This window comes from Consotaella aegiceratis (assembly GCF_036541425.1).
Lineage (GTDB): Bacteria > Pseudomonadota > Alphaproteobacteria > Rhizobiales > Rhizobiaceae > Consotaella > Consotaella aegiceratis.
Genome location: NZ_JAZHFT010000006.1, coordinates 56,294 through 151,134 on the forward strand (window position 1 = coordinate 56,294; position 94,841 = coordinate 151,134).

At 65.3% G+C, this 94,841-nt stretch carries 89 protein-coding genes (1 of these 89 cut by a window edge); 52 read left to right on the plus strand and 37 right to left on the minus strand.

Annotated elements, in window-relative coordinates:
* Positions 1–811: the 3' portion of a P1 family peptidase gene (locus tag SMD10_RS06335; protein WP_331684820.1), read on the plus strand. 263 nt of this gene lie to the left of the window's left edge; 811 of the gene's 1,074 nt are visible here — the last part of the coding sequence; the start codon falls outside the window, past its left edge; its stop codon occupies positions 809–811.
* On the opposite strand, the gene SMD10_RS06340 is transcribed toward SMD10_RS06335, so the two are convergent.
* A complete protein-coding gene (locus SMD10_RS06340; RefSeq protein ID WP_331684821.1) occupies positions 768–1,748 on the minus strand; it encodes a LysR substrate-binding domain-containing protein in 981 nt (326 codons plus the stop codon). The genes SMD10_RS06335 and SMD10_RS06340 overlap by 44 nt on opposite strands.
* Positions 1,749–1,889: 141 nt before the next feature.
* On the minus strand, positions 1,890–2,819 hold the full coding sequence (locus SMD10_RS06345; RefSeq protein WP_331684822.1) for an isoaspartyl peptidase/L-asparaginase family protein: 930 nt from the start codon (positions 2,817–2,819) through the stop codon (positions 1,890–1,892).
* A gap of 185 nt (positions 2,820–3,004) precedes the next feature.
* Between SMD10_RS06345 and SMD10_RS06350 the strand changes: the two genes are divergently transcribed.
* From SMD10_RS06350 to SMD10_RS06365, 4 genes are all read left to right on the plus strand, one after another.
* Positions 3,005–4,876, plus strand: coding sequence for an ABC transporter ATP-binding protein (locus SMD10_RS06350; RefSeq protein WP_331684823.1), 1,872 nt, complete (start codon positions 3,005–3,007; stop codon positions 4,874–4,876).
* Positions 4,877–4,938: 62 nt separating this feature from the next.
* Positions 4,939–6,495 (plus strand): glutathione ABC transporter substrate-binding protein, encoded by a 1,557-nt coding sequence (locus SMD10_RS06355; protein WP_331684824.1) that lies wholly within the window; start codon positions 4,939–4,941, stop codon positions 6,493–6,495.
* Between the two features lie 60 nt (positions 6,496–6,555).
* A complete protein-coding gene (locus SMD10_RS06360; protein WP_331684825.1) occupies positions 6,556–7,476 on the plus strand; it encodes an ABC transporter permease subunit in 921 nt (306 codons plus the stop codon).
* Between the two features lie 4 nt (positions 7,477–7,480).
* Positions 7,481–8,389 (plus strand): ABC transporter permease subunit, encoded by a 909-nt coding sequence (locus SMD10_RS06365; protein WP_331684826.1) that lies wholly within the window; start codon positions 7,481–7,483, stop codon positions 8,387–8,389.
* A 37-nt stretch (positions 8,390–8,426) separates the two neighbouring features.
* Here the strand turns inward: SMD10_RS06365 and SMD10_RS06370 are convergent, their stop codons facing one another.
* Positions 8,427–9,335 carry an AraC family transcriptional regulator gene (locus SMD10_RS06370; protein ID WP_331684827.1) on the minus strand — a complete coding sequence of 303 codons (909 nt, stop codon included), beginning with the start codon at positions 9,333–9,335 and terminating at the stop codon, positions 8,427–8,429.
* Between the two features lie 130 nt (positions 9,336–9,465).
* On the opposite strand from SMD10_RS06370, the gene SMD10_RS06375 reads away from it, so the two are divergent.
* From SMD10_RS06375 to SMD10_RS06400, 6 genes are all read left to right on the plus strand, one after another.
* Positions 9,466–10,962: an alpha-glucosidase/alpha-galactosidase gene (locus tag SMD10_RS06375; protein ID WP_331684828.1), complete on the plus strand. Its 1,497-nt coding sequence runs from the start codon at positions 9,466–9,468 to the stop codon at positions 10,960–10,962.
* Between the two features lie 92 nt (positions 10,963–11,054).
* A complete protein-coding gene (locus SMD10_RS06380; RefSeq protein WP_331684829.1) occupies positions 11,055–13,106 on the plus strand; it encodes an ABC transporter substrate-binding protein in 2,052 nt (683 codons plus the stop codon).
* Positions 13,107–13,231: 125 nt separating this feature from the next.
* Positions 13,232–14,236 (plus strand): ABC transporter permease, encoded by a 1,005-nt coding sequence (locus SMD10_RS06385; RefSeq protein WP_331684830.1) that lies wholly within the window; start codon positions 13,232–13,234, stop codon positions 14,234–14,236.
* Complete coding sequence (locus SMD10_RS06390; RefSeq protein WP_331684831.1) at positions 14,236–15,396, plus strand: ABC transporter permease; 1,161 nt, start codon at positions 14,236–14,238, stop codon at positions 15,394–15,396. Before SMD10_RS06385 ends, SMD10_RS06390 begins: the two co-directional genes overlap by 1 nt.
* Before the next feature lie 8 nt (positions 15,397–15,404).
* On the plus strand, positions 15,405–17,027 hold the full coding sequence (locus tag SMD10_RS06395; protein ID WP_331684832.1) for an ABC transporter ATP-binding protein: 1,623 nt from the start codon (positions 15,405–15,407) through the stop codon (positions 17,025–17,027).
* A gap of 57 nt (positions 17,028–17,084) precedes the next feature.
* Positions 17,085–18,398, plus strand: coding sequence for an alpha-glucosidase/alpha-galactosidase (locus tag SMD10_RS06400; RefSeq protein ID WP_331684833.1), 1,314 nt, complete (start codon positions 17,085–17,087; stop codon positions 18,396–18,398).
* 180 nt (positions 18,399–18,578) lie between these two features.
* On the opposite strand, the gene SMD10_RS06405 is transcribed toward SMD10_RS06400, so the two are convergent.
* Positions 18,579–19,250: a YggS family pyridoxal phosphate-dependent enzyme gene (locus tag SMD10_RS06405; RefSeq protein WP_331684834.1), complete on the minus strand. Its 672-nt coding sequence runs from the start codon at positions 19,248–19,250 to the stop codon at positions 18,579–18,581.
* A gap of 133 nt (positions 19,251–19,383) precedes the next feature.
* Here SMD10_RS06405 and leuS point away from each other — a divergent pair, with 133 nt between their 5' ends.
* The 3 genes from leuS (at position 19,384) to holA (ending at position 23,743) form a co-directional block, all read left to right on the plus strand.
* The gene (leuS, locus tag SMD10_RS06410) at positions 19,384–21,999 is read left to right on the plus strand and encodes a leucine--tRNA ligase (RefSeq protein WP_331684835.1); all 2,616 of its coding nucleotides are present in this window, start codon (positions 19,384–19,386) and stop codon (positions 21,997–21,999) included.
* Positions 21,986–22,543 carry a hypothetical protein gene (locus tag SMD10_RS06415; RefSeq protein WP_331684836.1) on the plus strand — a complete coding sequence of 186 codons (558 nt, stop codon included), beginning with the start codon at positions 21,986–21,988 and terminating at the stop codon, positions 22,541–22,543. Before leuS ends, SMD10_RS06415 begins: the two co-directional genes overlap by 14 nt.
* A gap of 153 nt (positions 22,544–22,696) precedes the next feature.
* Positions 22,697–23,743 carry a DNA polymerase III subunit delta gene (holA, locus tag SMD10_RS06420; protein WP_331684837.1) on the plus strand — a complete coding sequence of 349 codons (1,047 nt, stop codon included), beginning with the start codon at positions 22,697–22,699 and terminating at the stop codon, positions 23,741–23,743.
* A gap of 52 nt (positions 23,744–23,795) precedes the next feature.
* Here holA and SMD10_RS06425 read toward each other — a convergent pair whose 3' ends face one another.
* From SMD10_RS06425 to mnmE, 6 genes are all read right to left on the minus strand, one after another.
* Positions 23,796–24,734 carry a ParB/RepB/Spo0J family partition protein gene (locus SMD10_RS06425; protein WP_331684838.1) on the minus strand — a complete coding sequence of 313 codons (939 nt, stop codon included), beginning with the start codon at positions 24,732–24,734 and terminating at the stop codon, positions 23,796–23,798.
* Between the two features lie 88 nt (positions 24,735–24,822).
* Complete coding sequence (locus tag SMD10_RS06430) at positions 24,823–25,605, minus strand: ParA family protein (RefSeq protein WP_331684839.1); 783 nt, start codon at positions 25,603–25,605, stop codon at positions 24,823–24,825.
* 87 nt (positions 25,606–25,692) lie between these two features.
* Positions 25,693–26,373 carry a 16S rRNA (guanine(527)-N(7))-methyltransferase RsmG gene (rsmG, locus tag SMD10_RS06435; protein ID WP_331684840.1) on the minus strand — a complete coding sequence of 227 codons (681 nt, stop codon included), beginning with the start codon at positions 26,371–26,373 and terminating at the stop codon, positions 25,693–25,695.
* Positions 26,363–28,243: a tRNA uridine-5-carboxymethylaminomethyl(34) synthesis enzyme MnmG gene (gene mnmG, locus SMD10_RS06440; RefSeq protein ID WP_331684841.1), complete on the minus strand. Its 1,881-nt coding sequence runs from the start codon at positions 28,241–28,243 to the stop codon at positions 26,363–26,365. The genes rsmG and mnmG overlap by 11 nt, the downstream gene beginning before the upstream one ends.
* A gap of 77 nt (positions 28,244–28,320) precedes the next feature.
* A complete protein-coding gene (locus tag SMD10_RS06445) occupies positions 28,321–28,662 on the minus strand; it encodes a DUF3140 domain-containing protein (protein ID WP_331684842.1) in 342 nt (113 codons plus the stop codon).
* Between the two features lie 80 nt (positions 28,663–28,742).
* On the minus strand, positions 28,743–30,092 hold the full coding sequence (mnmE, locus tag SMD10_RS06450) for a tRNA uridine-5-carboxymethylaminomethyl(34) synthesis GTPase MnmE (RefSeq protein WP_331684843.1): 1,350 nt from the start codon (positions 30,090–30,092) through the stop codon (positions 28,743–28,745).
* An 86-nt stretch (positions 30,093–30,178) separates the two neighbouring features.
* Between mnmE and SMD10_RS06455 the strand changes: the two genes are divergently transcribed.
* Positions 30,179–32,239, plus strand: a complete 2,061-nt coding sequence (locus SMD10_RS06455; protein WP_331684844.1) for a thioredoxin domain-containing protein — start codon at positions 30,179–30,181, stop codon at positions 32,237–32,239.
* Here SMD10_RS06455 and SMD10_RS06460 read toward each other — a convergent pair.
* The 4 genes from SMD10_RS06460 to hemE form a co-directional block, all read right to left on the minus strand.
* Positions 32,232–32,711, minus strand: a complete 480-nt coding sequence (locus SMD10_RS06460; RefSeq protein WP_331684845.1) for a YbaK/EbsC family protein — start codon at positions 32,709–32,711, stop codon at positions 32,232–32,234. The two genes, SMD10_RS06455 and SMD10_RS06460, sit on opposite strands and share 8 nt — an antisense overlap.
* A 181-nt stretch (positions 32,712–32,892) precedes the next feature.
* Positions 32,893–34,158, minus strand: coding sequence for a transcription termination factor Rho (rho, locus tag SMD10_RS06465; protein ID WP_331684846.1), 1,266 nt, complete (start codon positions 34,156–34,158; stop codon positions 32,893–32,895).
* 249 nt (positions 34,159–34,407) lie between these two features.
* Positions 34,408–34,911, minus strand: coding sequence for a protoporphyrinogen oxidase HemJ (gene hemJ / locus SMD10_RS06470; protein WP_331684847.1), 504 nt, complete (start codon positions 34,909–34,911; stop codon positions 34,408–34,410).
* A 148-nt stretch (positions 34,912–35,059) separates the two neighbouring features.
* The gene (gene hemE, locus SMD10_RS06475) at positions 35,060–36,079 is read right to left on the minus strand and encodes a uroporphyrinogen decarboxylase (RefSeq protein WP_331684848.1); all 1,020 of its coding nucleotides are present in this window, start codon (positions 36,077–36,079) and stop codon (positions 35,060–35,062) included.
* A gap of 531 nt (positions 36,080–36,610) precedes the next feature.
* On the opposite strand from hemE, the gene SMD10_RS06480 reads away from it, so the two are divergent.
* Genes SMD10_RS06480 through coaE form a run of 3 tightly spaced genes read left to right on the plus strand, consistent with a single transcriptional unit; the run spans position 36,611 to position 38,701 of the window.
* Positions 36,611–37,210 (plus strand): Maf-like protein, encoded by a 600-nt coding sequence (locus SMD10_RS06480; RefSeq protein ID WP_331684849.1) that lies wholly within the window; start codon positions 36,611–36,613, stop codon positions 37,208–37,210.
* A 22-nt stretch (positions 37,211–37,232) separates the two neighbouring features.
* Entirely contained in the window at positions 37,233–38,054 is an 822-nt protein-coding gene (locus SMD10_RS06485) for a shikimate dehydrogenase (protein ID WP_432757196.1), read from the plus strand.
* A gap of 23 nt (positions 38,055–38,077) precedes the next feature.
* Positions 38,078–38,701, plus strand: a complete 624-nt coding sequence (gene coaE / locus SMD10_RS06490) for a dephospho-CoA kinase (RefSeq protein ID WP_331684851.1) — start codon at positions 38,078–38,080, stop codon at positions 38,699–38,701.
* Positions 38,702–38,742: 41 nt separating this feature from the next.
* Here coaE and SMD10_RS06495 read toward each other — a convergent pair whose 3' ends face one another.
* On the minus strand, positions 38,743–40,134 hold the full coding sequence (locus SMD10_RS06495; protein WP_331684852.1) for an MFS transporter: 1,392 nt from the start codon (positions 40,132–40,134) through the stop codon (positions 38,743–38,745).
* A 217-nt stretch (positions 40,135–40,351) separates the two neighbouring features.
* Between SMD10_RS06495 and dnaQ the strand changes: the two genes are divergently transcribed.
* A complete protein-coding gene (gene dnaQ / locus SMD10_RS06500; protein WP_331684853.1) occupies positions 40,352–41,074 on the plus strand; it encodes a DNA polymerase III subunit epsilon in 723 nt (240 codons plus the stop codon).
* Between the two features lie 109 nt (positions 41,075–41,183).
* Positions 41,184–41,354, plus strand: a complete 171-nt coding sequence (locus SMD10_RS06505; protein WP_331684854.1) for a DUF1328 domain-containing protein — start codon at positions 41,184–41,186, stop codon at positions 41,352–41,354.
* Between the two features lie 127 nt (positions 41,355–41,481).
* Here the strand turns inward: SMD10_RS06505 and secB are convergent, their stop codons facing one another.
* Positions 41,482–41,982, minus strand: a complete 501-nt coding sequence (gene secB / locus SMD10_RS06510) for a protein-export chaperone SecB (protein ID WP_331684855.1) — start codon at positions 41,980–41,982, stop codon at positions 41,482–41,484.
* 219 nt (positions 41,983–42,201) lie between these two features.
* Positions 42,202–42,729 carry an FxsA family protein gene (locus SMD10_RS06515; protein ID WP_331684856.1) on the minus strand — a complete coding sequence of 176 codons (528 nt, stop codon included), beginning with the start codon at positions 42,727–42,729 and terminating at the stop codon, positions 42,202–42,204.
* A 152-nt stretch (positions 42,730–42,881) separates the two neighbouring features.
* On the opposite strand from SMD10_RS06515, the gene SMD10_RS06520 reads away from it, so the two are divergent.
* From SMD10_RS06520 to SMD10_RS06535, 4 genes are read left to right on the plus strand one after another with little or no spacing between them, the layout of a single operon-like run.
* Positions 42,882–43,574: a Tim44/TimA family putative adaptor protein gene (locus SMD10_RS06520; protein ID WP_331684857.1), complete on the plus strand. Its 693-nt coding sequence runs from the start codon at positions 42,882–42,884 to the stop codon at positions 43,572–43,574.
* A 15-nt stretch (positions 43,575–43,589) separates the two neighbouring features.
* The gene (mltA, locus tag SMD10_RS06525; protein ID WP_331684858.1) at positions 43,590–44,705 is read left to right on the plus strand and encodes a murein transglycosylase A; all 1,116 of its coding nucleotides are present in this window, start codon (positions 43,590–43,592) and stop codon (positions 44,703–44,705) included.
* Positions 44,702–45,250 carry a Smr/MutS family protein gene (locus SMD10_RS06530; RefSeq protein WP_331684859.1) on the plus strand — a complete coding sequence of 183 codons (549 nt, stop codon included), beginning with the start codon at positions 44,702–44,704 and terminating at the stop codon, positions 45,248–45,250. Before mltA ends, SMD10_RS06530 begins: the two co-directional genes overlap by 4 nt.
* On the plus strand, positions 45,247–45,642 hold the full coding sequence (locus SMD10_RS06535; protein ID WP_331684860.1) for a helix-turn-helix domain-containing protein: 396 nt from the start codon (positions 45,247–45,249) through the stop codon (positions 45,640–45,642). The genes SMD10_RS06530 and SMD10_RS06535 overlap by 4 nt, the downstream gene beginning before the upstream one ends.
* A 20-nt stretch (positions 45,643–45,662) precedes the next feature.
* On the opposite strand, the gene SMD10_RS06540 is transcribed toward SMD10_RS06535, so the two are convergent.
* The gene (locus SMD10_RS06540) at positions 45,663–46,124 is read right to left on the minus strand and encodes a hypothetical protein (RefSeq protein WP_331684861.1); all 462 of its coding nucleotides are present in this window, start codon (positions 46,122–46,124) and stop codon (positions 45,663–45,665) included.
* A 94-nt stretch (positions 46,125–46,218) separates the two neighbouring features.
* On the opposite strand from SMD10_RS06540, the gene SMD10_RS06545 reads away from it, so the two are divergent.
* Complete coding sequence (locus SMD10_RS06545) at positions 46,219–46,656, plus strand: MarR family winged helix-turn-helix transcriptional regulator (RefSeq protein ID WP_331684862.1); 438 nt, start codon at positions 46,219–46,221, stop codon at positions 46,654–46,656.
* Here SMD10_RS06545 and SMD10_RS06550 read toward each other — a convergent pair.
* The 5 genes from SMD10_RS06550 to hslU form a co-directional block, all read right to left on the minus strand.
* Positions 46,625–47,002 (minus strand): transporter substrate-binding domain-containing protein, encoded by a 378-nt coding sequence (locus SMD10_RS06550; RefSeq protein WP_432757194.1) that lies wholly within the window; start codon positions 47,000–47,002, stop codon positions 46,625–46,627. The genes SMD10_RS06545 and SMD10_RS06550 overlap by 32 nt on opposite strands.
* 75 nt (positions 47,003–47,077) lie before the next feature.
* Positions 47,078–48,514 (minus strand): cardiolipin synthase, encoded by a 1,437-nt coding sequence (gene cls / locus SMD10_RS06555; RefSeq protein WP_331684863.1) that lies wholly within the window; start codon positions 48,512–48,514, stop codon positions 47,078–47,080.
* A 229-nt stretch (positions 48,515–48,743) separates the two neighbouring features.
* The gene (locus tag SMD10_RS06560) at positions 48,744–49,724 is read right to left on the minus strand and encodes a DUF1402 family protein (RefSeq protein WP_331684864.1); all 981 of its coding nucleotides are present in this window, start codon (positions 49,722–49,724) and stop codon (positions 48,744–48,746) included.
* A gap of 276 nt (positions 49,725–50,000) precedes the next feature.
* Positions 50,001–51,206, minus strand: a complete 1,206-nt coding sequence (locus SMD10_RS06565) for a PQQ-dependent sugar dehydrogenase (protein WP_331684865.1) — start codon at positions 51,204–51,206, stop codon at positions 50,001–50,003.
* A 239-nt stretch (positions 51,207–51,445) separates the two neighbouring features.
* Positions 51,446–52,750 (minus strand): ATP-dependent protease ATPase subunit HslU, encoded by a 1,305-nt coding sequence (gene hslU / locus SMD10_RS06570; RefSeq protein WP_331684866.1) that lies wholly within the window; start codon positions 52,748–52,750, stop codon positions 51,446–51,448.
* Between the two features lie 48 nt (positions 52,751–52,798).
* Here hslU and SMD10_RS06575 point away from each other — a divergent pair, with 48 nt between their 5' ends.
* The 3 genes from SMD10_RS06575 to SMD10_RS06585 all read left to right on the plus strand — a co-directional run bounded on the left by SMD10_RS06575 (position 52,799) and on the right by SMD10_RS06585 (position 56,549).
* Positions 52,799–53,011, plus strand: coding sequence for a hypothetical protein (locus SMD10_RS06575; RefSeq protein WP_331684867.1), 213 nt, complete (start codon positions 52,799–52,801; stop codon positions 53,009–53,011).
* 266 nt (positions 53,012–53,277) lie between these two features.
* On the plus strand, positions 53,278–53,988 hold the full coding sequence (locus SMD10_RS06580; RefSeq protein ID WP_331684868.1) for a helix-turn-helix transcriptional regulator: 711 nt from the start codon (positions 53,278–53,280) through the stop codon (positions 53,986–53,988).
* Between the two features lie 230 nt (positions 53,989–54,218).
* Positions 54,219–56,549 carry a methyl-accepting chemotaxis protein gene (locus tag SMD10_RS06585; protein WP_331684869.1) on the plus strand — a complete coding sequence of 777 codons (2,331 nt, stop codon included), beginning with the start codon at positions 54,219–54,221 and terminating at the stop codon, positions 56,547–56,549.
* 140 nt (positions 56,550–56,689) lie between these two features.
* On the opposite strand, the gene coaA is transcribed toward SMD10_RS06585, so the two are convergent.
* The 6 genes from coaA to hisA all read right to left on the minus strand — a co-directional run bounded on the left by coaA (position 56,690) and on the right by hisA (position 60,670).
* Positions 56,690–57,646 (minus strand): type I pantothenate kinase, encoded by a 957-nt coding sequence (coaA, locus tag SMD10_RS06590; RefSeq protein WP_331684870.1) that lies wholly within the window; start codon positions 57,644–57,646, stop codon positions 56,690–56,692.
* Between the two features lie 96 nt (positions 57,647–57,742).
* Positions 57,743–58,060, minus strand: a complete 318-nt coding sequence (locus SMD10_RS06595; RefSeq protein ID WP_331684871.1) for a phosphoribosyl-ATP diphosphatase — start codon at positions 58,058–58,060, stop codon at positions 57,743–57,745.
* Positions 58,061–58,100: 40 nt separating this feature from the next.
* Positions 58,101–58,880, minus strand: coding sequence for an imidazole glycerol phosphate synthase subunit HisF (hisF, locus tag SMD10_RS06600; protein WP_331684872.1), 780 nt, complete (start codon positions 58,878–58,880; stop codon positions 58,101–58,103).
* The gene (locus SMD10_RS06605) at positions 58,877–59,077 is read right to left on the minus strand and encodes a hypothetical protein (RefSeq protein WP_331684873.1); all 201 of its coding nucleotides are present in this window, start codon (positions 59,075–59,077) and stop codon (positions 58,877–58,879) included. The genes hisF and SMD10_RS06605 overlap by 4 nt, the downstream gene beginning before the upstream one ends.
* Positions 59,078–59,110: 33 nt before the next feature.
* Positions 59,111–59,695 (minus strand): AAA family ATPase, encoded by a 585-nt coding sequence (locus SMD10_RS06610; protein ID WP_331684874.1) that lies wholly within the window; start codon positions 59,693–59,695, stop codon positions 59,111–59,113.
* 225 nt (positions 59,696–59,920) lie between these two features.
* Positions 59,921–60,670, minus strand: coding sequence for a 1-(5-phosphoribosyl)-5-[(5-phosphoribosylamino)methylideneamino]imidazole-4-carboxamide isomerase (gene hisA, locus SMD10_RS06615; protein ID WP_331684875.1), 750 nt, complete (start codon positions 60,668–60,670; stop codon positions 59,921–59,923).
* 249 nt (positions 60,671–60,919) lie between these two features.
* Here hisA and SMD10_RS06620 point away from each other — a divergent pair, with 249 nt between their 5' ends.
* A complete protein-coding gene (locus tag SMD10_RS06620; RefSeq protein ID WP_331684876.1) occupies positions 60,920–61,198 on the plus strand; it encodes a hypothetical protein in 279 nt (92 codons plus the stop codon).
* Here the strand turns inward: SMD10_RS06620 and hisH are convergent.
* The 4 genes from hisH to SMD10_RS06640 all read right to left on the minus strand — a co-directional run bounded on the left by hisH (position 61,195) and on the right by SMD10_RS06640 (position 63,460).
* Entirely contained in the window at positions 61,195–61,848 is a 654-nt protein-coding gene (hisH, locus tag SMD10_RS06625) for an imidazole glycerol phosphate synthase subunit HisH (protein ID WP_331684877.1), read from the minus strand. The genes SMD10_RS06620 and hisH overlap by 4 nt on opposite strands.
* Positions 61,848–62,318 carry a DUF2628 domain-containing protein gene (locus tag SMD10_RS06630; protein WP_331684878.1) on the minus strand — a complete coding sequence of 157 codons (471 nt, stop codon included), beginning with the start codon at positions 62,316–62,318 and terminating at the stop codon, positions 61,848–61,850. Before SMD10_RS06630 ends, hisH begins: the two co-directional genes overlap by 1 nt.
* A 28-nt stretch (positions 62,319–62,346) precedes the next feature.
* On the minus strand, positions 62,347–62,955 hold the full coding sequence (hisB, locus tag SMD10_RS06635; RefSeq protein ID WP_331684879.1) for an imidazoleglycerol-phosphate dehydratase HisB: 609 nt from the start codon (positions 62,953–62,955) through the stop codon (positions 62,347–62,349).
* Positions 62,956–63,082: 127 nt separating this feature from the next.
* A complete protein-coding gene (locus tag SMD10_RS06640) occupies positions 63,083–63,460 on the minus strand; it encodes a hypothetical protein (RefSeq protein ID WP_331684880.1) in 378 nt (125 codons plus the stop codon).
* Positions 63,461–63,686: 226 nt separating this feature from the next.
* On the opposite strand from SMD10_RS06640, the gene hslV reads away from it, so the two are divergent.
* On the plus strand, positions 63,687–64,253 hold the full coding sequence (gene hslV / locus SMD10_RS06645; protein WP_331684881.1) for an ATP-dependent protease subunit HslV: 567 nt from the start codon (positions 63,687–63,689) through the stop codon (positions 64,251–64,253).
* Here the strand turns inward: hslV and SMD10_RS06650 are convergent.
* The gene (locus SMD10_RS06650) at positions 64,244–65,080 is read right to left on the minus strand and encodes a DUF72 domain-containing protein (RefSeq protein ID WP_331684882.1); all 837 of its coding nucleotides are present in this window, start codon (positions 65,078–65,080) and stop codon (positions 64,244–64,246) included. The genes hslV and SMD10_RS06650 overlap by 10 nt on opposite strands.
* 165 nt (positions 65,081–65,245) lie before the next feature.
* Between SMD10_RS06650 and SMD10_RS06655 the strand changes: the two genes are divergently transcribed.
* The 13 genes from SMD10_RS06655 to SMD10_RS06715 all read left to right on the plus strand — a co-directional run bounded on the left by SMD10_RS06655 (position 65,246) and on the right by SMD10_RS06715 (position 79,717).
* Positions 65,246–66,226: a TAXI family TRAP transporter solute-binding subunit gene (locus SMD10_RS06655; protein ID WP_331684883.1), complete on the plus strand. Its 981-nt coding sequence runs from the start codon at positions 65,246–65,248 to the stop codon at positions 66,224–66,226.
* Positions 66,227–66,229: 3 nt separating this feature from the next.
* On the plus strand, positions 66,230–66,748 hold the full coding sequence (locus SMD10_RS06660) for a DUF1850 domain-containing protein (protein ID WP_331684884.1): 519 nt from the start codon (positions 66,230–66,232) through the stop codon (positions 66,746–66,748).
* Between the two features lie 24 nt (positions 66,749–66,772).
* A complete protein-coding gene (locus SMD10_RS06665) occupies positions 66,773–68,947 on the plus strand; it encodes a TRAP transporter permease (RefSeq protein WP_331684885.1) in 2,175 nt (724 codons plus the stop codon).
* A 20-nt stretch (positions 68,948–68,967) separates the two neighbouring features.
* The gene (locus SMD10_RS06670; protein WP_331684886.1) at positions 68,968–69,255 is read left to right on the plus strand and encodes an excalibur calcium-binding domain-containing protein; all 288 of its coding nucleotides are present in this window, start codon (positions 68,968–68,970) and stop codon (positions 69,253–69,255) included.
* Between the two features lie 123 nt (positions 69,256–69,378).
* Positions 69,379–70,644: a flavodoxin-dependent (E)-4-hydroxy-3-methylbut-2-enyl-diphosphate synthase gene (gene ispG, locus SMD10_RS06675; protein WP_331684887.1), complete on the plus strand. Its 1,266-nt coding sequence runs from the start codon at positions 69,379–69,381 to the stop codon at positions 70,642–70,644.
* Between the two features lie 4 nt (positions 70,645–70,648).
* Positions 70,649–71,659, plus strand: a complete 1,011-nt coding sequence (locus SMD10_RS06680) for a lytic transglycosylase domain-containing protein (protein ID WP_331684888.1) — start codon at positions 70,649–70,651, stop codon at positions 71,657–71,659.
* A gap of 92 nt (positions 71,660–71,751) precedes the next feature.
* Positions 71,752–72,339 (plus strand): DUF1349 domain-containing protein, encoded by a 588-nt coding sequence (locus SMD10_RS06685; RefSeq protein WP_331684889.1) that lies wholly within the window; start codon positions 71,752–71,754, stop codon positions 72,337–72,339.
* Positions 72,340–72,430: 91 nt separating this feature from the next.
* Positions 72,431–73,477, plus strand: a complete 1,047-nt coding sequence (locus SMD10_RS06690; protein ID WP_331684890.1) for an AI-2E family transporter — start codon at positions 72,431–72,433, stop codon at positions 73,475–73,477.
* A 238-nt stretch (positions 73,478–73,715) separates the two neighbouring features.
* Positions 73,716–74,633 carry an alpha/beta hydrolase gene (locus tag SMD10_RS06695; protein ID WP_331684891.1) on the plus strand — a complete coding sequence of 306 codons (918 nt, stop codon included), beginning with the start codon at positions 73,716–73,718 and terminating at the stop codon, positions 74,631–74,633.
* 247 nt (positions 74,634–74,880) lie between these two features.
* Complete coding sequence (locus tag SMD10_RS06700) at positions 74,881–75,276, plus strand: DUF1761 domain-containing protein (RefSeq protein WP_331684892.1); 396 nt, start codon at positions 74,881–74,883, stop codon at positions 75,274–75,276.
* 131 nt (positions 75,277–75,407) lie between these two features.
* The gene (acs, locus tag SMD10_RS06705) at positions 75,408–77,357 is read left to right on the plus strand and encodes an acetate--CoA ligase (RefSeq protein ID WP_331684893.1); all 1,950 of its coding nucleotides are present in this window, start codon (positions 75,408–75,410) and stop codon (positions 77,355–77,357) included.
* A 271-nt stretch (positions 77,358–77,628) separates the two neighbouring features.
* The gene (locus tag SMD10_RS06710; RefSeq protein WP_331684894.1) at positions 77,629–77,940 is read left to right on the plus strand and encodes a DUF4212 domain-containing protein; all 312 of its coding nucleotides are present in this window, start codon (positions 77,629–77,631) and stop codon (positions 77,938–77,940) included.
* A 10-nt stretch (positions 77,941–77,950) separates the two neighbouring features.
* Positions 77,951–79,717 (plus strand): sodium:solute symporter family protein, encoded by a 1,767-nt coding sequence (locus tag SMD10_RS06715; protein ID WP_331684895.1) that lies wholly within the window; start codon positions 77,951–77,953, stop codon positions 79,715–79,717.
* Between the two features lie 439 nt (positions 79,718–80,156).
* On the opposite strand, the gene SMD10_RS06720 is transcribed toward SMD10_RS06715, so the two are convergent.
* The 3 genes from SMD10_RS06720 to SMD10_RS06730 form a co-directional block, all read right to left on the minus strand.
* The gene (locus tag SMD10_RS06720) at positions 80,157–81,515 is read right to left on the minus strand and encodes a cyclopropane-fatty-acyl-phospholipid synthase family protein (RefSeq protein WP_331684896.1); all 1,359 of its coding nucleotides are present in this window, start codon (positions 81,513–81,515) and stop codon (positions 80,157–80,159) included.
* A 158-nt stretch (positions 81,516–81,673) separates the two neighbouring features.
* Positions 81,674–82,192 carry a thermonuclease family protein gene (locus SMD10_RS06725; protein ID WP_331684897.1) on the minus strand — a complete coding sequence of 173 codons (519 nt, stop codon included), beginning with the start codon at positions 82,190–82,192 and terminating at the stop codon, positions 81,674–81,676.
* A gap of 332 nt (positions 82,193–82,524) precedes the next feature.
* Positions 82,525–82,743: a DUF1674 domain-containing protein gene (locus SMD10_RS06730; RefSeq protein ID WP_331684898.1), complete on the minus strand. Its 219-nt coding sequence runs from the start codon at positions 82,741–82,743 to the stop codon at positions 82,525–82,527.
* Between the two features lie 159 nt (positions 82,744–82,902).
* Here SMD10_RS06730 and htpX point away from each other — a divergent pair, with 159 nt between their 5' ends.
* The 9 genes from htpX to SMD10_RS06775 all read left to right on the plus strand — a co-directional run bounded on the left by htpX (position 82,903) and on the right by SMD10_RS06775 (position 94,711).
* On the plus strand, positions 82,903–83,874 hold the full coding sequence (gene htpX / locus SMD10_RS06735; RefSeq protein ID WP_331684899.1) for a zinc metalloprotease HtpX: 972 nt from the start codon (positions 82,903–82,905) through the stop codon (positions 83,872–83,874).
* Positions 83,871–85,253: an RsmB/NOP family class I SAM-dependent RNA methyltransferase gene (locus tag SMD10_RS06740; RefSeq protein ID WP_432757195.1), complete on the plus strand. Its 1,383-nt coding sequence runs from the start codon at positions 83,871–83,873 to the stop codon at positions 85,251–85,253. Before htpX ends, SMD10_RS06740 begins: the two co-directional genes overlap by 4 nt.
* Before the next feature lie 153 nt (positions 85,254–85,406).
* The gene (locus tag SMD10_RS06745) at positions 85,407–87,086 is read left to right on the plus strand and encodes a heparinase II/III family protein (RefSeq protein ID WP_331684900.1); all 1,680 of its coding nucleotides are present in this window, start codon (positions 85,407–85,409) and stop codon (positions 87,084–87,086) included.
* A gap of 107 nt (positions 87,087–87,193) precedes the next feature.
* Complete coding sequence (gene purH / locus SMD10_RS06750; protein ID WP_331684901.1) at positions 87,194–88,810, plus strand: bifunctional phosphoribosylaminoimidazolecarboxamide formyltransferase/IMP cyclohydrolase; 1,617 nt, start codon at positions 87,194–87,196, stop codon at positions 88,808–88,810.
* Positions 88,811–89,071: 261 nt separating this feature from the next.
* A complete protein-coding gene (locus tag SMD10_RS06755) occupies positions 89,072–90,535 on the plus strand; it encodes an ATPase domain-containing protein (protein ID WP_331684902.1) in 1,464 nt (487 codons plus the stop codon).
* A 145-nt stretch (positions 90,536–90,680) separates the two neighbouring features.
* Positions 90,681–91,706, plus strand: a complete 1,026-nt coding sequence (locus tag SMD10_RS06760) for a sensor histidine kinase (RefSeq protein WP_331684903.1) — start codon at positions 90,681–90,683, stop codon at positions 91,704–91,706.
* A 294-nt stretch (positions 91,707–92,000) separates the two neighbouring features.
* Complete coding sequence (gene bglB / locus SMD10_RS06765) at positions 92,001–93,128, plus strand: beta-galactosidase BglB (RefSeq protein WP_331684904.1); 1,128 nt, start codon at positions 92,001–92,003, stop codon at positions 93,126–93,128.
* A 74-nt stretch (positions 93,129–93,202) separates the two neighbouring features.
* Positions 93,203–94,186 (plus strand): TRAP transporter substrate-binding protein, encoded by a 984-nt coding sequence (locus SMD10_RS06770; RefSeq protein ID WP_331684905.1) that lies wholly within the window; start codon positions 93,203–93,205, stop codon positions 94,184–94,186.
* Between the two features lie 12 nt (positions 94,187–94,198).
* Positions 94,199–94,711 carry a TRAP transporter small permease gene (locus SMD10_RS06775; protein WP_331684906.1) on the plus strand — a complete coding sequence of 171 codons (513 nt, stop codon included), beginning with the start codon at positions 94,199–94,201 and terminating at the stop codon, positions 94,709–94,711.
* The last annotated feature ends 130 nt before the right edge of the window (positions 94,712–94,841 follow it).

Consider the following 94,841-nt stretch of genomic DNA (forward strand, 5'->3'; position numbering starts at 1 on the left):
GATCGAGACGCCCATTGTGCTGACCAACACGCTGGCCGTTGGTCGCGCCGTCGAGGCCGTCAATCGCTGGACCCTGGCGCAGCCGGGCAACGAGGGCGTCGTGTCGATCAACGCCGCGGTGGGAGAGACCAACGACGCCCGCCTGAACGATATTCGCGCCGGCCGGCCGACGATCGAGGAGATCGAGGCGGCGATCGCCGCTGCGGCGCCGGGACCGGTCGCCGAGGGCGCGGTCGGGGCCGGCACCGGCACCGTGGCGTTCGGCCACAAGGGCGGGATCGGCAGCAGTTCGCGCCTGGTACCTGCAGCCGGCCACCGTTACCGGCTGGGCGTCCTGGTGCAGTCGAACTACGGCGGCCGGCTGCGGATCGACGGGTTGCCCTACGAGGCGCTCGCCGAGCACGATCGCGACGGATCGATCGTCATGGTGATCGCCACCGACGCGCCGCTCGACGCGAGCGGCCTGCGCCGGCTGGCCCGCCGCGCCGTCGGCGGTCTGTCGCGCACCGGCGCCGCCCTCAGCAACGGCTCCGGCGACTACGCGCTGGCCTTTTCCACCGCCGAAGGCCTGCGCCGCACGCCCGAGCGGCGGCGCGCGGTGACCGACTGTCCGACCCTGCCCAACGATCTGATGTCGCCGCTTTTCGAGGCGGCCATCGAGGCGGTGGAGGAGGCGATCCTCAATTCGCTTTGCATGGCCGAGACCGTCCACGGCTTCAACGCGGCCTCCGGCAAGGCGAACACCGTCCGCGCCTTGGATCTCGACGTTATCCGTCGCGGGCTCGACCGCTTCCGGTCTTCGCCGTCCTAGGCGCGTCGGCTCGCCGTACGGCCGTACCGGGTTCGGTGGCCGGTATCGCCGCCCAGAACCGCTCCATCGTCGGCGAACTCGCGCCGACCCGGCGATAGACAAGAACCTCCAGTTCGACGCGCTCGACGCCCGCCTCCAGCGCGATCAGCCGGCCGTCGGCCAGTTCGCGCCGCGTCGCGCTCAGCGGCAGCCAGCCGACACCCTTGCCGGTTTCCACCATCCGCTTGACCGCTTCCGACATGGAGTTCTCGAACACGGTGCGCACGTTGATGCCCCGCTGGCGCAACTGAAGCACGAGTTCGGCCTGGATCTTGCCGAGGAAACAGTCCGACGAATACGACACCAGCGGCAGCGGTTCGCTGCCGGCGTCCGAAGCCGGTTCGAAGATCGGCTGTCCACCCGTCTGCGTGCCGCTGACCAGCACGAAGGGATCGATCGCGATCTTTTTGAACAGGAAGCGCCCCGTCTGCAGGACCGGCGGACCGAGAGGATGTGCATAGCACAGCGCCATCTCGCACCGTCCGAGCGACAGCGCCTCCAGGCTGTCGTAGAAATCGGTGGCGTTCATCCGCGTGACGAACGGACCGGCCTTCTCTTCGATCCGGCGCAGAAGATCGGGAAAAATGCTGAGCGCGATCGTATGCAGCGCGCTGAAGGTCAGCGCCTCGCCGTCCGACGCCACCTGCTGGCGGCAATCGTCGCGCAGCCGGTAGATCTCGCGCATCAGCTCCCGCCCGGATTCGAGAAAAGTCTCGCCGGCCGTGGTCAGCGAAACCGGAAAGCTGCTGCGGTCGATCAGCTCGGCGCCGACCCAATTCTCCAACGCTCGAATGCGCCGGCTGAACGCCGGCTGACTGACATGCCGGGCGGCGGCGGCCACCGAGAAATTGCGCACCGCCGCCAATTCGACGAAGTCTTCCAGCCAACTGAGTTCCAACCCGCGCCCCTCGCATGTCTCTGCATAGGGTATGCGTATCTTGCATCATGCTCAATGGCGGCCGCCGTCGGCGAGGCGAAATTGTCGTTCCGTTCAAGGCGCTAGCGACGATGATCGGCGAAACTGAGGCCCGGCCGGCCCTCAATCGGCGTAGAAGCCGATCAGCGCCTCGCCGCCTTCGACCTGCGCCGCGCGATACATGCCGGGCGTGTTGAAGCAGAGCACCGGCGCGCCGGTCCGACCGACGGCGATGACGCCGCCGCGGCCGTCGATGGCCGGCAGCTCTTCCAGAACTTTTCGGGCGACCGCCTGATCCAGGCTGAGCCCGCCATATTCCACCAGCGCCGATATGTCGCGGCCCACCGAAAGCCGGATGAACATCTCGCCGTGGCCGGTCGCGGAGACGGCCGCGCCGCGGTCGTTCGCATAGGTGCCGGCGCCGATCACCGGGCTGTCGCCAATGCGGCCGGGATGCTTGTTGGTCATGCCGCCGGTCGAGGTTGCGGCGGCGAGATTGCCGTGGATGTCGCGCGCGACCGCACCGACCGTGCCGTATTTGTGGTCGTTGTGGTCGAGGCTGATCTCTTGTTTGGCCTGCGCCTCGGCGAGTTGGCTGCGGCGCAGTTCGATCTCGAAATAGGCCGGCTCCACCATGACGGCGCCGGCCTCTCGGGCGAAGCGCTCGGCTCCGGCGCCAGCCAGCATCACGTGATCGGAACCGTCCATCACCAGCCGGGCCAGACGCACCGGATTGCGTACGTGCAGCAGGCCGGTGACCGATCCGGCCGCGAGATCGCGCCCCCGCATGATCGCAGCGTCCATTTCCACGGTTCCATCCCGGGTGAGGACGCTGCCCTTGCCGGCGTTGAACAGGGGATTGTCCTCCAGCGCCACGACCGTGGCCTCCACCGCGGCTTCGCACGCACCGCCCGCCTCGAGCACGGCGCGGCCCTGGGCCAGCGCATGGTCCAGGCCCGCACGATAGGCCGCTTCCTTGTCCGGCGTCATCCGTTCCTTGAGGATCGTTCCGGCGCCGCCATGCAGTGCCAAGGCCCAGTTCGTCTTGTCCATTCGGCTTCGCCTTTCTCGAGGGAGCGAAAGCTCTAGCGCCAAGAGCCCGAGAGCGGCAATCGCGACACTATGCAAAGTTAGCATGGGGCATACCGATTCCGCCTTGGACAACAGCGCGATCCGTCCCTTTCAATGCTGCCTCAATATTGGCAGTGGCGCTTTTTTTGTCAGGAGTACCGCCCCGCATGTCAGGCAACGTGTCGCCGTCGAACGCCCATGAGACCGCCTTGCTCGACGTCGCCGGTCTGACGGTCGCGTTCGGCGAGGGCGACAAGGCCTTTCGGGCGGTCAAGGGGCTCGATCTGCACATCGACCGCGGCGAGACGGTGGCCGTGGTCGGCGAATCGGGGTCGGGCAAGTCGGTCAGCGCGCTCTCGATCATGCGCCTGGTGGAATTCGGCGGCGGGCATATCGTCGACGGCGCCATTCGCCTTCGCCGCCGCGACGGCACGACGATGGCGATCGAGAGCCTCGACGAGGAAGCTTCCCGGCGTCTGCGCGGCAACGACATCGCCATGATCTTCCAGGAGCCTATGACCTCGCTCAACCCGGTTCTGCGGATCGGCGAGCAGATCATCGAGGCGATCGTCACCCACCAGAACAAGACGCGCCGGGAGGCGGCCGCGCTGGCTGCAGAGATGCTCGAGACCGTTCGCATCCCCAATCCCCGCGCCGCCCTGAAGAACTATCCGCATCAGCTGTCCGGCGGCATGCGCCAGCGCGTGATGATCGCCCTGGCGCTGTCGTGCAATCCGCAACTGCTGATCGCCGACGAGCCGACCACGGCGCTCGACGTCACCATCCAGGCGCAGATCCTGCGGCTGATCCGCGACATCCAGAAGAGCCGCGACATGGCGGTGCTCTTCATCACCCACGACATGGGCGTGGTCGCCGAGGTCGCCGACCGCGTCGTGGTGATGTACCGGGGCGAAAGGGTGGAGGAGGGCGACGTCCAGACCATCTTCAAGGCGCCCAAACATCCCTACACCCGCGCACTTCTCGACGCCGTGCCGCATTTGAACGCGATGACCGGCACCACCGAGCCGGCGCCGTTCGAACGGCTGGCGGTCGGCGGGGCGACGGCGCCGGCCGAAGCCGCGCCGGCCAGGCCGATCGACTATTCCACGCCGCCGCTTCTGTCGGTGCGCGGCCTGACCACCCGCTTCGACGTTCCGAGCGGCCTGCTCGGAAGGGTCAAGCATCGCGTCCACGCGGTCGAACAGATCGACCTCGACATCTGGCCAGGCGAAACGCTCGGGCTGGTCGGCGAATCGGGCTGTGGCAAGTCGACGACCGGACGCTCGCTGCTGCGCCTCGTCGACTCGAGCTTCGATTCCCTCTTCTTCGACGGCCGCGACCTGTCGCTGATCACGCCGCAGGCTCTGCGCCGCCTGCGCCGGCAGATCCAGTTCATCTTCCAGGATCCCTATGCGTCGCTCAATCCGCGGCTGACGGTGGGATTTTCGATCTGCGAGCCGATGCTCATCCACGGCATCGAAACCAAGGCCGCCGCCTTCGATCGCGCCGTCTGGCTGCTCGAGCAGGTGGGCCTGGAGGCCGACCATGCCCGTCGCTATCCGCACACCTTCTCCGGCGGCCAGCGCCAGCGCATCGCCATCGCCCGGGCGTTGTCGACCAATCCCAAGCTGATCATCGCCGACGAGGCGGTTTCCGCGCTCGACGTGTCGATCCAGGCCCAGGTCGTCAATCTGTTGATCGACCTTCAGCGCCGCTTCGGGGTCTCCTACCTGTTCATCTCGCACGACATGGCCGTGGTCGAGCGCGTCAGCCACCGGGTCGCGGTGATGTATCTGGGCCAGGTCGTGGAACACGGCCGCCGCCACCGCGTGTTCGAGGACCCGCGCCACAGTTACACCCGCCGGCTGATGGCGTCCGCGCCGGTGCCCGATCCCGACCTGCGCAACCGCGACCGGCCGTTGATCACGGGCGAGATCCCCAGCCCGTTGCGGAGCCTGTCCGATCCGCCGGCGCTGTCGCGATTCGTTGCCGTCGGCAGCGATCACTTCGTGGCTCAGGAGGGTGGACGGCCGGATTGACGACCGCCCTTGCCGTAGACGATGCGACCAAGACAAAACGTGCCCCCGACAAGGAGAGTGGAATGAAGTTTCTGAACAGTTTGACGAGATGGGCCGCCGCCGCGGGCTTGGCCCTGGGGCTGGCGACAGCGGTCGCGCCGCCAACGGCGGCCTATGCCCAGACGAGCGTCAAGATCGCCATGGATTCGACCCTCGACACGCTGGATCCGCACGACAGCACGGCGAACGCCGTGGCCTCGGCGTCCAGCGGCATGATGGAGCGCCTGATCGGCTTCGACAAGGACATGAAGCTGGTACCGATGCTGGCCGAGAGCTGGGAAGCCAACGACGACGCCACCGAGTTCACCTTCCATCTGCGTCACGGCGTGGTCTTCCACGACGAGACGCCGTTCAACGCCGAGGCGGTGAAGGTCAATATCGACCGTTTGGCCGACCAGTCCAACAATCTCAAGCGCAACTCGATGATGAGCATCGTCAAGTCGACCGACGTCATCGACGAATACACCGTGAAGATCACCCTCAGCGAGCCGTTCGGCGCGATGCTGGCGACCCTGGCTCACCCCTCGATCGTCATGCACAGCCCGAAGTCGCTGGAGGAATACGGCAAAGATGTCGGCAAGCACCCGGTCGGCACCGGCCCCTTCAAGTTCAAGAAGTGGGTTCCGGGCGAGTATCTGACGGTGGAGAAGTTCGACCACTATTGGAAGCCGGACTATCCGAAGGTCGACGAGGTCACATTCTACACCGTCAAGGAAGCCGCGACATCCTTGTCGATGCTGCTCTCCGACGAGGTGCAGTTCATCTATAACCTGTCCGGCGAGCTCGTTCAGACCATCGAGAACACCGACGGCTACGAGGTGCAGGAGGTTCCCGGCATCACCGTCTGGACGGCTTCGATGAACCTGCTGCACAAGGAATTCCAGGATCCGCGCGTGCGCGAAGCCTTCAATCTGGCGATCGACAAGGATGCTTTCGTGCAGGTCGTTTATTCCGGCCACGCCCAGGTGCCGGATTCGCCCCTCGCCTCCAAGACCGCGTTCTATTCGGCCCAGACGCCCTATCCCACCGACCTGGAGAAGGCGCGCGAGCTGATGAAGGAAGCCGGCTACGAGGATGGTTTCGAGATCGAGGCCTGGGCCCGCAACACCTCGACCGAAACCCGCATGCTGCAGTTCCTGCAGCAGCAGCTGTCTCAGATCAACGTGAAGGTGAAGATCTTTCCGCTCGAGGCCGCGACGCGCACCGAGAAGGTGTTCGGCAACATCGCGCCCGAGGACCAGGAATTCGGCATCCTGATCGGCGGCTGGTCGCCGTCCACCGGCGACGCCGACTGGCATCTGCGCCCGGTCTACAGCACCGAAGGCTGGATCCCGAAGATCTACAACATGTCGTTCTATTCCAACGAAAAGGTCGACGCCGACATCGCCAAGGGCCTGAGCTCGGCCGATGACGAGGTGCGCGGCGAGGCCTATGCCGACGCCCAGAAGCAGATCTGGGCCGACATGCCCGTCGTCTGGCTCGCCGTCGACAACAAGATGGCGGGGCAGCGCTCCGACCTCACCGGCATCTATCCGATGCCCGATGGGACCATGGCCTATGCCGAGGCCGCCTATCAGTAGGGACATGGCCCTGGCTCCGACCGGCGTTCCGGTCGGGGCCTCGGTCCGGGAGTGGACGCCATGACACGCTATGTCCTGCGGCGGTTGCTGGCGCTGGTGCCGGTGCTCTTTCTAATTTCGATCTTCGTCTTCCTGTTCGTCCATGCCTTGCCGGGCGATCCGGCGCGGTTGCTGGCGGGCGAGCAGGCGACGCTGCAGGACGTCGAGGCGGTGCGGCGCGCCCTCAATCTCGACCAACCCCTGTTCGTCCAATATGTGACCTTCCTGAAAAACCTCGTCACCTTTCAGCTCGGCCATTCGCTGCGCACCGACGAGCCGGTCTACGACATGTTGGCGCGGGCCTTCATGCCGACCTTCTGGCTGTCGATCTGCGCGCTGGCCTGGTCGCTGGCGTTCGGGCTGCTGGTCGGCGTGGTGTCGGCGGTGCGCAGCGGCAGCGCGGCCGATCGCGTCGGCATGCTGGCGGCCGTGTCCGGCATCTCGATGCCGAACTTCTGGCTCGGCATCCTGTTGATGCAGGTGTTCTCGGTCAAGCTGCGGTGGCTGGGCACCAGCGGCTTCGACAGTCCGGCCGACCTGATCCTGCCGTCGCTGACCCTGGGAGCCGCGGTGGCGGCCGTCATGGCGCGCTTCACCCGCTCGGCCGTCATCGAGGTGATCCGCGAGGATTACATCCGCACCGCGCGCGCCAAGGGCCTGCGCAATCGTCTGGTGATCTGGAAGCATGCGGTGCGCAATGCGCTGATTCCGGTGGTGACGATGACCGGGCTGCAATTCGGCTTCCTGCTCGGGGGGTCCATCGTGGTGGAACAGGTCTTCCGCTGGCCGGGCCTCGGTTCGGTCCTGGTGGAAGCGATCGCCTATCGCGACTATGCCGTCGTGCAGGCGGAGATCATGCTGTTCTCCCTGCAATTCCTGCTGATCAACCTGCTGGTCGATGTGCTTTACGGCTTCATCAATCCGGCAATTCGCTACAAGTAGCGCGATGACCGAAGTGATCTCTTCCCCCGTTGCACCGGCCGCGCTGCCGCCCAAGGCGGCGATGCGCTCGCCCTTCGGCGAGTTCTGGCGGCGGATGCGCAACGAGCGGCTGGCGCTCGTCGCCGCCGGCTTTCTCATCCTCATGCTCGCCGTGGCGCTCGTCGGGCCGTTCGTCCTGCCCTATACGCCGGACCAGTTCGACTATTCCAACACGCTCAGCGGCCCCAGTCTGCAGCATTGGGCGGGCACCGACGAATTCGGCCGGGACATCTTCGCCCGGCTGCTCTTCGGGGCCAAGCTGTCGCTCTATATCGGTTTCGTCTCGGTATCGCTGGGCGCCGTCTTCGGCATCGTCTTCGGGCTCATCGCCGGCTATTACGGCGGTTGGCTCGATTCCCTCATCATGCGCATTTCCGACGTGCTGTTCGCGTTTCCGGGCATCCTGCTGGCGATCGGCATCATCGCGCTTCTCGGTCCCGGCATCGAGAACGTCATCCTGGCGGTGGCGATCTTCGGCGTGCCGGCCTTCGCCCGCATCGTGCGGGCCGGCACCCTGGCGCTGAAGGAGACGACCTATGTGGAGGCGGCGCGTGCCGCCGGCGCGTCGGATGCCATCATCATGTTCCGCCATATCCTGCCGGGTGTCATGGGCAGCGTCATCGTCTACCTGACGATGCGCATCGGCACCTCCATCCTGACGGCCGCCAGCCTGAGCTTTATCGGTCTGGGCGTCGAGCCGTCGGTGCCGGAGTGGGGCGCGATGCTGGCCATGGGCCGCCAATACCTGATGGCCGGGCAATGGCATCTGACGTTCTTCCCCGGCTTCGCCATCTTCCTCACGGTGCTGTCCTTCAACGTGCTGGGCGACGGCCTGCGCGACGCGCTGGATCCCAAGCTCGGCAACGAAGCCTGACGGGGCAGCGCAAGTCCGGCATCGTCGCCGGCTCTCGCTACCCCCTGGCCGCCGGCCGATGCCGCGTCGTGGCGTACATGCCGGTGGTGCGGAAATCGGTCGGGCTGATGCCGAAGGTGCGCCGGAACGCCTTGGCGAAATAGTTCGGATCGACGAAGCCACACGCCGCTGCGATCGCCTTGACCGGCATGGTCGAAACCTCCAGCAGCCGGGCCGCGCGCCGCATGCGCTGGGTGAGCACGTATTCGGCCGGCGAGACGCCCTCCGCCGCGGTGAACAGGCGGGTGAAATGCGCGCGGCTGAAGCCGGCGAGGCTGGCCAGGCGACCGACATCCAGGTCGGTATCCAGATGGGCCCGGATATAGGCCGTCACGGCGGCGATCGCGCCGCCTTGCGTGGCGTCGACCGCATCGGCGTGCGGACCGATCACGTCGTCATAGAGCGCCATGACCACCTCGTAGGCGATGGCCGACGCCCGCCCGGGCGCCATCTGCGCGGTGGCGACGAGATCGCGGCAGCGCCGCGCGAGATGCTCCACGGTCTCGGGCGCGAGCTGCAGGACCGGCCCCCTCAGCGCCGTCACCGTTCGGATGATGCGCAGCGCCTCCTGGCCATGCATCGCGATCCAGAAAAACTCCCAGCGTTTTCCTTCGGCCAGCCAATAGCGGTGGTCATGCGGGATCGTGACGAGCATGGTCTGGCCCGTGCTCACCCGGTGGTGTCGGCGATCGAAGTCGAGCCTGCCCTGACCGCTCAGCGTATGCTGCAGCACCGAAAACGGGGTCTCGCCCCGCTGGCGGCCGTCCCAGGAATAGCTGGGATCGCTGACGTGATCGTAGCCCGCATTGGTCGGCATGGCGTGCAGGCTGTGGCGCCCCCGCGGCAGCGACAGGGTGCGCATGACCGGACCGTTGGCGGTCAAATCCGAGAGCACAGAATTACCCATATCAGCACAATATCTCTCTAGGCAGTCCGCCTGATCAAGCCATACTATCGCTCAACCTGCTGCCATACGCCAAGAAAACGACAAAGAGGCGGGGCGGCAACGGGCGGCATCCAGAGGAGGAGTGACGGCTGTGTCGAAGCTCAAAATTGCCATCATTGGCGCGGGCAGCGTCGGGTTCACGAAAAAGCTCGTCACCGACATCCTCTGCGTCCCTGAACTCCAAGATGTCGAATTCGCGCTGACCGACATCAATCCCAACAATCTTGACATGGTCTGTCAGATCGTCGAGCGGATCATCGCGACCAATCACCTGCCGACGAAGGTGACCGCCGATACCGACCGCCGCCGCGCGCTGGACGGCGCCCGCTACGTCATCAACTGCACGCGGATCGGCGGTCTCGAGGCCTACCGCCAGGACATCGAGATCCCGCTGAAATACGGCGTCGACCAATGCGTCGGCGACACGATCTGCGCCGGCGGCATTCTCTACGGCCAGCGCAACATCCCGGTGCTGCTCGACTTCTGCAAGGACATTCGCGACGTCGCCGAGCCCGGGGCCCTTCTTCTGAACTATGCCAACCCCATGGCGATGAACACCTGGGCGGCCATCGACCATGGCGGGGTCGACACGGTCGGCCTGTGCCACGGGGTCCAGAACACCTGGCGGCAGATCGCGTACGCGCTGGGGGCGAGCCGCAAGGAGGAGGTCGACGTCGTCTGTTCCGGCATCAACCACCAGACCTGGTATCTCGACATCCGCTATCAGGGCCGGCGCATCGGGCGCGACGAGCTGGTCGCGGCGCTGGAGCGCCATCCCGTCTACAGCCAGCAGGAAAAGGTCCGCATCGATGTCCTGAAGCGCTTCGGCTTTTATTCGACCGAGTCGAACGGCCACCTGTCGGAATACCTGCCCTGGTACCGCAAGCGGCCCGACGAGATCACCCGGTGGATCGACCTGTCGGACTGGATCCATGGCGAAACCGGCGGCTATCTGCGCCACACGACCGAGAGCCGCAACTGGTTCGAGACCGACTTTCCGCAGTTCCTGGAAGAAGCCGGTCGGCCGATCGACCCGGCCAAGCGCAGCGACGAGCATGCCAGCTGGATTCTCGAGGCGCGCGAGACCAACCGCATCTATCGCGGCCATTTCAACGTCAAGAACGACGGCGTCATCACCAACCTGCCCGCCGACTGCATCATCGAATCGCCCGGCTTCGTGGACCGCTTCGGCATCAACATGGCCGCCGGCATCACGCTGCCGGACGCCTGCGCGGCCGTCTGCCTGGCCTCGATCAACATCCAGCGTCTGTCGGTCCGGGCCGCGTTGACGGGCGACGTCGACCTGCTCAAGCAGGCGGTGCTTCTGGACCCGCTGGTCAGCGCTGTCTGCTCGCCGGAGGAGGTCTGGCAGATGGTCGACGAGATGCTGGTCGCCGAGGCCGAATGGCTGCCGCAATACGCCGATGCCATTCCGGCGGCACGCGAGCGACTGGCCAAGGGCACGGTGAAGACGCGCGACTGGGCCGGCGCGGCGCGCCAGCCGGTCCGTTCGGTCGAGGAGATCCGCCGGGCCACCGCCGCCAAGGCGGACAAGGAGGTCATGCTCGGCATGCGCTCCGGCATGTGACGATCTCGCGAGCGAGTGAGGGACGCCGCATCGCCGCAGCGTCAGCCCATCTCCGGCGGGGGAGGACCCGCCGCACGTCAAGGGAGGAAGGAATGAAGCTTTGGACCACCGTGGCCCTGGCTCTGGCGGCCGGCTGGATGATTCAGCCGGGCATCGCCCAGGAGCTCAAGGGGCCGGAACCGATCCCCACCGGCAAGCCGCTGCAGAAGGGTGAGCGCGTCCAGATCGACTACGACGCGCTGATCCAGGTCAAGGCGCTGGATCAGTATCATGAACCCGAATGGGTGACGAAGTTCGTCGACGAGGGCAAGCTGCCCCCCGTCGAGGAGCGCCTGCCGAAGACGCCGCTGGTGGTCGACACCGATTCCGTCGACGGCATCGGCACCTATGGCGGCGTACTGCGCCACGTCTCGGGCGCCCGGCCGCAGGGCTGGAACTGGATGGCCGGCAATATCCTGGCCTGGGGCGGCGTCGAGGAGATCATCGACCCGTGCCTGGTCAGCGTCGGTCCGATCTGGATGCTGACCTCGGAAAAGTCCGAGCCGCTGCCGCAGCTCGCCACCTCCTGGGAGTGGTCGGACGACGGCAAAGCCATGACCATGCATCTCCTGGAAGGCGCCAAATGGTCGGACGGCGAGCCGTTCGGCGCCGACGACGTGATGTTCCTTTGGGACGACAACATGTCGGACCCGAACGTTCCGGCCTGGGGCCGGCCGGCCGCCTTCGGCGAGGGCACGACGCTCGAAAAGGTCGACGACACCACGATCCGCTGGCACTTCGAGACGCCGTTCCCGGTCTCGAACCTCTACCAGATGGGCTATCAGAAGATGTGCCCCGGCCCCTCGCACATCCTGAAGCCCTTGCATCCGAAGTACAACAAGGACGCGACCTACCAGTCCTACATCAATGCGCTGCGGCCCGATCACACGCCCTGGGTGACCATGGGTCCGTGGACCGTGACAGAGTACAAGCCCGATCAGATCATGATCATGCGGCGCAACCCGTACTTCTTCGAGGTCGACAAGGAGGGCAACCAGCTGCCCTATCTGGACGAGGTCCAGTACAAGCTGTCGACCTGGGAGGATCGCACCATCCAGACCGTTTCCGGGTCGGCCGACTATGCCAACATGGAAGATCCGTCGATCTATCTGGAGTCGCTGCGCCAAGCGCAATCGCCCGATTTCGCCAACAACATCATCTGGGGCGCCCGGGCGCTCGACTGGGCCGTCCAGATGAACATGTCGGAGGTCTGCGGCGCCGACGATCCGCGTGACAAGGCGATCCGCGAGCTCAACCGCGATCTCGACTTTCGCCGCGCCATGACCCAGGCGGTGGACCGCGAGGCGCTCGGCCAAAGCCTGGTGCGCGGGCCGTTCATCCTGCCCCACGCCGGCGGCCTGCACATCGAGACCGACTTCGGCGATCCCTCCATGGTGGTCTATTATCCCTACGACCCGGAGGGCGTGAAGGCCAAGCTCGAGGCGATGGGCTTCACCGACACCGACGGCAACGGCTACGTCAACTGGCCGGAGGGCGGGCCGCTGGCCGGACAGGACCTGACCATCAACCTGCTCTACACCACGCTCTACACCACCGACACCAACATCGCGCAGTCTCTGGTGACGATGTATCGCGACGTCGGCGTGCGGCTGGTTCTGCAGCCCAACAACACCGAGCTGAACAACGTCCTCGATACGTGCCAGTGGGATTGGACGGTGCGCCGCAGCGACCGCGTCAACCACGCTCCGATCCTGCGCGTCGAAGAGCTGGCGCCGCTGGCCTGGAACAATCCGAAGTGGCACCTGGGCACGGCGCAGGAGCCGCAGCACCTGATGGACTTCGAGAAGGAGCTGGTCGGCATTCTGGAAAAGATCCGCACCGAGCCCGATTCGGCCAAGCGCAACCAACTGTTCCGCGACTTCGCCAAGGTCTCGACCGAGAACGTCTACCAGGTCGGCCTGATCTCGGTGCCCGGCGCCATCATCATCAACAAGCGCTTCAAGAACTTCCCGGCCGGCACGCCCATCGTCGCCTATGGCTGGGGCGAGGAAGGCTCGATGCGCGAGCGCCTGTGGGTGCCCAAGGACGAGCAGGGCAAGGTGCCCGAACTGGCCCCGGAAACGCTCCCTGGCATCGAAGACTAGGAGTTCCTCCCGAGAAGCGGGGTGGGCTCCGGCCCGCTTCGCACACGCCAGGAGAGTGATTGCGACCTCGATCGGTCGCCCGGCCGTCCCCAGTCCCATCATCCTCGTGAACGCAGGACAGACCGATGATCGTCTATCTGATCCGCCGGCTGGTTTCGGCGATCGCCCTGATCTTCGTGGTGAGCATGGTGTCCTTCGTGCTCATCCAGGCACCGCCGGGCGACTATGCCTCGACGCTGAAGGCGACCGCCATCAGCCGTGGCGGCATGAGCGAGACGGACGCCGAAAAGATGGCCCAGCAGGCGCGGGTCCGGCTCGGCCTCGATCAGCCCCTGCCGATCCAGTACGCGCGCTGGATCAAGGGCATCGTGACGCACGGCGATTTCGGCCCGTCCTTCATCCACAACCGGCCGGCCGCGGACGTGATCGGCGAACGGCTCTGGTGGACGCTCGGCATCGCCATCGCCTGCCATCTGCTGGCCACCGTCATCGGCGTTTCGCTGGGCATCTTCGCCGCAGTCAACCAGCACCGCCTGGGCGATACGGCCGCGACGGTCTTCGCCTTTCTGGGGATGACCATCCCGCGCTTCTTCATGGCCCTCGTCGTACTCTATTTCCTCGCCTTCGTGGTGCGCTCGCCCCATATCGGCTCGCTGTTTTCCGCCAACTACGTGTTCGCGCCCTGGTCCTTCGCCCGATTCTGGGATCTGGTGCTCCACATCTGGCCGATCGTGGTGATCGCCGCGCTCGGCGGGCTCGCCTACAATCTGCGCGTCATGCGCTCCAACCTCCTCGACGTGCTGCGCCAACCCTTCATCGAGGCGGCGCGCGCCAAGGGACTGCCCGAGCGCAAGGTGATCCTGAAGCACGCCGTGCCCAACGCCCTGCACCCGCTCGTCATGTATCAGGGGGTAATCATGCCCTACATGGTGTCGGGCGAGCTCGAGACCGCCATCATTCTGTCGATCCCGACGATCGGCCCGCTGATGTACCAGTCGCTGATCCAGCAGGACATCTACGTCACCGCCAGCATCTTCATGCTGCTCGCCGTCATCCTGGTCGTCGGCAATTTCCTGGCCGACGTGCTGTTGGCGCTGATCGATCCTCGTATCCGGCAGGGAGCCAGCTGATGTCGCTTGCCCCCCAGACCGAACCGACGCCGGAAACGGAGGATTTCCACGACGCCGACGGCCTGCTCGTCGATCTCGCGCCCGACGTCCGTTCGCTCAGCTTCAGCGGCCTGGTCTGGCGCCGCTTCCGGCGCAACAAGGTGGGCATGACCGGCGCCGCCCTGGTGTTCCTGCTGCTCTTCACCGCGATCTTCGCCGATTTCCTGTCGCCCTACGATCCGAGCGCCCGCAATCGCGACGCCATCTACCAGCCGCCGCAGGCACCCCATTTCTTCTCCGACGACGGGTTTCAGTTGGTCCCCTATACCCATCCGGTGTCGATCGAGCTCGATCCCGAGACCTTTCTCTTGGTGCCGACCGTCGACACCGGGACACGCTGCACCCCCGAGTTCCTCGGCCACGGCTGGCGCTACGAGTTTCTGGGGCTGACCATGGATCGGCATCTGTTGACCGCCTCGCCCTCCTGTCCATGGTTCCTGCTCGGCACCGACCGCGACGGTCGCGACATGCTGTCCCGCCTCGTCGTCGGCAGCCAACTGACGCTGACGATGGCGGCGATCGTCGTCACCATCGCGGTGCTGATCGGCACGACGATCGGCATCATCTCTGGCTATTTCGGCGGCCAGGTCGATCATTGGCTGCAGCGCGTCGTGGAATTCATCCTCGCCCTGCCGGAGCTGCCGCTTTACTTCGCGCTGGTGGTGGTGATCCCTCGCCAGGCCGATCCGATCGCCGTGTTCTTCGCGCTCGCCGGCATTCTGTCCGTCATCAAATGGGCGCAGCTCGCCCGCGAGGTGCGCGGCAAGACGATGTCGGTGGTTCGCCTGGACTACATCACCGCCGCCGAGGCGCTGGGCGTGCGCACCCCACGGCTGATCCGCCGGCATATCCTGCCCAACGTGCTCAGCCACGTCATCGTCGCCACCACGCTGATGATCCCGACCGTGATCCTGCTCGAGAGCTTCCTGTCGTTTCTCGGCATCGGCGTGCGCGCTCCGCTGGTCTCCTGGGGTCTGCTCCTCAACGCCGCACAGGATCTCCAGAACCTCGGTTCTTATCCATGGGTGCTGAGCCCGGTCGGCACGATCCTGGTGGCGGTGCTCGGCTTCAACATGCTGGGTGACGCGCTGCGCGATGCCATAGATCCGTACAATTCGTGAGGACGACGATGAGCCAATCGGCCGACCAGCCTCTTCTGTCCGTCCAGGACCTGTCGGTGACGTTCAAGCTGCAGGACCAGACCGTGCGCGCCGTCGACGGCGTATCGTTCCACGTGAAACAGGGCGAGACGCTGGCGATCGTCGGCGAGTCGGGTTCCGGCAAGTCGGTCAGCGCCCGCGCCATCATGAAGCTTCTGCCCCGCACCGCCGAGATCGGCCGGGACAGCCGCATCCTGTTTGCCGGCACACGCATCGACACGCACCGCGACAAGCAGATGCTGGCTATCCGCGGCAACCGCATCGCGATGATCTTCCAAGAGCCGATGTCGTCGCTGAACCCGATCTACAGGATCGGCAGCCAGCTTGCCGAAACGATCATGCTGCACCAGCGGCTGACCAAGAAGCAGGCCCTGGCGCGCGCCCTCGACCTGTTGAAGCAGGTGCGCATTCCCGAGCCGGAGGCCCGGCTGGAGCAATATCCGCATCAGCTGTCGGGAGGGCAGCGCCAGCGCGTGATGATCGCCATGGCGATCGCCAACGAGCAGGAACTGCTCATCGCCGACGAGCCGACCACGGCCCTCGACGTCACGGTCCAGGCCGAGATCCTGAAGCTCATCCGCCAGCTTCAGGACGACTACCGCATGGGTGTCATCCTGATCACCCACGACCTCACCATCGTCGAAAAGGTCACCGACCGCGTCGCCGTCATGCGGCTCGGCAAGATCGTCGAGACCAACACGACGCCGGCTCTCTTCAAAGCGCCGCGGCACGGCTACACCCGCAAGCTGATCGCCTCGGAACCGCACGGTATGCCCGACCCCATTCAGCCGGACGCACCCATCCTCCTGAAGACCGACAAGCTGCGCGTCGTCTACAATCTGTCCTGGGGCGGCTTCTTCAAGCGCCAGACCAGCGAACTGACCGCCGTCAACGACATCGATGTTCACGTGCGGCGCGGTGAGACGCTGGGCATCGTCGGCGAGTCGGGCTCCGGCAAGTCGACGCTGGGCAAGGCGATCCTGCGGCTCGTCCACAATGACGGCGGAACGATCGCCTTCGAAGACGACCGGCTGGAGAAAAAGACCAAGGCGGAGATGCGGCCCTACCGCTCGCATCTGCAGATCGTTTTCCAGGACCCGTTCTCCTCGCTCAATCCACGCCTGTCGGTGCGCGACACGATCGAGGAGGGGCTGATCGTCAACGGTATCGGCGAGGGAGCGAAGGACCGGCTGGCGCGGGTGCGCCAGGCGCTGTCCGACGTCGGGCTCGATCCCAATGTGCTCAACCGCTATCCGCACGAGTTCTCCGGCGGGCAGCGGCAGAGGATCGCCATTGCTCGCGCGGTCGCGCTGCAGCCGGAGTTCATCCTGCTCGACGAACCGACGTCGGCGCTCGATCTGTCCGTCCAGGCCCAGATCATCGAGCTCCTGCGCGGCCTGCAGAGCCGCTACGGCCTGACCTATCTCTTCATCAGCCACGACCTGAAGGTAGTTCGCGCGCTCTGCCATCGCATCGTCGTCATGTCCCAAGGCCAAGTCGTCGAAGCCGGCGACACGGCGGACGTGATGGACCATCCTCAACAGGACTACACACGGCGGCTCATCCGTGCGGCGATCGAGGTTCAGGCCTGAGACCCGCCACAATGACGCCCGCCGCCTCCCAAGCTCTTCTCAATAAGGCATAGGCCCATGACCAAGATTGCCATGATCGGCGCCGGCTCCACGGTATTCATGAAGAACCTCCTCGGCGACATGCTGCAGGAGCCGCTGCTGGCGAACACCACGGTGGCGCTCATGGACATCGACGAGCATCGTCTGGAGACCTCCAAGCTCGTCGCCCAGAAGGTGGCCGAAGCGGTCGGTGCGCGGCCGATAATCGAGGCGACGACCGACCGTCGCCAGGCGCTTGACGGCGCCGACTACGTCGTCCTGATGATCCAGGTGGCCGGCTACAAGCCCGGCACCGTCACCGATTTCGAGATTCCGAAGAAATACGGCTTGCGCCAGACCATCGCCGACACGCTCGGCATCGGCGGCATCATGCGCGGCCTGCGCACCGCCCCGGTGCTGATCGAGATCGCCAAGGAGATGCGAGAGCTCTGCCCCAACGCGCTGATGCTGCAATACGTCAACCCGATGGCGATGAACTGCTGGGCGCTGTCGCGGTTCGTACCCGAAGTACGCACCGTCGGCCTTTGCCATTCGGTGCAGGGCACCGCCGAGCAGCTCGCCACGGATATCGGCGTGCCGATCGAGGAGATCCGCTATTTCTGCGCCGGCATCAATCACATGGCGTTTTATCTGAAGTTCGAGCGTCAACGCGCCGACGGGACGACGGAAGACCTCTATCCGAAGATCCGCCAGGTCTACGACGACGGCCGCGTGCCCGATTGGAACCGCGTGCGCTACGAGGTTCTGCGCCACTTCAATTATTTCGTCACCGAATCGTCCGAGCATTTCTCGGAATATGTGCCCTGGTTCATCAAACGGACGAAGCCCGAGCTGATCGATCGCTTCAACATCCCGCTCGACGAATACATCCGCCGCTGCGAGGAGCAGATCGCCAAGTGGAACAGCCAGGAACAGGCGCTGCTCTCGGGCGGCGCGCTCGAGATCAAGCGCACCCACGAATATGCCGCGCGCATCGTCGTGGCCGAGCTCACCGGCAAGCCGACGGTGATCAACGGCAACGTCGCCAATGACGGATTGATCGAGAACCTGCCGTACGGCGCCTGCGTCGAGGTCCCCTGCCTCATCGACCACAATGGCATTCAGCCGATCCGCGTCGGCAAGCTGCCGGTTGAACTCGCCGCGCTGATGCAGACCAACGTCAACGTCCAGGCGCTCGTCGTGGAAGCCTTGGAAAGCGGGCGGCGCGATCACGTCAAGCAAGCGGCCATGCTCGATCCGCACACGGCGGCGGAGCTGTCGATGGAGGAAATCGCCAACCTGGTCGACGATCTCATCGCCGCTCACAAGGGCTGGCTGCCGATGCTGAAGTAGACGGGACCGTCAAAGCCCAGGCATGGCTCCTCGCGCTCCGCGCGAGGATGACGATCTCCATACAGGGGCGCGCGCGAACGGATTTTCGCGGCGGCCAGCATCAGAGTCGGGAGAGACCCGGCCTCCGGAAAGGGCCGGCTTCTTCCTTTCGGCACCGAATCAAAAGGCGCTTAGTCCAATTCACCCGTAGTCGCGCACGCCAAAAATCGCCGAGCCGACCCGCACGCTGGTGGCCCCGAAGGCGATCGCCGTTTCGAAGTCGCCCGACATGCCCATCGACAGCTTCTCGACGCCCGCCTCCTCGGCGAGCTTGGCGAGAAGCGCGAAATGGGGTCCCGGGGCCTGATCGAAGGGCGGAATGCACATCAACCCTTCGATGGCGAGACCATGCTCGGTACGGCATCGCTCGACGAAGGCGACCGCATCGCCCGGCATGATGCCCGCCTTCTGCGGCTCCTCGCCGATGTTCACCTGGACATAGAGCCTGGGACGCCGCCCCTGCTTGGCCATCTCGGCGGCGATCGTCCCGGCGATCTTGTCGCGGTCGATCGATTCGATGACGTCGAACAGCGCCACGGCATCGGCGCTCTTGTTCGACTGCAGCGGCCCGATAAGACGCAACTCGACGTCGTCAAAGCGCTCCTTCAGCGCCGGCCACTTGCCCTTGGCCTCCTGCACCTTGTTCTCGCCGAAGACACGCTGGCCGGCCTCGAGCACCGGCAGGATCGCCTCCGCATCGAAGGTCTTGGAGACCGCCACCAACTGAACGGAGCCGGCCGTCCGCTTGGCTGCCTCGACGGCCTCGTCGATCCGCGCCTTGACGTCGGCCAGACCCTGGACGGCAGTTTCCATCTTGTTTCTCCTGCGACGCCGCGCTCATGAGACGCGATCCCATGTTGACGCTTCGCCTTAAGCCGTGTTGAACACGGAGCCACGATGATGCGGCGCATCGGACTGCGCCGGCTATGTGAAAGACCCGCCAAACATGGCTAGCGAACGTTACAACCCGAAAGCAAGCGAGCCGCGCTGGCAGGCAGCCTGGAACGAGGCCAGGCTGTTTGAGACCGACACCGAAGCGCCCGGCCAGAAGTACTACGTCCTGGAGATGTTTCCATACCCCTCCGGACGCATTCACATGGGTCACGTGCGCAACTACACGATGGGCGACGTGGTCGCGCGCTATCGCCGCGCCAGGGGCTACAACGTGCTCCATCCGATGGGTTGGGACGCTTTCGGCATGCCGGCCGAGAATGCGGCCATGCAGAACAAGGTCCATCCTCGCGCGTGGACCTACGACAACATCGACACCATGCGCCGACAGCTGAAGTCGATGGGTCTGTCGCTCGACTGGAGCAAGGAATTCGCCACCTGCGACGTGGACTACTACCACTGCCAGCAGATGCTGTTCCTGGATTTCCTGGACAAAGGCCTGGCCTATCGTAAGAAGTCCAAGGTCAACTGGGACCCGGTCGACCAGACCGTGCTCGCCAACGAACAGGTGATCGATGGTCGCGGCTGGCGCTCGGGCGCGCTGGTGGAAAGCCGCGAGCTGACCCAGTGGTTCTTCAAGATCACCGACTATGCCGAGGACCTGCTTCAAGCGCTGGACGAGCTCGACCAGTGGCCGGACAAGGTCCGCCTGATGCAGAAGAACTGGATCGGCAAGTCGGAGGGCCTGTCGCTGCGCTGGCCGCTGGCCTCCGGTACGGCACCGGCCGGCTTCGACGAGCTGACCGTGTTCACGACGCGGCCGGACACGCTGTTCGGCGCCTCGTTCCTGGCGGTCGCCGCCGACCATCCGTTGGCCCAGGCCGCCGCCGAAGGAAATCCGGATCTTGCCGCCTTCATCGAGGAATGCCGCCATACCGGCACTTCGGCCGAGGCCATCGAAAAGGCCGAGAAGAAAGGCTTCGACACCGGCATAAAGGCGGTTCATCCCTTCGACCCGGACTGGACGCTTCCGGTCTACGTCGCCAATTTCGTGCTGATGGAATACGGCACTGGCGCCATCTTCGGCTGCCCGGCGCACGATCAGCGCGACCTCGACTTCGCGCGCGCCCACGGCCTGCCGGTGACGCCGGTCGTCCTGCCGCCCGACGCCGAAGCGGCTAGCTTCACCATCGGAACCGAAGCCTATGTCGGCGACGGCACGATCATCAATTCGCGCTTCCTGGACGGCCTGTCGCCGGCCCAGGGCTTCGAGACCGTGGCCGACCAACTGACGGCGACCGAACTCGGCGGCAAGCCGCAGGCCGAGCGGCAGGTGAACTATCGCCTGCGTGACTGGGGCATCTCGCGCCAGCGCTATTGGGGCTGCCCGATCCCGGTTCTGCATTGCGAAAGCTGCGGCGTCGTGCCGGAGGCACGCGCGAACCTGCCGGTCAAGCTGCCAGACGACATCGACTTCGAGAAGCCGGGCAACCCGCTCGACCGCCATCCGACCTGGCGCAACGCCACCTGCCCGAAGTGCGGCGGGCCGGCCTTGCGCGAAACCGACACGATGGACACCTTCGTCGATTCCTCCTGGTATCCGAACCGCTTCACGGCGCCTCATGCGCCGACGCCGACGGTGCCGGCGATCGCCGACGCCTGGATGCCGGTCGACCTCTATATCGGCGGCATCGAGCACGCGATCCTGCATCTGCTCTATTCGCGCTTCTTCACGCGCGCCATGAAGGCGACCGGACATACCGAGCGCCGGGAACCGTTCACGGGACTGTTCACCCAGGGCATGGTGGTCCACGAGACCTATCGCGACGGCCGCGAATGGGTGCCGCCGATCGACGTCTCGATCGAGGACATGGACGGCGTTCGCCGTGCCAAGCGCCTGTCGACCGGCGCCCTCATCGAGATCGGCGCCATCGAGAAGATGTCGAAGTCGAAGAAGAACGTGGTCGACCCCGACGACATCATCGCGTCCTACGGCGCCGATACGGCGCGCTTTTTCATGCTGTCCGATTCGCCGCCGGATCGCGACGTGATCTGGACCGAGGCCGGCGTCGAGGGTGCCCACCGCTTCGTGCAGCGGCTGTGGCGCCTGGTCGCCGACACCGCGCCGAAGCTCAAGGCCGATGCGGGCGACGGTGTAGACGATGCCGTGGCTACGGATATCCGTAAGGCTTCACACCGTGCTGTCGCAGGGGTTGGCGACGATATCGAGCGGCTAGCCTTCAACAAGGCGGTGGCTCGCCTGTACGAATTGGTCAATACGCTGGCCGGTCCTCTGGCGGCTCTCGATGCCGACAGCCCATCCGGTCGCCATGCCGCGGCGCGTGAGGCCGTGTCGATGCTGGTGCGTCTGGTGGCGCCGATGATGCCGCATCTCGCCGAAGAGTGCTGGCGCGCGTCGGGCGAGGACGGCCTGGTTGCCGCCGCGCCGTGGCCCGAGGCCGATCCGGCGCTTCTGAGGGACGACGCGATCACCTTGCCCGTCCAGATCAACGGCAAGAAGCGCGGCGATCTCACCGTGGCAGCGGATGCGGAAAAGTCGGCTGTGGAGAATTCGGCGTTGGCTCTCGACTTCGTACGGGAAGCGCTGGCCGGGCGCACGCCGAAACGGGTGGTGGTCGTGCCGGGAAGGATCGTCAATGTCGTCGTTTGAGTTCATGAGTCGGCGAGCCGTTCTCGCCGCCGGCTTCGCTGCTCTCGTGGGGCTGGCCGGCTGTACCAGCGGCCCTCTCTATGGCACCTCGGATAATGGCGTCATGGCGCCCGGCATGGCGGTGCCCTTGCGTGGCCGCATTGCCGTGGCGCCGGTCGATACCCGCACCTCACAGATCGTCCGCAATCGGCTCATTTTTCTGCTGAACGGCGGGCAGGCGGTCGTCGATCCGCTGTACGAGGCGCGTCTCTCCGTGAAAGGTGCCGAAAGCGGCGTTTCCATCGAGGGCGGATCGGGGGTTCCCACCGCTAAGATCTACAATATGACGGCAACCTATCGTCTGATCCGACTTTCCGACGGCAAGCAGGTCGCTCGTGGCATCCAAAGCGTCATGATCCCTTATGACTTGCCCAAATCGGGCGGGCGGTCGCAGCGCTTTGCCGCGGAACGGGCCGCCATCGACGCACGCCAACAGGCCGGCGAAGAGGCGGCCGCCAAGGTCGAGCTGGCGCTTATGGCCGCCATTCGGCGCGAGCAAGGCTGACCGGAGCCTCATCCCTGAAACCGAGACTCCTGTCCGGGATCGCGGGCATGCGGGATCTCGCAGTATGGAGCGGCGAGGCGTCCGACAGGACTTACGCACGGTGGGTATGCTGTGGGGGCTCCGTTTCCGCGGCGATTTCAATGAGGGCGACCCATGGCACAAAAACGGGCTGGTGACGTCGATGCCTTCATCGCCAAGCCCGATTTCAGCACGCCGATCATCCTGATCTACGGCCCCGATGCCGGGCTCGTTTCCGAACGAGCGGAGCGTCTGGCGGCCGCCTCGGGCGCTGATTTGAACGATCCTTTCGCAACGGTCGTGTTGGCGGCGGACGATCTCGAAAAGGATGTCGGCCGGCTCTACGACGAGGCGCGAACGGTGCCGATGTTCGGGGGCCGGCGTCTAATCCGGGTGCGCGGCGGAAGTTCGGGCAAGGCTCTGGCGGAGGCCGTCGGCGAACTGGCCGCCGGGCCATCGGCAGATGCCGTCGTGATCATCGAGGCCGGCGATCTGCGCAAGAACGCGCCGCTCCGCATGGCTGCCGAACGTGCCGGAGGAGCGATGGCGCTGCCGTGCTATCAGGACGAGGCGCGCTCGCTCGAACGGATGATCGACGAAGAGCTGCGCGCCAACGGCCTGACCATCGAAAAGCCCGCGCGCGATCTGCTGCGGTCGCGTCTCGGCGCCGACCGGATGGCGTCGCGTGGCGAGATCGTCAAGCTGTGTCTCTATGCTTACGGCAAGGAGACCATCGACGAGGCGGATGTGGACGTGGTCGTCGGCGACGTGTCGTCGGAAACCGTGGACGAGATCGTCGATGCGGCCGCCGGGGGCGAAGTCCGCAAGTTGCCGCATCTCATGAACCGCTTGGTGGCGTCGGGCACGCCGCCCTTTCTCCTCCTGCAGGCGTTGATGCGCCATTTTCAGGCGCTGCAGCTGTCGCGCCAGGCGATCGAGCGCGCCGGCGAGCCGATCGGTCGCGTCGTTGACCGCCGCCGGCCGCATTTTCGGCGGCGCGCGGCCCTGGAGACAGCGCTCGGGCTTTGGACGCTCGATACCCTTGGCGAGGCCCTGGTGGCGATCGAAAAGGCGATCCTGCAAAGCCGGACAGCCGCAGCGCTCGGCGACGTCGTGATCCGGCAGACCGTCCTGGATCTCGCCGTGAAGGCCGCCCGCCTCCGACTACGCGGACGCCGCTGAGCGACCCATTGGAATCTGATGCCTTTGCCGGCCGGGGTGGCGGCCAGCCGATCTACTGGCGCCGCCTTGCCGTTTCCGCGGCTTGATGCGCCTGAAGCAACCGGCAGATCTCGTCCAGCTCGTCCAGGCTGCGATAGGCGATGCGAATGTCGCCGCCATCGCCGGCGATCCGAATCGACACGGCCATGCCGAGCGCGTCGCTCAAAAGGCGTTCGAGCGCGGCCGTATCGCTGTCCTTGGGCTGGTCGGTTCGGGAACCGCGACGCTTACGCGGAGAAGCGGGGCTGTCCGAGGCGTCGCGGGCCAACTTTTCAGCCTCCCGCACCGTCAGCCCACGCGAGACGATCTCGCGAGCGAATTCGCCGGGATCGTCGACGGTCACCGCGGTGCGAGCGTGCCCGGCCGACAGATCGCCACGCACGATCATGTCCTGAACCTCCTGGGGCAGTTTCAGGAGGCGCAGCGTGTTGGCCACGTGGCTGCGGCTCTTGCCCAGCACCTCGGCCAGATCGGACTGCGTATAGCCGTGCTCCTGCACCAACATCTGATAGCCGCGCGCCTCTTCCACCGCGTTCAGATCGGTGCGCTGGACGTTTTCGATGATGGCGATTTCCAGGGACTGCCTGTCGGTGAATTCGCGCACCAGAACAGGAACCTCGGAAAGCCCGGCCAAGCGGGACGCCCTGAAGCGGCGCTCGCCGGCCACGATCTCGAACCGATCCGGATCCTCGGCCGGGCGTACCAGGATCGGCTGGACAACGCCATGCGCCTTCACCGATGCCGCAAGATCGGCCAGATCTGCCGGATCGAAGGTCCGGCGTGGATTGCGCGGGTTCGGAATGATCCGATCGATCGGCAGCATCCGTTCGGTCGCCGGACGAGCCGGCGTTCCCTCCTTGGCCTCGAAGCGCGCCGAAAACCCTTCGCCGTTTCCGCCGATGAGCGAGGCCAGCCCGCGCCCCAATCGCTGCCGAGACCTGTCTTCGTTCATCGTGCGCCCTCTTTGCCATTCGAGAGCGGCAAGACCCGCGCCGCCCGCTTGCCAGATCGATAATCCAGTCTCTGTTCGTCCATTCCGATCACGCCGCCAATTGCCGCTCACGCTGAATCAGCTCCGATGCCAACCGGATATAGGCCTGCGATCCCGCGCATTTCATGTCGTAAAGAATGGCCGGCTTGCCGAAGGACGGCGCTTCGGACACCCGCACGTTGCGGGGTATGATGGTTTCATAGACGTGGTCGCCCATATAGGCGCGCACGTCATGCACGACCTGGCTTGCCAGATTGTTGCGTCCGTCGAACATGGTCAGCACGATGCCATGGAGATCGAGACCGGGATTCAAGCTGTCGCGCACCTGCTCCACGGTCTGCAGCAGCTGGCTAAGGCCTTCGAGCGCGAAGAATTCGCATTGCAGCGGAACGAGAATGGAATTCGCCGCCGCCATGGCGTTGACGGTCAACAGATTCAGCGACGGCGGACAGTCGATCAACACATAGTCGAAATGGGCGACTCCCATGGCGTGGGCGTGAAGCGCGTCGCGCAACCGGTAGGCGCGATCCTGCACCGACGAGATCTCCATCTCGACGCCAAGCAGGTCCATCGTTGATGGGATGATCGACAGGTTCGGCACCACGGTCGCCTTGGCGGCTTCGCTGATCGTCGCGTCCTGCACGAGGACATCGTACGAGGAGACGAGACGGTCTTCGCGATCGATGCCGAGACCTGTCGAAGCATTGCCTTGCGGGTCGAGATCGATCAGCAGGACGCGCTTCTCGACAGCCGCCAGAGCCGTCGCGAGATTGATCGCGGTGGTCGTCTTGCCGACGCCGCCTTTTTGATTGGCGAGAGTGATCACTCGCATTCGGTTTCGCGGCGTCCCATCCATGGCTCCGCTCCTGTCGATGACCCGCCGGCAAGTTCAGCAGGCCGCGACCTCTTCGCTCGCCGCCTAACCGCCGTCCCGAACCGGTGAGATATCTCTGATCTCCAGAATCACCGCCTCGTTTTCCACGTCTGATTGGTGCTTTACCATGGTGAATCGCCAATGGGCAGACGCCTCGGCAATTTCCTGTTCATGACCGCGCCCCTTGGGAAAAAAACACGGGATGTCCGGCGGCAGATGGCGCCAGACCAACGAGAACAGGGTTTCCAGCGAGGCCAAGGCCCGGGCGCTGACGGCCTCAGCATTTTCGAAGAGGGCGCCACAATCCTCCACTCGCGCCGCATGAACCTGGCCACGGATATCCGCGGCGTCGAGGGCGGCACGCAAAAACGCCGCCTTCTTGCCGTTGCTTTCCACAAGGTCTACCGAGCCGCCACGCTCTGCATTCATGATACCGAGAACGACGCCCGGAAATCCACCGCCCGAGCCAAGGTCGAGCCAATGCTTGGGAGCGGACGCCACTCGCCACAGGCCCAACGAGTCGGCCACGTGACGCGACCAGATCTGGGGAACCGTCGAAGGGGCGATCAGATTCGTTTGACGCTGCCAATGGAGCAGCAAATCGACGTATCGATCCAGACGCTCACCTGTTTCACGTGAAACCGCTGAGAGCACGGCCGCCCGTTCAGCGGGCCCGAGACCAAGCTCTTGGTTCAAGGCCAAAGGCCGAAACTGCTTACGCCGCATTTCGGCCTTCGGTCTTGCGAACAGCAACCAGGATCAAAGCGAGCGCGGCAGGGGTCATGCCGTCGATCGACTGAGCGTCGGCAAGACTCCTTGGCTGGCGTCTGCTCAATTTTTGCCGCAACTCATGAGAGAGGCCGGGAAGGGCCGTATAGTCGAAATCGATTGGAATGGCTCGCGCTTCATCGCGCTGCAGGCGGATCTGATCCCGGCGTTGGCGGTCCAGATAGACGTCATAAGCCGCTTCGATTTCGATCCGCTCCCGAATCGAGCCCTGTAGGTTGGCCAGTTCCGACCAAATCACGGCAAGCCGATCCAAAGTCATTTCGGGCTGCGACAGCAGTTGCCAAGCCGAACGCGGCCGGCCGTCCTGATTGACAGGCAATCCTCGTCGGGCGGCAGCGGCAGGCGTGATGGTCTTGCCCTCCAGAAGCTCGCGGACCTGGTTCAAAGCCGTTTCGCTGTCGGCGAAAACGCCTTGACGCTCCGACCCGACAATGCCCAGCTCCTGGCCCAGCGGCGTCAGGCGCCGGTCGGCATTGTCGGCGCGCAACGAAAGCCGGAACTCCGCGCGCGACGTGAACATACGATAGGGCTCGGACACCCCGGTTCGCGTCAGATCGTCGACCATGACGCCAAGATAGGCGAGCGTCCGACTGATCGTTACGGGCTCGAATCCACCAGCGCGGCGTGCCGCGTTCAGCCCCGCCAGCAGGCCCTGGGCGGCCGCCTCCTCATAGCCGGTGGTTCCGTTGATCTGACCGGCGAGGAAAAGGCCCTCGACCCGACGGACCTCCAGAGACGGATACAACTGGCGCGGATCGACGTGATCATATTCGATGGCATAGCCGTGGCGAAGGATCTCGACCCTCTCCAGCCCGGGGATCGAGCGCAGATAGGCCTCCTGCACATCCTCCGGCAGCGAAGTCGACAGCCCGTTGGGATAGATTGTGTGGTCGTCCAGACCTTCGGGCTCGAGGAAGATCTGGTGACCGTCGCGATCGCCGAATTTGACGATCTTGTCTTCGATCGACGGACAATAGCGCGGCCCCGTCCCGGCAATCTGCCCCGAATAAAGCGCAGAGCGTTGGAGGTTCTCCCGGATGATCCGGTGCGTTTCCGGCGTGGTGCGGGTGATGCCGCAATCGATCTGCGGATTGGTGATCCGTGCCGTCAGATAGGAAAAGGGAACCGGCTGGTCGTCGGGCTTCTGTCGATCGAGTCCGGCCCAATCTATGGTTCTGCCATCGAGCCGGGCCGGCGTCCCCGTCTTCAACCGCCCCAGCGCCAAGCCGAGACGCGACAGGGTTCCCGACAGGCCGATCGATGGATCCTCGCCGATGCGACCGGCCGGGATCTTGCGCTCGCCGATATGGATGAGGCCGCGCAGAAACGTTCCGGTGGTCAAAACCGCCGCGCCGCAGGCGAGCGTCCTCCCACTGCCGAAGCGCACTCCAGAGATCTTTCCGCCGGCGTCGAAGAGCAGATCGTCGACATCGCCCTCGACGACGGTCAAATTCGGATGTTCGGCGATGGCGGCCTGCATCGCCCGGGCATAGAGCTTGCGGTCGGCTTGCGTCCGCGGGCCGCGCACGGCCGGCCCCTTGCGCCGGTTGAGCAACCGGAACTGGATGCCGGCGGCATCGGCCACACGACCCATGAGGCCGTCCAGCGCGTCGACTTCGCGCACCAGATGGCCTTTACCGATCCCACCGATGGCCGGATTGCAGGACATCGCGCCAATGGTGTCGAAACGATGCGTGACGAGGGCCGTGCGCGCTCCGGCGCGCGCGGCGGCGCTCGCTGCCTCGCATCCCGCGTGGCCGCCGCCGATCACCACGACATCGAAGGAATCAATGGGTTCTGTCACCATGGTCGAGCGTTAAGCCCAGTGGAGGACGCGCTGTCAACGGCTCGGCGGCTCTGGAGGCCTCTCAGAGCCCCATCGAGCTACTTCAGCGGGTCGTGGCCCCAATTCATCAGCGAGTAGCGCCAGCGCGTCGTCGTGACGTCGCGGGCGGGCCGCTGAGCCAGATGCCGACGGACATAGCCGACGACCTTCACCATGTGATCGTAGTCGGCATCGGAAAGGTCGGATTTCTTTTTTCGCAACATCTCGGCGATCCGTCGACCGGACTGGTGGCCGACGGATTCGGTCTCGCCCTTCCTGGTCCAGCCGACCGAGTGGCTCTCCTTCGTTTCGAGCCATCGCTCGATCTCGACCGCGGTCATGTTGACCGCATCGCGGAACTCGGCCGCGACCGCTTCATGACCTTTCTTCTCGACGCTCATCACTTCCCTCGTGTCCGTCTTCGGGTCCCGGATTTCTTTCGCAGCGAAATCCGTCGTCACCGGGAGCTAGGACGGCATCGCTATTTTCCGATGCAGAACTCGCCAAAGATGACGTCGAGCACGTCCTCCACGCCGACACGGCCGGTCAAAGCGCCCAGCCGATCGGAGACGCGACGCAGCGTCTCGGCGGCTATTTCCTCCGGCTGCTCGGGCTCGCTCAGAACGGTGTCAAGCTGATGCAGCGCATCCGCCACGATGTCCCGATGCCGCAGACGCAACGGAATCAGGTCGCCGGCATCGCCGACCGCTTCCGCGGCCAGCGCGGCAATCCGGTCGACAAGCGGCTGCAATCCTTCGCCCGTCTTCGTCGAAATCGCCATATCGAAGAAGCGTCCGGGCGCGCTTTCAGCAGCGAGGTCGCTTTTGCTACGGATCCGAATCGATGTCGGATCGCTCGTTTGTCGCTCGCCGTGTTTCACGTGAGTCAGGCCGATGTCTTGCGGATCGGCGCCGAGGCCGTCGTCAAGCAGAAGCACGAGATGAGCCTGGTCGATGGCCTGGCGCGCCCGATCCATCCCCAGCGCCTCGATTCGATCGCCGGTCTCGCGCAGGCCGGCAGTGTCGAAGATGCGAACCGGAAGGCCGCCGAGATCAAGCATCACCTCGAGAACGTCGCGGGTCGTGCCGGGGACGTCCGAGACGATCGCCACATCGCGCAACGCCAGCGCATTGAGCAGGCTCGACTTGCCGACATTGGGTCGCCCGGCGATCGCCACACGGAAACCGGACCGAACGATCTCGCCGCGTTGCGCGCCCGCAAGGTGACGGCGCATCTCTTCGGCGAGAGATTGCGTCTCGCCATGAACCGAAGCTGCGACGCCTTCGCCCACATCGCCCTCGTCGGCGAAATCGAACGACGCTTCGAGCATGGCGCGAGCGTGGGTCAGACGCCGCATCCAACCCTCATAGAGATCACGCAGAACTCCATCGGATTGAGCCACGGCGGCGGCACGCTGGGCCTCGGTCTGGGCGGACAGAAGATCGGCCAGCCCCTCGGCCTCGGTCAGGTCGAGGCGCCCATTCTCGAATGCCCGGCGCGTGAATTCGCCGGCCTCGGCCAGCCGCACGTCCGGGAGGGTCGTCGCCGCCATGACACAGGCGTCGACGACGGCGCGGCCGCCGTGGAGATGGATCTCCGCCAGATCCTCTCCCGTGACGCTGCCGGGACCCGGAAAGAACAGGACAAGACCGTGGTCGATCGTTGCGCCGGCAATATTGCGGATCCGCCGCAGGCTGGCCCGCCTTGGCTCCGGCAGTTTGCCGGCAAGCGCAGCGAGCACCAGGCCCGCCTTCGGACCGCTGATCCGAACCACGGCGATGCCCGCCGGCAAGCTGCCGGACGACAGCGCGACGATCGTTTCTTCTTCCATTGGCCTATCCGTTGCCTTGCCGCGGAGGAAAATGAAGCCCCAACGAACCTTCTGCGTTAGGCTGTCGAGAGAGAAAAGGCCAGAGCATGACCAACGCACCCCCGACGACCGCCAACCAGCTCGCCGAAGCGCTCAGTCCCTACCTGCAGCAGCACAAGGACAATCCCGTTCATTGGCGCGAATGGTCCGATGTTGCTCTTGCCGAAGCGCGGGACCTCGACCGGCCGATCCTGCTTTCCGTCGGCTATGCCGCCTGCCATTGGTGCCACGTCATGGCCCATGAGAGCTTCGACGACGAAGCCGTGGCCGATGTGATGAACAGGCTCTTCGTCAACATCAAGGTGGACCGCGAGGAACGGCCGGACATCGACCATCTCTATATGGCCGCGCTCCACGCCATGGGCGAACAGGGGGGCTGGCCGATGACGATGTTTCTCACCCCCGACGGTCGACCCTTCTGGGGCGGAACCTATTTTCCGAAGCAGGCGAGCCATGGCCGGCCCGGCTTCGTCCAGGTACTGGAAGCGATCGGCAAGGCCTGGATCGAGCAACGCGGCGAGATCGAGCAGAGCGGCGGCACCTTTGCCAGGCATCTGGAAGCCACCCTCTCGCAGACCGATACGCCAGGAGCGATCCCAGACGCCCCGATCGACAGCCTGGCGCCTGCTATCTTCGAGGCGATCGATCAAAAGCGCGGCGGGCTGCGTGGCGCGCCCAAATTCCCGAACGCCCCCTACATGGAAATCATCGCGCGATCGGCTTTCCCGGCCGGCCCGTCGGATCATCGCGCCGCATTTCTGACGACGCTCGACGCACTGTGCAATGGCGGCATTTACGACCATGTCGGCGGTGGACTGCACCGCTATTCGACCGATGCGCGCTGGCTCGTGCCGCATTTCGAAAAGATGCTCTACGACAACGCCCAGTTCCTGCGTCATCTCGCCTGGGGTTGGCGTGCCACCGGCCGGCTGTTGTTTCGGAGCCGAGTCGATCAGACGATCTCCTGGCTGCAGCGCGAGATGATGGTAGACGGCGGTGGATTCGCCGCGTCGCTGGATGCTGACAGCCTGGACGCAAGCGGCCATCCGGAGGAGGGCGCATTTTATGTCTGGACAAAAGGCGAGATCGAGGCCGCCCTTGGCGATCGAGCCGCCGCCTTCCTAGACGCTTATGAGGTGACGAACCGCGGCAACTGGGAGGGCCGTTCAATCCTGCATCGCCTGCATCCAGGAGGCGCAGGGAGCGATGACCACTCGTCCGAGCTCGACGCCTTGCGCTTCCTTCGCGCAAAGCGTGCGCATCCCGGGCGCGACGACAAGGTTCTCGCCGACTGGAACGGCATGACGATCCGCGCACTTGCCGAAGCGGCCATGGCGTTCGACCATCGAGAGGCCCTCGTCCTTGCCGAAAACGCCTTTGCCTTCGTCATGTCGGCAATGACCCGAGACGGCCGGCTCCATCATGTCTGGCGCGACGGCCGATGTGCCGGACTGGCCCTGTCCTCGGACTTCGGCGCGCTCATCGCGGCTGCCGTGTTTCTCTTCGCGGCGACGGGCAAGACCGGCTATCTCGATCATGCCGAAGAGCTGGCGAATGGCCTCGACCGATGGCACGGCGATGGCCAGGGCGGTTTTTTTCTCACCGCGTCCGACGCGTCGGACGTCATCGTCCGTCCGCGCGGCGACCGCGACGACGCGATCCCTGGCGGAACCGCGCTGACAATCGATGCGCTCGCGCTGTTGGCCCAGGCAACTGGCGCTCCGGCGGCCTACGAGCGGGCGCGCCGCGCCGCAGAATCGGCGATCGGTCGCATCGCCGCGAACCTCGGCGGTTCGCCTGCCGTCGTCTGCGCGCTGGATCGGGTCCAGCACGCGTCCGAGCTTGCCCTGTTGGGATCCAATGCGGACACGGAGTTCGGCAAGATGGTTTCGGCGGCGAATCGATGGCCTGATCTCAATCGCCTCGATTTGCGACTGGACGATCCGACTGTGCTCCCGGTCGACGCACCGTTGCGATCCGCGCCTGCGAAACGGCCCACCGCCCTTCTCTGCTATGATCGGGCCTGCATGCCGCCGGTGTCGACCGCCGACGCTCTCGACGATCTGTTCGCGCGCGCCGTCGACTGGCGCACGCCCCCGATCAGCTGACGTCGATCAACGCCGCGCCGGTTGCCTGAAGCAGGGCCTGCGGCGCAATCGGAAAGACATGAAACGGTGTGCCGGCCGCCGCCCATACCGTCTCGAAGCGTAGCAGCGCTTCATCCATGAAGGTCGCCAGAGAACCGCTTGCACCAAAGGGCGAGACGCCACCGATGGCAAAGCCGGTGGCCGAGCGGACGAAATCGGCATCGGGCCGGACCAGCCTTTCGCCCAGCCGCGCGGCCATCGCCTTTTCATTGACCCGATTCGAACCGGACACGAGCAAAAGATAGGGCGCATCACTGTCGCGCCCCTTGAAAATCAGCGATTTGACGATCTGGCCCACCGAGGCGCCGACCGCCAGCGCCGCCTCCTCGGCCGAGCGGGCGGTCGTGTCGGTGCGCACGATGGCGAGGTCCAGCCCCTTGGACTTGGCGTCCGCCAAGACGCGCGTTACGGGTTGCGGCAGGTCCTGATCCATCGCTCGCTTGCCTATCCTCATCAGCGCGCTTTGGCGCGATTGCAGCCCTACAAGGCGACGTCAGTCACCTGAAACAAAAAGAGCGGTCCGATCTCATTCGACCGGACCGCTCAGCAATGATCGTTATTTGCCAATTCCACTCGCCGGACAGCGCGACATCAACGCCGCTCTTCTCCTGCGGTCAGGTGTTCATGGAATCGAAGAAGTCGCCGTTCGTCTTGGTCTGCTTCAGCTTGTCGATCAGGAACTCGATGGCGTCGGTCGTGCCCATCGGCGACAGGATACGACGCAGCACGAAGATCTTCTGCAGGTCGGCGCGCGGCACCAGGAGGTCTTCCTTGCGCGTGCCGGACTTCAGGATGTCCATCGACGGATAGATGCGCTTGTCGGCCACCTTGCGGTCGAGCACGATTTCGGAGTTCCCGGTGCCCTTGAACTCTTCGAAGATGACCTCGTCCATGCGGCTGCCGGTATCGATCAGGGCCGTGGCGATGATCGTCAGGGATCCGCCCTCCTCGATGTTGCGCGCCGCGCCGAAGAAGCGCTTCGGGCGCTGCAGGGCGTTGGCGTCGACACCGCCGGTGAGCACCTTGCCGGACGACGGCACCACGGTGTTGTAGGCGCGACCCAGGCGGGTGATCGAGTCGAGCAGGATAACGACGTCGCGGCCGTGCTCGACGAGCCGCTTGGCTTTCTCGATGACCATCTCGGCGACCTGGACGTGGCGCGTCGCCGGCTCGTCGAAGGTCGAAGACACGACCTCGCCACGCACCGAGCGCTGCATGTCGGTCACTTCTTCCGGACGCTCGTCGATCAGAAGAACGATCAGATAGCATTCCGGATGATTGGCGGTGATGGAGTGGGCGATGTTCTGAAGGAGAACCGTCTTACCGGTTCTGGGCGGCGCCACGATCAGGCCGCGCTGACCCTTGCCGAGAGGCGCGATGAGGTCGATGACGCGCGCCGACAGATCCTTGCTGGTGGGGTTCTCGAGTTCCATCCGGAACCGCTCGTTCGGATAGAGCGGCGTCAGGTTGTCGAAGTGGCTCTTGTGCCGGATCTTCTCCGGATCGTCGAAATTGATGGTGTTGACCTTAAGAAGAGCGAAGTAGCGTTCGCCCTCCTTGGGACTGCGGATCGGACCCTCGACGGTATCGCCGGTTTTCAGCGAAAAGCGGCGAATCTGCGATGGCGAGATATAGATGTCGTCGGGGCCCGGCAGGTAGTTGGCTTCCGGCGAACGCAGAAAACCGAAACCATCCTGCAAGATCTCGACCACGCCCTCGCCGATGATTTCCACGTCTTGGGCAGCAAGACGTTTCAGGATCGCGAACATCAGTTCCTGCTTGCGCAGCACCGATGCGTTCTCGACCTCGTTTTCCTCGGCGAACTCGATCAGTTCCGGCGCGGTCTTGTTCTTCAGGTCCTGAAGTTTCATTTCGGGCATATGGCTTGGCTCCGTCCCGGACGGGACATGACAGCGAATTGTTTGGAGAAACAGCCGAGCACAGGTCTACTCGGTTAAACACGAGGCGGAGACGTCTATTGTCCACCCGCGCTGGCAACGGCAGGATTTGCCGGCATATAGACCGTCATGCTTGCCTGCGCAAGGGCATAGACAAGAAGACGCAGGTCGAAAGGCGGCCTCGATCGTTCGATCCGAGGCCGCCTTCGACACCTGCCATAGATGTGATCGTCAGAACGGTTTTACAACCACCAGGATGACGATGAGGATCATCAAAACCGTCGGCACCTCGTTCATGATGCGCCAATATTTCGACGACCGCGTGTTGGCGTCCCGCGCAAAGCGCTTGCGCGCCGCCGACAGAAAGCCGTGATAGCCGGACATGAGCAGCACCAGGAAGATCTTGGTATGCAGCCAGCCGACGCCCGGGTCGTACTGCAGATACATGAACCAGGCGAGCCACAGCCCGCTCACCCAGGTCGCGATCATGGCCGGATTGATGATCAGCCTGAGAAGCTTGTCCTCCATCACCTTGAAGGTCTCGGATTGGGGCGTCCCCGGCCCGGCTTCGGTGTGATAGACGTAGAGGCGGGGCAAGTAGAACAGCCCGGCCATCCATGAAATCAGCGAGACGATATGGAATGCCTTGATCCAGAGATCGGGCAGGTCCGAGGTCACCATTGCGAGCCCGACGATCGCGAGAGCGAAGACGAACGCAATCAAAATGCCCTTCATGGCGGTTCCCTTACGCAGCAAAGCTCGAATGTCTCTAAATGGCGCGGCGCGTCGATGGAACCCTTGCGCTGCATCAAGGCGAAGGCTCCGCTGTGACGGGCCACCGTTTTGTGGATAGGCCCGACTTCAAGTCTGCGGACTCTCGCTCTCAGCCGCGGACGCGCCTCAGCAAGGCCTCGACATGGGCGATCGGCGCCTCGGGCGTGATGCCATGGCCAAGATTGAAGATCAGCGGTCCCGATCCCAGTCGCTCGAGGATCCGGTCGACGCCGTCCTCGAGAGCCCGCCCGCCGGCGATCAAGCGCAGCGGATCGAGATTGCCCTGCACGGGACCGCCCGACTGAAGCTCGGCCGCCAGCGGCAGCGGCACCGTCCAATCCAGGCCGATCGCATCGACGCCCGTCTCGCGCCGGTAGCGGGACAACATCCCGGCCGCTCCCTTGGCAAAGCCGATGATCCTGGCATTCGGCACGACGGATCGAATCTTGTCGACGATGCGCCGCGTCGGCGCGATCACCCAGGCAGCGAACGCGGCATCGTCGAGCGCGCCGGCCCAGCTGTCGAAGATCTGCACGCAGTCCGCACCGGCCTGCAGTTGCCGAACCAGATAGTCTGCCGTCATGTCGGCGAGAAGCGCCAGCAGCCGCTCCATCGCCTCGGGATGACGATAGCCGAACAGCCGTCCAGGCGCTTGGTCCGGCGTGCCTCGCCCGGCGATCATGTAGGTCGCCAGTGTCCAGGGCGCCCCGGCAAAGCCGATCAGCGTCGTCTCATCGGGAAGCTCTCGACGCAGCCGCGCCACGGTCTCGATGACCGGCGCCAGTTTCTCGCCGGCCGGGGAAGGATCGAGCCGATCGATGTCCTCGACGGAGACCGGCGTCAGGCGCGGCCCTTCGCCCTGGACAAAGTGCAGTCCCCGGTCGAGCGCGTCGGGGATCACCAGAATGTCGGAAAACAGGATCGCGGCGTCAAAGCCGAAACGCCGGATCGGCTGAAGCGTCACCTCCACCGCCAGATCGGGCGTGTAGCACAGCTCGAGGAAACCACCGGCCTTGGTCCGCGTCTCGCGGTATTCCGGCAGATAGCGTCCGGCCTGCCGCATGAGCCAGACGGGGGGAGGAAAGACGCTCTCGCCTTCGAGCACCCGGACGAGTTTGCGCGTCGTCATGCCGTTGGGGCTCCTCTTCAATAAAGAAATTCTTAAAGGAAAGAGATTCTGATTCTTTGACTCGGTGGATAGCCGGATTCCACAGCGATCGGAAGACCAGTGAAGGCGCCCCTGCCGGTAGATGGAACAGACTGGCCGATGTCACCTGTCTTGATAACATCGAGCAGAGTCCCGACAGAGTGCTGTCATCATTTGCCTTTTTGCGGCTCCGGGGCGAGATCGCGGCTGTGGACAGACCACAACCATCGGCGAATTCGCAGACAATCCCCTCAATTCACAAGGGGGCACCCACAAGCGGTCGATCGCATCGATCTGTGGATCAAGAGGCTGGTTTTGCGACGCTTTCGCCAGCGTTCGCCGCGGGCTGTGGTAACGCTTCTTTAACTCACAGCCCGGAGCAGAATCCTGGGGCTTGGCCGCGCTGCGCTCTTGCGCAGCCGACGAGAATCGAGTCCGCCGCCGATGGTCTCCCGGCTCCTGATCGGATATGTGGCGCTTCAGGCATGAAAAAAGCCTTAAGGGAGAGAAGGCATGGCCAGGGGCATCGTGCTCGCGTCGGGCAGCGTGCACCGTCGCGAAATCCTCAAGAGCGCCGGCATCGATTTCACCGTCGATCCGAGCGATCTCGACGAGCGTGCGATCGAGGCGCCGCTGCTCGACAGCGCGGCCGGTCCCGACGATGTCGCGGCGGTCCTGGCCGAGGCCAAGGCGATGAACGTTGCCGAGCGACACCCCGAGGAATTCGTGATCGGGGCGGACCAGACGCTCTCGCTCGGCGACGAGACGCTGCACAAACCGGAGACTATGGAGGAAGCGCGCCGCACCCTGCTGAAATTGTCGGGGCGCACGCATCAGCTCAATACCGCGGTCGTCCTGGTCGAGAATGGCATCGTGGTCTGGCGGCAGGTGTTCGTCGCCAGCGTGACGATGCGCAAGCTCGATCCCGGCTTCATCGGACGATATCTGGCGCGCGTCGGTGAAAAAGCACTGACGACGGTCGGGGCGTACCAGATCGAAGGCCTCGGCGCACAGCTGATGGAAGAGATCGAGGGCGACTTCTTCACCATCGTCGGCCTGCCGTTGCTGCCGCTGCTGGCCGAATTGCGGGCGCGCGGCGAGATCGATGGCTGACGGCGTGCCGACAAATCTCCGGATGCCCCGGGCCTTCGTCACGGGCTGGCCGATCCGCCATTCGCGCTCGCCTTTGATCCATCGCTTCTGGCTCTCCCAACTGGCGATCGACGGCAGCTACGACGCGATGGCCATCCCGCCCGACGAGTTTCCGTCGTTTTTGTCGGGCCTCGGCGACAACGGCTTCGTCGGCGGCAACGTCACGATCCCGCACAAGGAGGCGGCGTTTGCCGGCGTCGCACGCCGCGACGGCGACGCCGAAGTGATCGGCGCGGTCAACACGATCTGGCTGGAGAACGGCTCGCTCGTCGGCGGAAACACGGATGCCTACGGTTTCACGGCCAATCTCGACGAGCGGCTTGCAGGCTGGCGCGATGCGCAAACGGCTGTCGTTCTCGGCGCGGGCGGTGCCGCGCGGGCGGTCGTCCACGCGCTCCTGGCGAGCGGCATCCGCAGCGTGCGGATCCTCAATCGCACGCCGCAACGGGCCGAGGCCCTGGCTGCCGCGTTCGGAGCGCGGGCGAAGGGCTATGGCCTGGACGACATGGCGAGGCATTTGGTCGCATCCGAACTGCTGGTCAATACGGCGCCGTCCAGCGCCTACGCCGAACCCCCTGACCTGTCGGCTCTGCCCGACCATGCGCTGGTCACCGACATCGTCTACGTGCCGTTGATCACGCCGGTGCTGCAGGCGGCGATCGATCGCAACTTGCGCACGGCGGATGGCATCGGCATGCTTCTCCATCAGGCTGTGCCAGGCTTCGAGCGTTGGTTTGGCTCGCGCCCCGCGGTTTCGCCGGACTTGCGTCAACGCGTTCTGGACGACATCGCGCAGCACGGCTGACCGGGGTCAGTGGAGAAGTGCGGATGATCGAGGCCGATGCAGACCGCAAAACCGGGAAGCGCCGGACGATCGTCCTTGGTCTCACCGGCTCGATCGGCATGGGCAAGACCACCAGTGCGGGGATGTTCGCCGCGGCGGGAATCCCGGTCTATTCCGCCGACGATGTCGTCCACCGTCTCTATGCAGGTCGCGCCGCGCCGCTGATCGAGGCGGCGTTTCCCGGAACGGTGAAGGACGGCGTGGTCGACCGCGCGGCTCTGTCCGGTTCCGTGCTCGGAGACAACGCAGCGCTGCGACGGCTCGAAGCGATCGTTCATCCCCTGGTGCGCGAGGAGGAGGCGCGCTTCCGGGCTGAAGCCGAAAAGGCCGGCACGCCTCTGGTGATTCTCGATATTCCGCTGCTGTTCGAGACCGGCGCCGACGGCCGCGTCGACAAGATCGCCGTTGTGAGCGCTCCCGCGGAAGTCCAACGCGAGCGGGTGTTGGAGCGTCCCGGCATGACGGACGAAAAGCTGGCGTCGATCCTTGAGCGCCAGATGCCGGACGCCGAAAAACGCCGTTGCGCGGATTTCGTCATCGACACGTCGGGCTCGCTCGACGAGACCCGCAGACAGGTCGACGCCATCATCGCGCAGCTGACAGGATAAAGCAGCCGATAAGGCGGCGTCTCGGGCTCGGAACGCGACCGTCAGATCGTCGGCCGTGACGGGGCGACGATGGCCGGTTCATCGTCCGGCTCGAAGCGGCGGAGCGCGCTTGGCACGATGCCGGCGGCCGCCAGCAGGGTTGCCACCCCCAGTGCGACCTCGATCTGATGCTCGGGAACCAGGCCGAAGATGGCCGCCAGAATGGCGACCCCGGTCGACTGTCCGACCAGGCGGGCGGTCGACTGGATTCCGCTGGCGCCGCCGCTGCGCGACCGCGGCGCGCTGGCGATCAGCATCTTGTTGTTGGGGGACTGGAAGAGACCGAAACCGAGACCGGCGATCATCAACCGCCAGATCAGATCGAGATCCGACGGAGCGCTCGGCAAGAGGGCGAGCGACAGGAGGCCGACGGCGAACACCGCGAGACCGACGGCCGCCAGCTTGCCGGGCTGCAGCCTGTCGGCCAGGCGCCCGGCGACGAAGGCCGCCGCTGCCGTGGTGATCGGCCAGGGCGTGATCAAGAGCCCGGTTTCCGAGGCACTGCGCTGCAGGGAATCGTGCAACAGGAAGGGCAGGCAGACGAAGGCGAGGGCCTGCGCAGCGAAGGAACAGACCGACGTGGTGGCCGACAAGGCGAAGACGGGACGCCGAAGCAGATCCACGGGAAGCATCGGTACGGGCAACTTCAACTGTGTCCAGACGAACACCGCGCCGATCACCAGGCCACCGCCGATCTGGCCGAGCGACAGGAGCAGACCCTCGGCATGGCCCAGCCCGTTCACACCCGAGATGAACAGGCCAAACGTGGCGGCGCTGAGAACGGCGCTCTTGACGTCGAAGCGGCGGTCGGTGGTGGGCGTCACGGGCAACGTCCGTAGGCCGACGATCAGCGCGAGGATGCCGACCGGCACATTGATCAGAAACAGCATCTGCCATGGCGCGACCGCGAGGATGAGCCCTGCGATGGTCGGGCCGGCGGCCGAGGAGACGCCGACGACGAGAGCCGTATTGCCGACGGCGCGACCCAGCATGGCCTGCGGAAAGATGAAACGCACCAGCGCCACGTTGATGCTCATGATGCCGGCGGCGCCGACGCCCTGCACCACGCGCGCGGCGATCAGCGTCTCGAGCGACCCCGACAGTGCACAGCCGAGCGAAGCCAGGGTGAAGATCGCCACGCCGCCGAGATAGACGCGCCGATAGCCGACGATCTCGCCCAGCGAGGCGAAAGGCAGAAGCACCATGGTCACGGCGAGCTGAAACCCGTTGACGATCCAAATCGCGTCGGTTCGAGCAATGCCGAATTCCTGCGTGATCGGCGGCAGCGCGATATTGGCGATCGCCGTATCGAGCACGGCGAGGAACAGCGCGATGGCCACCGTCAGGAAGGCGAGCGAACGCTGCGGCTGAGGAAGACCGTCTTGAAATGGCATAGGAAAAAAGACCCGGCAACGCACCCTTGGAGGTCGCGGCGCGGCCCGAAGGATTTCCATGTCATGAATTGAAGGTAAACTTCATAACCGACGTCATCGGCTTTGCCTAGTGCCGGGGCGAGGCCGTCCAAGCTCGTGGATATCGGGTGATCGACAGGACGAGGGACTTGCGCGACGAGCGCCTGCGTCCGAAAACGGAGGCGAGCAGGGGCACGACATGCGCGAGATCGTCTTCGATACGGAAACCACGGGTCTCGACAACACCGTCGATCGCGTGATCGAAATCGGTGGAATCGAGCTGTGGAATCACATTCCGACCGGCAAGAGCTACCACCAATACATCCGGCCCGCTGGCCGCAAGGTCGACCCGGCGGCGTTCGACGTGCACGGTATCTCCGACGATTTTCTGAAAGACAAGCCGCTGTTCGAGGAGATCGCCGAGGAGTTTCTGGCGTTTTTCTCCGGTGCGCGCCTGGTCGCTCACAACGCCAATTTCGACGTGCGGTTTCTCAATGCCGAACTGGCGCGGCTCAGCCAGCCGCCGATTGCCGACATGCTGGTGGTCGACACGCTGGTGATGGCACGCCGCAAGTTTCCGATGGCGCCGGCCACGCTCGATGCTCTGTGTTCGCGCTTCTCGATCGACACCAGCCGGCGCAGCAAGCATGGCGCGTTGCTCGACTCCGAACTCCTGGCCGAGGTCTACATCGAACTGATCGGCGGCCGGCAGGCCGCCCTGGGTCTGGTCACCTTCGGAGAGGAAGGCGAGGTCGAGGAGGGCGGCGAGGTCGCGCGCATCGGACCGCGCCCGACGCCGTTGAAGCCGCGACTGACGGCAGAGGAGATCGAGCGCCACCGGGCGTTCGTCTCGACCCTCGGCGACGAGCCGCTATGGCTGCAGTTCCTGGAGCCGCAGGCCGCATCGCGGGAAGCCGTCTGAGCCGATCGCGCCGAGCCGCGGCACCGCCATCGTCACGCAAATGAACTTTTCGCGAGGATCGGCGTTTTCATCGCGAAACAATGATGTTTTGCGTGTGAAAGGAGCACCCATGATCGGTTGGGCTCTGACCTTCCTCATCGTCGCCCTGATCGCTGCCGCCCTCGGTTTCGGCGGTATCGCAGGCACGGCGGTCGGCATCGCCAAGATCATCTTCTTTGTGGCGATCATCCTCTTCGTCCTGTCGCTGATCTTCGGTGGTTTCCGCCGCCGTTCGATCTAGCCGGACGAATTCGACCCTAAACGGAAAAGGCCGCCGATGATCTTCGGCGGCCTTTTCTATTGGGCGTCGCAAAGAATACGGGGCCTGTCGCGGGACGTCTTCGAGAAGCGCCACAGACGATCCAGGATCAGGCGTTCTGGACCTGCTGTTTGGCGCGTTCTTCTGCCATGCGCTGGGCGAACAGCGCCGCGAAATCGATCGGGTCGATCATCAGCGGCGGGAAGCCGGCATTGCGGGTGATGTCGGCGATGACCTGGCGGGCGAACGGAAAGAGCAGCCGCGGGCACTCGATGAACAGAACCGGCAGAAGATGCTCCTGCGGGAAGTTCTGCAGGCGGAAGATGCCGCCATATTCCAGCTCGACAAGAAACAGCGTGTCGTCGCCCTCGCCGGCGCGGGCGTTGAGCGTCAGCTTGACGTCGTAGTCGCCCTGCGCGCCGCTGACCGGGTTCGCTCCAACATTGACGCCGATGTTGATGCCGGGCGCCTTGGCCTGGCTGCGCAGCACATCCGGAGCCTTGGGGCTCTCGAAGGAGAAGTCCTTGATGTACTGGGTGAGAATATTGATGCTCGGAGACTTGGCGCCGGGCTGCTGGCCGCCATTGCTTGCAGGGGTCGTTTCAGACATGGGCTGATCCTGTTCTGGTCATCATCGCGAAGCCGGGCTCCGCACCGGTTTGTCGCGGCGATGAAACCCGCGCTCCGTTTGCCGTCCGGTTGGGCGTCTCGATGACCGAAAGAAACGGGGCGGGCGAACGCCGACTGATGGGCCGCAGGGCTATCACGGTGCCCCTGGAGACTCAAGCGCAGGCAGCAGGCCGCGTTGCCCCGAGGGAGCGAGGGATGGTCAGTGCAGGGTCCGTGGGCCTTGTCCGTCGTCGTTCTGCCCCTGCCAGGGAGACGAACCGTCGCCCTGACGGTGGAATTCGTCACCGGACAGGTCGACGACGTCAGGACGATCGGGGCGCGTCGCAGGGCCTCGGCCGCGCCAGAAGCCTTGTCCCGGAGAGGCGGCGACAACGACGACACGATCCTTCAGCCAGCGCCATGCGAGGTCGCGGAACTGCGGCACGAACAGAAGAAATCCGATGGCGTCGGTGACGAGACCGGGCGTCAGGAGGAGAATGCCGGCCGCCATGATCATGACGCCATGCACCATCTCGCGTCCAGGCAGGCGGCCCGCGCGGGTTTCGGCCTGAATCCGTGCGAGCGTGCCGAGGCCCTGCCGGCGCAGGAGCATGGTGCCGAGAACGGCGGTCAGCAGGACGAGACCCAGCGTGGGCCAGAGCCCGATCAGATTGCCGACCATGATGAAGACGGCAATTTCCAGGATCGGAACGACCAGAAGCAGCACGGGGATGAGTGTCAGCGGCATAGGCTTGGCATCCTTGTCTTCGTTCCGCCGGCGAGCGGCGGCGGGCCGGGATCCGACCGTCGATCGAAGATAGGTTTTCCCATCAGCGATTTGAATGCATCCCGGCCCGTGTTTATATGAACTGGAAACGCGGAAGGCAGGATTAGGCGCTGATGAGCTTCGGGACGATCTTCTTCATCGTATTTGCGGTGATCATCCTGTTCCAGTTGCGTAACGTCCTCGGCCGGCGCACCGGCAGTGAACGCCCCCCCTTCGATCCCTACTCGCGACAGGATGCCACGGCCCAGTCCGGCAACGTGGTGACCTTGCCGAATCGGACCGGCACCGCCGTGGAAGAGGGCGGCATGCGGCCGAGCTACGAGGCGATCGACAAGGTGGCGAAGCCGGGCGAGCCGTTGAATGTGGAACTGCGCAGGATTCGCGACGTCGACCCGAACTTCGATCCGAAACAGTTTCTCGACGGCGCCAAGATCGCCTACGAGATGATCGTGACGGCCTTCGCCGATGGCGATCGCAAGGTTTTGAAAGGCCTTCTGTCGGAGCAGGTCTACGAAGGCTTCGAGGCTGCGATCGGCGAGCGCGAGCGTCGCGGCGAGCGCATGCAGTCGTCGTTCATCGGCATCGACGATGCCGCCATCGTGAATGCCGAGCTGAAAAGCCGCGAGGCGATGGTCACCGTGCGCATCATCGCGCAGATGATCTCGGCGACGCTGTCCAGCACCAGCGAGGTGATCGACGGCGATCCGGAGACGGTGGTCGAGATCAGCGATATGTGGACCTTTGCCCGCGATACGCGGTCGCGCGATCCGAACTGGAAGCTGGTGGAAACCGAGACAGAGGAATAATGCGGCGGCCGGCCGATGCTTTCGTCCCTGTTTCGCCGTTGTTCCTATTCCGACCTCGGGGCCTGGGGCGGCGGTGATCTGCGGCCGGCTCTGGCCGCCTTCCGCCGTTCCGCTCCGCTGCTGCTTGACGGCCGGGTGAAAAGCGGTGCGTTGGGGCTCGAGGCCGCCTGGCTGAACGCGGCTGCCGAACGGGCGCTTGCGCTGGCACCGGATGCCGGCAACGACGAGGCCCGGCAGTTTTTCGAGGCCGAATTTCGACCTGCCCGAGTGAAATCCTCGACCGACGAGGACGCCCGGAGCGGCTTCATGACCGGCTATTACGAGCCGGAGGTGGATGCCTCGCGCCATCGCACGGAGCGGTTTCGCTATCCCCTCTACCGGCAGCCGGCCGACCTGGTTAAGGTCGACGACGTCAGCCGGCCGGCCGGTCTCGACCAGAGCTTCCGCTTCGCCCGCCGGCGGCCCGACGGGCTCCTGGACGAATATCCCGATCGAGCCGCGATCGAGGCCGGCCTGCTGCAGGGGCGTGGGTTGGAGCTCGCTTGGCTGGCCGATCCGGTCGAGGCGTTCTTCATCCATATCCAGGGCTCGGCACGGCTGATTCTGGACGATGGCGGGGTGATGCGCGTCTCTTATGCCGCCAAGACCGGCCACCCCTTCACCGCGATCGGCCGCATTCTTGTTGATGAAGGCGAACTGACGCTGGCCGAGGCCGACATGGCGGGCATCCGCCGCTGGCTGGGCGATCATCCACAGCGCGTTCGCAATCTCTTGAACCGCAACCGGTCCTTCATCTTCTTTCGCGAAGCCCCGGTGGAGGACGTGACGCTTGGTCCGGTCGGCGCCGCCAAGACGCCGTTGACGCCGTTTGCCTCCATCGCCGTCGATCGCGAACTGCACACGTTTGGACTGCCGTTCTTCATTGCCGCCCCGGAGCTTCGGGTCGAGGGCGAAGCCTTTGCGCGGCTGATGATCGCTCAGGACACCGGCTCGGCCATCGTCGGCCCCGCCCGGGCCGATCTCTTCTGCGGCTCGGGGGCGGCGGCCGGCGCCATTGCCGGACGCATTCGCCATCCTGCCGACGTCTTCGCGCTGGTGCCTGCGGCGCAAGCGCAGGAGGTTCACCCGTGAGAACCCGCCGGCGCCGGATCTTGAGCGACGAGGAGGCGCGGCTCTGGGCCGGTGTCGCCCGTTCGGCGGTGCCGCTGAAGGGCAAGAAGCGGCCGGTGGTGCCCGAACAGGAAGCGTCGGACGGTGCTCCGCCGCCTCCGATGCCGAGCCCGCAGGCCGTCGCGGATGCCATCGCCAACGCCGTGCCGGCCGGACCGGCGCGGACGAAATTGACCCAGCATGCCATCGAGCGCCCCACGCGGCGCAAGCTTTCCACGGGCCGGCTCGCCATCGAAGCCCGCATCGACCTCCACGACAAGACCCAGGCCGTTGCCCACTACGCGCTGCTTGGCTTTCTGAGGCAGGCGCAGGCCGAGGGCTTGCGCCATGTGCTGGTGATCACCGGCCGGGGCTCTTCCTTCGGCTCGCGCGGCGTATTGCGCCGGGCGTTGCCCCATTGGTTTGCGACGCCCGAGTTCCGCGCCCTGGTGTCGGGATTCGAGCCGGCTGCGCGCCGGCACGGCGGCGATGGTGCGTTTTATGTTCGAGTCAGGCGGATGGGATGACACCGTTCGGTGAAAGGATACGGGCGCTGCGGCGCGAGCGGGGCGTCACGCAGGCCGAGATGGCGGCCGCCCTGGGAGTTTCGAGCGCCTATCTTTCGGCGCTTGAACACGGCCGGCGCGGCCGCCCCACCTGGGCGATGCTGCAGCGGATCATCGGCTATCTCAATGTCATCTGGGACGACGCGGAGGAGCTCGAGCGCCTGGCCGAAATCTCGCATCCGCGCGTCATCGTCGATACGGCAGGACTCGGAGCGGACGCCACGCGGCTTGCCAATCGCCTCTCCGAAACGATTGCCGATCTGTCGCCCGATGCGGTGCAGTCGTTGCTCGACCAGCTCGAAGCCGCGGCCGCCCAGGCGGAAGCCGGCGCCAAGCGTCATCGGCGACGCTGAGCGCGTCTGTGCCGTGCCGCCTACGCCCTGGCCCGGCGAAGGCGTCCGCGCATTCTCAAACCATCGCGGATATTGAGACCGAGCAGCGTCAGGTTGACGACGCCGGCCATGAGCTCCACGGCCTGGACGACCGCAAAGTTCGTGTCGAATTGGCCCTGGGACGCCTTCCAGTTCAAATAGAGCGCGGCGGGCACGAGGATCAGAAGCCCGTTGGGCGCAATGATCTTCATGCGCGCGAGCTTGTCGCCTGCAAGCCCGTTCGGCCGCGCCCCGGTCATGGCCACCCCGCTGATGCCCGTCGCGGCCAGAGCCGGGACGAGCACGAGAAGACACCAGGCGATCCAGTGCTTGACCGCGACGATCAGTTGGAGATCGCCCCGCCATTCGACGGCAAGGGTGGCGCTCGAAAACAACAGGATCGTCGAGAAGGCGAGAAGGCCGCCGACGACGTGGACGGCGCGCAACACCATTCGGCTGGTCATGGAACCCTCCGTTCGCTTGCCGATGCGAAAAAGATGCACTATGCATAGCATGCTATACTGTACATAGCAAGCTATGTTATTGATCGCAGGTCCGATGAGTCTCCACCGTTCCGAATCCGCCGGCTATCTCACCAACTGGGCGGCGCGCCTGTTTGCCCGCGCCATCGACAAGCGGCTGAAAGCTCTGGGCGTCTCGTCGGGCCATCTGCCGGTGTTCTTCGCTCTGAGCGATGGCGGGGAACTGTCGCAGAAGGCGTTGACGCAGATCGCGGCGATCGAGCAGCCGACGATGGCGGCGACCCTGGCGCGGATGGAGCGGGACGGTCTGGTCCAGCGCCGTGCCGATCCCGCCGACAAGCGCAGCTCGCTGATCTCGCTGACGCCAGTCGCGCAAGCGAAGACCAGGCAGGTTCGCGAGGTCATCGACGAGGTCAACGCCCAGGCGCTCGGTCGCTTGGGCACGGCGGACCAGGACCACTACCGCGATATGCTGAAGACGATCATCGCGACGCTGGAAACCGACCTGGATTGACGCGCCGCGCCGCCATCCATCCGCCGAAGGCTCGGCTGCGGATCAAAGCGGCGGTCTCGGCGATCAGATCGGGCAAGGGGTGTTCTTCGAACCGGTAAGCCAGGCCGATCTCACCGGCGACGCGCTTCCACAAGTCGATGGAACGACCCGTCCATTGGCCGTCACGGTCCTTCATGGCGAAGGGCGCCGCCTCCTTGGTGCCGATCACCAGCTCGCGCGCAGGGGCGGCTTTACTTCCGGTCGGATCGGACGGAGCATCCTGACCGAGCACCGCGGATGGCACGAGCAGCGCCGCCATGGCTATCGATATCGCCATCGTCATGGCGCGGCATGTCTCGAAATTCATCAGGCCTCTTCTTTCGCTCGGCGTCGAGGGCTAACGCCGCGGCCGCCGGCCGGTTCAACGCATGTCAGGCGCGGCCTACAAGAGAGGACTGATGAGGCGGGCGATGTTGCCGGCCAGCCGCCTGGGCAGCCGCCGCTGCTTCCAGGCGTCGAGATCGATCTCGCGGCAGCCGGCAAGATGCCGCTCCTCCACAGCGCGCAACTGCGCAACAACCTCCGGATCGTAGCTGACGAGCGAGATTTCCGAGTTGAGTTCGAAGGAGCGCATGTCGCTGTTGGACGAGCCGATCAGCGCGATGTCGTCGTCCATGCTGATGTGTTTGGCATGCAGGAAATGGGTATCGCAGAGAAAGATGCGGACGCCGGCCTCGAGCAATTCCAGGAAATATGAGCTCTGAGCAAGATCGACGATGCGGCTATCCGTCCGGCCGCTGATGATGAGACGCGCGTCGAGGCCGCGCAGCGCGGCCGTGCGCAGCGCGAAGAGCAGCGGCTCGCTCGGCACGAAATAGGGCGTGGCGAGCGTCACGCGGTGGCGCGCTTCCTGCACGAGATGGGAAAACAGCATGTCTATGCGCGCCCACGGATAGTCCGGGCCGCTGGGCACGATCTGGGCGATGCTGCCCTGATGCTCCTGAGGCTTCATCGGAAACAGCTCGTCGTCAATAAGCTCGGTGTCGGTTTCCAGATACCAGTCGCCCAGAAAGACCACCTGCAGTTCGGCGACGACTAGGCCGGTCACGCGGGCCATCAGCTCCTGATTGGGCGCATCCGCCTCGCCCTCGGCATCGACGATGTTCTGGGACCCGACCCAGCCGATGCGGCCGTCGATGACGGCGATCTTGCGGTGGTTGCGCAGATCGGCGCGGGTCACGCGACCCACCAGGCGGATCGGCAGGACCACATGGCATTCGACGCCGGTGTCCTTGAGGCGCCGAGCGATGGCTCGGCTCCAGGTGAGTGATCCGATCGCGTCGATCAAGAGCCGGCATTCGACGCCTCGCTTCTCGGCCCGTTCGAGCGCCGCCAGGACGCGCTCGCCCGTTTCGTCGAGCGAGAAGATGTAGAACATCAGATGCACGTGGCGCCGTGCGGCGTCGATGTCGGCGACGAGCCGCTCGACGACCCGCTCGTAGTCGGGCTCCAGCTCGACGCGGCTCGCCCCCACCGGCGGCAGCCGTCCGATGGCGCTGGCGAGCTTGGCCGTCGGCTCGCAGCGCTCGGGAAGGTCTTCGGCCGTTCGCTCCAACGCGTCATGGGCGCGGCCCGCCGCCTTGGCGACGATCTCGGGCAACTGCTTGACCCGGTCGCGGCGCCATTTCGGATGGCGCGGCCGGCCGATCACCCAATAGATGGCGAGCGCCGGCCAGGGCGCGACGAAGAACAGGAGAAGCCATCCCTTGGCCGCTTCGGGTGAACGTCGGAACGGAACATAGACGAGGGCACCGGCCCGGATCGCCCACTGCGACACCGTCCAAAGGACGGCCAGCACCCCGCTGCTGATGCCCATCATGAGAGATACTCCGACCCCCGCTGCGGCCCGGTGGCCGCTGCAGGTCTGCTACTGAACCGCGACGGCCATCACATATGGCGCGGTCCAGCGGCGTCGAATGCCGCATGCGCGTCCCGGACGATCGGACAGACGTGGAGCCGTGGAGCCGGGGCAATTTCGGCGCGGCCGGATGGTGCGCCGATCGGAGAGTTGGGAAAACGGATTGCTGGCGGGAACGGAGCCGGACGGCTCAATCCTCGTTGAGAGCAGCCTTCAGCTCTTTCAAGCGGTCGTTGACCAGCCAGCCGTAGTAGTTCTCTTCGGGCAGCCGGGCCGAAAGGCCGCGAGCCCGACGGCGGCGATTCTCCGCGGCCAGCGCCTTGGCGCGCTCGCGCGCGTTGCCGATGTTGTAGAGCGTGGCGGTGATGCCCGGATTGCCCGAAATGTCGAAGCCCGCGATGTCGCGATAGGCGTCGATGGAATCCTTCAGCACCGCCGCGACGTAGGCCAGCGTGCGGTCCGGGTCCATGATGTCGCGATAGACCTCCGGCGCGTCGGCGGCCGACAGTTTCCGGTAGCCGGAGACGCGATGCACCGTGTCGGAGACCGCCAGCGCCGTCAGCGGATTGAGCTGGCCGAGCCCGAACGTCTGCCCGGCATAGAAGGGCTGGAAGAAGACGGCACCGAAGCGATTGTCCGGATAGCGCCGTCCGGCGACTACCTTGCCGCGAAATTTCTGATCGAACACGGCTTCGCGGCAGGTCCAGAGCGCCGCGCTGCCGGAAAGATCCTTGCAGGCGTCGAATTCGGGCCGTTTGACGAAGTCGAGCACTTGCTCGCCCTTGTAGGAGAATTCGATCCCCGAATTCATGTAGGAGACCGCCTTGACGTAATAGGTCTGCAGCTGGTCGAAAGCGTCGACATTGTAGGTGTGTTCGCCGACGAGCGCCCCGGCGATGTGGATCGGGTCGATGCCGTACTGATCCGCCGCCTTGCGAATCTTCGCCTTGAGATCTTCGCTGGTGCGCAGGAGATCGCGGATCTTCTCGTACTTCGCCTCGAAGGTCGAATGCGTCTGGCGGGTGCGCTTGGCGGAGGCGCCGGGCACCGCCGGCTGAGCCGCATGCCGGTTGCCGACCGGCACCAGCACCGCCGAATCGGCGGCCGACGTGACGCCGAGCGAGGTCGCCGCAACCAGACATGCAATGCGGAGGCCAGCAGAAATGGTCATGGCAATGCCCTCGCTCCAACGTGAAAATCTCGACGTCCGAAGGTAAGCGGGGGCATACCTGTCGGACGCGGCGAATCGCTCCATTGTCCGGAACTCCGATGGATATCGTTCGGTAATGCGGCTTGCGGCGGAAGTCGATCCCGTTGACGGCGATTGATCGCCGGGTGTGACCGATATGACTCGTCTGGCGCGCCGTCCGCGCATCCCGTCAACCGGGCGGCGAGCAAGCGCCCGACGCGCCCATCGCCCGGCCCTCGATAGTCCCTCGTAAAGGCCTCATCCGCCGTGCGTCAGCCGCAGGATCGAGGAGGGGCCGCCGCGAGATTCCGTGACGGCGTAAACGGCGCCGTCGGGACCGACCTTGACGTCGCGGACGCGGGCGCGAAGCGGGATGCGCTGCTCGCTGGCCACGCGTCCGTCCTGCATGTCGAGAACGACGACGCCCTGGGCGACGAGCCCGCCGATCAAGAAGGTGTCGTTCCATTCGGGAAATTCGTCGCCGGCGTAGTGGGCCATGCCGGAGGGGGCGATCACCGGATCCCAGTAATAGACCGGCTGCTCCATCCCCTCCTGCTCGGTGATGCCGTCGCCGATCGGCCGGCCGTTGTAGTTCTCGCCATAGGTGATGATCGGCCAGCCGTAGTTCTTGCCGGCCTGCGGATGGTTGAGCTCGTCGCCGCCCTGGGGGCCGTGCTCGACGGTCCAAAGCGCGCCGTCGGGGCCGAGCGTCGCCGCTTGCAGGTTGCGGTGGCCGTAGGACCAGATCTCGGGAACCGCTCCCTCCTGGCCGACGAAGGGATTGTCGTCCGGCACGGAGCCGTCGGGATTGATGCGAAACGTCTTTCCGAGGCCCGACTCGACCGACTGGGCCTGGTCGCGGATCGGGGTGTCGGACCGTTCGCCGACAGTGACGTACAGCTTGCCGTCGGGCGAAAACGCCAGCCGCGAGCCGAAATGCTTGTCGCCGTCATAGGTCGGCATCTGGCGGAAGATCACCTCCACGTCTTGGAGATGCGGCGCGCCATCCTCGACGAGGCGGGCTCGCGCCACGCTGGTGCCGTTGCCGCCATCGCGCGGTTCGGAGAAGGAGAAATAGATCATGCCGTCATTGGCGAAGTCCGGGCTGAGCGCAACGTCGAGCAATCCGCCCTGCCCGTCGTCATCGACCTCCGGCACGCCCTCGATCGGATCGCTCGTCGTGCCGTCGGGCGCAACGATGTACAATGCGCCTTCTTTCGCCGTGACCAGCATGCGCCCGTCCGGCAGGAACTCCATCGACCAGAGGTGCGGCAGGCCGCCGGCGACGGTTTCGACATTCACCTCCACCGGCTGCTCGGGCAGCGGCGCGCGAGTCTGGTTTTCGAAGGCGGGCGTCTGATCCGGCGCATTGGGCGGCGCCGTCTCGGCGGTGGTCTGGGCCAGAGCCGGAGCCGCCAGCGCCAGGGTCGAGCCGGCGGCGAGCGAAACGAATAAGCGGCGCATGTCGAAATCCTCCTTCGAACCGCGTTGCGAAACGTTGTTCGGCAGGTGGGAACGGCGCGCGGCAGGATCGACCGTCGCGGCCGCACGTTTTCGTCAACGCGCCACGATCCGTTCTAGGCAACGCGCCAATTGAAAACGGCCAGTCCGGAGAACTGGCCGTCGATGGTGCCGAAGCCTAAAGCCTGCGGGAAAACGGGAAGCTAGGGCGCCACCGCAATTCAACCCGAACGTGGGCCGTTCTAGAGAATGTAACGCGACAGGTCGGTGTTGCCGGCGATGCCGTCGAGCGCCTTGTGGACGTAGGCGGCGTCGACGCGGAAGCTCTCGCCCGTCTTGTCCGGCGCCTCAAAGGAGATGTCGTCCAGCACCCGCTCCATCACCGTCTGCAGGCGCCGCGCGCCGATGTTCTCGATCGAGGCGTTGAGGCTGACGGCGGTGTCGGCGATGGCGTCGATGGCGTCCTCGGTAATCTCCAGTGTCACGTTCTCGGTCGCCATCAGCGCCACGTACTGCTTGATCAGGCTCGCCTCGGTCTCCGTCAGGATGCGGCGGAAGTCGTCCTTGGTCAGCGCCCGAAGCTCGACTCGGATCGGCAGGCGCCCCTGCAATTCGGGCAGCAGATCCGAAGGCTTCGACACGTGGAAAGCGCCCGAGGCGATGAAAAGAATGTGATCGGTCTTCACCGGCCCGTGCTTGGTGGCGACCGTCGTCCCCTCGACCAGCGGCAGCAGATCGCGCTGCACGCCCTCGCGGCTGACGCCGGCGCCGTAGCCGTCCTTGGTGGCCACCTTGTCGATCTCGTCGAGGAAGACGATGCCGTTGTTTTCGGCCGCTTCGATCGCCTCCTGCACCACCTGCTCCTGGTCGAGCAGCTTGTCGGATTCCTCGCCGATCAGCAGCTCATAGCTGTCGCGCACGGTGGTGCGCCGCTGCTTGGTGCGTCCGCCCATCGCCTTGCCGAACATTTCGGAGAGGTTGAGGACGCCGATATTGGCGCCCGGCATGCCGGGAATGTCGACGCCGCCGAAGGGGCTGCCGGTGTCGGCCACTTCGACGTCGATCTCCTTGTCGTCGAGTTCGCCGGCCCGAAGCTTCTTGCGGAAGCTGTCGCGGGTCGCCGGCGAGGCGGTCTTGCCGACCAGCGCGTCGAGCACGCGGTTCTCGGCGCCCTGATGGGCCTTCGCCTTCACCTCCTCGCGCTTTCTCTCGCGCACCAGGCCGATGGCGATCTCGACCAGATCGCGCACGATTTGCTCGACGTCGCGGCCGACATAGCCGACCTCGGTGAACTTGGTCGCTTCGACCTTGATGAAGGGCGCGCCCGCGAGCTTGGCGAGACGGCGCGAGATCTCGGTCTTGCCGACGCCGGTCGGTCCGATCATGAGAATGTTCTTGGGCATCACCTCCTCGCGCAGCGAGCCTTCCAGCTGCTGGCGGCGCCAGCGATTGCGCAGGGCCACGGCGACGGCACGCTTGGCGTCCTTTTGCCCGATGATGTGGCGGTCCAGTTCGGACACGATTTCACGAGGAGAAAAGTCGGTCATCAACATCTCTATTCGGGTTGCGTCCGGCCCGAAGCACCGGACGGTGGAATGGCCTCGATGGGCCCGGCGCGATATCGCGGGGAAGAGGTCGCCACGCCGGCAGGACTCCACAGGATCGAGCGGGCCGCCACCATGACGGCTTGGTGCCTGATCGCCACAATCGCCGGACGTGACCTCGCCAAAGCGTTCTCGGCCGACCTTTCGATCGCGTCGGTCGAGGCACTTCCCGAAACAGGCCCGCTCTATCGCACGAGGCTCTAGATGGGAGTCCGCAGGCCAGAGTGCCAGTGGCGCCGCTTCCCGGTCCCCGCCGTAGTTAGACCTTTAACGGAATCCCTTTCGCTGGCATGCTGCCGATGGCGATTCGAAATGAGGTCGATACCGCTATGACGAAGTCTGGAAGGAGGCGACCGTGGCGCCGATAGCTGCCCTGCGATGCATGGCCGTTCGGCGCTGGAGAGTGCCCGCCACCCTAGGCCTGGCACGCTCCGCCGACGACAGCCGAGCCATAGCGGGAGACGCTTGAGATGTCGGCGGTCAATCCGATCTTCGGCGCTTTGGCGACCCCTTGGCAGGAAGCCTCGTTGGTCGAGGGGCTGGAACAGATCTGCGAACACTACGGGTTCCTGCAATACGGCATCATCACCATTCCCGCTGCAGAAGAGGGCAAGGTCGAGATGAAGCTGATGCTGTCGAACTGGACGCCGCGTTTCCAGCGAACCTACGAAAAGCTGGGGCTGACCCGGTTCACGCCGATCGTAAGGGCGCTGCTGGGCGATCCGAGCCCGCTCGTCTGGGACGTCGACCTGCTCTATGGCGGCCTCGACGGCGAGATCAGTCCGGCGGCCGATCTTATGGCCCAGGAGGGGATCTCGGGCGGCATCTATCTGCCGGTCTATGGGATGGGCTCGATGGAGAGCGCGCTGGCGCTCTCCGGCCCGCGTACGGACTATTCCGACCACGAAATGGGCGAGCTCCAAATCGTCGCCTTCGCCGTGCTCGGCATGTTCGCCGCGATTCGCTTCGAGGAAAATCGCCGCACCAACCCGCTGACCTTGCGCGAGCGCGAGTGCCTGCGGATGGCGATGCTCGGCAAGACGTCCTCGGAGATCGGCCGGATCTTCAATATCTCGGAGCACACGGTTTCGCAGCACATGAACGCGTCGGCCCGCAAGCTCAACGCCGCCAACCGCACGCATGCCGTCGCCATGGCGGCGCAACTTGGCTATCTGAGCTAGATCCACTTCCCATCATCGAAGGATCGGCCGCCGATCCGCGATTGCCGCGCAGGGCTCGGGCCAGACCGGGCGACGTCCTGACCGGAAACAATGGGCGCGCCGCTGCGGCGCCACGCCGCAGGTCGATTGGCCAGTCCTCGTGACTTTTTGTCGAATCGAGGGTTCACTCCGGCAATAGTCATTAACACTGAGCATTTAGCTTGCCGCCCGGTTCAACAGGAGCAAGCTGGATGACAATCTCTCGCAGGATCCTCCTTTTGGTGGCCGTGCCGGTGATCGCGATCGCTGCCTTGGTCGGCTGGATCGTCGCCGACACCTGGGCGACCTCGCGCGCCATGGCCCGATTGAGCAACGATCAGGAGATCCTGGTTCATCTGATCGATATGACCTCGGCGCTGCAGAAGGAACGCGGGCGCTCGGCGCAATACCTCGCCTCGGCAAGCGCCGACTTCCTATCGCAGGTGCAGGAACAGCGGGTTGCCACCGATGCAAGGATTGCCGAGTTCAGGGAGGCGAGCGCGCTCGAATCGACCTTTTCCAGCAGCCCTGTCCTGCAGTCCAAGCTGGCGGAGATCGACGCCGCGATCGGCGAGGCGCTTCCCAAATCGCGGCAGGCGACGGATGAGCGCACGATGTTGCTGGAATCCGCGACCAAGGGTTACGACAGCGTCATCGATGCCGCGATCAACGCGATGTCGCTGCTCGGCACGACAGTCGAGCAGCCGGAGATCCGGGCCATGGTCGTCGCTCTCGACCATCTCGAGTCTGCCGGCGAACAGGTCGGCCGAATGGGCACGTTCGGGGCGAGCGTGCTGACCAAGGGAATGCTCGGGCGCAGCGACACCGTCACCCTGGCCAAGCTGAAGGGGGCGGAAGACCAATCTCTGGAGCAGTTTTACCAGACCGCTCCGGCGGACCTGACCGACGGGTTGCAGGACGGCCTGACCGGCGCTTCGGGCGCCAATGCCCAGTTCCTGTATCAGCGGGTCGTCTTCCTGCCTCCCGGCCAGAAAATCGAAGGCATCGACGGTGCCGAGTGGTTCGATGCGATGACCCAGCGTGCCGACTTCCTGGCGAGCTTCGCCAAGTCCTCCGTGGCGGGGCGCATGCCCGAGGCGGTGGAAGCCGTACGGGCGGGAGCCGCAGAGGATCTGCGTCTGTCCGTCCTGGTCGGCGGCGGACTGATCGTCGTGCTGATGGCCCTCGGCTATGTGACTGGGCGCTCCATCACGCGGCCGCTCGGGCGCATCACCGAGGTGATCAAGCAATTGGCCGCCGGCGACAACGAGATCGAGATCCCCGGCACCGACCGCCGCGACGAAGTCGGCGAGATTGCCAAGGCGGTCGGAACGTTCAAGGAAGCGGCGCTCGAACGCGATCTTCTGACGGCGGAGGCCGAAGAGGCCCGCACCCAGCAGTCGCGTCAGCGCGAGCGGCAGGAGCGCTTCGATCGGGCCAAGGCCGAAGACCTTCGAAGCTTCGTCGGTCTGGTCGAGGTCAGCTTCGAACGCCTATCGGCGGGTGATCTGACGGTGCGCATGACGGAGCCGGTGGCCGACGAGTTCGAGCCGATCCGGGCCAAGTTCAACGACAGCGTCGAGAAACTGGAAGAGGCCGTCGGCGAGGTGGTGGCGTCGGTGACGTCGATCCAGGCCGGATTGTCGGAAATCTCGGCGGCGTCCGGCGACCTGGCCCAGCGCACGGAACGCCAGGCGGTGCATCTGGAGGAAACCGCGGCGGCCTTGTCCAAGGTCACCGAGACCGTCGGCCAGACCGCCGAGCACTCCCGTGCCGCTCAGGACGTGTCGATCCAGGCGCGGGAGAAGGCCGAGAGCGGGGGGCACATCGTCGCCAAGGCGGTGGACGCGATGCATCGCATCGAAAGCTCCTCCCATCAGATCGGCACCATCATCTCGGTGATCGACGAGATCGCGTTCCAGACCAATCTGCTGGCGCTGAATGCCGGGGTCGAGGCGGCCCGCGCCGGCGAGGCCGGCAAGGGTTTTGCCGTCGTCGCCCAGGAGGTCCGTGCGCTGGCTCAGCGTTCGGCGGAGGCCGCCAAGGAGATCAAGGGGCTCGTCGCGACGTCGGAGGGCGAGGTGCGAAGCGGCGTCGCCCTGGTCACCGAATCCGGCGACGCGCTGCAGGACATCGTGAGCGGCGTCGCCAGCATGGCCGCAACGATTGCCGCGATCGCCGACAGCGCGCGCGACCAGGCGATCAACCTGCGCGAGGTCTCCGCATCGGCCGACGAAATGGACAAGGTCACGCAGCAGAACGCGGCGATGGTTGAGGAGACCACCGCGGCGGCCCGCTCGCTGGCCGACGAGACCGAAGATCTGGCGACGACCATGGCTCGCTTCCGCACTCGTCCGTACGAGCGGACGCAGCGGGACGGAGATCTCGAAGACGCCGACTTCGCGATGGAGGAGGAGGCTTCTTCCGGGTTGTCCGCCACGGCGCCTGCCGGCAGTCGGGTCATCCCGCTGCGGCGGCCCTCGGGACGGGTCACGGCCGCCGTCGCCATGGCCGCACCGGGCGAGGATTGGTCTCGGTTCTAGCGGCCGAGGTCCAGCTGTTCATCCGAGGCTGGGGAGAGGCGGCCGGCGCCATAAAGCCGGCGGGGCCCGGATTCCCGATGAGTCCACGCGGAGCCCGCATGTATGGGGAGCCAAGGAAGCCCGAGGCGCCGTCAGTGCACCTAGATCTTTCTGAGCGCCACTTGCTCCACGAAGTGGTTGGCGCCCTTGCGCAAGATGATGTCGGCGCGCGGCCGCGTCGGCAAAATGTTTTCGATCAGGTTCTTTTCGTTGATCTCGCGCCACAGCGTCTCGGCAATCTCCAGCGCCTCCTCCTCGCTGATCTGCGAGTAGCGGTGGAAGAACGATTCCTCGTCGCGGAAGGCCGTGGCGCGCAGCCGCTTGAACCGGTCCATGTACCAGCGGCGAATGTCGGCCGACGCCGCGTCGATATAGATCGAATAGTCGAAGAAGTCCGAAACGAAGGGCACGACCTGGCCGTCCCTGGGCATCTCGCGCACTTGCAGCACGTTGAGACCCTCGAAGATCAGGATGTCGGGCCGGTCCACGGTGACCGTCTGGCCAGGCATCACGTCATAGAGGAAATGCGAATAGACCGGCGCCTCGACATGCGCCACGCCGGCCTTGATGTCGGAGAGAAAACGCAGCATCGCCGGCATGTCGTAGCTTTCCGGGAACCCCTTGCGGCGCATCAGGCCTTCGGCCTCGAGCACCGCGTTGGGAAACAGGAAGCCGTCCGTGGTGACGAGGTCGACCTTCGGCGTGCCCGGCCAGCGGCGAAGCAGCTCCTTGAGAATGCGCGCCGTCGTCGACTTGCCGACCGCGACCGAGCCCGCGATGCCGATGATGAACGGTGTCTTCACGGCGCCGGCGCTGCCGAGAAAGCGCTGGCGCTGGGCGAACAGCAACTGGGTCGCCTCGACATGGGCGGAGAGCAGCCGCGAGATCGCCAGATAGATGCGCGCGACCTCCTCGAGGACGATCGGATCGCCCAGCGAGCGCAGCCGCCGCACCTCGTCCTCGGTCAAGGTCAGCGGCTGGTCGGCGCGAAATCGCGACCACTCCTCGGCGGTGAAGAACCGGTAGGGCGAAAGCGAGGATGGAGTGAGCTGGTCCATGTCACGCCTGTGCGATGATCCCGGAGACTGTTGACGACGGCCCTCTCCCGGGCCGGTGGCCCTCATCCGATGGCCAGCATCGGCGGGATCGACGCGTCATTCTCTGGATGCCTTTTCTTCCAGGCCGGTCTGGGCGGTGCGCCGGCCGAGTTCTGACAGCACGGCGGATAACGGCACCTGCTTGAGATGCAGCACCACCAGCAGGTGGTAGAGAAGATCGGCGGCTTCCGACGTCAGCGCCTGGCGATCCTCCGACAGGGCGGCGATCACCGTTTCGACCGCCTCTTCTCCCAACTTCTTGGCGGCTCGGCCGGCGCCTTCCCGCGTCAGCTTGGCCGTATAGGATTTCGGATCGTCGGACCGGGCGCGCGCCGCCACGATGGTCTCCAGATCGCTGAGCGAAAATTCCGACATGGGTCCTCCAGGGGCGGATAGAACGGTCCGGCCCGAGCTGTCAGGCGGCGTCTTGTCGCACCGCAAGGCCGGCCTTGGCCATGTGGGCCTTGGCTTCGGCGATGGTGTGGGTTCCGAAATGGAAGATCGAGGCAGCGAGCACGGCGCCGGCATGGCCGTCGCGAATCCCCTCGACGAGGTGATCCAGTGTGCCGACGCCGCCCGAGGCGATCACCGGAACGTGGACGGCGTCGGCGATCGCACGGGTCAGCGGCAGGTCGAAACCCGCCTTCGTCCCATCCCGATCCATCGAAGTGAGCAGGATTTCGCCGGCACCGAGAGAGACGACGCGGGCGGCGAACTCCACGGCGTCGATACCGGTCGGCGTGCGGCCGCCATGGGTGAAGATTTCCCAGCGCGGGGCCGGGCCGTCCTCGACCTGCTTGGCGTCGATGGCGACGACGATGCACTGGTCGCCGAACTTGTCGGCCGCTTCGGCCACGAACTCGGGCCGGCGCACGGCGGCGGTGTTGATCGACACCTTGTCCGCCCCGGCGAGCAGCAGCTTGCGCACGTCGGCGATCTCGCGCACGCCGCCTCCGACGGTCAGCGGCATGAAGCAATGCGCGGCCGTGCGCGCCACCACGTCGAAGATGGTGTCGCGATTGTCGGAGGAGGCTGTGATGTCGAGAAAGCAGAGCTCGTCGGCGCCCGCCGCGTCATAGGCCTTGGCGGCCTCCACCGGATCTCCGGCGTCGACGAGGTCGACGAAATTGATGCCTTTGACGACGCGGCCGTCCTTGACGTCGAGACAGGGAATAACGCGGGCCTTGAGGCTCATCGGACAGCCGCCTTCTTGATATCGTTCGTCGTCGCGAGGCGACTGGCACGGCCAGCGCCGCGGGCCTCGGCATCGAGGCAGGAGAGGGGCGAGGCTTTCAGGCTCATGGCGGGATCGCCTATCGCTAAAGGAATGGCCGGCGGCAGGCGGAAGCCGGCGGTCAGGTGGTTATGCAACACCGGGGCGGATGTCGGCAAGCCGGCACCGCGGCCCATCGATTTCGGAAGCCGTCATAGATCCGCGTCGAGGCGCTTCAGGACGAAGTCGACCCGCTCCTCGACGCCGACACGCGGCAGCTCTACCGGCACGTAGCCCCGGCGGCGATAAGCGGGCCCGAGGGATTCGTACTCGGCGACCGCCGCGTCGAAATCGTGTCGGCGCTCGGTGTCGGTCGAGAACAGCTCGGGCCTGGGCGGGGCGACGAAGACGAGCTGGTGGTATCGCAGCCGCTCGGCGGCCGCCGAAAGATGCGGCGGCACCGTTCGCCCGAGACGCTCCAGCGCGGTGACCGCATCGACGATGCCACGGTCGAAGAACGAGCGACCGGGATGGCGCGCGGCCAGGGCAAGCTGATTCATGGCCCGCGAAACGCAGAGCTCGGCGAAGGCGGAGAGATCGACCCAGGGCAGTGCCGAGCCACCGATGAAGTGCTGCTCCTTGACGATTTGGCGTCCCGGCTCTGGGACCGTCGAGTGGCCCTGCGCGGCGAGAGCGGCCAACATTGTCGACTTTCCGCCACCGGAACATCCGGTGATGACGACGAAGCGGCCGCTGGCCGCCACGGCATCTTCGAGGCTGTAGGTTTCTTCGGTCATGATTGTTCTCGAGTGAGATGGAGAAAGACCATCATCGCGCGCGATGCAACGACTCCCGATGGCTGCCAAGGAAGCGAGATCATTTCACTTTAGACGCGACGCAGCAGCGAGGATACGTCAGAACGCGCCGAACTCGGCAAGCGGCTTGTCGTCATATCGAGAGCCGCGAGGCCAAGCTCTCAGCCTCGCGCGAAGACGTTTCGGTGATTCACGTGAAACAATTCGTTAAGGATTGGCGCGGTTGAGCAGCGCCAAGGCCTCGTGTGGGTCGAGGCGTCCGTCGTAGAGCGCCCGGCCGGAGATCGCGCCTTCGAGGCGCCGGGCGTCCGGCTCGGTCAGCCGGCGCACGTCATCGAGAGAGGCCAGTCCGCCCGACGCGATGACGGGAATCGACACGGCATTCGCCAGATCGATCGTCGAGGGCCAGTTGATTCCTGCGAGCACCCCGTCGCGATCGATGTCGGTGTAGACGATGGCGGATATCCCGCTATCCTCGAATCGCTTGCCGAGCTCTAAGGCCGACAATTCCGAGGTTTCGGCCCAGCCTTCGACCGCGACCTTGCCGCCCTTGGCGTCGATTCCGACGGCGACGCGGCCCGGAAAACGCCGTGCCGCTTCCTTGACGAGAGAGGGATCACGCACCGCGATCGTGCCGAGAATGACGCGCGCCAGCCCCTTGTCAAGCCAGCGCTCGATGTCGGCGAGCGTGCGGATGCCGCCGCCGAGCTGAACCTTCATGGAGCCGCCGACGGCCGCCAGGATACCGTCGACGGCATCGCCGTTGACCGCCTGCCCGGCGAAGGCGCCGTTCAGGTCGACCACGTGCAGCCAGGAAAAGCCGATGTCGCGAAAGGCCCGCGCCTGGGCCGCCGGATCGGCGTTATAGACCGTCGCCTGGTCCATGTCGCCGAGCTTCAGCCGCACGCAGGCGCCGTCCTTGAGGTCGATAGCGGGAAAAAGAGTAGGAGTAGGCATACATCCACAACGTCGAATAAACCTGTGGAAGAGCGCAAGGAGTCCCAGACTCTTCCTCAGCGACTCGCGTTAATAATGCCATGCCCAATGAAAAGCCAGGGCGGCAACCCTGGCTTTTCTATCCGCTAACAGACGGTGCCGCGGAACAACGCATCGGAATGATGCCAAGATGCAGAATCGCATATTCGAGGCAGATTGCGCGAGGGTGATGGCACCGTTTTCCACTCATTTTAAAAAGGGCAGTGGAGAATGGCTGATAAGAACTTGACGTTTGATGAGGCGGTAGAATGCTGGTTGCTTCGAGCTCAAGGCATGATGCGCCGTCATATTTGGGCTCGGTTCCGAGTAGATCCCCGAAGAGTTTACGAGGTGTGGTCAGGCCTCGATCATGAGGGTAGCCGCGAGGAGGCAATCCAGCAGTTCCAGAAGCAATATCCTAACAAGTCAATCGAAGGCCTTTTTGATTGGCACATTCCGCACCGAAAGGTGCAGTTTGTTTCATTGCAAGGCTCTCTGTTCGATCGTTAGGGTCTCCAGCCAAGGAAATTGGCGATGAGCGAGAGGCCGAGCCTTTGGCTCTTTTCGGGATGGAACTGGGTGCCCGCCTTGTTGTCCCTGGCCACCGCCGCCGTGACCGGACCGCCGTAATCGGTAATCGCGACGACATCGTCCGGCCGCCTTGCGGCGAGGTGATAGGAGTGGACGAAATAGGCGTGCAGCCCGGCCTCGCCGGTCGGGATGCCGGCAAACAGCGGGTGCTCGCGTGTGAGGTCGATCGTGTTCCAGCCGATCTGGGGGATCTTAAGCGCCGGATCGCCCGGCTCGATCATGACGACGTCGCCCTCGATCCAGCCGAACCCTTCGGTCACGGTCTTTTCCAGCCCTCGGGACGCCATCAGCTGCATGCCGACGCAGATGCCGAGGAAGGGAACGGCGCGCCGCTCCACCGCCTCCAGAAGCGCATCCTCCATGCCGGGCACGGCGGCAAGGCCGGCGCGGCAATCGGCATAGGCACCGACCCCCGGCAGCACCACGCGATCGGCGGCGCGCACACGCTCCGGTTCCGCCGTGAGGACGATCTCGGCGTCGATGGCATTGTCGCGGGCGGCGCGCCGGAACGCGTTCAGCGCCGAATGCAGGTTGCCCGAGCCGTAGTCGATGATGGCGATGGTCTGCATCAGCGTCTCCCGGGAACGTCGAGGAGGCTCGGCGGCGTTGGCCGAGGGGCGCTTCCGCCAAAGGGCGGAGGCGGCGGTACCGCCACGAAGTCCGGTTGATCAACCGATGATTTGCCGGCGTAATAACTCATCTCCGCCTCCGTCAAACTGGCGGCCTGGACGATGGCGGTCTCGCGCCAGCCGCGGCGCCGATAGCGCCAGGCCCGCAGCGACGATCCCTCCAGCGAGACCAGCAGACCGACGAGCAGCGACAGGGCGAGCGCCTCATAGTCGAGACCGGCCCAATCGCTGGCCGCGCTAATCGCCAGGCCGATCACGAAGACGCAGAGTGCCGAGATGAACAGGCCGTAACGCAGCAGCCAGAACAGCGGAAACAGAAGGCCCCAAAACGACCATCTGTCCCGCACGAACACGGCGCCGCTGTCCGCCGGCCGGCCGGCCGGAGGCTCGAACACGAGATAGCGGGTCATCGAGGCCCGCTCCCTGGCCTGCGATGCCTCATGCCAGCATGCCCTTGGTGGAGGGAACCAGATCGGCCTGCCGGGGATCGATCGAGATCGCCTCGCCGAGCACGCGCGCCACCGCCTTGAAACAGGTTTCGGCCACGTGGTGGGCGTTGCCGCCATAAAGGTTCTGGATGTGCAGCGTCAGGCCGGCGTTCTGCGCCAGCGCCTGGAAGAACTCCCGCACCAGCTCGGTGTCGAACGTGCCGATCTTCGCGCGCGAGAACTCCGCCTTGAACACCAGGAAGGGGCGTCCAGAGACATCGATGGCGGCGCGCGTGAGACATTCGTCCATGGCGAGGTCGAGCGAGGCATAGCGGCGCACGCCGCGCCGTTCGCCGAGCGCTTGGCGGATCGCCTGGCCGAGCGCGATGCCGGTATCCTCCACCGTATGGTGGTCGTCGATGTGGAGGTCGCCCTTGGTCTGAACCGTCATGTCGATCAGCGAGTGGCGGGCGAGCTGGTCGAGCATGTGGTCGAAGAAGCCGACACCGGTTTCGACCTTCGCCTTGCCCGTGCCGTCGAGGTCCACATGGACGCGGATCGACGTCTCGTTGGTCTTGCGCTCGATCGTGGCGTCACGCCGCCCTGCGGTCTCGCCCATCGCTGATCGTCTCCAATCCTTGCCGCGCTTCATCGCGGCATACAAACCCGCCCGTTCCGTCTAGTCCAGTTTCGTCTTCGCGCGAAGGGGGCACGGCCGACAGAATTGCCGAGACCTGGCGTGGAACTCAGCGCACGCTGGCGCCGGCTGGCGCGACAAGCCACCGCCGTGCCCTCGACCAGACCGGAAAGGGGACCCCACTCCACATCGACAGCAGCAGTCCGACCAGCCCAAGGCTGAAGAAGCGGCGTCGCAAGGCCTGCGTCTCCGTTTCCAGCCGGGCATCCGAAGGCGCGGCATTGGCCTGGGCGATCAGGGCGCGGGCGGTTTCCACTTCGCTCGTCGGCACCTGGATTTCCAGCCCGCCGAAGGCCACGAGATGCATGAAGCTCTGCCGGCAGATCTCCGCCGCCGCGACATGGCAGACGAGGCCGGCGGCCTCCAGCGAACTCGCCGTCGCCAGGGCCTCGCCGAGGCTATAGGAGACATGGACGGTTTTCAGCATTGGAACCACGCTCCGAACACAACAGCAGCCGATCCGACCGGACGCTCGGAGAGATAGGGCGGGTCGTCCGGCGTCCCACAAGAGGCTTGGCCGAAACGCGGCTTCGGGCGCCGCCGCGGATAGCGGCGCTTGGCAAATCCAGGCCGCGCGCCCACATGGGAGCCGGATCGGTTGGCGCGATTGCCTGACAGCGGGATCGGCCGGCCGGATGACAAAGGACGTTCAAATGAATTTCGAACAGCACGATCCAGCCAAGATCTACGGCACGACCATCGTCACGGTGCGCAAAGGCGGCAAGGTGGTGATCGCCGGCGACGGCCAGGTCTCACTCGGCAACACGGTGATGAAGGGCAACGCCCGCAAGGTGCGCCGCATCGGCAAGGACGGCCAGGTGATCGCCGGCTTCGCCGGGGCCACGGCCGACGCCTTCACCCTCCTGGAGCGCCTGGAGGCCAAGCTCGAACAATATCCCGACCAGCTGATGCGCGCCTCGGTCGAGCTCGCCAAGGACTGGCGCACCGACCGCTATCTGCGCCGGCTGGAGGCGATGATGCTGGTGGCCGACAAGTCGGTGACGCTGGCCCTGACGGGCACCGGCGATGTGCTGGAGCCCGAAGCCGGCATCATGGCGATCGGCTCGGGCGGCAATTACGCGTTGGCGGCTGCCCGCGCGCTCGCCGACACCGACCAGGACGCGGAAACGATCGCCCGCAAGGCGATGCAGATCGCCGCCGACATCTGCATCTACACCAACCAGAACATCATCGTGGAAAGCCTGGAAGCTCAGGGCTGATCCTCAAGTCCGGGGTGGCGCCGAATCTCTCCGTCGGCGCCGCCTCCTCCGCAGGCGAGTGTCTGAATCAGGTTGAGCGCGTCGCCGGTGGCGGCGAAGGCGGCGGTGTTGTCGAGGATGCACCAGACCTCGCACCCCGCGGCCGCCTCGGCCTGGAGCTTTGCCGCCAGACGGTCCAGAGCATCGGCTGAATAGGCCGAATAGTACATCTTCGGGCTGCCGTGCATGCGCCAATAGGCGAGGCCGCGCCAGCCGCCGGGAGCGTCCGCACCGGCTGCCGGCGCCGGATGGGCCGCGACGCGGGCGATCTTCAGATCCACGAGAAGTCGATCGACCTCCGGCGTGAACCAGCTCGCATGGCGTGGCTCGCAGACGACCGGTCCGGCGAAAGAGCGCCGAAGATCGCTCAGGAAGCGAATCGCAAGGCCGGAGGTGAAGGCGAGGCTCGGCGGGAGTTGCACGAGCAGAGGCCCGAGCCGATCGCCAAGGGCAGACACTTCGTCCAGAAAGCGCGCGGCGAGCTCTCCCGCATGCTCCAATCGCCGTTCGTGCGTGACGGCCTTCGGCATCTTCACAGCGAAGCGAAAGCCGTCCGGCACGCTCGCCGCCCAGCGTTCATAGGTTGAAGGGCGGTGCGGGCGGTAGAAGGACGAGTTGATCTCGACGGCCGAAAATCGCGCGGCGTAGCGCTCGAGATGGCTGCCGTCGGTCGGAAACACCGCCTGATGCACCTTGGGCACGGTCCATCCCGCCGTGCCGATGCGCAAGGGCCCTGTCGCGTCCGCGCCGGTCCGTCGATCGTGGTCGGGAGCTGTCGTCCTCGTCATCCTTGCCTCCCCGTTCCGATGTGCCCGATGCGCTGGCGCACCCGGTTCATTGGCCGAATCCGCCGACCGACCGACGCCGTCCTTCGACGACGTCCACCCGCAAGGCTTGTGTGCCGGGGACAGTTCCCCTTTAATCGCCAGGACATGCAACATGGGAGGAAGCAGATGTTGTCATCGTCCAATCGCGGCCTGGTTCTGGCCGCCGCATTTGCCGTGGCGGTTTCGCCGTTCGCCGGTGGCGGATCCGCCGAGGCTCAGGAGGCCAATCTCATCTTCGGTACCGGCGGAACGTCCGGCACCTACTACCCGATCGGCGGCGCGCTGAAGGGCGTGTTCGAACAGAGCGACATGATCGGCGACGTCCAGGTGGTGGCGACCGGGGCCTCGGTGCAGAACATCCAGAACATCCAGGACGGGCTCAACCAGATCGCCATCGTCATGAGCGACGTCGCCTATGACGCGGTCGAGGGCAAGGGCAATTTCGAGGGCAACCCGGTCGATCTCAAGGCGCTGGCCGGGCTCTACCCCAACGTCGTGCAGATCGTCGCCACCGGCGACAGCGGCATCGCCAGCGTCGCCGACCTCGCCGGCAAGCGTGTCGGCGTCGGCCAGGTCGGTTCGGGCGTCGAGCAGAGTGCCCAGAAGGTGCTGGAAGCGGCCGGTCTCACCTATGACGACCTCTCCCGCGTCACCCACACCGGCTACGCCGACAGCGTGACCGAGATGCAGAACGGCAATCTCGACGCCGCCTTCTTCACCTCCGGCGTGCCCAACTCCAACATCATCGGCCTGATGCAGTCGAGCGATATCGTCTTCGTGCCGGTCGACGGCGACGTGGCCTCCAAGCTTCTGGAAGATTACCCCTATTACGAGACCTACGAGATCGCCGCCGGCCAGGACGACAAGTACGCCCTCGACGAACCGGTCTCCACCGTCGCGATCCGCAACATGCTGGTGGTGCCCGGCGACATGGATCCGGCGGTGGCCGAGGAACTGGCCAAGCGCTTCTACGACTATCTGGAATCGGGCAGCGTGTCGGTCAGCGCCCTGACCCAGTTCGATCCCGCCACCATGAACCAGCACCTCGTCGCGCCGGTCCATCCGGGAGCCGAGGAATTCTACAAGACCATGCCGTCGGCCCAGTGAGGCGTGTCATCGCCGAGCGGACGCCGGGCGTTCGGAACGATCGTCGCCGCCGTCGCCATCGTGGCGGCGGTCGGTGCCGTTCTGGCGTGGCCGCGCCTCTTTCTGGTGATCGCCGAACGGGGCCATCCCGTGCAGGTCTTCTGGACCGCGCCCGGGGAACGCTTCACCCTGTCCTGGATCCACTCGGTCGAGAAGGAAGCGTGGGAGGAGACGTTCCGCATCGATGGCGAGGGGGCGATCAGCGTGGTGGCGACCCGCTTCAAGACCTTCGGCGCCGGCGTGCCGTCGGATGTCGGAACGATCACGCGTCTGGAGGATGGCTGGGTGGTGATGGAGGGGATTGAGCGCCGGGTCGATCCCCTAGCCGTTCAGGCCGCCTCCGCCGAATCCTACCGGCTGCGCTGGCGCGGCCGCGAGATCGCTCTTTCGACGCCGGGGACCGCCCCCATCCTGACCTTCGAGCCGGTCGTCGCGTCCTTCGCGGGGATCGCTCCGGCCTGGTTCGACGCCGTGGCCCGATAGAATCGCGCAAGGGAGACCGACATCATGGCCGAGCCTTCGCATGCCGCCGCGCCGAACGACGATGCATTGGACGAAACCCTGCGCAAGTTCGATCGGGAAAGCGATGTCCGCGATCAGCTGCCGCGGTCCGTGACGCTCGTGGTCACGGTGGTCGCCGTCCTGCTCGGCCTCTTCCATCTCTATACGTCCTTCGCCGGCCCGCTGGTCGACATCCAGCAGCGTTCGATCCACCTTTTCACGCTGCTAGCCATGGCGTTCGTGCTCTATCCGACGACACGGCGCAGCCGTCGCGACCGGCTGTCGGTGGTCGATGCCGGGCTGGCGCTGCTGGCCGTCGCCGTCGGGCTTTATCTGATCGCCTCCACCGACAGGATCGTCGCCTCGGGCGGACGCATCACCGGCTTCGATGCCGCGGTCGGCGCGGTGGCGCTGGTTCTGGTGATCGACGCTGGCCGCCGCGTCACCGGCTGGGGCCTGACCGCGCTCGCCCTCGCTTTCCTCGTCTACGGCTTCTGGGCCAAGCTCTCGTTCTATCCGCAGCTCAACGAGCGCATCGTGCTCGCCACGATCAGGCAGGTGATGTCCCACCTCGTCTTCATCACCGAGGGCATTCTGGGCACGGCGGTGGGCGTGTCGGCGAGCTACATCATCCTGTTCATCCTGTTCGGCGCGTTTCTGGGCAAGTCCGGCCTGGGGCAGCTCTTCAACGACCTGGCTCTGGCGGTGGCGGGCCATTCGCGCGGCGGTCCGGCCAAGGTGGCGGTGATCGCCAGCGGTTTTCTCGGTTCGATCAACGGGTCGGCCATCGCCAACGTCGTCACCACCGGCGCCTTCACCATCCCGCTGATGAAGCGCACCGGGTACAATTCCAACTTCGCCGGCGCGGTGGAGGCCTCGGCCAGCGTCGGCGGCCAGATCATGCCGCCGATCATGGGCGCGGCCGCCTTCATCATGGCCGAGGTTCTGGCCGTTCCCTATACGAAGGTGGTGCTGGCCGGCATCATCCCGGCCCTGCTCTACTATCTCGGCGTCCTCTTCCAGGTTCATCTCAGGGCGCTTCGCAACGGCCTCGAAGGCATTCCGCGCTCGGAGCTGACGCCGGTCGCACGGGTGATGGCCCTGCGCGGCCACTTGCTGGTCCCCATGGCGGTGCTGTTATGGCTGCTGTTCGAAGGACGCGCTCCGTTCTTCGCCGCCTTCTGGTCGATCGCGGCGACCGTTCTCATCTGCGGCACGCCGGGCGTCGTCGCCACGCTGGGCGTCGTCCTGTCGCTGCTGATCGTCGAGCCGCAGATCGCCGCCTGGGTGGCCGGTCGCGCCGTCCCGTCCCTGCCGCACACTCGCCTGGTGCTGTTCGGCGTCGTGCTGGTGCCGATCCTCGTCAACATCGCGCGCCGCCGGATCGGGCCGATGGCCGAGACGATGGCGTTCCGGGATTGCCGCGACGCCACGGTCGAGGGTGTGCGCAGCGCCATTCCCGTGGCGGTGGCCTGCGGCGCCGTGGGCATCATCGTCGGCATCGCCACACTCACCGGCATCGCACTGGAAGCCGCCGACGAGGTGGTACGCCTCGGCCAGCTCATTTCGGTTCCCTTGCTGCAGCTGGTCGTCACGCTGGTCCTGACCATGATCGCCTCGATCGTCCTCGGCATGGGCCTGCCGAGCATCCCGACCTACATCATCACCTCGACCATGGCGGCGCCGATCCTGTTGAACCTGCCGCTGTTCCGCGATCTCGCCGGCTCGAACGACACGGCGATCTTCGTCGCCCACATGTTCGTCTTCTATTTCGGCATCTTCGCCAATCTGACGCCGCCGGTGGCGCTCGCGGCCTATGCGGGGGCGGGTATTGCCGGCGGCTCGCCCAATGCCACGGGCTGGCAGTCGATGAAGCTCGCGGTGGCCGGCTTCGTGGTGCCCTACATGTTCGTCTTCGCCCACGCCATGCTGATGATCGACGTCACCGTTCTGCGCGTCGCCTGGGTGGCGGCGACCGGTGTGGTCGGGGTAGGCCTCCTCGCCATCGCTGTCGAGGGATATTTCCGTCACCCGCTGCCGCTGTGGGAGCGTGGCCTTGCGCTGATCGGCGCTTTGGCGCTGATCTTTCCGGGCGCGGTGACCGATGCGGTTGGGGCAGCCGTCGTGGTGGTGCTGATCGTGCTGGGAAGTGCCGGCCGGCGCGTGGTGCCGATTTCCTAGGGAACAGTATGCGAAGGGCCATGAAGCGAGGATTGGCGCTGGGTCTTCTGGTCGCCGCAGTTGTCGAACCGGCCGGATCGGTCGGAGCAGGCGCATCGCCGGACGCGGGGCCGACGGAGTGGAATCGCGCCACGCTGAAATTGGCGCAACGTCAAAGCTGCAAGACCGTGTCGAGCTGCCGCGAAGCCGTGATCCTATGGTGTGGCGGCTATCGCAGAGCCGACGGCGACCATGACGGCATCCCTTGCGAAAACGTCTGCAGCTCCAGAGAGGAAGTCGACCGCATTCGGGCGGATATCGGCTGCTGATCGGCCGTTGTTCGAACCGTCACAGGATCGTCGCTCGATCAGTTCATTTGACAAGGCTGCGCAGAAACGCCACCTCGAAGACGCGGCTCGGCGGCTGCTGCAAATGATGGTGGACATCCGGCAATGACTATCGAGGCTTCTCTCACCGACTCCGAGGCGGCGCCCGCGCCGCGACATCATACCGTGGGCGTCCCCGTCGGCGATGTCCTGGTGGGTGGCGGCGCACCGGTCGTCGTCCAGTCGATGACCAACACCGACACCGCCGACGCCGATGCCACGGTCGCCCAGGTCGCCGCCCTGGCGCAGGCGGGCTCCGAGATCGTGCGCATCACCGTCGACCGGGACGAATCGGCGGCCGCCGTGCCCCGGATCCGCGAACGTCTGGACCGGCTTGGAATCACCGTGCCGCTGGTCGGAGACTTCCACTATATCGGCCACAAGCTGCTTGCCGACCATCCGGGCTGCGCCGAGGCACTGGCGAAATACCGCATCAACCCCGGCAATGTCGGGTTCAAGGACAAGAAGGACCGGCAGTTCGTCCAGATCGTGGAGACGGCGATCCGCTACGACAAGCCCGTCCGCATCGGAGTCAACTGGGGCTCGCTCGACCAGGCCCTGCTCACCAAGCTGATGGACGAGAATCAATCCGCCGCCAGGCCGCTCTCGGCGCGCGCCGTCACCCGCGAGGCGATGGTGCAGTCGGCGCTGCTGTCGGCCGCGCTGGCCGAGGAAACCGGCCTGCCACGCCACAAGATCATCCTGTCGGCCAAGGTCAGCCAGGTGCAGGACCTGATCGCCGTCTATCGCGACCTCGCCCGGCGCTGCGATTACGCGCTGCATCTGGGCCTCACCGAGGCCGGCATGGGCACCAAGGGCATCGTCGCCTCCTCGGCCGCCATGGGCATTCTCCTGCAGGACGGCATCGGTGACACGATCCGCGTCTCGCTGACGCCGGAGCCGGGCGGCGACCGCACGCGCGAGGTCCAGGTGGCCCAGGAACTCCTTCAGGTGATGGGGTTCCGCCAGTTCGTGCCCGTCGTTGCCGCCTGCCCGGGATGCGGCCGCACGACCTCGACGGTCTTCCAGGAACTGGCGGAGAAGATCCAGTCCGATATCCGCACCAACATGCCGGTCTGGCGCGAACGCTATCCGGGCGTCGAGGCACTCAACGTCGCGGTCATGGGTTGCATCGTGAACGGGCCCGGCGAATCGAAGCACGCCGACATCGGCATTTCGCTGCCCGGCACCGGCGAGACGCCGGCCGCACCGGTCTTCGTCGACGGCAAGAAGGTGACGACGCTCAGGGGGCCGAAGATCGCCGAGGACTTTCAGGCAATGGTGGCCGACTATATCGAGGCCCGCTTCGGGTCGGCACGCGCCGCCGAGTAGCGCGATGACGAGTGCGCCGCGCGAGGGCCGACAGCCCGTCCTATGTTGCGCTGGCGCGGCGCGATGGGCGATCGTCGGCCTGCTGGCCGGCCTGATGGCATGGGCCCCGGGCTCTGTTCGGCAGTCCGCGGCTCAGCAATCGGCAGAAGCAGCCGATCAGGCGCGAGCCGAAACCGCTCCGGACGCCGAAGATGCGCCCGAGGCCCGGCCGACGGAATCCGGCGAAGCAAAGGCCGAGACCGAAGCCCAAATGGTGCCCACTCCCGAAACGATTTGCCGGCTTATCAGGGAGAACGCCGAGGCGACCCGCATGGCGCCCGACTTTCTCGCGCGGTTGATCTGGAAGGAAAGCCGCTTCGACGTGAAGGCCATCTCGCCGGTCGGCGCGCAGGGCATTGCCCAGTTCATGCCCTACACGGCCAAGGAACGCGGCCTTGCGGATCCGTACGACCTCGAAGAGGCGATCCGCCACTCCGCCCTCTATCTCGCCGATCTCAAGGGCGAGCTTGGCAATTGGGGGCTCGCGGCGGCAGCCTATAACAGCGGCATCAACCGGGTGAAGGGATGGCTCGACGACGGCGGCTCGCTGCCTTTCGAGACCGAGGACTATGTCTACTCGATCACGGCGCACCCCGCCGACTGGTTTCGCGAGGACGGCCACGAGGTCGAGCCCCGACCGCTGGAGGAGGGAACGGATTTCGATGAGGCCTGCGCCAAGTTGCCGGTGATGAAGACGCGCGCCGTCTTTGCCCAATCGGCGCCGATGCAGCCCTGGGGCGCCCAGATTGCCGGCCACTTCCGCCAGGACGTGGCGATGCGCATCTTTCGACAGGTCAAGAGCCGATATCCATCGATCCTGAAGGATCGCGAGCCGATCGTCATGCGCACGCGAAACGGCGTCGGTCGCCGCTCGATCTATGCGGTGCGCATCGGCGCCGGCAGCCGCGCCGAGGCCCAGCGATTCTGCGATCGTCTGAACCAGGCCGGCGGTGCCTGCGTCGTCTTCAAGAACTGAGGACATCCTGTCGCTCTCGACCGCGACGCCCTTGTCGTGGAAGATCGCGACGACGGTTCGACGAGCCGCCAAACCGATGGGGAGGGACCAACATGCCTGTCGATCTCGGATTTTTGGACAAGGCCCGCTGGATCAACGAGCCGCCGGAATGGGCACATGACGATACCGGGCTGACGCTGACCACGGCCGGCAAGACCGACTTCTGGCGGCAGACCTTCTACGGCTTCGAGCCGCACACCGGCCATTTCTTCGGCGCGCCGGTCGCGGGCGACTTCACCGCCTATCTCACCTTCGAGGCGGCTTACGAGACACTCTACGACCAGGCGGGCCTGATGCTGCGCATCGACGACGAGCATTGGATCAAGGCGGGCATAGAGTTTTCCGATGGGGCGGCCAATTTCAGCGTCGTCGTCGCGCGCGGCCGTTCCGACTGGTCCGCCGTTCGCGTCGCCGACGTATCGGGATTGCAGACCTTGCGAATGACCCGGATCGCCGACGCGGTGCTCGTCCATTTCCGCGATGCGGGCGGTGGCTGGCAGTTTCTCCGCCTCGCCGATTTCGCGCCCCCGGGCGAAGCGGCGCTCGGCCCCATGGCCTGCACCCCGCAGCGCGCGGGCCTGCGCGTGCGCTTCGAAAGCCTCACGGTCGGTCCGCCGATCGCCGATCCGTTGCACGGGTGACATCGCCGGCTTGCCGCTTCAAAGGCGGCCGTCCTTGGAACCATTATGCCGGGCTTAACGCTTTCGAGGACGACATGCACAGGAGCCCGGCTTGACGTCCGAAGAGCGCGCAGACCTCGCCACGAGAACATTCATCGTCGCCGGCATCGTGCTGGCGATGGGTTTGATCGTGCTCGTTTTCTGGGCGGCAGCGCTCGGCTTCTTCCTGATCTTTGCCGGCATCGTTCTGGCGGCCGCGATCGCCGGGCTGGCGCGGCCGATGCAGTGGCTCGGCCTGCCGCGCTGGATGGCCCTCCTGCTCGTCTATTTCGCGATCGTCGCGGGCATTGGCGCGGCGCTGGCGTGGGGCGGCATCACCTTCGTCCAGGACATCCAGAACCTGACGCGGCTGATGCAGGAGCAGCTGCACAATCTCGTGTCCACCCTGCAGGACATGGGGATCGAGCTGTCCTCGGACGACAAGACGCCCGAACTGGGCTCTTTCCTGCCCGACGCCTCCGGCTTTTTCTCGTCCGCCTCTCAGGCGGTCTTTTCGGTGCTGGGCGGCCTCGGCAACATCTTCATCGTGCTGTTCATCGCCATTTTCATTTCCTGGCAGCCGCGGCTTTATGCGCGCGGCATCGTCAGCCTGTTTCCCAAGGGCAAGCGATCGCGCATCGACGAGGCGCTTCGCCATGCCGCCCGGGAATTGCGTCTCTGGCTGGCCGGCCAAGCCATATCCATGGCCACGATCTTCGTCGTGGGCTGGATCGGCCTGTCGCTGATCGGCATGCCGAACGCCTTCCTTCTGGCGCTCCAGGCCGGGCTGCTGGCCTTCATTCCGACGCTCGGGCCGTTCATCGCGGCCATCCCGATCATCCTGGTGGGCCTGGCGGAAAGTACCGAGATGGCGCTCTACGGGCTCGCCGTCTACGTCGTGATCCAGGGCGTCGAGAGCAACGTCTCGCAGCCGATCGCCCAGCGCTATACGACGGCCCTGCCCCCAGCGTTGACGCTCGGCTCGCAGCTGGTCTTCGGCCTTCTCTTCGGCACGGTGGGGCTCGCACTGGCCGTGCCACTGCTCGCCGTCCTGATGGTGTTCGTCCAGGATCTTTACGTCCGCGACGCGCTGGGCGGGCCGGTCGACGAGACCGCTTGAGACCGCCATCGTCCTATACCTCCCGCCGATCGTTCGCAGCTCGTCTTCACGCTCGTTCGGGGCAACCAGGCTGTGACATCTTGCCCGGCCGAGCGCCTTGCCTCGCCGAGGGCGGTAAACGATAGTATTGTCGTTGATATATTAAGATATCATCGATGGGAGTGATAAGGTGATGAGGACCTCGAACCGCCGTGGCCACGCAGTGCCGGCTTGGATCGGCACCTGTGCAGGTGTGGCTATGGCGATCATGGCGTCGACCGCAGCCGCAGAACCGCTGCAGAGCGGGCAGGTGGTCGATCTCTGGCCGGGAACGCCACCGGGAACCGAAACGAGCACGGCCAAGCCGGAAATCGTCGAGCGCAGCAAGATCCTGTTCCACGCCGACCGCGCGCTGATCGGTATCGTCGAGCCGCAGCTGACGGCCATCGTACCGGAACACCCGAACGGGGCCTCGCTGATCGTCGCGCCGGGCGGCGCCTATGCGCGCGTTGTCCTCGACAAGGAGGGGATGGAGGTCGCCGACGCGTTGGGGCCGGACGGCGTCACCGTGTTCCTGATGACCTACCGGCTGCCGGCGGAGGGACACGCAGACGGCAAGGACGTTCCGCTTCAGGACGGCCAGCGGGCGGTGCGGCTGATCCGCCAGCATGCCGAGGAATGGGGGCTCGACCCGGATCGGGTCGGCTATCTCGGCTTCTCGGCCGCCGGCCATCTGGGTGCCTCGCTGATCACCGGCTACGACAAGCCGGTCTACGACCCGATCGACGAGGCGGACAGTCTCAGCGCCCGGCCGGACTTCGCGGTGCTGATGTATCCGGTCGTCTCGATGCAGGACGACATCGCGCACATGGGGTCGCGAACCGCGCTTCTGGGCGAGAACCCGTCGCAGGAGCTGAAGGACGAATTCTCGCCGGAACTTCATGTGACGGCCGATACGCCGCAGACCTTCATGGCGCTGGCCGACGACGATTCGTCCGTGCCGCCTGAGAACGCCGTGCGCCTCTATTTGGCGCTGAAGAAGGCGGGTGTTCCCACTGAGCTTCATATCTTCCGCGACGGCGGCCATGGCTTCGGCATCGCCGGAGCGGGCGACAAGCCGGCCAGGAAATGGCCGATGCTCTGCCGCTGGTGGCTGAAGCAGATCGGCGTTCTGTAGACGCGCAAACCGCGATGACGGCCGCCGTTGCCCTGGCGGCGGCCGCTTTGGGCGTCGCCCCGACCGAGGGCGGATCGCCAGCTCGGGCGGCCGATGGATCGCGCAGACTCGCGAAGGCGCCTTCATCGCGAACGCGGGGATACGCGCCCATGTCGTGCCGGCGGTAAGCCGGCCCGCAGCGGCGCGGGTGCAACTCCAGCCCGCATGGCCCGTTTCGTTCCGACGTCAGGATCGGAAAGGGCCGGAAATGGGGTTTGCAAGTCTGAGTTTCGTCGCCATCGTCGTCGCCGCGCTTCTCGCGTCGTCGTTCAGCTTCCTGTGGCATCGGATTTTTGACGAGAACTGGATGACGGCGCGCGGCTATAGCGGACGCCCGAAGATCAAGCCCGGTCCGCTCGCCATCGTGTTCGTGGCCGAATTGGTGCTGGCCGCCGTGCTCGCCGGACTGACCATGCACATCGGCGGAATCACCTTGTGGAACGCCTTCGTCAACGCCGCGATCGTATGGGCCGGCGTGGTGCTGACGACAATGGTGGTCGACCATTCCTACGAGGCGCGGCCTCGCGCTCTCACCTTCGTCAACGCCGGCCATTGGGCGGGCGTCCTGCTGATCATGACGGCGATCATCGGTCTGTTCGGCTGAGCCGATCGAAGCGGCCCGATTTGCGATCCCGATGGCCGAGATCGGGTTGCATCTGGACCGTTTCGCTTATTTCACCCTAAGTTGCCGTCGTGGGCCGGAGAGGACCGGCGCGGAATTTCGGGAGGAAAGTCATGGACACGATCGCGGTGAAGGATGAATGGCGGGCCCGCGCCCTGTTGAGTGCCGAGCAATACCAGGACTGGTATCGCCGTTCGATCGAGGAGCCGGACGCCTTTTGGGCCGAACATGGCCAGCGGCTCGACTGGATGAAGCCCTTCACCAAGGTCAAGAACACCTCGTTCGCGCCGGACAACGTTTCGATCAGGTGGTTCGAGGACGGCACGCTGAACGTTGCCGCCAACTGCATCGACCGGCATTTGGAAAAGCGCGGCAACCAGACGGCGATCCTCTGGGAGGGCGACGACCCGGCCGAAAGCAAGGCGATCACCTATGCGGAGCTCCACGAGGAAGTCTGCCGGATGGCGAACGTCCTGAAGGAGCACGGCGTCCAGCGCGGCGACCGCGTTACCGTCTACATGCCGATGATCCCTGAAGCCGCCTATGCGATGCTCGCCTGTGCCCGGATCGGAGCGGTCCATTCGGTGGTGTTCGGCGGGTTCTCCCCCGATTCGCTGGCCAACCGGCTGGAAGATGCGAAGTCGTCGGTCCTCATCACGGCGGACGAGGGTCTGCGCGGCGGCCGCAAGGTGCCGCTCCAGGCCAATGCCGACAAGGCGATCGAGATCGCCGGCAAGGCCGGCCAGGCCGTTGACACCGTGCTGGTGGTCAAGCGCACCGGCGGCGACGTTGCCTTCAAGGAAGGGCGCGACATCTGGTGGCACGAGGCCCGCGAGGCCGTCGCGGCGTCGTGCGAGCCCGAGGAGATGGGGGCCGAGGATCCGCTCTTCATCCTCTATACGTCGGGCTCGACCGGCAAGCCCAAGGGCGTGCTGCACACCTCCGGCGGCTACCTGCTCTATGCCGCAATGACGCACCAGTACGTCTTCGACTATCACGACGGCGAGGTCTACTGGTGCACGGCCGACGTCGGCTGGGTGACGGGCCACAGCTACATCGTCTACGGGCCGCTCGCCAACGGCGCGACGACGCTGATCTTCGAAGGAGTGCCGAACTACCCCGATGCCTCGCGCTTCTGGCAGGTGGTCGACAAGCACCAGGTGAACGTCTTCTACACGGCGCCGACCGCCGTGCGCGCCCTGATGGGGCAGGGGGACGACTATGTCGCCAAGACCTCGCGCCAGAGCCTCAAGGTGCTCGGCACGGTCGGCGAGCCGATCAATCCGGAAGCCTGGTCCTGGTACTATCGCGTCGTCGGCGACGAGCGCTGTCCGGTGATCGACACCTATTGGCAGACCGAAACGGGCGGTCACATGATCACGCCGCTGCCCGGCGCCATCGATCTGAAGCCGGGATCGGCCACGCTGCCGTTCTTCGGCGTCAAGCCGCAGCTCGTCGACAGCGAAGGCCAAGTGCTCGACGGCGCGGTCAGCGGCAATCTGTGCATCGTCGATTCCTGGCCCGGCCAGATGCGCACCGTCTATGGTGACCACGACCGCTTCGTGCAGACCTATTTTTCGACCTATCGCGAGAAATACTTCACCGGTGACGGGGCTCGCCGCGACGAGGACGGCTACTACTGGATCACCGGCCGCGTCGACGACGTGCTGAACGTCTCGGGCCACCGCATGGGCACGGCCGAGGTGGAATCGGCGCTGGTCTCCCACCCCCTGGTGGCCGAGGCCGCCGTGGTGGGCTACCCGCACGACCTCAAGGGGCAGGGCATCTACTGCTACGTGACGCTGCTCGAGGGCGAAGACCCGTCCGACGAGCTCAAGAAGGAGCTTGTCGCTCATGTGCGCCAGGAGATCGGACCGATCGCCTCGCCGGACAAGATCCAGTTCGCACCGGGACTGCCGAAGACCCGGTCGGGCAAGATCATGCGCCGGATCCTGAGAAAGATCGCCGAAGACGATTTCGGCGCGCTCGGCGACACCTCTACCCTGGCAGATCCCACGGTTGTGGAAGATCTCGTGGCGCATCGCCAAAACCGCCACGACTGATCGAATATAGCGGTGTACAAATGGGCGGCCGATGCGAGATGCATTGGCTGCCTTTTCATATTGCAGTGTTAGAAAAGCATATATCGTTTCATTCAATCGATTTGATAAAATGACCACGCTGATCTAGTTGGGAAATAGCGGCTGGGTCGGTGTGCATGTGTAAATTTTTCCTTAGCTTTCGGTATAAAGCCTTGTATGGTCGAGATACGGCCCCGGTTGCGGAGGAGAACGAAGCCGGGGTCGTGGCACCACAGGGAGGAAAATTCAGCGTATGGTTGTTCAAGACGACGCCGCGCGGAGCGGCGCCCCGATTCCTGTCGACGAGAGAGCGGAAGAACGGGCGAGGATCTATTGGCGCGCCAACATGCGCCTGATCGCCATCTGCCTGGTCATCTGGGCTCTGGTCTCGTTTGGTTTCGGCATTATCCTGCGTCCGCTGTTGAGCGGCATCGCCGTGGGTGGGGCCGATCTCGGCTTCTGGTTTGCCCAGCAGGGTTCGATCCTGACCTTCATCGTGCTGATCTTCGTTTATGCCTGGCGCATGAACAAGCTCGATCACCAGTACGATTTCGACGAGCTGTGAGGGGGCGTCGATGAGTCAATATGCCTACAACTTTCTGTTCATCTCTGGCTCCTTCGCGGTCTACTTCATCATCGCGCTGTGGACGCGGGCCGGTTCGACGTCCGAGTTCTATGCGGCCGGACGCGGCGTCCATCCGGTGGTCAACGGCATGGCGACCGGGGCCGACTGGATGTCGGCGGCCTCCTTCATCTCGATGGCCGGCCTGATCTCCTTCGTCGGCTACGACAACTCCACCTATCTGATGGGATGGACCGGCGGGTTCGTGCTCTTGGCGATGCTCCTGGCGCCCTATTTGCGCCGGTACGGCCACTACACGGTCCCCTCCTTCATCGGCGACCGGTTCTACTCGCAGACCGCACGCATGGTCGCCGTCCTCTGCCTGATCATCGTCTCAATCACCTACGTCATCGGCCAGATGACGGGGGTCGGCGTCGCGTTCTCGCGCTTTCTGGAGGTGGACAACACGACCGGCCTTTTGATCGGCGCGGCCGTGGTCTTCTTCTACGCGGTCTTCGGCGGCATGAAGGGCATCACCTACACCCAGGTGGCGCAGTATGTGGTGCTGATCTTCGCCTACACCGTTCCGGCGATCTTCATTGCGCTGCAGCTCACCGGAAATCCGATTCCGGCACTGGGCCTGTTCGGCGATCATGTCGACGGCACGCCGCTGCTCGCCAAGCTCGATCAGGTGGTCGCCGATCTGGGCTTTGCCAGCTATACCGGCCACCACACGAGCACGTTGAACATGACCTTGTTCACGCTCTCGCTGATGATCGGCACGGCGGGCCTGCCGCATGTGATCATCCGCTTCTTCACCGTGCCGCGCGTCAAGGACGCGCGTTTTTCGGCGGGTTGGGCGCTGATCTTCATCGCGTTGCTGTACCTGACGGCGCCGGCCGTCGGCGCCATGGCCCGCCTCAATCTTATCGAGACGCTGTTTCCGAACGGTGTCCAGGAAGAGCCGATCCCCTATGATCAGCGGCCGGAATGGATGCAGAAGTGGGAGATCACCGGGTTGCTCGCCTTCGACGACAAGAACGGCGACGGCCGCATCCAGTACTACAACGACGCCAACGGCGATTATGCGAGCCAGGCGGAAGGACGCGGCTGGAACGGCTCCGAACTCAATGTGAACCAGGATATCCTGGTCCTCGCCAATCCGGAGATCGCCAAGCTGCCGAGCTGGGTGATCGCGCTGGTGGCGGCTGGCGGCATCGCGGCGGCGCTGTCGACGGCGGCGGGCCTGCTGCTCGCCATCTCGTCCGCGATCAGCCACGACCTGCTGAAAGGGGCGATCAACCCCTATATCGAGGAGCATCATGAGTTGCTGGCCGCCCGCATCGCCATGGCCGTGGCGATCGCCATCGCGACCTATTTCGGCCTGCATCCGCCGGGATTCGCGGCACAGACGGTGGCTCTTGCCTTCGGCCTGGCGGCGGCGACGATCTTCCCGGCTCTGATGATGGGGATCTTCTCCAAGCGCGTGAACGACATGGGCGCCATCGCCGGCATGCTCTGCGGCCTAGTGTTCACGGTCATCTACATCTTCGTCTACAAGGGCTGGTTCTTCATCTCGGGCACCAACAATCTTCCGGATACGCCGGACAACTGGGTGCTCGGCATCTCGCCGGTGTCGATCGGCGCCATCGGCGCGGTGATCAACTTCGCCGTGGGCTACGGCGTCTCGATGATGACGGCGGCGCCGCCGGCGCCGATCCAGGCCTTGATCGAGTCGATCCGTACCCCGCGCGGCGCCGGCGTGGCATTGCGCGAATAGCCACCGGTCCTGAAAAAGCCATTGCGGTCTTTCAGGACACGACGCGGGAGGACATGTGATTCGGCCCGATGCAATGTCGCTCTCGCCTAGATCGTCCGTCGGATGATCTGATCGGCAAGGCCACCCGCTTTCTAGGGCGGGTGGCCTTTCTGTCTGCAGACGATGCAATTTTCGTTGCTGCCCACATCTTGACCAGCGGCCGAATCGGCCCCATTCTCTTGTCTGTGTTCAACGAAGCGAAAGGAGGTGATCCAATGTCGAGTGATTTCCAGATGCCGGTTGGGTCGAGGTGGCTCAGCGGTGCGACGGAGCAGCCTCCGCGTTTCGCATGACCATCCAGAGCCCGGGCAACGGTCTCACCGACCCCGGCAGATGAGAATTCACGGGGCCGCTTCGCAAGAAGCGGCCTTTTGTGTGTCGGCCTTGCGCGCGAATTAGGCTACGCGAACCCGGCGATAGAGAGCTCATCTCTGCGTAGCAGTCCGTCTTCGGCGCTGCCGTCAGTCTTGTCTGTACTGTCGGCATAAAGATGCCGCCGTGTCGCGGGCCAGGGACCGGAACCCTTGCCGCGTCGTGAGGCCACGGTCTGGTAGATCATGACCGTGCCGCGCTCGAACGCCAGGGCGCATCCCGTCAGGTACAGCAGCCAAAGCCGGACCTTGGCCTCCCCCACCATGGCGGCAGCCTCGTCGCGGCGCCGATGCAGGCGGTCGGCCCAGATCCGGCACGTCCGACCATAGTGCTCTCGCCAGTTCTCCACGTCGTGGATCTCGAAGCGGTGCGCTTCCAGTTTCTGGAGCGAATGACCGATGAAATCGAGTTCGCCTCCCGGAAAGATATGCTTGGTCAAGGCGGCGTATTCGGGCGATTTGCGGCGGAAGGCTCGCAAGGTCGTCTTGGCCGGTCGGGCGATGGCATGATGGAGATAGAGGCCGCGGGGCCGGAGCAGGCGACGAACCGCGTCGAAATAGGCATCGTGATGGGCGAAACCCACATGCTCGAACATGCCGATCGAGGCGATCTTGTCAAAACGGCCGGAGAGCTCCTGAAACGACTTGAGCTCGATCGTGATGCGGTCCTGTAAACCGGCCTCGCGAATACGCCGCGTGGCGAGATCGAACTGTGTCTGACTGAGCGTGACGCCATGGCCCGTCACGCCGTAGTGCGAGGCAGCGTGGATCAGTAGAGCACCCCAACCGCAGCCTATGTCGAGAAAACGCTCGTCAGGCCGAAGGCCTAGCTTGCGACAGATCATATCCAGCTTGGCGACCTGCGCTTGGTCCAGATCGTCGTGCCAGCCGTCGAAATAGCCGCAGGAATAGACCATGCGCTCGTCGAGGAACAACGCATAGAAGTCGTTAGAGACATCATAGTGGTGGCGGATCGCCTCGGTAGTCGAGCCGCTCACCCCCGCGCCGGCGGCGACGCTCGCGGATCGCGCACGATGACGGGCGGCAAGCCGGAGAACCGTCGGCAAAGCGCGGACCAAAGCGCGTTTATCAAGACGTTTGAGCGCTTCGCGTGTGCGCACGCTGGGCCTCAAGGCCGCTAGGTCGAACAGCGTTCCGTCCTCGACGTCGAGCGCTCCGGAGGTCCAAAGCTCGGCCGCGCGATCGACTGTCGGCCGAAGCAGCAACCGAGCCAGTGCGGCGGGGTCATCGATGACCAGTATCGGGCCCGTTTCCGAGCCGATCCGTTCACCGGTCCAAATGCGCACGCCGAAGCCGGGTTCAAGCACGGCAACGGCCATGCGAAGCAGAGCTGCCAGCTGGGCTTCGGGTTTGGTTCGCAGGGCCATGTCGCTCGTCGGCCTCCCGCTCTGTCGGCTTGCCTCCTGCCGAGGCGAAGCCGGGCCGCCCTTCCCGGCATCCCGCCATGCAGAATCGCGTGTCCCCGCATACAATCAGAGGAGATAGAGCGGCGACGCCGTTCGGGCAGCATAGTCGCCGCAGGCCGTTATCCGCGCTGACGGATCACCGATTGCAGCAGGCCGATCGCGTCTGGGGCGCACCAATCGCGCCGCGCCTTGCCATCATAGGCGTCGGCGAAGCCCTCGATCAGCATCTGTCCGCCGACGTCCGTCCCCTGCGCCGTGGTGATATCGGCGACCACCCGGCCGTAATACTTGCCGCCTGCGATATTCGTCAGCCGCACCGGCCCGTCGCCCACCAACTCGCGCAGGCGATCGCGCGCTGCCTGGGCCGCGAGCTTTTCGCTGGCGCACTTGCCGCGCAGCTCCGGCGTATCGACCCCGCGCAGGCGCACCGCGACACGGACGCTCTGCATCGGCCAGATGAAGGCCTCGACGGTCATGGTGTCGCCGTCATAGATGTCGACGACGCTCGCTTCCACCGGGCCACTGATCGCCTTGCGATAGAAGTCCGAATCGTCGGCCGCCGCCGGGGCGGCAACCAGCATGGCGAGCCCGGCAATGCAACCAAAACGAGATATGGCGATGGTATTCAGCGCAGGCATCGACGATATGGATATGGGGATCGGATAATTTTCCTATACCCGACTCGGCTTGCAGGGTCAAACCGAGAACAGGTTTTCCAGAATCCCGTAACCGTGCTTTCCAGGGGGTTAATGTCGCCGGAGCGTTTGCAAATGCTTGCAGGCCCCCAATGTCGACGCCGGGCCTACCTGCGTCTGCACCGATCGTCTCCAGGAGACTGAAGGGAACCGCGCGGGCTCGGCCAGCCGGAACCGGCGGAAGTCCTCACCCAGACTTATATCCTACAACCAAAAGTACTTGTTTGGCGGATGTGTCGATACCGATGGCAAGGCGGCCGCAAGCTGATCGGCCGTCAGAAATCGGAGATGATGCCGTTCTTTTCCCAGTCGCCGTAGCGAATCGGCTCCGGGCCGTCGCGCCCGCCCAGTTCCTTCGGCCTCTCGGCTGCGTCGGTCGCGCGCGCGCGCCGGCGCTCTTCGGCCTCCGCCAGCGCCCGCTTGGCCGCGGGCGACAGCTCCTTGCGCGGAGCGCCGGGGAGCTGCGCTTGGACGTCCTTGGGCGTGTCGGTCATCGGTCTCACCATCCCTCGTTCGGCCGATCTTTTCGATCGGATCGCCGGGTATGGCAAGTCGCGCCGTCGCCGGCTTGAACCGGAACCCTCAAGCCACCAGATTTTCCGGCAGTCGGCGCGAATCGCGCCATCGTCCATGTCAGGAGGCATAACCGTCCGATGAACATGATCAAGACCGCGATGCTCCTCGCCTTCATGACGGCGCTCTTCATGGGCGTCGGCTTCTTGATCGGCGGCAGCAGCGGCATGATGATCGCCTTCGTCATTGCCGCGGCGATGAACCTTTTCTCCTATTGGAACGCCGACAAGATGGTGCTGTCGATGCACCATGCGCGGGAGGTCGATGCCCGCACGGCGCCGGAATATTACGGCATCATCGAGGGGCTGGCGAAGAACGCCGGCCTGCCCATGCCGCGCACCTATATCATCGAGAACGACCAGCCGAACGCCTTCGCCACCGGCCGCAATCCCGAAAATGCCGCGGTGGCCGCGACCACCGGCCTGTTGCGCCGGCTGACCCCGGACGAGATCGCCGGCGTGATGGCGCACGAGCTTGCCCATGTCCAGCATCGGGACACGCTGATCATGACGGTGACGGCGACGCTGGCCGGCGCGATCTCCATGCTCGGCAACTTCGCCTTCTTCTTCGGCGGCAACCGCGACAACAACAATCCGTTCGGCTTCATCGGCGTGCTCGTCGCCATGTTGGTGGCGCCGCTGGCCGCCATGCTGGTGCAGATGGCGATCAGCCGGACGCGCGAATATTCCGCCGACCGGCGCGGTGCCGAGATCTGCGGACAGCCGCTGGCCCTCGCCTCGGCGCTCGCCAAGATCGCCAACGCCGCGGGGCGTACGGTCAACTACGATGCTGAGCGCAACCCGGCGACGGCCCATATGTTCATCATCAATCCGCTGTCGGGCCAGCGCATGGACAGCTTGTTCTCGACGCATCCGGACACCGAAAACCGCATCGCGGCGCTGCAGCAGATGGCGGGCGAGATCGGGGGGCGTCCCTCGGCGCCCCGCTTCGAGGCGGAAGCATCTGCCATACCGCACCGTCAGCCCGGCGTCGGGCCGTGGTCTCGCGCGGGCGGGCGTCCGACACGCCCCCGCCGGGGACCGTGGGGTTGAGCGGGCAACCGACCCGCGACCGACGGAGATCCGATCCGAGGCCGGCAGACGATCGGGAAATCGCTCGCCCAGGCCTGCAGGCTCGCCTCGTCGCCGCCCGACTGCTCGCTGCCGTGGTCGACAGCGGCGTCTCGGCAGACGGCCTGCTCGATGTGGCGACCGGTCAGCCGGGGTTGCGGGCGTTGGAACCGCGCGATCAGGCGCTGGTCAAGGCGATCCTGACGACCGCATTGCGCTTTCGCGGCACCATCGACGCAGCTCTCGGCAAATGCCTGGACCGGCCGTTGCCGAAGAACGCCACCGCGCTTCAACACCTGCTCCATGTCGGCGCGGCTCAGATCCTGTTTCTCGACGTGCCGGATTCGGCGGCCGTGGATCTTGCCGTGGCCGGCGCCTCGGCCGATCCGCGCAGTCGCCTTTTTGCCGGCCTCACCAACGCCGTGCTGCGTCGCATTGCGCGTGAAAAAGACGCGATCTTGGCGTCCGCCGACGCGGCTGCCGATACGCCGGACTGGCTGTTCCAGCGTTGGGTGGCCGCTTATGGCACCGACGCCGCCCAGGCGATCGCCGCCATTCATCGGGTGCCGGCACCGCTCGATCTGTCGGTGAAGTCCGATCCGGCCGGCTGGGCGGAAAAGCTGGGTGGCCAGGCGCTTCCGACCGGCACCGTGCGACTGGCCGGCCTTGATCGGCCATTGACGGATCTGCCGGGGTTTGCGGAGGGCGAATGGTGGGTCCAGGATGCCGCGGCTGCTCTGCCGGCCCGGCTGTTCGGTCCGGTGACGGGCTTGCGGATCGCCGATCTGTGCGCGGCGCCTGGCGGCAAGACGGCCCAGCTCGCGGCGGCCGGCGCCGCGGTGACGGCGCTCGACCTCTCCGCGTCGCGGCTGCGCCGGTTGGAGGACAATCTCGCCCGGCTTCGCCTGACGGCCGACATCGTCAAGGCCGATCTGTCGCGCTATCGGCCGACCGAGCCGTTCGACGGTGTGCTGATCGATGCGCCCTGCTCGTCGACCGGCACGATCCGGCGCCATCCCGATATCGCCTACACCAAGACGCCGGACGAGATCGATAAGCTGGCGGCCGTTCAGCGCCGCCTTCTCGAGGCCGCCGCGCAGCTCGTGGCGCCCGGCGGCCTGCTGGTCTTTTCCAACTGCTCGCTCGACCCGCTGGAGGGGGAGGCGGTGATCGCCGACTTCCTCAAGGCGAACGGCGGTTTCGAAGCGGTGCCGGTGCGCCCGGACGAGATACCCGGCCTCGATGACGCGGTGACGCCAGACGGTTTTCTACGCACCACGCCGGCCCTGTTGGCCGACCCGGAACCGCGCCGATCCGGCCTCGACGGCTTCTTCGCCGCACGCCTGCGTCGCCTGCGCTGAGATCCGGGCGGCCTGGGGCGAACCAAAGCTCTCGTTGCAACCCGCGCGTTAGCGAAGCCTTAACCATACTGCGAGAAGCTGATCCTGCGGTGCTGTGGCGCATCGCCACCATGGATGCTTCAGCGGCAAGGGCGAAATCGAGTGACAGCGGGATTGGCGGACAAATCGCGTCTGGCGGCCCTGGTTCTCCAGGAAGTCTGGCGACGTGCGCGCCGCAGCCTTCCACTTCGCTCGCTGGGCCGCACGGGCTTTGCGCGCGGCGGCACCGATCGCCTCCTGGCGATGCCGGCCGATTTGCGGTTCGGCGATGCAGCGGAGGCCGAAAGCATTTATGGCGGGCGCTTCACCTTCGCCGGCCATAGCGTCGCCGTCGCCGATCAATCGCCCTTCCAGGTGATCCCGCCCTGCCGCGACTGGGCGAAGGAGCTGCACGGTTTTGCCTGGCTGCGCCATCTCGCCGATGCCCGGGACGATCTCGCCAGCGCCAACGCCCGCTGGCTGGTGGGCGAATGGCTGCGCCTCGCCTCGCGGCTGCCGGGGATCGCCTTCGAACCCGAAGTCGTCGCCCAACGCATCGTGGCGTGGCTCCGTCATGCGCCGCTGGTGCTCGCCGAAGCCGATCCGCAGTTTCGCCGCCAATTCATCCGCTCGCTGGCGCGCCAGGTTCGCGCCCTGCGCTCTCGCCTGACCGCGACGCCCGACGGCGCTCCGAGGCTTTCGGTGCTGATGGCGCTGGCAACGGCCTCCTTGTGCCTGCCCACCAGCGCCTTTCATATCCGCACTACGGCGACCGCGCTCGGCAACGAACTCGATCGGCAGGTTCATCCCGACGGCGGCCATCTGTCGCGCAACCCTGAGGCCATCGCCGACCTGCTCGCCGAGCTGCTGCCGCTGCGCCAACTTTACGTCTCCCAGAGCCATCCCGTGCCCAAGGGCCTGCTCGGCGCCATCGACAGGATGCTGCCGGCCCTGCGCTTCTTCCGCCATGGCGATGGCGAACAGGCGCTGTTCAACGGCGCCGGCCCCGGCTCGGCCGATCTCATCGCGACGCTGTCGCGCTATGACGAATCGCTGGGCGAGCCGATCTCCCACGCGCGTCAGTCGGGCTATCTGCGCCTTTCCGCCGAAGGCACGGTGCTCCTGGCCGATGTCGGTACGCCGCCGCCCACGCCTCTCGCCATGGACGCGCATGCCGGCACGCTGTCGTTCGAACTCTCGTCGCGTGCCGGGCGCCTCGTCGTCAATTGCGGCCGGCCGGATCGGTCCCGGCCCGAATGGCAGCAGTTCGGGCGAGCCAGCGCGGCCCATTCGACACTGGTGATCGACGACCGCTCGTCGGCGCGTTTTGCCACGTCGGAGGCGCTGGAACGCTTCGTCGGATCGCCGCTCTATGCCGGTCCGCGCACCGTCTCCGTCCAGCGCGAAGAAGTGCGGGGTGGCCAAGGCTTTTCGGCGGCGCATGACGGCTATCGGGAGGCGTTCGGCCTCGTTCATCGACGCTCCGTCTTTCTGACCCAAGGCGGCCGCGCGGTCCATGGACTCGATCGTCTGCTGCCCGGCGGCGCCAGGCCGTCCCACACGATCGAGCGGCTGCCGGCGGCGGTGCGGTTCCATCTTCATCCGCGCGTCGGCGTACAGCGTACCGGCGACGGCCTGCGGCTGTCGCTGCCGGGCGAGATCTGGCGTTTCATGGCCGACGTCGATTTCGACATCGAGGACAGCGTGTTTTTCGCCGATCCTTCGGGCGCGCGCCGCACGCTGCAGATCGTCCTCGCCTTCGATGCGCTCATCACGCCGAACGTGGCGTGGCAATTTGTCCGGTGCGACAGCTAACGGCACAATGAAAGACTTCCGGGACCGGCGTGGTTGTCATGCGCGCCGGGCACGGTTATCTCGGGCTATCCAAGTCATCGCGATCGCTTCAAGCCCGAGAGCCCATCATGGCCGTAGCCGCCAACACTTTTCCCGTTCCCGACCGCGTCCTCGTGCGCCGTGCGCTGTTGTCGGTGTCCGATAAGACGGGACTCGAGTCCTTCGCCCGCGCCCTGTCCGAGCACGGGGTGGAGCTGGTTTCCACCGGCGGCACCCGCCGCGCCCTGGAAGCCGCCGGACTGCCGGTGCGTGACGTCAGCGAGCTGACGCGGTTTCCCGAGATCATGGACGGCCGTGTCAAGACGCTCCATCCGGGCGTCCACGGCGGGCTGCTGGGGGTGCGCGCCGATCCGGCCCACCGTCGGGCGATGGAGGAGCATGATCTCGCCGAGATCGATCTGCTCGTCTGCAACCTCTACCCGTTCGAGGAGACGGTAAAGGCCAAGGCCGATTTCGCCACGACGCTGGAAAACATCGATATCGGCGGCCCGGCGATGATCCGGGCGGCGGCCAAGAACCACGCCTATCTGACGGTGGTCACCGACCCCGACGACTACAGCACCGTCCTGTCCGAGCTGGTCGAGGGCGAGGGCTCGACGAGCCTCGCCTGCCGCCGCGAACTGGCGGCGCGCGCCTTTCAGCGCGTGGCGAGCTACGACGCGGCGATCGCCATCTGGCTCTCCGGCGAGGTGCACGATGCGGCGCCCGCCTATGCCAGCTTTTCCGGCTATCTGGCGCAGGTGCTGCGCTACGGCGAGAACCCGCATCAGTCCGCCTCCTTCTACACCAGCGGCGATGGCCGGCCGGGCGTGGCGACCGCACGCCAGCTGCAGGGCAAGGAGCTCTCCTACAACAACATCAACGACACCGACGCAGCCTTCGAACTGGTGGCAGAATTCGATCCGACGCGGGCCGCGGCCGTGGCGATCATCAAACACGCCAATCCATGCGGCGTCGCCGAGGCCGAGACGCTGACGGAGGCCTACCGGCGCGCGCTGGCCTGCGATCCGGTCTCCGCGTTCGGCGGCATCGTGGCGCTCAACCGCACGCTCGACGCGGCGACGGCGGCCGAGATCACCAAGGTGTTCACCGAAGTGATCATCGCGCCCGACGCCGACGAGGAGGCGATCGCCGTTCTGTCGGCCAAGAAGAACCTGCGGCTGCTCCTGACCGGCGGACTGCCCGATCTGAGCGAGCCGGGGATGAACTTCCGCTCCGTTTCCGGCGGCTTTCTGGTCCAGTCGCGCGACGCCGGCAGCGTCGACGACGTCGACCTCAAGGTGGTGACCTCGCGCAGCCCCAGTGCCGCCGAGCTGGCGGATCTGAAATTCGCCTTCCGCGTCGCCAAACACGTCAAGTCGAACGCCATCGTCTATGCCAGGGATCTGGCCACGGTGGGCGTCGGCGCCGGGCAGATGAGTCGCGTCGATTCGGCACGCATCGCGGCCCAAAAGGCGCGCGAGGCCGCCGAGGCTGCCGGACTGGCCGAGCCGCTGACCGTCGGCTCGGTGGTGGCCTCCGATGCGTTCTTCCCCTTCGCCGACGGCATGTTGGCGGCAGTCGAGGCCGGCGCGACGGCGGTCATCCAGCCGGGCGGCTCGGTGCGTGACGAGGAGGTGATCAAGGCGGCCGACGAGCGCGGCATCGCCATGGTGTTCACCGGCATGCGCCATTTCCGGCATTAACGAGCCGGCTCCGCAAACCGCTCTTATCTTCCCGCCCCTGATGTCCTAAGCTTGGGCGGTCGGGAGATGGTTCGCCGTCTTTCGCGCAGGGACGCCGGTCCTGCGCCGTTATGTCGCGCTCTGGCGCCGCGATGCGGGCCGAGCTGTGCGTTAGGCCGCGCTGCTTGGGGTGCGGCGGCCCGACGGCCCGTTGTCCGGTGCCACTCCGAGTGAGATGTGGCGCTGATCGGCAATCGGCCCGATCCAGCAACGGGGGCAAGAGTGGAAGACAGCAATCGCGTATCGACCGGTGTTCCGGGGCTCGACACCATTTTGGGAGGGGGCCTGCCAGGCCCCCGTCTCTATCTGCTGCGCGGCGCCGCGGGCACGGGCAAGACCACGCTCGCCCTGCAGTTTCTGATGGAAGGCGTGCGGCAAGGCGAGGCGGTGCTCTACGTCTCGCTGGCCCAGTCCGAGGACGAGTTGCGGCAGATGGCGGCGTCGCATGGCTGGTCGCTCGACGGCATCGCCATCGTGTCCCTGGCCGGGGAGGACCCGACCGACATGACGGAACAGACGATCTTTCAGAGCGCCGATCTGCGGTTGGATCGCACGCGCGACACCATTCAGAACATCGTGAAGGACATCCAGCCGCGCCGGGTCGTCTACGATTCGCTGTTGGAGGTCCGGCTGCTCGCCGCCGACGCCATGCGGCTGAGGCGCGAGATCCTCGGCTTCAAGTCGTTTCTCGGCACCCAGGGAGTGACCACGCTTCTGCTCGACACCGAACATCTGTCGAGCGCCGATACCGGTGCGGAGGATCAGCTCGAGAACATCGCGCACGGATTGATCCGGTTGGAGCGGCAGCTGCCGGCCTACGGCATCGCTCGACGCCGGGTGGAGGTCAAGAAGATGCGCGGAACGCCCATCAACGATGGTTATCACGACCTCAGCATTCGCCAGGGCGAAGGCGTCACGATCTACCCGCGCATCGTTCCCAACACGCGCCATGAAGAGGGCATCGACGGCGAACTCATCAAGTGCAACATCGAAAATCTCGACGGAATGCTGGGCGGCGGCCTGGACGCGGGCACGACGGCGCTGCTCATGGGGCAGTCGGGGACCGGCAAGTCGACGCTCGCCTCACTCTACATCCGCGCGGCCCTCGAGCGTGGCGAGCGCGTCGGCATGTTCCTGTTCGAGGAGCGGCAGGAGACGTTTTTCCGGCGCTCGGAAGGGCTCGGCATCAAGCTGCGGGAATACTATGACGCCGGCCAGCTCATGCTGCGCGACTTCAATCCCACGGAGGTGTCGCCCGGCGAGTTCGCCGGAATCGTGCGCGAGTCGGTCGAGGAACACAACGCGCGCGTCATCGCCATCGACAGCTTCACCGGCTATCTGAGCGCGCTGCCTGAAAGCCAGGAAGCGATCACCCAGATGCATTCGCTCCTGAAATACATCACCCGGCGCGGCGTGCTGACCATGCTGATCGTCGCCCAGCATGGCCTCTTGGGCTACGAGGCGCATACGGATCTGGACATGTCGTTCCTGGGCGACTCGGTGCTTCTGCTGCGCATGTTCGAGTGGCCGGGCGTGGTTCGGCGCACCATCACCGTGGTCAAGAAGCGCCATGGTCCGCACGACCTCGACGTCCATGAATACATCATCGGTTCGGAGGGGGTGAAGGTCGAGCCCTTCAACCAGCCGCCGCCGGGCGAGTCCGGCGGCTATTATCCCAAAGGTTGAACGACTCGCATTGCTCGATGCTTGGCTGTAGGTTCGCCCTACGCCCGGACGCGGCAACAGGGGAGACGAAATGCGGCGCCATGCGATGACGACACGTTCGCGGAGGCTGGTCGGAGAACGCCACCGCTTGCGGCGGTGACCGGTTATGGCGGCGCCGAAACCCGTTCATGCGGTCGACGCAGAGTTGCGCGTGCTGGTGTGCGCGCCGTTTCGCAGGGATTCCGCCCTGATCCGTGAGATCCTCAGGCATCAGGGCATCGAGTCCCTGATCGTCGATCTCGATGATGCCGACAATGACAGCTTGGCCGATCATGGCGCCGTCCTGATTTGCACGCAGGAGGGCCTGACGCACAAGTTGCGGGCGCGTCTCCTGGACGTGGTCGACGCTCAACCGTCCTGGGCGAGCCTGCCGATCGTGTTTCTGCTCGACATCGACGCCGATAGCGATGCGATCATGTCCGAGCTGGGCGATCTGCTCGTCAAGGGGCACGTGATGGTGCTGCATCGCCCGGTGCGGCCTTTGGAGTTTCGCACCGCCGTGAGCAACGCGCTCGCCACCCGGCGGCGTCAGCTCGAAACCCGCAATCACTTGGCCTATCAGACCGAATTGCAGCGCGAACTCAATCACCGCGTGAAGAACACATTGGCGACCTTCGTCGCGATCTATCGCATGTCGTTGCGCCAGAGCACGACGCTCGATGACTTCGCGGCGCGCTTCGGCTCCCGCGTCGAGGCGCTGACGGCCGTGCATACGCTTCTCGACGAGACGCGCAACGACGGCAGCGGCCTCGCCGAGCTGGTCTCCGGCGTGCTGGCGCCCTACGAGGGAGACCAGGCGGACCGTTTCGAGATCGCCGGGCCACCGGTGAAACTGCAACGCAATGCCGGTTTCGCGCTGGCGCTGATCCTCAACGAGCTGGCGACCAATGCCGTCAAATACGGTGCTCTGTCGCAGTCCCAGGGCCGGGTGGCTGTGTCCTGGACCAGCGAGGCCGACGGGGCGATGGCGCTCGACTGGCGCGAGCGTGGCGGACCTGCGGTCAAGACGCCGGAGAAGCCGGGTTATGGCACACGCTTCATCGAGGGAAGCGTGCGCGGCATCGCGGGCGAGTGCAGCTTCGACTATGCCGCAGACGGCCTGCGCTTCCGGATGACGCTTCCCTCCGGATAGCAGGTGCGTTCTCAAGGCGATGAGCGCACCAGCTTGGTCGCTGGGTCTTGATCTCGCGTCTCACGCTGCTGTTTCAATGGCTTTTCGCGCTTTCGGCGGCATCGCGGCGCTGTCGACGGGCGGGGTTTGAGGATTGTCTGACGGGCCTTCGTTTTTCCGACAGGAATGAGATCGGCCCTGGCATAATTTCGAAGGCACCTGTTCAACGGATGCGATAGAGCAACTGGCATTCTAGTGCGCCAGAAGCCGGCGCTCGTCTGGCCGATCAGGGCCAACAGACTTCGAGGCTGCCAAATGACCTTGCACCCTCTCCTCCAGCAGAAGCAGCGCTTCATCTCGCGCGACGGTGTCATCGAGCTGATCGGCCGGCTGGCCGACAATCTGATCAACATCAAGGATGAGACCGGGGAGTTCCTGCTCCGCCTGGACGACGGCCGCGTGATCGACACGAAGGGCTGGGCCGGCTGGGAATGGACCCACGGCATCGGGCTCTATGGCCTGTTCAAATATTACGAGCTGACCGGCGATCCCAAGGCGATGGCGATCATCCAGGACTGGTTCGCCGCGCGTCTGGCCGAGGGTACGCCGACCAAGAACATCAACACCGTCGCGCCCTTCCTGACGCTCGCCTGCCTTTACGAGCATGCTCCCAACCACATCTGGCTCCCCTACCTGGAGACCTGGGCCGAGTGGGTGATGCACGAGATGCCGCGCACCCGCGAGGGCGGCCTGCAGCACATCGTCTACAACAGCGTCAACGACCAGCAGATGTGGGACGACACTCTGATGATGAGCGTGTTGCCGTTGGCCCGGATCGGCAAGCTGCTCGGCCGGCCTGACTATGTCGAAGAGGCCAAGTACCAGTTCCTGCTGCACACCCAGTATCTTGCCGACCGGTCGAGCGGGCTGTGGTTCCACGGCTGGACCTTCGACGGCAACCACAACTTCGCCAACGCGCTCTGGGCCCGCGGCAACAGCTGGATCACCATCGCCATCCCGGAATTCATCGAGATGATCGATTTGAAGCCGGGCGATGCGATCCGCAAGCACCTGATCTCGACGCTCGATCGTCAGGCCGCGGCCCTGGCGAAATACCAGGACCCGGAAACGGGCCTTTGGCATACCCTGGTCGACGACACCGGCAGCTATGTCGAGGCTTCGGCGACGGCGGGCTTCGCCTATGGCCTGCTCAAGGCGGCGCGCAAGCGCTACATCGGCGACCAGTATCGGGCGGTGGCCGAAAAGGCGGTGCAAGCCATCGTCGCCAACATCAGCGACGACGGCGAACTGCAACAGGTGTCGTTCGGCACCGCGATGGGCTCCGACCTCGATTTCTATCGCAATATCAAGCTGACCTCGATGCCGTATGGCCAGGCGATGGCGATCCTGTGCCTGTCGGAATACCTGCGCGCATACCTTTAGTGAAACGGGAGGTCGGCGGCCGTCGAATGGCGAGCCGCCTTGGCGCTCCCTCTGTGGAGTAAAAGGGTAGGATAATGAAAACGCTAGCAATTCTTCTGGCGACCACGGCGATGGTGGCCGTGACCGGCTCGGCCGACGCGGCCAGCGTCGATCTGCGCTTTGCCTATGCCAGCAATGCCACGCCGACCAAGGAGGCGATGGCCAAGTTCGGCGAGCTTCTTCAGGAAAAGACCAACGGCGAAGTGACCGTCACCTACTTCCCGGACAGCCAGCTGGGCGGCGAACGGGAACTGGTCGAGATGGTCCAAAGCGGCCTGCTCGACATGACCAAGGTCTCGGGCGGTCTGATGGAGAGCTTCTCTCCCGTCTATGGCGTTTTCTCGATGCCGTATCTCTTTTCCAGCCAGGACCAGTTCTACCAGGTCATGGACGATCCCGACATCATGGGACCGATCTACGAGTCGACCAAGGACAACGGCATGGTCGGCCTCAGCTACTACGATTCCGGCCAGCGCAGCTTTTACACCGTCGCCAAACCGGTGATGCATGTGGAGGACCTCAAGGGCCTCAAGATCCGCGTCATGCAGAGCCCGACCTCGATCGAGACGATGAAGGTGCTCGGCGCCTCGCCGGTCGCCATGAGCCAGGACGAGGTCTACACCTCGCTGCAGCAAGGTATTCTCGACGGTGCCGAGAACAACGAGTTCGCGCTGACGATCGCCCGGCATGCCGAGGTCGCCAAGAACTACAGCTACGACATGCACACCCGCATTCCCGACATCCTGCTGATCGGCACAGCAGCGCTCGACAAGCTGTCGGACGAGCAGAAGCAGGCGGTCTACGAGGCGGCCAAGGAGTCGACCGAGTACCAGAAGAAGCTCTGGATCGAGGCGGTCGAGGCGGAAAAGAAGAAGGCCGAGGACGAGTTCGGCGTCAGCTTCTCCTATCCGGACGTGGCTGAATTCCAGAAGGCGGTTCAGCCGATGTACGAGGATCTGAAGGCCAAGCCGGAGCAGTACGAGGTCTATCAGAAGATCCAGGCTCTAGCGGGCGAATAAGGATACGTCGCCATGAGGACCCTGCGGCTTGTGCTCGACCGCTTGACGGCGGTGTTCCTCTGCATCCTGCTGTCCGTCATGATCGTTCTGATCACCTGGCAGGTGTTCAGCCGCTATGCGCTGAACGATCCGAGCGTGTTCACCGAGGAGCTTTTGCGCTTCGGCGTCATCTGGATATCGCTGGTCGGTGCTGCCTACGTCACGGGCAAGAACAAGCACATGTCCGTCGATCTCGTGAAGGAGATGCTGGGCGGGTCGGCGAAAAAGATCCTGCATATCGTCATTCAGCTCTTCTTCGTCGCCTTCGCGGTGGCGGTGCTGATCGTCGGCGGCATGCATGCGATCTCGATCGCCTCCCATCAGGTGACGCCGGTGCTGCAGCTGCCGATGGGCGCGGTCTATGCGGCACTGCCCACCAGCGGCGTCCTCATGGCGATCTATGCCCTGCTCAATATCGGAGACGCCCTCATCGGGCAGGGCGTCCCCGAGCCCGAGGTTCTGCCGAGTTCGGCATTGGATGGTTAGCATGGCTGCACAATCCGGTCTGATCCTGATCTCGGTCTTCCTGGTGCTCGCGGCACTGGGGATTCCCTTGGCGCTCAGCATCGTGGCGGCGGCCATGTCGGCGGTCCTGCTGATCGCTCCGTTCGACATG

What these genes read in the sequence shown, in the direction of transcription:
- SMD10_RS06345 (WP_331684822.1), bottom strand. Translation starts at nt 2,819, where the DNA reads ATGGACAAGACGAACTGGGCCTTGGCACTGCATGGCGGCGCCGGAACG.
- SMD10_RS06350 (WP_331684823.1), top strand. Translation starts at nt 3,005, where the DNA reads ATGTCAGGCAACGTGTCGCCGTCGAACGCCCATGAGACCGCCTTGCTC.
- SMD10_RS06355 (WP_331684824.1), top strand. Translation starts at nt 4,939, where the DNA reads ATGAAGTTTCTGAACAGTTTGACGAGATGGGCCGCCGCCGCGGGCTTG.
- SMD10_RS06360 (WP_331684825.1), top strand. Translation starts at nt 6,556, where the DNA reads ATGACACGCTATGTCCTGCGGCGGTTGCTGGCGCTGGTGCCGGTGCTC.
- SMD10_RS06365 (WP_331684826.1), top strand. Translation starts at nt 7,481, where the DNA reads ATGACCGAAGTGATCTCTTCCCCCGTTGCACCGGCCGCGCTGCCGCCC.
- SMD10_RS06370 (WP_331684827.1), bottom strand. Translation starts at nt 9,335, where the DNA reads ATGGGTAATTCTGTGCTCTCGGATTTGACCGCCAACGGTCCGGTCATG.
- SMD10_RS06380 (WP_331684829.1), top strand. Translation starts at nt 11,055, where the DNA reads ATGAAGCTTTGGACCACCGTGGCCCTGGCTCTGGCGGCCGGCTGGATG.
- SMD10_RS06385 (WP_331684830.1), top strand. Translation starts at nt 13,232, where the DNA reads ATGATCGTCTATCTGATCCGCCGGCTGGTTTCGGCGATCGCCCTGATC.
- SMD10_RS06390 (WP_331684831.1), top strand. Translation starts at nt 14,236, where the DNA reads ATGTCGCTTGCCCCCCAGACCGAACCGACGCCGGAAACGGAGGATTTC.
- SMD10_RS06395 (WP_331684832.1), top strand. Translation starts at nt 15,405, where the DNA reads ATGAGCCAATCGGCCGACCAGCCTCTTCTGTCCGTCCAGGACCTGTCG.
- SMD10_RS06400 (WP_331684833.1), top strand. Translation starts at nt 17,085, where the DNA reads ATGACCAAGATTGCCATGATCGGCGCCGGCTCCACGGTATTCATGAAG.
- SMD10_RS06405 (WP_331684834.1), bottom strand. Translation starts at nt 19,250, where the DNA reads ATGGAAACTGCCGTCCAGGGTCTGGCCGACGTCAAGGCGCGGATCGAC.
- leuS (WP_331684835.1), top strand. Translation starts at nt 19,384, where the DNA reads ATGGCTAGCGAACGTTACAACCCGAAAGCAAGCGAGCCGCGCTGGCAG.
- SMD10_RS06415 (WP_331684836.1), top strand. Translation starts at nt 21,986, where the DNA reads ATGTCGTCGTTTGAGTTCATGAGTCGGCGAGCCGTTCTCGCCGCCGGC.
- holA (WP_331684837.1), top strand. Translation starts at nt 22,697, where the DNA reads ATGGCACAAAAACGGGCTGGTGACGTCGATGCCTTCATCGCCAAGCCC.
- SMD10_RS06425 (WP_331684838.1), bottom strand. Translation starts at nt 24,734, where the DNA reads ATGAACGAAGACAGGTCTCGGCAGCGATTGGGGCGCGGGCTGGCCTCG.
- SMD10_RS06430 (WP_331684839.1), bottom strand. Translation starts at nt 25,605, where the DNA reads ATGCGAGTGATCACTCTCGCCAATCAAAAAGGCGGCGTCGGCAAGACG.
- rsmG (WP_331684840.1), bottom strand. Translation starts at nt 26,373, where the DNA reads ATGCGGCGTAAGCAGTTTCGGCCTTTGGCCTTGAACCAAGAGCTTGGT.
- mnmG (WP_331684841.1), bottom strand. Translation starts at nt 28,243, where the DNA reads ATGGTGACAGAACCCATTGATTCCTTCGATGTCGTGGTGATCGGCGGC.
- SMD10_RS06445 (WP_331684842.1), bottom strand. Translation starts at nt 28,662, where the DNA reads ATGAGCGTCGAGAAGAAAGGTCATGAAGCGGTCGCGGCCGAGTTCCGC.
- mnmE (WP_331684843.1), bottom strand. Translation starts at nt 30,092, where the DNA reads ATGGAAGAAGAAACGATCGTCGCGCTGTCGTCCGGCAGCTTGCCGGCG.
- SMD10_RS06455 (WP_331684844.1), top strand. Translation starts at nt 30,179, where the DNA reads ATGACCAACGCACCCCCGACGACCGCCAACCAGCTCGCCGAAGCGCTC.
- SMD10_RS06460 (WP_331684845.1), bottom strand. Translation starts at nt 32,711, where the DNA reads ATGGATCAGGACCTGCCGCAACCCGTAACGCGCGTCTTGGCGGACGCC.
- rho (WP_331684846.1), bottom strand. Translation starts at nt 34,158, where the DNA reads ATGCCCGAAATGAAACTTCAGGACCTGAAGAACAAGACCGCGCCGGAA.
- hemJ (WP_331684847.1), bottom strand. Translation starts at nt 34,911, where the DNA reads ATGAAGGGCATTTTGATTGCGTTCGTCTTCGCTCTCGCGATCGTCGGG.
- hemE (WP_331684848.1), bottom strand. Translation starts at nt 36,079, where the DNA reads ATGACGACGCGCAAACTCGTCCGGGTGCTCGAAGGCGAGAGCGTCTTT.
- SMD10_RS06480 (WP_331684849.1), top strand. Translation starts at nt 36,611, where the DNA reads ATGGCCAGGGGCATCGTGCTCGCGTCGGGCAGCGTGCACCGTCGCGAA.
- SMD10_RS06485 (WP_432757196.1), top strand. Translation starts at nt 37,233, where the DNA reads ATGCCCCGGGCCTTCGTCACGGGCTGGCCGATCCGCCATTCGCGCTCG.
- coaE (WP_331684851.1), top strand. Translation starts at nt 38,078, where the DNA reads ATGATCGAGGCCGATGCAGACCGCAAAACCGGGAAGCGCCGGACGATC.
- SMD10_RS06495 (WP_331684852.1), bottom strand. Translation starts at nt 40,134, where the DNA reads ATGCCATTTCAAGACGGTCTTCCTCAGCCGCAGCGTTCGCTCGCCTTC.
- dnaQ (WP_331684853.1), top strand. Translation starts at nt 40,352, where the DNA reads ATGCGCGAGATCGTCTTCGATACGGAAACCACGGGTCTCGACAACACC.
- SMD10_RS06505 (WP_331684854.1), top strand. Translation starts at nt 41,184, where the DNA reads ATGATCGGTTGGGCTCTGACCTTCCTCATCGTCGCCCTGATCGCTGCC.
- secB (WP_331684855.1), bottom strand. Translation starts at nt 41,982, where the DNA reads ATGTCTGAAACGACCCCTGCAAGCAATGGCGGCCAGCAGCCCGGCGCC.
- SMD10_RS06515 (WP_331684856.1), bottom strand. Translation starts at nt 42,729, where the DNA reads ATGCCGCTGACACTCATCCCCGTGCTGCTTCTGGTCGTTCCGATCCTG.
- SMD10_RS06520 (WP_331684857.1), top strand. Translation starts at nt 42,882, where the DNA reads ATGAGCTTCGGGACGATCTTCTTCATCGTATTTGCGGTGATCATCCTG.
- mltA (WP_331684858.1), top strand. Translation starts at nt 43,590, where the DNA reads ATGCTTTCGTCCCTGTTTCGCCGTTGTTCCTATTCCGACCTCGGGGCC.
- SMD10_RS06535 (WP_331684860.1), top strand. Translation starts at nt 45,247, where the DNA reads ATGACACCGTTCGGTGAAAGGATACGGGCGCTGCGGCGCGAGCGGGGC.
- SMD10_RS06540 (WP_331684861.1), bottom strand. Translation starts at nt 46,124, where the DNA reads ATGACCAGCCGAATGGTGTTGCGCGCCGTCCACGTCGTCGGCGGCCTT.
- SMD10_RS06545 (WP_331684862.1), top strand. Translation starts at nt 46,219, where the DNA reads ATGAGTCTCCACCGTTCCGAATCCGCCGGCTATCTCACCAACTGGGCG.
- SMD10_RS06550 (WP_432757194.1), bottom strand. Translation starts at nt 47,002, where the DNA reads ATGAATTTCGAGACATGCCGCGCCATGACGATGGCGATATCGATAGCC.
- cls (WP_331684863.1), bottom strand. Translation starts at nt 48,514, where the DNA reads ATGATGGGCATCAGCAGCGGGGTGCTGGCCGTCCTTTGGACGGTGTCG.
- SMD10_RS06560 (WP_331684864.1), bottom strand. Translation starts at nt 49,724, where the DNA reads ATGACCATTTCTGCTGGCCTCCGCATTGCATGTCTGGTTGCGGCGACC.
- SMD10_RS06565 (WP_331684865.1), bottom strand. Translation starts at nt 51,206, where the DNA reads ATGCGCCGCTTATTCGTTTCGCTCGCCGCCGGCTCGACCCTGGCGCTG.
- hslU (WP_331684866.1), bottom strand. Translation starts at nt 52,750, where the DNA reads ATGACCGACTTTTCTCCTCGTGAAATCGTGTCCGAACTGGACCGCCAC.
- SMD10_RS06575 (WP_331684867.1), top strand. Translation starts at nt 52,799, where the DNA reads ATGGCCTCGATGGGCCCGGCGCGATATCGCGGGGAAGAGGTCGCCACG.
- SMD10_RS06580 (WP_331684868.1), top strand. Translation starts at nt 53,278, where the DNA reads ATGTCGGCGGTCAATCCGATCTTCGGCGCTTTGGCGACCCCTTGGCAG.
- SMD10_RS06585 (WP_331684869.1), top strand. Translation starts at nt 54,219, where the DNA reads ATGACAATCTCTCGCAGGATCCTCCTTTTGGTGGCCGTGCCGGTGATC.
- coaA (WP_331684870.1), bottom strand. Translation starts at nt 57,646, where the DNA reads ATGGACCAGCTCACTCCATCCTCGCTTTCGCCCTACCGGTTCTTCACC.
- SMD10_RS06595 (WP_331684871.1), bottom strand. Translation starts at nt 58,060, where the DNA reads ATGTCGGAATTTTCGCTCAGCGATCTGGAGACCATCGTGGCGGCGCGC.
- hisF (WP_331684872.1), bottom strand. Translation starts at nt 58,880, where the DNA reads ATGAGCCTCAAGGCCCGCGTTATTCCCTGTCTCGACGTCAAGGACGGC.
- SMD10_RS06610 (WP_331684874.1), bottom strand. Translation starts at nt 59,695, where the DNA reads ATGACCGAAGAAACCTACAGCCTCGAAGATGCCGTGGCGGCCAGCGGC.
- hisA (WP_331684875.1), bottom strand. Translation starts at nt 60,670, where the DNA reads ATGCCTACTCCTACTCTTTTTCCCGCTATCGACCTCAAGGACGGCGCC.
- SMD10_RS06620 (WP_331684876.1), top strand. Translation starts at nt 60,920, where the DNA reads ATGGCTGATAAGAACTTGACGTTTGATGAGGCGGTAGAATGCTGGTTG.
- hisH (WP_331684877.1), bottom strand. Translation starts at nt 61,848, where the DNA reads ATGCAGACCATCGCCATCATCGACTACGGCTCGGGCAACCTGCATTCG.
- SMD10_RS06630 (WP_331684878.1), bottom strand. Translation starts at nt 62,318, where the DNA reads ATGACCCGCTATCTCGTGTTCGAGCCTCCGGCCGGCCGGCCGGCGGAC.
- hisB (WP_331684879.1), bottom strand. Translation starts at nt 62,955, where the DNA reads ATGGGCGAGACCGCAGGGCGGCGTGACGCCACGATCGAGCGCAAGACC.
- SMD10_RS06640 (WP_331684880.1), bottom strand. Translation starts at nt 63,460, where the DNA reads ATGCTGAAAACCGTCCATGTCTCCTATAGCCTCGGCGAGGCCCTGGCG.
- hslV (WP_331684881.1), top strand. Translation starts at nt 63,687, where the DNA reads ATGAATTTCGAACAGCACGATCCAGCCAAGATCTACGGCACGACCATC.
- SMD10_RS06650 (WP_331684882.1), bottom strand. Translation starts at nt 65,080, where the DNA reads ATGACGAGGACGACAGCTCCCGACCACGATCGACGGACCGGCGCGGAC.
- SMD10_RS06655 (WP_331684883.1), top strand. Translation starts at nt 65,246, where the DNA reads ATGTTGTCATCGTCCAATCGCGGCCTGGTTCTGGCCGCCGCATTTGCC.
- SMD10_RS06665 (WP_331684885.1), top strand. Translation starts at nt 66,773, where the DNA reads ATGGCCGAGCCTTCGCATGCCGCCGCGCCGAACGACGATGCATTGGAC.
- SMD10_RS06670 (WP_331684886.1), top strand. Translation starts at nt 68,968, where the DNA reads ATGAAGCGAGGATTGGCGCTGGGTCTTCTGGTCGCCGCAGTTGTCGAA.
- ispG (WP_331684887.1), top strand. Translation starts at nt 69,379, where the DNA reads ATGACTATCGAGGCTTCTCTCACCGACTCCGAGGCGGCGCCCGCGCCG.
- SMD10_RS06680 (WP_331684888.1), top strand. Translation starts at nt 70,649, where the DNA reads ATGACGAGTGCGCCGCGCGAGGGCCGACAGCCCGTCCTATGTTGCGCT.
- SMD10_RS06685 (WP_331684889.1), top strand. Translation starts at nt 71,752, where the DNA reads ATGCCTGTCGATCTCGGATTTTTGGACAAGGCCCGCTGGATCAACGAG.
- SMD10_RS06695 (WP_331684891.1), top strand. Translation starts at nt 73,716, where the DNA reads ATGGCGATCATGGCGTCGACCGCAGCCGCAGAACCGCTGCAGAGCGGG.
- SMD10_RS06700 (WP_331684892.1), top strand. Translation starts at nt 74,881, where the DNA reads ATGGGGTTTGCAAGTCTGAGTTTCGTCGCCATCGTCGTCGCCGCGCTT.
- acs (WP_331684893.1), top strand. Translation starts at nt 75,408, where the DNA reads ATGGACACGATCGCGGTGAAGGATGAATGGCGGGCCCGCGCCCTGTTG.
- SMD10_RS06710 (WP_331684894.1), top strand. Translation starts at nt 77,629, where the DNA reads ATGGTTGTTCAAGACGACGCCGCGCGGAGCGGCGCCCCGATTCCTGTC.
- SMD10_RS06715 (WP_331684895.1), top strand. Translation starts at nt 77,951, where the DNA reads ATGAGTCAATATGCCTACAACTTTCTGTTCATCTCTGGCTCCTTCGCG.
- SMD10_RS06720 (WP_331684896.1), bottom strand. Translation starts at nt 81,515, where the DNA reads ATGGCCCTGCGAACCAAACCCGAAGCCCAGCTGGCAGCTCTGCTTCGC.
- SMD10_RS06725 (WP_331684897.1), bottom strand. Translation starts at nt 82,192, where the DNA reads ATGCCTGCGCTGAATACCATCGCCATATCTCGTTTTGGTTGCATTGCC.
- SMD10_RS06730 (WP_331684898.1), bottom strand. Translation starts at nt 82,743, where the DNA reads ATGACCGACACGCCCAAGGACGTCCAAGCGCAGCTCCCCGGCGCTCCG.
- htpX (WP_331684899.1), top strand. Translation starts at nt 82,903, where the DNA reads ATGAACATGATCAAGACCGCGATGCTCCTCGCCTTCATGACGGCGCTC.
- purH (WP_331684901.1), top strand. Translation starts at nt 87,194, where the DNA reads ATGGCCGTAGCCGCCAACACTTTTCCCGTTCCCGACCGCGTCCTCGTG.
- SMD10_RS06760 (WP_331684903.1), top strand. Translation starts at nt 90,681, where the DNA reads ATGGCGGCGCCGAAACCCGTTCATGCGGTCGACGCAGAGTTGCGCGTG.
- bglB (WP_331684904.1), top strand. Translation starts at nt 92,001, where the DNA reads ATGACCTTGCACCCTCTCCTCCAGCAGAAGCAGCGCTTCATCTCGCGC.
- SMD10_RS06770 (WP_331684905.1), top strand. Translation starts at nt 93,203, where the DNA reads ATGAAAACGCTAGCAATTCTTCTGGCGACCACGGCGATGGTGGCCGTG.
- SMD10_RS06775 (WP_331684906.1), top strand. Translation starts at nt 94,199, where the DNA reads ATGAGGACCCTGCGGCTTGTGCTCGACCGCTTGACGGCGGTGTTCCTC.